This window comes from Streptomyces sp. NPDC111656, from assembly GCF_055656965.1.
Window position 1 is genome coordinate 228417 of record NZ_JBVKCA010000006.1, and the last position, 112794, is coordinate 341210.

The 112794-nt window shown below is 71.2% G+C and carries 107 protein-coding genes and 3 pseudogenes (2 of these 110 running past the window's edge); 73 read left to right on the plus strand and 37 right to left on the minus strand.

All coding sequences use genetic code 11. The features are described 5' to 3' along the window. The 10 genes from ACZ7M3_RS19970 to ACZ7M3_RS20015 all read left to right on the plus strand — a co-directional run. Positions 1 to 385, plus strand: partial view of an FKBP-type peptidyl-prolyl cis-trans isomerase gene (locus tag ACZ7M3_RS19970; RefSeq protein WP_472064837.1) — the 3' portion only. 623 nt of this gene lie to the left of the window's left edge; 385 of the gene's 1008 nt are visible here — the last part of the coding sequence; the start codon falls outside the window, past its left edge; its stop codon occupies positions 383 to 385. 69 nt (positions 386 to 454) lie between these two features. Beyond that, on the plus strand, positions 455 to 826 hold the full coding sequence (locus ACZ7M3_RS19975; RefSeq protein WP_351303870.1) for an FKBP-type peptidyl-prolyl cis-trans isomerase: 372 nt from the start codon (positions 455 to 457) through the stop codon (positions 824 to 826). 197 nt (positions 827 to 1023) lie between these two features. After that, positions 1024 to 1977 carry a helix-turn-helix transcriptional regulator gene (locus ACZ7M3_RS19980; protein WP_472064839.1) on the plus strand — a complete coding sequence of 318 codons (954 nt, stop codon included), beginning with the start codon at positions 1024 to 1026 and terminating at the stop codon, positions 1975 to 1977. A 17-nt stretch (positions 1978 to 1994) separates the two neighbouring features. Then, positions 1995 to 3011: a helix-turn-helix transcriptional regulator gene (locus ACZ7M3_RS19985; RefSeq protein WP_351303875.1), complete on the plus strand. Its 1017-nt coding sequence runs from the start codon at positions 1995 to 1997 to the stop codon at positions 3009 to 3011. After that, positions 3008 to 3385, plus strand: coding sequence for a hypothetical protein (locus ACZ7M3_RS19990; RefSeq protein ID WP_472064841.1), 378 nt, complete (start codon positions 3008 to 3010; stop codon positions 3383 to 3385). The genes ACZ7M3_RS19985 and ACZ7M3_RS19990 overlap by 4 nt, the downstream gene beginning before the upstream one ends. A gap of 10 nt (positions 3386 to 3395) precedes the next feature. Further along, complete coding sequence (locus ACZ7M3_RS19995; RefSeq protein WP_101406110.1) at positions 3396 to 3590, plus strand: hypothetical protein; 195 nt, start codon at positions 3396 to 3398, stop codon at positions 3588 to 3590. A gap of 259 nt (positions 3591 to 3849) precedes the next feature. Beyond that, positions 3850 to 4134 (plus strand): Sec-independent protein translocase subunit TatA, encoded by a 285-nt coding sequence (gene tatA / locus ACZ7M3_RS20000; RefSeq protein ID WP_054231175.1) that lies wholly within the window; start codon positions 3850 to 3852, stop codon positions 4132 to 4134. Positions 4135 to 4181: 47 nt separating this feature from the next. Further along, positions 4182 to 5129, plus strand: a complete 948-nt coding sequence (tatC, locus tag ACZ7M3_RS20005; RefSeq protein WP_472064843.1) for a twin-arginine translocase subunit TatC — start codon at positions 4182 to 4184, stop codon at positions 5127 to 5129. A 31-nt stretch (positions 5130 to 5160) separates the two neighbouring features. Then, positions 5161 to 6051, plus strand: a complete 891-nt coding sequence (locus ACZ7M3_RS20010) for a diacylglycerol kinase (RefSeq protein ID WP_355308398.1) — start codon at positions 5161 to 5163, stop codon at positions 6049 to 6051. A 40-nt stretch (positions 6052 to 6091) separates the two neighbouring features. Then, positions 6092 to 8953 carry a DEAD/DEAH box helicase gene (locus ACZ7M3_RS20015; protein WP_472064845.1) on the plus strand — a complete coding sequence of 954 codons (2862 nt, stop codon included), beginning with the start codon at positions 6092 to 6094 and terminating at the stop codon, positions 8951 to 8953. Between the two features lie 66 nt (positions 8954 to 9019). Here the strand turns inward: ACZ7M3_RS20015 and ACZ7M3_RS20020 are convergent, their stop codons facing one another. The 5 genes from ACZ7M3_RS20020 to ACZ7M3_RS20040 all read right to left on the minus strand — a co-directional run bounded on the left by ACZ7M3_RS20020 (position 9020) and on the right by ACZ7M3_RS20040 (position 16819). Next, positions 9020 to 9946, minus strand: a complete 927-nt coding sequence (locus ACZ7M3_RS20020) for a hypothetical protein (protein WP_472064847.1) — start codon at positions 9944 to 9946, stop codon at positions 9020 to 9022. 169 nt (positions 9947 to 10115) lie between these two features. Then, on the minus strand, positions 10116 to 11777 hold the full coding sequence (gene atzF / locus ACZ7M3_RS20025; protein ID WP_472064849.1) for an allophanate hydrolase: 1662 nt from the start codon (positions 11775 to 11777) through the stop codon (positions 10116 to 10118). A gap of 103 nt (positions 11778 to 11880) precedes the next feature. Further along, positions 11881 to 15396 (minus strand): 5-oxoprolinase/urea amidolyase family protein, encoded by a 3516-nt coding sequence (locus tag ACZ7M3_RS20030; RefSeq protein ID WP_472064851.1) that lies wholly within the window; start codon positions 15394 to 15396, stop codon positions 11881 to 11883. Further along, positions 15393 to 15998 (minus strand): urea amidolyase associated protein UAAP2, encoded by a 606-nt coding sequence (locus ACZ7M3_RS20035; protein WP_472064853.1) that lies wholly within the window; start codon positions 15996 to 15998, stop codon positions 15393 to 15395. Before ACZ7M3_RS20035 ends, ACZ7M3_RS20030 begins: the two co-directional genes overlap by 4 nt. Continuing rightward, positions 15995 to 16819 carry an urea amidolyase associated protein UAAP1 gene (locus ACZ7M3_RS20040; RefSeq protein ID WP_472064855.1) on the minus strand — a complete coding sequence of 275 codons (825 nt, stop codon included), beginning with the start codon at positions 16817 to 16819 and terminating at the stop codon, positions 15995 to 15997. The genes ACZ7M3_RS20035 and ACZ7M3_RS20040 overlap by 4 nt, the downstream gene beginning before the upstream one ends. Positions 16820 to 17106: 287 nt before the next feature. Between ACZ7M3_RS20040 and ACZ7M3_RS20045 the strand changes: the two genes are divergently transcribed. The 6 genes from ACZ7M3_RS20045 (at position 17107) to ACZ7M3_RS20070 (ending at position 22660) form a co-directional block, all read left to right on the plus strand. Then, the gene (locus ACZ7M3_RS20045) at positions 17107 to 17733 is read left to right on the plus strand and encodes a TetR/AcrR family transcriptional regulator (RefSeq protein WP_060899895.1); all 627 of its coding nucleotides are present in this window, start codon (positions 17107 to 17109) and stop codon (positions 17731 to 17733) included. Between the two features lie 290 nt (positions 17734 to 18023). Beyond that, positions 18024 to 19649 (plus strand): ATP-binding protein, encoded by a 1626-nt coding sequence (locus ACZ7M3_RS20050; RefSeq protein ID WP_472064857.1) that lies wholly within the window; start codon positions 18024 to 18026, stop codon positions 19647 to 19649. Beyond that, positions 19646 to 20053: a roadblock/LC7 domain-containing protein gene (locus ACZ7M3_RS20055; RefSeq protein WP_054231184.1), complete on the plus strand. Its 408-nt coding sequence runs from the start codon at positions 19646 to 19648 to the stop codon at positions 20051 to 20053. The genes ACZ7M3_RS20050 and ACZ7M3_RS20055 overlap by 4 nt, the downstream gene beginning before the upstream one ends. Further along, positions 20050 to 20487, plus strand: coding sequence for a DUF742 domain-containing protein (locus ACZ7M3_RS20060; RefSeq protein ID WP_472064859.1), 438 nt, complete (start codon positions 20050 to 20052; stop codon positions 20485 to 20487). The genes ACZ7M3_RS20055 and ACZ7M3_RS20060 overlap by 4 nt, the downstream gene beginning before the upstream one ends. Then, positions 20468 to 21088: a GTP-binding protein gene (locus tag ACZ7M3_RS20065; RefSeq protein WP_472064861.1), complete on the plus strand. Its 621-nt coding sequence runs from the start codon at positions 20468 to 20470 to the stop codon at positions 21086 to 21088. The genes ACZ7M3_RS20060 and ACZ7M3_RS20065 overlap by 20 nt, the downstream gene beginning before the upstream one ends. A gap of 102 nt (positions 21089 to 21190) precedes the next feature. Beyond that, entirely contained in the window at positions 21191 to 22660 is a 1470-nt protein-coding gene (locus ACZ7M3_RS20070; protein ID WP_472064863.1) for a cytochrome P450, read from the plus strand. Positions 22661 to 22676: 16 nt separating this feature from the next. Here ACZ7M3_RS20070 and ACZ7M3_RS20075 read toward each other — a convergent pair whose 3' ends face one another. Beyond that, a complete protein-coding gene (locus ACZ7M3_RS20075; RefSeq protein WP_472064865.1) occupies positions 22677 to 23624 on the minus strand; it encodes an RluA family pseudouridine synthase in 948 nt (315 codons plus the stop codon). A 36-nt stretch (positions 23625 to 23660) separates the two neighbouring features. Then, positions 23661 to 25211, minus strand: a complete 1551-nt coding sequence (locus tag ACZ7M3_RS20080) for an amino acid permease (protein WP_472064867.1) — start codon at positions 25209 to 25211, stop codon at positions 23661 to 23663. A 251-nt stretch (positions 25212 to 25462) separates the two neighbouring features. Between ACZ7M3_RS20080 and ACZ7M3_RS20085 the strand changes: the two genes are divergently transcribed. The 3 genes from ACZ7M3_RS20085 to ACZ7M3_RS20095 all read left to right on the plus strand — a co-directional run bounded on the left by ACZ7M3_RS20085 (position 25463) and on the right by ACZ7M3_RS20095 (position 28094). Then, complete coding sequence (locus ACZ7M3_RS20085) at positions 25463 to 26113, plus strand: PadR family transcriptional regulator (RefSeq protein WP_472064869.1); 651 nt, start codon at positions 25463 to 25465, stop codon at positions 26111 to 26113. 191 nt (positions 26114 to 26304) lie between these two features. Continuing rightward, on the plus strand, positions 26305 to 27321 hold the full coding sequence (locus ACZ7M3_RS20090) for an ATP-binding cassette domain-containing protein (protein WP_472064871.1): 1017 nt from the start codon (positions 26305 to 26307) through the stop codon (positions 27319 to 27321). Continuing rightward, positions 27318 to 28094 (plus strand): ABC transporter permease, encoded by a 777-nt coding sequence (locus tag ACZ7M3_RS20095; RefSeq protein WP_472064873.1) that lies wholly within the window; start codon positions 27318 to 27320, stop codon positions 28092 to 28094. Before ACZ7M3_RS20090 ends, ACZ7M3_RS20095 begins: the two co-directional genes overlap by 4 nt. A gap of 76 nt (positions 28095 to 28170) precedes the next feature. On the opposite strand, the gene ACZ7M3_RS20100 is transcribed toward ACZ7M3_RS20095, so the two are convergent. Together ACZ7M3_RS20100 and ACZ7M3_RS20105 are read right to left on the minus strand one after the other, a co-directional pair. Then, complete coding sequence (locus tag ACZ7M3_RS20100) at positions 28171 to 29019, minus strand: siderophore-interacting protein (protein WP_472064874.1); 849 nt, start codon at positions 29017 to 29019, stop codon at positions 28171 to 28173. A 207-nt stretch (positions 29020 to 29226) separates the two neighbouring features. Beyond that, entirely contained in the window at positions 29227 to 30159 is a 933-nt protein-coding gene (locus tag ACZ7M3_RS20105) for a 5'-3' exonuclease (protein ID WP_217566510.1), read from the minus strand. Between the two features lie 119 nt (positions 30160 to 30278). Here ACZ7M3_RS20105 and ACZ7M3_RS20110 point away from each other — a divergent pair, with 119 nt between their 5' ends. The 5 genes from ACZ7M3_RS20110 to ACZ7M3_RS20130 all read left to right on the plus strand — a co-directional run bounded on the left by ACZ7M3_RS20110 (position 30279) and on the right by ACZ7M3_RS20130 (position 36315). Continuing rightward, a complete protein-coding gene (locus ACZ7M3_RS20110) occupies positions 30279 to 31358 on the plus strand; it encodes a quaternary amine ABC transporter ATP-binding protein (RefSeq protein WP_472064876.1) in 1080 nt (359 codons plus the stop codon). Next, complete coding sequence (locus tag ACZ7M3_RS20115) at positions 31351 to 33960, plus strand: ABC transporter permease/substrate binding protein (protein ID WP_472064878.1); 2610 nt, start codon at positions 31351 to 31353, stop codon at positions 33958 to 33960. The genes ACZ7M3_RS20110 and ACZ7M3_RS20115 overlap by 8 nt, the downstream gene beginning before the upstream one ends. Before the next feature lie 284 nt (positions 33961 to 34244). Further along, positions 34245 to 34385, plus strand: a complete 141-nt coding sequence (locus ACZ7M3_RS20120; protein ID WP_472064880.1) for a hypothetical protein — start codon at positions 34245 to 34247, stop codon at positions 34383 to 34385. A 483-nt stretch (positions 34386 to 34868) separates the two neighbouring features. Next, entirely contained in the window at positions 34869 to 35450 is a 582-nt protein-coding gene (locus tag ACZ7M3_RS20125) for a helix-turn-helix domain-containing protein (RefSeq protein WP_472064882.1), read from the plus strand. A gap of 106 nt (positions 35451 to 35556) precedes the next feature. After that, positions 35557 to 36315 carry a helical backbone metal receptor gene (locus ACZ7M3_RS20130; RefSeq protein ID WP_472064884.1) on the plus strand — a complete coding sequence of 253 codons (759 nt, stop codon included), beginning with the start codon at positions 35557 to 35559 and terminating at the stop codon, positions 36313 to 36315. A 109-nt stretch (positions 36316 to 36424) separates the two neighbouring features. On the opposite strand, the gene ACZ7M3_RS20135 is transcribed toward ACZ7M3_RS20130, so the two are convergent. From ACZ7M3_RS20135 to ACZ7M3_RS20145, 3 genes and pseudogenes are all read right to left on the minus strand, one after another. Then, on the minus strand, positions 36425 to 37534 hold the full coding sequence (locus ACZ7M3_RS20135) for a PP2C family protein-serine/threonine phosphatase (RefSeq protein WP_472064886.1): 1110 nt from the start codon (positions 37532 to 37534) through the stop codon (positions 36425 to 36427). A gap of 194 nt (positions 37535 to 37728) precedes the next feature. Next, positions 37729 to 38201, minus strand: a pseudogene (locus tag ACZ7M3_RS20140) (NAD(P)H-dependent oxidoreductase); the annotation flags it as partial. Between the two features lie 29 nt (positions 38202 to 38230). Beyond that, positions 38231 to 39355, minus strand: a complete 1125-nt coding sequence (locus ACZ7M3_RS20145; protein ID WP_472064888.1) for a TDT family transporter — start codon at positions 39353 to 39355, stop codon at positions 38231 to 38233. Positions 39356 to 39425: 70 nt separating this feature from the next. On the opposite strand from ACZ7M3_RS20145, the gene ACZ7M3_RS20150 reads away from it, so the two are divergent. Both ACZ7M3_RS20150 and ACZ7M3_RS20155 read left to right on the plus strand, forming a co-directional pair. Beyond that, the gene (locus ACZ7M3_RS20150; protein WP_472064890.1) at positions 39426 to 40388 is read left to right on the plus strand and encodes a LysR family transcriptional regulator; all 963 of its coding nucleotides are present in this window, start codon (positions 39426 to 39428) and stop codon (positions 40386 to 40388) included. Between the two features lie 261 nt (positions 40389 to 40649). Then, positions 40650 to 41615, plus strand: coding sequence for a phosphotransferase (locus ACZ7M3_RS20155; protein WP_472064892.1), 966 nt, complete (start codon positions 40650 to 40652; stop codon positions 41613 to 41615). On the opposite strand, the gene ACZ7M3_RS20160 is transcribed toward ACZ7M3_RS20155, so the two are convergent. Continuing rightward, a complete protein-coding gene (locus ACZ7M3_RS20160; protein ID WP_472064894.1) occupies positions 41584 to 42309 on the minus strand; it encodes a gamma-glutamyl-gamma-aminobutyrate hydrolase family protein in 726 nt (241 codons plus the stop codon). The genes ACZ7M3_RS20155 and ACZ7M3_RS20160 overlap by 32 nt on opposite strands. A gap of 71 nt (positions 42310 to 42380) precedes the next feature. Further along, on the minus strand, positions 42381 to 43118 hold the full coding sequence (locus ACZ7M3_RS20165) for a FadR/GntR family transcriptional regulator (protein ID WP_060902306.1): 738 nt from the start codon (positions 43116 to 43118) through the stop codon (positions 42381 to 42383). A gap of 77 nt (positions 43119 to 43195) precedes the next feature. On the opposite strand from ACZ7M3_RS20165, the gene ACZ7M3_RS20170 reads away from it, so the two are divergent. The 5 genes from ACZ7M3_RS20170 to ACZ7M3_RS20190 are packed head-to-tail and all read left to right on the plus strand — an operon-like array spanning position 43196 to position 48924. Continuing rightward, a complete protein-coding gene (locus ACZ7M3_RS20170; RefSeq protein WP_472064896.1) occupies positions 43196 to 44566 on the plus strand; it encodes a glutamine synthetase family protein in 1371 nt (456 codons plus the stop codon). An 11-nt stretch (positions 44567 to 44577) separates the two neighbouring features. Next, positions 44578 to 45957: an aldehyde dehydrogenase family protein gene (locus tag ACZ7M3_RS20175; RefSeq protein WP_472064898.1), complete on the plus strand. Its 1380-nt coding sequence runs from the start codon at positions 44578 to 44580 to the stop codon at positions 45955 to 45957. Continuing rightward, positions 45954 to 46781, plus strand: coding sequence for a 3-oxoacyl-ACP reductase (locus ACZ7M3_RS20180; protein WP_450429802.1), 828 nt, complete (start codon positions 45954 to 45956; stop codon positions 46779 to 46781). Before ACZ7M3_RS20175 ends, ACZ7M3_RS20180 begins: the two co-directional genes overlap by 4 nt. 24 nt (positions 46782 to 46805) lie before the next feature. Continuing rightward, a complete protein-coding gene (locus tag ACZ7M3_RS20185) occupies positions 46806 to 48086 on the plus strand; it encodes a haloacid dehalogenase-like hydrolase (RefSeq protein ID WP_472064900.1) in 1281 nt (426 codons plus the stop codon). A gap of 28 nt (positions 48087 to 48114) precedes the next feature. Further along, entirely contained in the window at positions 48115 to 48924 is an 810-nt protein-coding gene (locus ACZ7M3_RS20190) for a DUF2510 domain-containing protein (protein WP_472064902.1), read from the plus strand. Between the two features lie 6 nt (positions 48925 to 48930). On the opposite strand, the gene ACZ7M3_RS20195 is transcribed toward ACZ7M3_RS20190, so the two are convergent. Continuing rightward, positions 48931 to 50133, minus strand: a complete 1203-nt coding sequence (locus ACZ7M3_RS20195) for an amino acid deaminase/aldolase (protein WP_472064904.1) — start codon at positions 50131 to 50133, stop codon at positions 48931 to 48933. A gap of 734 nt (positions 50134 to 50867) precedes the next feature. Here ACZ7M3_RS20195 and ACZ7M3_RS20200 point away from each other — a divergent pair. Together ACZ7M3_RS20200 and mycP are read left to right on the plus strand one after the other, a co-directional pair. Continuing rightward, on the plus strand, positions 50868 to 52598 hold the full coding sequence (locus tag ACZ7M3_RS20200) for a hypothetical protein (RefSeq protein WP_472064905.1): 1731 nt from the start codon (positions 50868 to 50870) through the stop codon (positions 52596 to 52598). Further along, positions 52595 to 53857, plus strand: a complete 1263-nt coding sequence (gene mycP / locus ACZ7M3_RS20205) for a type VII secretion-associated serine protease mycosin (protein ID WP_472064907.1) — start codon at positions 52595 to 52597, stop codon at positions 53855 to 53857. The genes ACZ7M3_RS20200 and mycP overlap by 4 nt, the downstream gene beginning before the upstream one ends. A gap of 111 nt (positions 53858 to 53968) precedes the next feature. Here mycP and ACZ7M3_RS20210 read toward each other — a convergent pair whose 3' ends face one another. Then, positions 53969 to 54940 (minus strand): serine hydrolase, encoded by a 972-nt coding sequence (locus ACZ7M3_RS20210; protein WP_472064909.1) that lies wholly within the window; start codon positions 54938 to 54940, stop codon positions 53969 to 53971. A 149-nt stretch (positions 54941 to 55089) separates the two neighbouring features. On the opposite strand from ACZ7M3_RS20210, the gene ACZ7M3_RS20215 reads away from it, so the two are divergent. After that, positions 55090 to 55821: an SseB family protein gene (locus ACZ7M3_RS20215; protein ID WP_472064911.1), complete on the plus strand. Its 732-nt coding sequence runs from the start codon at positions 55090 to 55092 to the stop codon at positions 55819 to 55821. Between the two features lie 46 nt (positions 55822 to 55867). On the opposite strand, the gene ACZ7M3_RS20220 is transcribed toward ACZ7M3_RS20215, so the two are convergent. Continuing rightward, the gene (locus ACZ7M3_RS20220; protein ID WP_054236133.1) at positions 55868 to 56224 is read right to left on the minus strand and encodes a DUF1844 domain-containing protein; all 357 of its coding nucleotides are present in this window, start codon (positions 56222 to 56224) and stop codon (positions 55868 to 55870) included. 382 nt (positions 56225 to 56606) lie between these two features. On the opposite strand from ACZ7M3_RS20220, the gene infC reads away from it, so the two are divergent. From infC to ACZ7M3_RS20270, 10 genes are all read left to right on the plus strand, one after another. Beyond that, positions 56607 to 57323 carry a translation initiation factor IF-3 gene (infC, locus tag ACZ7M3_RS20225; protein WP_472065234.1) on the plus strand — a complete coding sequence of 239 codons (717 nt, stop codon included), beginning with the start codon at positions 56607 to 56609 and terminating at the stop codon, positions 57321 to 57323. Positions 57324 to 57478: 155 nt separating this feature from the next. Continuing rightward, positions 57479 to 57673, plus strand: a complete 195-nt coding sequence (gene rpmI, locus ACZ7M3_RS20230; protein WP_003947156.1) for a 50S ribosomal protein L35 — start codon at positions 57479 to 57481, stop codon at positions 57671 to 57673. A 96-nt stretch (positions 57674 to 57769) separates the two neighbouring features. Next, positions 57770 to 58153 carry a 50S ribosomal protein L20 gene (gene rplT, locus ACZ7M3_RS20235; RefSeq protein WP_054236131.1) on the plus strand — a complete coding sequence of 128 codons (384 nt, stop codon included), beginning with the start codon at positions 57770 to 57772 and terminating at the stop codon, positions 58151 to 58153. Positions 58154 to 59501: 1348 nt separating this feature from the next. Beyond that, on the plus strand, positions 59502 to 60359 hold the full coding sequence (locus ACZ7M3_RS20240) for a TrmH family RNA methyltransferase (protein ID WP_472064913.1): 858 nt from the start codon (positions 59502 to 59504) through the stop codon (positions 60357 to 60359). A 53-nt stretch (positions 60360 to 60412) separates the two neighbouring features. Continuing rightward, a complete protein-coding gene (locus ACZ7M3_RS20245) occupies positions 60413 to 61633 on the plus strand; it encodes a sensor histidine kinase (protein ID WP_472064915.1) in 1221 nt (406 codons plus the stop codon). A gap of 180 nt (positions 61634 to 61813) precedes the next feature. Further along, positions 61814 to 62938, plus strand: a complete 1125-nt coding sequence (gene pheS / locus ACZ7M3_RS20250; RefSeq protein ID WP_095855645.1) for a phenylalanine--tRNA ligase subunit alpha — start codon at positions 61814 to 61816, stop codon at positions 62936 to 62938. Next, positions 62938 to 65442 carry a phenylalanine--tRNA ligase subunit beta gene (gene pheT, locus ACZ7M3_RS20255; RefSeq protein ID WP_472064917.1) on the plus strand — a complete coding sequence of 835 codons (2505 nt, stop codon included), beginning with the start codon at positions 62938 to 62940 and terminating at the stop codon, positions 65440 to 65442. Before pheS ends, pheT begins: the two co-directional genes overlap by 1 nt. 257 nt (positions 65443 to 65699) lie before the next feature. Next, positions 65700 to 66944 carry a PP2C family protein-serine/threonine phosphatase gene (locus ACZ7M3_RS20260; protein ID WP_472064919.1) on the plus strand — a complete coding sequence of 415 codons (1245 nt, stop codon included), beginning with the start codon at positions 65700 to 65702 and terminating at the stop codon, positions 66942 to 66944. Between the two features lie 247 nt (positions 66945 to 67191). Continuing rightward, the gene (locus ACZ7M3_RS20265; RefSeq protein ID WP_095855648.1) at positions 67192 to 68532 is read left to right on the plus strand and encodes a transcriptional regulator; all 1341 of its coding nucleotides are present in this window, start codon (positions 67192 to 67194) and stop codon (positions 68530 to 68532) included. Between the two features lie 107 nt (positions 68533 to 68639). Beyond that, on the plus strand, positions 68640 to 69215 hold the full coding sequence (locus tag ACZ7M3_RS20270; RefSeq protein WP_054236125.1) for an NUDIX hydrolase: 576 nt from the start codon (positions 68640 to 68642) through the stop codon (positions 69213 to 69215). Here the strand turns inward: ACZ7M3_RS20270 and ACZ7M3_RS20275 are convergent. Together ACZ7M3_RS20275 and ACZ7M3_RS20280 are read right to left on the minus strand one after the other, a co-directional pair. After that, positions 69212 to 69469 carry a hypothetical protein gene (locus ACZ7M3_RS20275; protein WP_054236124.1) on the minus strand — a complete coding sequence of 86 codons (258 nt, stop codon included), beginning with the start codon at positions 69467 to 69469 and terminating at the stop codon, positions 69212 to 69214. The two genes, ACZ7M3_RS20270 and ACZ7M3_RS20275, sit on opposite strands and share 4 nt — an antisense overlap. A 225-nt stretch (positions 69470 to 69694) precedes the next feature. Beyond that, complete coding sequence (locus ACZ7M3_RS20280; RefSeq protein ID WP_352047975.1) at positions 69695 to 70555, minus strand: 3-hydroxybutyryl-CoA dehydrogenase; 861 nt, start codon at positions 70553 to 70555, stop codon at positions 69695 to 69697. A gap of 259 nt (positions 70556 to 70814) precedes the next feature. Between ACZ7M3_RS20280 and ACZ7M3_RS20285 the strand changes: the two genes are divergently transcribed. Next, entirely contained in the window at positions 70815 to 72047 is a 1233-nt protein-coding gene (locus tag ACZ7M3_RS20285) for a glycoside hydrolase family 10-like protein (protein WP_472065236.1), read from the plus strand. A gap of 70 nt (positions 72048 to 72117) precedes the next feature. On the opposite strand, the gene ACZ7M3_RS20290 is transcribed toward ACZ7M3_RS20285, so the two are convergent. Together ACZ7M3_RS20290 and ACZ7M3_RS20295 are read right to left on the minus strand one after the other, a co-directional pair. Next, a complete protein-coding gene (locus ACZ7M3_RS20290; protein ID WP_067365648.1) occupies positions 72118 to 72309 on the minus strand; it encodes a DUF1918 domain-containing protein in 192 nt (63 codons plus the stop codon). A gap of 44 nt (positions 72310 to 72353) precedes the next feature. After that, positions 72354 to 73292, minus strand: a complete 939-nt coding sequence (locus ACZ7M3_RS20295) for a DMT family transporter (RefSeq protein ID WP_472064922.1) — start codon at positions 73290 to 73292, stop codon at positions 72354 to 72356. Here ACZ7M3_RS20295 and ACZ7M3_RS20300 point away from each other — a divergent pair. From ACZ7M3_RS20300 to ACZ7M3_RS20320, 5 genes and pseudogenes are all read left to right on the plus strand, one after another. Continuing rightward, positions 73291 to 74727 carry an aminotransferase-like domain-containing protein gene (locus ACZ7M3_RS20300; protein ID WP_472064924.1) on the plus strand — a complete coding sequence of 479 codons (1437 nt, stop codon included), beginning with the start codon at positions 73291 to 73293 and terminating at the stop codon, positions 74725 to 74727. The two genes, ACZ7M3_RS20295 and ACZ7M3_RS20300, sit on opposite strands and share 2 nt — an antisense overlap. Before the next feature lie 25 nt (positions 74728 to 74752). Continuing rightward, positions 74753 to 74971: pseudogene (locus ACZ7M3_RS20305) on the plus strand (carotenoid oxygenase family protein); the annotation flags it as partial. Continuing rightward, positions 74968 to 75108: pseudogene (locus tag ACZ7M3_RS20310) on the plus strand (carotenoid oxygenase family protein); the annotation flags it as partial. The pseudogenes ACZ7M3_RS20305 and ACZ7M3_RS20310, both read left to right, overlap by 4 nt. A gap of 64 nt (positions 75109 to 75172) precedes the next feature. Continuing rightward, positions 75173 to 75655: a carotenoid oxygenase family protein gene (locus ACZ7M3_RS20315; protein ID WP_472064926.1), complete on the plus strand. Its 483-nt coding sequence runs from the start codon at positions 75173 to 75175 to the stop codon at positions 75653 to 75655. A 146-nt stretch (positions 75656 to 75801) separates the two neighbouring features. Then, positions 75802 to 76386 carry a histidine phosphatase family protein gene (locus ACZ7M3_RS20320; protein ID WP_382175938.1) on the plus strand — a complete coding sequence of 195 codons (585 nt, stop codon included), beginning with the start codon at positions 75802 to 75804 and terminating at the stop codon, positions 76384 to 76386. On the opposite strand, the gene ACZ7M3_RS20325 is transcribed toward ACZ7M3_RS20320, so the two are convergent. Next, the gene (locus ACZ7M3_RS20325; RefSeq protein WP_472064928.1) at positions 76383 to 76838 is read right to left on the minus strand and encodes a DUF6314 family protein; all 456 of its coding nucleotides are present in this window, start codon (positions 76836 to 76838) and stop codon (positions 76383 to 76385) included. The two genes, ACZ7M3_RS20320 and ACZ7M3_RS20325, sit on opposite strands and share 4 nt — an antisense overlap. A 154-nt stretch (positions 76839 to 76992) precedes the next feature. Between ACZ7M3_RS20325 and ACZ7M3_RS20330 the strand changes: the two genes are divergently transcribed. Beyond that, on the plus strand, positions 76993 to 79467 hold the full coding sequence (locus ACZ7M3_RS20330) for an alpha-L-arabinofuranosidase C-terminal domain-containing protein (RefSeq protein ID WP_472064930.1): 2475 nt from the start codon (positions 76993 to 76995) through the stop codon (positions 79465 to 79467). Here ACZ7M3_RS20330 and ACZ7M3_RS20335 read toward each other — a convergent pair. From ACZ7M3_RS20335 to ACZ7M3_RS20345, 3 genes are all read right to left on the minus strand, one after another. After that, a complete protein-coding gene (locus ACZ7M3_RS20335) occupies positions 79457 to 79897 on the minus strand; it encodes a carboxymuconolactone decarboxylase family protein (protein ID WP_472064932.1) in 441 nt (146 codons plus the stop codon). The genes ACZ7M3_RS20330 and ACZ7M3_RS20335 overlap by 11 nt on opposite strands. Continuing rightward, positions 79894 to 80307 carry a MerR family transcriptional regulator gene (locus ACZ7M3_RS20340; RefSeq protein WP_472064934.1) on the minus strand — a complete coding sequence of 138 codons (414 nt, stop codon included), beginning with the start codon at positions 80305 to 80307 and terminating at the stop codon, positions 79894 to 79896. Before ACZ7M3_RS20340 ends, ACZ7M3_RS20335 begins: the two co-directional genes overlap by 4 nt. A 137-nt stretch (positions 80308 to 80444) precedes the next feature. After that, complete coding sequence (locus tag ACZ7M3_RS20345; protein ID WP_472064936.1) at positions 80445 to 81242, minus strand: LysR family transcriptional regulator substrate-binding protein; 798 nt, start codon at positions 81240 to 81242, stop codon at positions 80445 to 80447. A gap of 57 nt (positions 81243 to 81299) precedes the next feature. On the opposite strand from ACZ7M3_RS20345, the gene ACZ7M3_RS20350 reads away from it, so the two are divergent. Further along, positions 81300 to 81728 carry a DUF5997 family protein gene (locus ACZ7M3_RS20350; RefSeq protein ID WP_472064938.1) on the plus strand — a complete coding sequence of 143 codons (429 nt, stop codon included), beginning with the start codon at positions 81300 to 81302 and terminating at the stop codon, positions 81726 to 81728. Positions 81729 to 81842: 114 nt separating this feature from the next. On the opposite strand, the gene ACZ7M3_RS20355 is transcribed toward ACZ7M3_RS20350, so the two are convergent. Beyond that, positions 81843 to 82586 (minus strand): VOC family protein, encoded by a 744-nt coding sequence (locus ACZ7M3_RS20355; RefSeq protein ID WP_472064940.1) that lies wholly within the window; start codon positions 82584 to 82586, stop codon positions 81843 to 81845. Between the two features lie 77 nt (positions 82587 to 82663). On the opposite strand from ACZ7M3_RS20355, the gene argC reads away from it, so the two are divergent. From argC to ACZ7M3_RS20380, 5 genes are read left to right on the plus strand one after another with little or no spacing between them, the layout of a single operon-like run. Further along, a complete protein-coding gene (gene argC / locus ACZ7M3_RS20360) occupies positions 82664 to 83692 on the plus strand; it encodes an N-acetyl-gamma-glutamyl-phosphate reductase (protein ID WP_472064941.1) in 1029 nt (342 codons plus the stop codon). Next, positions 83689 to 84840, plus strand: coding sequence for a bifunctional glutamate N-acetyltransferase/amino-acid acetyltransferase ArgJ (argJ, locus tag ACZ7M3_RS20365; RefSeq protein WP_472064942.1), 1152 nt, complete (start codon positions 83689 to 83691; stop codon positions 84838 to 84840). The genes argC and argJ overlap by 4 nt, the downstream gene beginning before the upstream one ends. After that, entirely contained in the window at positions 84837 to 85757 is a 921-nt protein-coding gene (argB, locus tag ACZ7M3_RS20370; protein ID WP_472064943.1) for an acetylglutamate kinase, read from the plus strand. Before argJ ends, argB begins: the two co-directional genes overlap by 4 nt. Continuing rightward, positions 85754 to 86959, plus strand: coding sequence for an acetylornithine transaminase (locus ACZ7M3_RS20375; RefSeq protein WP_472064945.1), 1206 nt, complete (start codon positions 85754 to 85756; stop codon positions 86957 to 86959). Before argB ends, ACZ7M3_RS20375 begins: the two co-directional genes overlap by 4 nt. Positions 86960 to 86969: 10 nt before the next feature. After that, positions 86970 to 87506, plus strand: a complete 537-nt coding sequence (locus ACZ7M3_RS20380) for an arginine repressor (protein WP_266581191.1) — start codon at positions 86970 to 86972, stop codon at positions 87504 to 87506. A gap of 123 nt (positions 87507 to 87629) precedes the next feature. Here the strand turns inward: ACZ7M3_RS20380 and ACZ7M3_RS20385 are convergent, their stop codons facing one another. The 5 genes from ACZ7M3_RS20385 to ACZ7M3_RS20405 all read right to left on the minus strand — a co-directional run bounded on the left by ACZ7M3_RS20385 (position 87630) and on the right by ACZ7M3_RS20405 (position 92579). After that, positions 87630 to 88367, minus strand: coding sequence for an FAD:protein FMN transferase (locus ACZ7M3_RS20385; protein ID WP_472065238.1), 738 nt, complete (start codon positions 88365 to 88367; stop codon positions 87630 to 87632). Positions 88368 to 88410: 43 nt separating this feature from the next. Then, a complete protein-coding gene (locus ACZ7M3_RS20390) occupies positions 88411 to 89229 on the minus strand; it encodes an FMN-binding protein (RefSeq protein WP_472064946.1) in 819 nt (272 codons plus the stop codon). A gap of 19 nt (positions 89230 to 89248) precedes the next feature. Beyond that, entirely contained in the window at positions 89249 to 90628 is a 1380-nt protein-coding gene (locus ACZ7M3_RS20395; protein ID WP_472064948.1) for a ferredoxin reductase family protein, read from the minus strand. Between the two features lie 81 nt (positions 90629 to 90709). Further along, entirely contained in the window at positions 90710 to 91201 is a 492-nt protein-coding gene (locus tag ACZ7M3_RS20400; protein ID WP_472064950.1) for an FMN-binding protein, read from the minus strand. A 7-nt stretch (positions 91202 to 91208) separates the two neighbouring features. Further along, a complete protein-coding gene (locus tag ACZ7M3_RS20405; protein ID WP_472064952.1) occupies positions 91209 to 92579 on the minus strand; it encodes a ferredoxin reductase family protein in 1371 nt (456 codons plus the stop codon). Between the two features lie 184 nt (positions 92580 to 92763). On the opposite strand from ACZ7M3_RS20405, the gene ACZ7M3_RS20410 reads away from it, so the two are divergent. After that, positions 92764 to 93516: a response regulator transcription factor gene (locus ACZ7M3_RS20410; RefSeq protein WP_190169750.1), complete on the plus strand. Its 753-nt coding sequence runs from the start codon at positions 92764 to 92766 to the stop codon at positions 93514 to 93516. Beyond that, a complete protein-coding gene (locus tag ACZ7M3_RS20415) occupies positions 93513 to 95021 on the plus strand; it encodes a sensor histidine kinase (protein WP_472064954.1) in 1509 nt (502 codons plus the stop codon). Before ACZ7M3_RS20410 ends, ACZ7M3_RS20415 begins: the two co-directional genes overlap by 4 nt. 10 nt (positions 95022 to 95031) lie before the next feature. Here ACZ7M3_RS20415 and ACZ7M3_RS20420 read toward each other — a convergent pair whose 3' ends face one another. From ACZ7M3_RS20420 to ACZ7M3_RS20430, 3 genes are all read right to left on the minus strand, one after another. Then, the gene (locus ACZ7M3_RS20420; RefSeq protein WP_472064956.1) at positions 95032 to 95721 is read right to left on the minus strand and encodes a L,D-transpeptidase family protein; all 690 of its coding nucleotides are present in this window, start codon (positions 95719 to 95721) and stop codon (positions 95032 to 95034) included. A gap of 3 nt (positions 95722 to 95724) precedes the next feature. Beyond that, on the minus strand, positions 95725 to 96312 hold the full coding sequence (locus tag ACZ7M3_RS20425) for a pyridoxamine 5'-phosphate oxidase family protein (protein WP_472064958.1): 588 nt from the start codon (positions 96310 to 96312) through the stop codon (positions 95725 to 95727). A gap of 134 nt (positions 96313 to 96446) precedes the next feature. Next, positions 96447 to 97313, minus strand: coding sequence for a hypothetical protein (locus tag ACZ7M3_RS20430; RefSeq protein WP_472064960.1), 867 nt, complete (start codon positions 97311 to 97313; stop codon positions 96447 to 96449). A gap of 307 nt (positions 97314 to 97620) precedes the next feature. Between ACZ7M3_RS20430 and ACZ7M3_RS20435 the strand changes: the two genes are divergently transcribed. The 5 genes from ACZ7M3_RS20435 (at position 97621) to ACZ7M3_RS20455 (ending at position 103681) form a co-directional block, all read left to right on the plus strand. Next, positions 97621 to 98814 (plus strand): argininosuccinate synthase, encoded by a 1194-nt coding sequence (locus ACZ7M3_RS20435; protein ID WP_472064961.1) that lies wholly within the window; start codon positions 97621 to 97623, stop codon positions 98812 to 98814. Between the two features lie 121 nt (positions 98815 to 98935). Further along, positions 98936 to 100369 (plus strand): argininosuccinate lyase, encoded by a 1434-nt coding sequence (argH, locus tag ACZ7M3_RS20440; protein ID WP_067365756.1) that lies wholly within the window; start codon positions 98936 to 98938, stop codon positions 100367 to 100369. Between the two features lie 161 nt (positions 100370 to 100530). Then, complete coding sequence (locus ACZ7M3_RS20445; RefSeq protein WP_472064963.1) at positions 100531 to 101502, plus strand: aldo/keto reductase; 972 nt, start codon at positions 100531 to 100533, stop codon at positions 101500 to 101502. 107 nt (positions 101503 to 101609) lie between these two features. After that, complete coding sequence (locus ACZ7M3_RS20450; protein ID WP_351309838.1) at positions 101610 to 102155, plus strand: TetR/AcrR family transcriptional regulator; 546 nt, start codon at positions 101610 to 101612, stop codon at positions 102153 to 102155. Between the two features lie 2 nt (positions 102156 to 102157). Beyond that, positions 102158 to 103681, plus strand: coding sequence for an MFS transporter (locus tag ACZ7M3_RS20455; protein ID WP_472064965.1), 1524 nt, complete (start codon positions 102158 to 102160; stop codon positions 103679 to 103681). A gap of 110 nt (positions 103682 to 103791) precedes the next feature. Here ACZ7M3_RS20455 and ACZ7M3_RS20460 read toward each other — a convergent pair whose 3' ends face one another. Continuing rightward, on the minus strand, positions 103792 to 104463 hold the full coding sequence (locus tag ACZ7M3_RS20460) for a lysophospholipid acyltransferase family protein (protein ID WP_054230621.1): 672 nt from the start codon (positions 104461 to 104463) through the stop codon (positions 103792 to 103794). Between the two features lie 248 nt (positions 104464 to 104711). Between ACZ7M3_RS20460 and ACZ7M3_RS20465 the strand changes: the two genes are divergently transcribed. The 4 genes from ACZ7M3_RS20465 to ACZ7M3_RS20480 all read left to right on the plus strand — a co-directional run bounded on the left by ACZ7M3_RS20465 (position 104712) and on the right by ACZ7M3_RS20480 (position 107424). Then, positions 104712 to 104894 (plus strand): hypothetical protein, encoded by a 183-nt coding sequence (locus ACZ7M3_RS20465; RefSeq protein ID WP_472064966.1) that lies wholly within the window; start codon positions 104712 to 104714, stop codon positions 104892 to 104894. A gap of 197 nt (positions 104895 to 105091) precedes the next feature. Beyond that, positions 105092 to 106294 carry a glycerophosphodiester phosphodiesterase gene (locus ACZ7M3_RS20470; RefSeq protein ID WP_472064968.1) on the plus strand — a complete coding sequence of 401 codons (1203 nt, stop codon included), beginning with the start codon at positions 105092 to 105094 and terminating at the stop codon, positions 106292 to 106294. Between the two features lie 73 nt (positions 106295 to 106367). Beyond that, positions 106368 to 106874: a sigma-70 family RNA polymerase sigma factor gene (locus tag ACZ7M3_RS20475; RefSeq protein WP_351309829.1), complete on the plus strand. Its 507-nt coding sequence runs from the start codon at positions 106368 to 106370 to the stop codon at positions 106872 to 106874. A gap of 46 nt (positions 106875 to 106920) precedes the next feature. Then, complete coding sequence (locus tag ACZ7M3_RS20480) at positions 106921 to 107424, plus strand: GNAT family N-acetyltransferase (RefSeq protein ID WP_095855737.1); 504 nt, start codon at positions 106921 to 106923, stop codon at positions 107422 to 107424. Positions 107425 to 107487: 63 nt separating this feature from the next. Here the strand turns inward: ACZ7M3_RS20480 and ACZ7M3_RS20485 are convergent, their stop codons facing one another. Continuing rightward, positions 107488 to 107862 carry a hypothetical protein gene (locus ACZ7M3_RS20485; protein WP_097288849.1) on the minus strand — a complete coding sequence of 125 codons (375 nt, stop codon included), beginning with the start codon at positions 107860 to 107862 and terminating at the stop codon, positions 107488 to 107490. A 109-nt stretch (positions 107863 to 107971) separates the two neighbouring features. Beyond that, entirely contained in the window at positions 107972 to 108331 is a 360-nt protein-coding gene (locus ACZ7M3_RS20490; protein ID WP_095855739.1) for a hypothetical protein, read from the minus strand. Between the two features lie 69 nt (positions 108332 to 108400). Here ACZ7M3_RS20490 and ACZ7M3_RS20495 point away from each other — a divergent pair, with 69 nt between their 5' ends. From ACZ7M3_RS20495 to ACZ7M3_RS20515, 5 genes are all read left to right on the plus strand, one after another. Beyond that, positions 108401 to 109048 carry an HAD family hydrolase gene (locus ACZ7M3_RS20495; protein ID WP_472064970.1) on the plus strand — a complete coding sequence of 216 codons (648 nt, stop codon included), beginning with the start codon at positions 108401 to 108403 and terminating at the stop codon, positions 109046 to 109048. Between the two features lie 373 nt (positions 109049 to 109421). After that, complete coding sequence (locus tag ACZ7M3_RS20500) at positions 109422 to 110465, plus strand: methionine ABC transporter ATP-binding protein (protein WP_472064972.1); 1044 nt, start codon at positions 109422 to 109424, stop codon at positions 110463 to 110465. Continuing rightward, positions 110462 to 111199 carry a methionine ABC transporter permease gene (locus ACZ7M3_RS20505; protein ID WP_470051267.1) on the plus strand — a complete coding sequence of 246 codons (738 nt, stop codon included), beginning with the start codon at positions 110462 to 110464 and terminating at the stop codon, positions 111197 to 111199. Before ACZ7M3_RS20500 ends, ACZ7M3_RS20505 begins: the two co-directional genes overlap by 4 nt. A 98-nt stretch (positions 111200 to 111297) precedes the next feature. Beyond that, positions 111298 to 112128 carry a MetQ/NlpA family ABC transporter substrate-binding protein gene (locus ACZ7M3_RS20510; RefSeq protein WP_352047941.1) on the plus strand — a complete coding sequence of 277 codons (831 nt, stop codon included), beginning with the start codon at positions 111298 to 111300 and terminating at the stop codon, positions 112126 to 112128. 164 nt (positions 112129 to 112292) lie between these two features. Beyond that, positions 112293 to 112794, plus strand: the 5' portion of a protein-coding gene (locus ACZ7M3_RS20515) for a GNAT family N-acetyltransferase (protein ID WP_075027597.1). The gene runs 137 nt beyond the window's last position; 502 of the gene's 639 nt are visible here — the first part of the coding sequence; its start codon is at positions 112293 to 112295; its stop codon lies off the right edge, out of view.

Here is a 112794-nt window from a genome sequence, read left to right on the forward strand (position 1 = left end):
GGTCGGCACCAACACCGACGGCAAGGCCCCTTCCATCGACGTGCCGAAGGCGACGGCCCCGACGAAGCTCGTGGCGAACTACGTCCTCGAGGGCGACGGCGACGAGGTCAAGGCGGACAGCAGTGTCCTGGTGCAGTACAAGGGCGTGCTCTGGGACACCGGCAAGGAGTTCGACTCGACGTACAGCAGCGGCCGGCTGGCGTCGTTCTCGCTGCAGCAGGTCGTCAAGGGCTGGGCGCAGGGCCTGACCGGCAAGAAGGTGGGCAGCCGCGTCCTCATCGTCATTCCGCCGGCGCTGGGCTACGGCAACAACCCGCCGAGCGGCAGTGGCATCAAGAAGGACTCCACTCTGGTGTTCTCGGTCGACATCCTGGCCAAGATGTAACGCGTTGCGGGATGTGAGACTGTCGGTGTTGCTTTAAGGCCTTTACGCGAACAAGCAGGAGCTAGAGACGTGAGCATCGAGAAGCCCGAGATCGACTTCCCGGGCGGCGAGCCCCCGGCGGACCTCGAGATCAAGGACATCTGGGAGGGAGACGGCCCGGTCGCCAAGGCCGGCGACTTCGTCAAGGTCCACTACGTGGGCGTGGCCTTCTCCACCGGCGAGGAGTTCGACGCCTCCTGGAACCGCGGCGCCCCGCTGGAGTTCAAGCTCGGCGTCGGTCAGGTCATCAGCGGCTGGGACCAGGGCGTGCAGGGCATGAAGGTCGGCGGCCGTCGCCAGCTGGTCATCCCGGCGCACCTCGCGTACGGCGACCGTGGCGCCGGCGGCCGAATCGGCCCCGGCGAGACGCTGATCTTCGTCTGCGACCTGGTCGCGGTCTGATCCACAGCGGGATCGGGTCGTGATCCGATCACCATGAAGGCCGGGTTCCCGCCCGATCTTCCTACGCTCTGTGATCGGGATTCGTCCGAAGCCGATCACCAGGGGCCCATGCCTGTCCGGGCATGGGCCCTCGGCTTTTGCCGGGGCACTCCGGAGCGGTACGGTCGTCGGTCGGAAGCACCATAGGAAGGGCGTCGATGGCCATTGCCAAGGCCGAGCGGCTGATGAACCTCGCGCTGTGTCTGCTCGGGACGCGGCGGCCGCTCAGCAAGCGCGAACTCCGCGAGTCCATCGAGGCCTATCTGGAAGCCGGGTCGGACGACTCCTTCAACCGGATGTTCGAGCGCGACAAGGACGATCTGCGCGAGCTGGGCCTGGTCATCGAGACGGTGGAGAACCTCGACGGCGAGGTCGGCTATCTCGCCCGCCGCGACAGCAACCGCCTGCCGCCCATCACCCTCGACGCCGAGGAGGCCGCCGCACTCGGCCTCGCCGCCAAGGTCTGGCAGCAGGCCCGGCTGGCCGGCGCGGCGAGCGGTGCGTTGCAGAAGCTGCGCGCCGCCGGGCTGCCCGAGGACTTCGACCCCTACGAGGCGCATGGCGCCCTCGAACCGCACATCCCCGTGCACGAGGCGGCCTTCGAGCCGCTGATGCTGGCCTGCCGCGACCGCCGTCCGGTCGTCTTCGACTACCGCAAGGCCACCGCCGCCCACCCCGAGACCCGGCAGGTCGAGCCGTGGGCGCTGGAGTGCTGGCGCGGCCACTGGTACCTGGCGGGCTGGGACCGCGACCGCGGCGCCGAGCGTGTCTTCAGGCTCTCCCGGATCACCGGCAGGGTCCGCTCCCGCGCCGGGCGCTACACCGCCGAGGTGCCCGACGTCGTCACCGTGCGGGAGACCGTGGCGAGCTGGGCGGGCGAGATCGCCGACCGCTCCGCGCTGATCCGGCTGCGCACCGGCTCCGGCTACCCGCTGCGGGCCAAAGCCGTCTCCGTACGGGAACTCGGCGGCGGCTGGGACGAGTTGGAGATTCCGTACGGGCACGGCCTGGACGCCTGGCTCGTCGAGTTCGGGCCCGACGTGGTGGTTCTGGAGCCCGCCGAGCTGCGGGCCGATGTAGTGGACCGGCTGCGCGCCGTGGCCAAGGGCTGAGGGGGAACGTAGAGAACGTGGCAGGAAAACCGGCCAGGCCCACGAACGCGATCGACCAGACCCGGCGGATGCTGTCCCTGGTGACCTATCTGCGCGAGCGCCCCGGCGCGCACGTCGGTGATGTCGCCCGGGCCTTCGGGATCACCGAGGACGAGCTGATCTCGGACCTCGACGTGCTGCCGCTGTGCGGGACCAGCTTCCGCGGCGGTGACCTCCTCGACATCGACACCGACGGCGACCGCATCTGGTGGCACAACCCCGACGACGTCGCCGAACCCCTCCGTATCGCCGCGGACGAGGCGACCGCGCTGCTGGTGGCCGCCCGCGCGGTCTCCACGCTGCCCGGCCTGCGCGAGGGTGACCGGCAGGCGCTGCTGCGCGCCACCGCCAAGGTGGAGGCCGCCTCGGGCGAGGCGGCGGGCGCCAGCTCCCGCCTCTCGGTGACCTTCGAGTCCGAGGGTGGGGTCTTCGCGGACGTCGACCGGGCGATCTCCGAGCGGCGCCGGCTGTGGATCCGCTACTACTCGCCCTCGCGTGACGAGCTCACCGAGCGCGAGATCGACCCGATCCGCCTGGTCAGCGTCGGGCACACGTACGTGGAGGCCTGGTGCCGCCGCTCCGAGGCGCGCCGCACCTTCCGGCTCGACCGGGTCGCCGAGATCCGCATCCTCGACGAGCCGTCCGCGCCGCCCGAGATCGAGCTGCGGGACCTGTCCGAGGGGCTGGTGCAGCCCGCGGCCGAGGATCCCGAGGTGGTCGTCGAGGTCGGGCCGGGCGGGCGCTGGGTCGCGGAGTACTACCCGCACGACAGTGCGGATGAGCTGCCGGAGGGCGGGCTGCGTATCACCTTGCGGACCCCCGACCCCGCGTCGCTGCGTCGGCTGGCGCTGCGCCTGGGCCGGGACGGCCGGATCGTGTCGCCGCCGGAGCTGGCGGACAGCGCCCGTGAGGCGGCTCGGGAGGCACTCGCGGCCTACGACGGGCTCGAGGGAGATCAGGACGGACCGTACGACAGGCAGGAGCAGGGGCTTTGACCACGTCGGCGATGTCGGGCGCGTCGGGGAATGCCGGTACCTCGCAGAGGGCCGGCGGGTCGGTGAAGGCGGGCGGCGCGGAGCGCGCCGGTGTGTCCTCGGGCGCGGCGGAGATGACGGTCGTCACCGCGTTCGCCGGTATGCGCAGAGTCGCCGACGTGCTGTTCAAGGCCGGCTGCCCCGACTGCCGGGCCGCTTTGGAGCTCAGGGCGAACGCCCTGCTGCTGGCCATCGGCGCCAGCAGCCGCACCACGTTCTACTCCTTCACCTGCACCGAGTGCGGCTCGGCCGTCCGCAAGCCCGCGGGCGAGCGCATCGTCGAACTCCTCACCGGTGGCGGGGTACGCACACTCCGCCTGCACTCCACGACTTAGGCTCGACCTCATGTTCTGGCCGATGTTCGCGATTGTTGTGGGTTTTCTTGGAATCGCCGTTCTCGGCGTCCTCGCTGTCCGTGTCTTCGTGGAAGCGGAACGTCTGGGGAGGCAGGTGACGGACTCCGCGCGCCGGATCAATCAGGCGGCCGACGACCTGGAGCGGGCGGCCGTCGGGGTCGCGCGCTCTGTGGATGCCGTATGACCTTCCGGGGATCCTGGTATGAGTCCGTCGAGGTATACGCAATGAGGCGTTTGAGCCTGTCGACTTGCCGGTGAGGGCGGGTACGCTTCTGATCGCGGTCCGGAGAACGAGGCGCGGGCCGCGAACTGGGAGTACGCACAGGGATTGCCCCGCGTTCACCCCTGAGCGTTACGATCGCTGTCATCACGACGTTCGGACACATGTCCGACCGATCGGACAGCACCCCGACCCAGCCGCCTCGGTGAGAAGGTAAAGACTTATGTTCGGAAGGCTCGGCGCTCCCGAGATCATTCTCATCCTCGTCGTCATCATCCTGCTGTTCGGCGCGAAGAAGCTTCCGGACATGGCGCGCTCCCTCGGCAAGTCCGCGCGCATCCTGAAGAGCGAGGCCAAGGCGATGAAGGACGAGGGCAGCACCCCCGCCCCGGCCGGTCCGCCCAGCACCGACGAGCAGACCCCGGCTCAGCGCACGATCCAGGCCGCGCCCGGCGACGTGACCAGCTCCCGCCCGGTCACCGAGCCGACGGACACGACCAAGCGCTGACGCAGGGCCGGACGCCTCCGGTCCGCCGCACGAGATGAGGACGTGGGTTGCTCAAGTCTGCCCGCAACAAGGAGAAGGCGGATCCCGAGGGACGGATGCCCCTCGCGGAGCACCTTCGTGAGCTCCGAAACCGGCTCGCGAAGGCCGTCCTGGCCATCGTCATCGTGACGATCGTCGCCGCCTTCTACTACAAGAACATCATCGAGTTCTTCACGAACCCGATTCTGGATGCGGTCGGATGCAAGTCCAGCTTCTCCGACTTGGCCCAGCAGCGGAGTGGTACCTGCGCGCGCATCGTGCTCAACGGTCTGCTGACGCCGTTCACGCTCGCGCTCAAGGTCTCGCTGATGGCCGGTGTGATCTTCTCGTCGCCGATCTGGCTGTATCAGCTGTGGGCCTTCATCGTTCCGGGTCTGCACCGGCACGAGAAGAAGTACGCGATGGCGTTCGTGGGTACGGGCTTCCCGCTGTTCCTGGGCGGCGCCTTCTTCGCGTACAAGACGCTGCCGACGATGGCGAGCGTGCTGCTCGGCTTCTCGCCCGCGGACCTCGACAACCAGCTGCCGCTCGACGACCTGCTCGACCTGATCGTCCGCATGGTGCTCGTGTTCGGTCTCTCCTTCGAGCTGCCCCTGCTCCTGGTCATGCTGAATCTGACCGGGGTGCTCACCGGTAAACGCATGCTCAGCTGGTGGCGCGGGATGATCATGGGCATCACGGTCTTCGCGGCCGTGGCCACCCCCAGCACCGACCCGCTGACCATGCTGGCGCTGGCCGGACCGATCTGGGTGCTGTACTTCGTGGCGACCGTCTTCTCGTTGTTCAACGACAGGCGCAAGCAGCGCCGCGAGGCTGAGGGTCCGGCGGACGACGAGGCCTCCGACCTGGACCTCACTCCCGACGACATCGGCGAGGTCGAGAGCGTGTCGACCAGTCGCGCGCTGCCCGGGCAGTCGAGCACGGACCGGGTCAACGGTTATGACGACGTGACCTGACGAAGCCCCGAGATCTCGTAGGGTCAGGGCCGTGACCAGCGAGATCACCCTTTTCGTCAACCCCACCGCGGGACGCGGCCGGGGCGCCCACGCGGCGCAGCCGGCCGCTTTCGCCTTGCGGGCGGCGGGATTCTCCGTCCGTACGGTCCTCGGGGAGAACGCCGAGGACGCCCTCACGCGCGCGCGTGCGGCCGTCGAGGGCGGCACCGGCGCCCTGATAGCCGTCGGGGGCGACGGCATGGCGAACCTCGCCCTCCAGGCCGTCGCCGGCACCCGCACCCCGCTCGGCCTGGTCGCCGCAGGCACCGGGAACGACTTCGCCCGTGCCCTCGGACTTCCGGTGCGCGACCCGGCGGCCGCGGCACGGCTGATCGCCGAGTCCCTCAAGGGGGCGCGGCTGCGCGACATCGACCTGGGCCGGGTGAACGGCACCTGGTTCGCCACCGTCCTCGCCTCCGGCTTCGACTCCCGGGTCAACGATCGCGGCAATCGCATGCGGTGGCCGGTCGGTCGCTTCAAGTACGACCTCGCCATGCTCGCCGAACTGGCCGCCCTCAGGCCCCTCCCGTACCGGATCACCCTGGACGACGGCGAGGTCCGGGAGATCGGGGCGACCCTCGTGGCGGTCGGCAACGGATCGTCGTACGGCGGTGGGATGAGGATCTGCGCGGACGCCGACCTGGAGGACGGGCTGTTCGACGTCACGGTCGTCGGGGAGTGCAGCCGTACGACCCTGCTCAAGGTGTTCCCCAGGGTCTACCGGGGCACCCACCTCGACCACCCCGTCGTCACCGTGTACCGGGCCGCCAAGGTCGAGCTCGTCGCAGAGGGTGTCACCGCGTACGCGGACGGAGAGCCGCTGGGGCCGCTGCCGCTCACGGCGGAGTGCGTGCCCGCTGCGGTGCGCGTGGCAATTCCCTGAGCTGCGGGAATCCGGGGTTTGAGATAAGCAGATCCGGATATTGATCGTCATGTTGTCAGTGGCTGCCGGTAGTCTCGAAAGCACGATGACAGAGGACCTCTCACCGGCCGAGCGGTATGCGGCAGCACGGAAGCGCGCTGTCGAGCAGGCCACCGCGCTCGCCTCCTTCCGCGAGATGTACGACTTCGGCCTCGACCCCTACCAGATCGAGGCCTGCCAGGCGCTCGAAGCGGGCAAGGGTGTGCTCGTGGCCGCGCCCACCGGCTCGGGCAAGACGGTTGTCGGCGAGTTCGCCGTCCACCTCGCCCTCCAGCAGGGCAAGAAGTGCTTCTACACCACGCCGATCAAGGCGCTCTCGAACCAGAAGTACGCCGATCTGTGCCGCCGTTACGGCGCGGACAAGGTCGGCCTGCTCACCGGCGACAACAGCGTCAACTCCGATGCCCCGGTGGTCGTCATGACCACCGAGGTGCTGCGCAACATGCTGTACGCGGGCTCCCAGACCCTCCTCGGCCTCGGCTATGTGGTCATGGACGAGGTGCACTACCTGTCCGACCGCTTCCGCGGCGCCGTCTGGGAGGAAGTGATCATCCACCTCCCCGAGTCGGTGACCCTGGTGTCACTCTCGGCGACCGTGTCGAACGCGGAGGAGTTCGGCGACTGGCTGGACACCGTGCGCGGCCACACCGAGGTGATCGTCTCCGAGCACCGGCCCGTCCCGCTGTTCCAGCACGTGCTGGCCGGGCGCCGGATGTACGACCTCTTCGAGGAGGGCGAGGGCAACAAGAAGGCGGTCAACCCCGACCTCACCCGCCTGGCCCGGATGGAGGCCAGCCGTCCGTCGTTCCAGGACCGCAGACGCGGCCGCGCCATGCGCGAGGCCGACCGCGAGCGCGAGCGCCGGCAGCGCTCGCGGATCTGGACACCGGGCCGCCCCGAGGTCATCGAACGGCTCGACGCCGAGAGCCTGCTGCCCGCGATCACGTTCATCTTCAGCCGCGCCGCCTGCGAGGCCGCCGTCCAGCAGTGCCTGTACGCGGGCCTCAGGCTGAACGACGAGGAGGCGCGCGCGAAGGTCCGCGAGATCGTCGAGGAGCGCACCGCGTCCATCCCCTCCGAGGACCTGCACGTCCTGGGCTACTACGAGTGGCTGGAGGGCCTGGAGCGCGGCATCGCGGCGCACCACGCGGGCATGCTGCCCACGTTCAAGGAGGTCGTCGAGGAACTCTTCGTACGCGGCCTGGTGAAGGCCGTGTTCGCGACCGAGACCCTGGCACTGGGCATCAACATGCCCGCCCGCTCGGTGGTGTTGGAGAAGCTCGTCAAGTGGAACGGCGAGCAGCACGCCGACATCACACCCGGCGAGTACACCCAGCTCACCGGTCGTGCCGGGCGTCGCGGCATCGATGTCGAGGGCCACGCCGTCGTGCTGTGGCAGCGCGGCTTCAGCCCCGACCACCTGGCGGGACTCGCGGGCACCCGCACCTACCCGCTGCGCTCCAGCTTCAAGCCGTCGTACAACATGGCCGTGAACCTGGTCGAGCAGTTCGGCCGGCACCGCTCGCGCGAGCTGCTGGAGACGTCCTTCGCGCAGTTCCAGGCCGACAAGTCGGTCGTCGGGATCTCCCGGCAGGTGCAGCGCAACGAGGAGGGTCTTGAGGGCTACAAGGAGTCCATGACCTGCCACCTCGGGGACTTCGACGAGTACGCGCGACTGCGCCGCGAACTCAAGGACCGCGAGACGGAGCTCGCCAAGCAGGGCGCGGCGCAGCGGCGCGCCGAGGCGGCCGTGGCGCTGGAGAAGCTCAAGCCCGGCGACATCATCCATGTCCCGACCGGCAAGTTCGCGGGCCTGGCGCTGGTCCTCGACCCGGGGCTGCCCGCGGGCCGGTCCAACGGCCACCGCGGCTTCGAGCACCACGACGGACCGCGCCCGCTGGTCCTCACCGCCGAGCGCCAGGTGAAGCGACTGGCCTCGATGGACTTCCCGGTGCCGGTCGAGGCGCTGGAGCGGATGCGCATCCCGAAGTCCTTCAACCCGCGCTCCCCGCAGTCCCGGCGCGACCTCGCCTCCGCGCTGCGCACCAAGGCCGGGCACATCGTCCCCGACCGGCTGCGCAAGCGTCGTTCCGAGGCCGCCGACGACCGTGAGATCGCCCGGCTGCGCACCGCGATCCGCGCCCACCCCTGCCACGGGTGCAACGACCGTGAGGACCACGCCCGTTGGGCCGAGCGCTACCACCGGCTGCTGCGCGACACCAAGCAGTTGGAGAACCGCATCGAGGGCCGGACGAACACCATCGCCCGCACCTTCGACCGGATCGTCGCCCTCCTCACCGAGCTGGACTACCTGCGCGGCGACGAGGCCACGGAGCACGGCAGACGACTCGCCCGGCTGTACGGCGAACTCGACCTGCTGGCCAGCGAATGCCTGCGCGCCGGGGTCTGGGAAGATCTCGACCCGGCCGAACTCGCGGCCTGTGTCTCGGCGTTGGTGTACGAGTCGCGGGTCGGTGACGACGCGATGGCGCCGAAGCTGCCGTCCGGCAGGGCCAAGGCGGCGCTCGGCGAGATGGTCCGTATCTGGGGCCGTCTCGACGCGCTGGAGGAGGACTTCCGGATCACCCAGTCCGAGGGCGTGGGCCAGCGCGAGCCGGACCTCGGCTTCGCCTGGGCGGCCTACGAGTGGGCTTCCGGCAAGGGCCTCGACGAGGTGCTGCGCGAGGCGGAGATGCCGGCCGGTGACTTCGTCCGCTGGTGCAAGCAGGTCATCGACGTGCTGGGCCAGATCTCGGCCGCCGCGCCGGTCTCCGGCGGCGAGAGGTCGACGGTCGCGAAGAACGCGCGCAAGGCGGTCGACGGTCTGCTGCGCGGAGTGGTCGCCTACTCGTCGGTGGGCTGAGCCGAGCCGGTGGCCCGGGTGCTCGTGGTGCGCCGCCTCCCTGCCGGGGGGCGGCGCACCTTCTTGTCAGCTCCAGCTCGGTGAGGACTCGTGCGGCCCCTCATGAGGCACGGGGCGGCCGGTGTGGGCGTCCAGGAGGATACGGTCGCCGAGCGGGCGTGTCAGCGTCACCGTCACCCTCGCGCGGATCATCTCAGCGGTGCAGGCACCTTTCCGCACTCCGAGGACGGACGCGGACAGCACCACGTCGGTCCCGGTCTCCAGCACGTGCACGGCGGGCCCGGAGTCGCAGGCTCCGTGGTCGGCCAGGACCGTGACGATCCGGCCGTCGCCGGCCACCTCGACGAGTCGGTCGAGCGGGACCAGGGTGCCGGCGGGGACATCCCGGCTCGGTCCGATCGGTGATTCGGGGAGCTTCGAGGGGCCGACGGCAGCGCGCTTGAGCGGAGTGTCGTAGCCCTCCAGGGTGAACAGCCAGGCAGGGACGGTCGCCGGGCCCCGGCTGGTGGACAGGGTCATCTCGCCCGGCTTCGCCCCGGTCACGGTCAGGTGCGGGCCGTCGTTCCCGCCGCGTGCCACCCTCTCGTAGGCCTCGCGCGCCTCCATCAGCGGCACGGTGAGGGAGCCTCCGCTCTTCCACCTCACCTCCCCGTCCCTCCGCGGGAGTGCCGGAAGGGTGCCGCGCAGCGCGAAGTTCTGGGTGGTGAAGGCCCGCTGGTCGGCTTTGCTGCGCAGGCCGCCCTCGGGCAGCTGGACCGCGTCCGCCATCGGGTAGTAGCCCTTGTGCCACTGCCGAGCGGCCTCGGACCCGTCCCAGGCGTCGGCGACCTGTCGGGCGCGGGTCTTCGCCTGCGGTTCCTGACGGGTGCCGGGGGCCTTCACCCCGTTGCCGGCGGCCTTTTCGCTGCCGCACCCCGTGACGGCACCTGCTCCGGCGCTCAGGAGGGCGAGGGTGACGAGCAGATGGGCGATGCGGGTGGTCTTGGACTGCATGGGTCCCCCGGGGGCCGGCGCTGACGAACGGAAGGCGAGGTGCGGCGCGAAGCTCGTGCCACGCCTGTGACGCCCCGGCCCCGGGGCACGTTCGGCCCGCGTCCGTCTTCGCGATGCTTGTTGCCGCATCGTGACTCGTCGGCCTTCCGGCCCGACCACGGCCGTGAGGTCAGGCGCGGGTCCGGAGGTAGCCGCGCCAGCCGCCGTACTCCGTGATGTCCTCGGCGCCTTCGAGCGCCGCGGGCTCGCACAGGAAGCCGGGCACGTGGGTGCCGTCGGCCAGTTCGACCCGGCCCAGTGCCATCGGCCGGGGCAGGTCGGCGAGCAGTCGGCCGAGGCCCGCCGCGGGCAGTCGCCACACCTCGGCCTCGATGCCGGCTCCGGCGCCCTCGCCGACGTGGACCAGGCCCGGCTTGGGCGGGGTGGTGGACAGTGCGCGCAGACGGTAGGCGGGTGCCGTCGTGGTCGTACGTTCCCACTCCGCGCCCAGGGAGAGGAGCTGGGGGTTCAGCGGCTGGCCGGAGAGGTGGGCGCCGACCACCGCGATCCGCAAGCCAGGCTGGAGCAGCGCGGCGATCCGGGCGAGGCGTTCGTCGGTGAACGCCGGGCCGATCAGCATCACGCCGAAGGGCAGAGCGGCGGGCGTGAGACCGGCCGGGACGGCGACCGCCGCCAGGTCGAAGAGGTTCGTGGAGTTGGTGAAGCGGCCCAGCCGGGCGTTGGTGCCGAGCGGGTCGGCGGCGACCTCCGCGAGTGTGGGGTGGCCCGGTGCGGTCGGCAGCAACAGGGCGTCCGCGTCGCCGAGTTCGGCGAGGGCCCGGGTGCGCAGGGCCGCCAGCCGGGCCTGGTCGGCGAAGAGCAGGTGGGCCGGGATGTCCCGGGCGCGGGTGATGATCCCGGCGACGGTCGGGTCGAGACCCGCACCTCCCTCGCTGATCAATTTGTCGACAAAGCTTCCCACCGCCGTGTAGCGCTCGGCGACGAAGGCGCCCTCGTAGAGCATCGCCGCCGCTTCGGTGAACGGGGTGAGGTCGAGCGTGCGCACCTCGGCCCCGGCCGCGACGAGCTGCTCCACGGCGGCCTCGTACGCCTCGGCCCAGCCCTCGTCGAGTTCCCCGAGCTGTGCCGTCGGAGGGACGGCGACGCGCCAGGGGCCGGGGGCCCGCTGGGGGAGTGCGGGGAGTTCGCGTCCGGCGGGGGACGCCAGGTGCGCGAGGGCCTGCTCGGCCTCCGGGAGCGTACGGGCGAAGACGGTCACGCAGTCGAGCGAGGCGCAGGCCGGGACGACGCCGGTGGTCGGGACCAGGCCGCGGGTGGGCTTGAGGCCGACGATGCCGTTGAAGGCGGCGGGGACGCGTCCGGAGCCGGCCGTGTCGGTGCCGAGGGCGAGGTCGACGATGCCGAGGGCCACGGCCACGGCCGATCCCGAGCTGGAGCCGCCGCTGATCCTGGCCGGGTCCAGGGCGCCTCGTACGGCGCCGTGCGGGGAGCGGGTGCCGACGAGGCCGGTGGCGAACTGGTCGAGGTTCGTGGTGCCGAGGACGAGTGCGCCGGCTGCGCGGAGGCGGGCGACCGCGGGGGCGTCGCCCTCCGGGGTGTACGCGTAGGCCGGGCAGCCTGCGGTGGTCTGCAGGCCGGCCACGTCGATGTTGCCCTTCGCGGCGAGGAGCTTGCCGGCGAGGGGGAGGTGTTCGCCTGCGGCGAGGCGGGCGTCGATGGCCTGCGCCTCCTTCTCGACCTCCGGCTGGGGGCGGAGGTCGATCCAGATCTCGGGGCGGTCGACGGTTTCGATGCGGGCGTAGGCCGACTGGACTCGGGTCAGGACGGACATGGGTGCTCCTTGTTCTATGGCTGCCCACAGGCCACGGCGGGGTGTCGAGGCGCCGTTGGAATCACTTGCGTGTAACGCCTGCCCACAGGCCACGGGCCTGTTTTCAGCTCACCGGTGCCAGGACCACCAGTGCTGTGCCCGCTTCCACCTGGGCGCCGGGCCTGGTGAGGACTTGTTGGACCACTCCGTCCATCGGGGCGGGCACCCTGGACTCCATCTTCATCGCCTCCAGCGCCAGCAGGGGCTGGCCGGTCGTCACCCGGTCGCCCGGCTTGACGTTCAGCTGCCACACGGAGGCCGCGAACTCGGCCTCGATCAGACGGCCACCCGAGGGGACGGTCACCTCGGCCGCGGGCGCCGCGGGCGCGGACGCGGCGTCCGCTCGGTCGAACTCGCCCGCCGCCTCCCAGGCGTCCCGCTCGGCGGAGAACGCGGCGCCCTGCCCGGCCCGGAACTCCGCGATGGAAGCGGCGTGGGTGGCGAGGAAGGCCTCGTACTCGGCGAGTGAGAAGACACCCTCCTCGATCCGGGGCACGAAACGGCCCGAGACGATGTCGGCGCGCAGGTCGAGGAGTTCGTCGGGCTCGACGGCGTACCACTTGATGCGGTCGAAGAAGCGCAGCAGCCAGGGCGAGCCCGGCTCGAACGCGCCGCGCTGCTGCCACCCCGACCACACCTGGGTCGTACGGCCCACGAACTGGTAACCGCCGGGGCCCTCCATGCCGTAGACGCACAGGTAGGCGCCGCCGATGCCGACCGAGTTCTCGGCGGTCCAGGTGCGCGCCGGGTTGTATTTGGTGGTCACCAGGCGGTGGCGCGGGTCCAGCGGGGTGGCCACCGGTGCGCCGAGGTAGACGTCGCCCAGGCCCAGGACGAGGTACTCCGCGTCGAACACCGTGCGGTACACGTCGTCCACCGAGTCCAGGCCGTTCACGCGGCGGATGAACTCGATGTTCCACGGGCACCAGGGCGCGTCGTCGCGGACGCCCGCCATGTAGCGGGCGATCGCCTCGCGGGTCGCGGGGTCGTCCCAGGAGAGGGGGAGGTGCACCGTGCGGGAGGGGACGACGAGCTGGTCGCTCGGAGGGAGCGTGCGGACCGTCTCCCGCACCAGGGCGAGGAGTTCGCGTTGCGGAAGCCTGCCGGGGTCCGTCTGGATCTGCAGGGAGCGGATGCCGGGGGTCAGGTCCGTGACGCCGTCGAGCGCGGCCTCGGCCACGGCTTCCATCAGGGCGTGGACCCTCATGCGCAGCGCCAGGTCCAGTTGCATGGGCCCGAATTCGACCAGCAGGTTGTCGTCGCCGCTGCGGCGGTACGTCACGTCGCCGTCCCGCGCGAGCACCCCGCCGTCGACGATCGCGGGCCGCCGCGAGCCGTCGTCGGCCAGCGGTGCGAAGCGCACGATGTCACCGGGGCGGAACTGGCCGAGCTTCCAGCGCTCCGTGCTGACGACCGTCGCCGGGCAGACGAAGCCGCCGAGCGAGGGGCCGTCCGGGCCGAGCAGAACCGGCATGTCGCCGGTGTAGTCGACGGCGCCCACCGAGTACGGCGTGTCGTGGATGTTGGACGGGTGCAGGCCCGCCTCGCCGCCGTCCGTGCGCGCCCAGCGGGGCTTCGGGCCGACCAGCCGTACGCCCGTGCGCGCCGAGTTGAAGTGGACCTTCCAGTCGGCGGCGTAGAAGTCGTGGATGTCGTCCTCGGTGAAGAACTCCGGTGCGGCGTGCGGGCCTTCGAGCGCGCCGACCCGCCAGGTGGAGGAGAACGCGGGACGGTCGCCGACCGGTACCGGCGCCCCGTGATCCGTCGCCGAGCCGCCGTGCAGTACGTCGCCCGTGCGCAGGGCGCGGCCTCCGTGCCCGCCGAACCGGCCCAGCGTGAACGTGGACGCGCTGCCGAGGAACGCTGGTACGTCCAGGCCCCCGCCGGCGAAGAGCACGTAGGTGCGCAGGCCGTGTTCGGTGGGGGAGCCGACCTCCAGCAGGGCCCCCGCCGGTACCGTCACCGGCTCCCACTGCGCGACCGTCGCACCGTCCACGGTGACCCGCGCCGGTGCGCCCGTGACGCAGACCGTCGTGGCATGGGTGAAGCGCAGGGTCGGCCCCTGGAGGGTGCACTCCAGACCGGGTGCCCCCTCGTGGTTGCCGAGGGCGCGGTTGCCGAGCCGGAAGGAGAGGTCGTCCATCGGACCGCACGGGGGCACGCCCACCTGCCAGTAGCCGGTGCGGCCCGGCCAGTCCTGGACCGTGGTGAGGGTCCCGCCGGAGACGACCGCGATGCGCTGCGTGGGATCGCTGACTTCGGCCAGCGTCGCCGTCGAGTGCGTCGCCCGCCGGAAGGACGGTTCGGCGAGCGCGGCCCGCACCAGCCCCAGGTTCGTCTCGATACCGTCCACCCGGGTCCTGGCCAGCGCCTCGTCGAGGCGTTCCAGCGCGTGCGCCCGGTCCGAGCCGTACGCGATGACCTTCGCGAGCATCGGGTCGTACGACGTGGTCACCTCGGTGCCCGTCTCCACCCAGCCGTCCACGCGGACGCCGCCGGGGAACTCGACCCGCGTGAGCAGACCCGCGCTCGGCCGGTGGTCGCGCGAGGGGTCCTCGGCGTACACCCGGGCCTCGACGGCGTGACCGCGCGGCGCCCCCGGATCGCGTACGACCTCCGACTCCCCGCGCGCGAGCCGCAGCATCCAGGCGACGAGGTCGACGCCGTAGATCTCCTCGGTGACCGGATGCTCCACCTGGAGGCGGGTGTTGACCTCCAGGAAGTAGGCCTCCTCGCGGGCGGCGTCGTAGACGAACTCGACGGTTCCGGCCGATCGATATCCGACAGCGGCGCACAAGTCCCGTGCGCAGGAGGCGAGTCGAGCGCGGACGGCGGACGGCAGGCCCGGTGCCGGGGCCTCCTCCAGCACCTTCTGGTTGCGACGCTGGAGCGAGCAGTCGCGGTCGCCGAAGGTGACGACCCGGCCCCGACCGTCGCCGAAAACCTGTACCTCGACATGGCGGGCGTGCTCCACCAGCCGCTCCAGGAAGACCCCGGCGGAGGAGAAGGAGGCCGCGGCGACGCGTTGCACCCGCTCCCACGCCTCGGTCAGTTCATCGGCGGAGCGACATGCCGACATACCGATGCCGCCACCACCGCCGGTGGCCTTCAGCATGACGGGATAGCCGATGCGGGCGGCCGCCTCCAAAGCCTCCGTGAGGCCGGGGAGAAGTCCCGTGCCGGGCGCCAACGGCACCCCGGCCGCCTCCGCCGCCGCCCGCGCCGTGTGCTTCGCCCCGAACAGCTCCAGCTGCTCCGGCGTCGGACCCACGAACACGATCCCGGCGTCCTCGCAGCGCCGCGCGAAGGCCGCGTCCTCGGACAGGAAGCCGTACCCGGGGTGGATCGCCCCGGCCCCGGTGTCCTTGGCCGCCTTCAGGACGAGGTCGGCGTCGAGATACGACTCCTTCGCGGGCGCGGGCCCCAGCCGTACCGCCTCGTCGGCGAGCCGGACGTGGGGTGCGCTGCGGTCGGCGTCGGAGTACACGGCGACCGTGCGCAGGCCGAGTTCGCGGGCCGTGCGGATGATCCGTACCGCGATCTCGCCGCGGTTGGCGACCAGCAGGGTGTCGAAGGTCATCCCGTCGCCCCGCTCGCCTCGATGGTCATCTCCACCGCGGTCGGCTCGAAGCCGTTGCAGGGGTTGTTGATCTGGGGGCAGTTGGAGACCAGCACGAGGACGTCGCACTCGGCGCGCAGGGTCAGCGTGAGCCCCGGGGCCGAGATGCCGTCGACGATGCCGAGGGTGCCGTCCTTCTCGACCGGCACGTTCATGTACCAGTTGATGTTCGAGACGAGGTCGCGCTTGCCGAGGCCGTACTTGGCGCCCTCCGAGAGGAAGTTGTCCACGCAGGCGTGCTGGGACCAGGTGTGGTGGCCGTACCGCAGGGTGTTCGACTCCTTGGAGCAGGCGCCGCCGACCGTGTCGTGCCGGCCGACCTCGTCCGCGACCACGGTCATCAGCGGGGTGTGCTCGTTGGACATCAGCACGCTGCCGGTGGTGAGGAAGAGGTTGCCCTGCGCGTGGATCGTGTCGGGCGCGCTGTAGCGGACGGCCGTGTCGTGGGCGTCGTACACCAGGAAGTCGACGGCCTGGTTACCGTGCAGGTCGGTGACGGTGAGAGTCTCTCCGGTGCGGACGACGGCGGACCAGGCGGCCCGGGCCATAACCACGGTCTTCATGCGATCCCCCTCGCGGCAAGGAACTCGGCGGTGTTCAGGAAGGCGCGGCGGCCCTCGGGTGTGGCCTCCCACAGCGGGTCGCCGGGCGCGGTCGCGGCCGCGCGCCAGGCGAGGACCTCCAGGGGAGTGCTGACGTACTCCGTACGGGGGTCGGCGGGGTGCGGCACGTTCGCGATCAGCACGGTCACGTCCTGTTCGGCGCGGAGCGTCACGCTGCCGCCGGGGCCCGCCGAACCGGTGAAGTCCAGCGAGCCGTCGTCACGGACCTCCACGCCCTGGAAGAAGGAGAGCGAGGGCGGCAGGTCGCGGGGTTCGAGGCCGTTCTTGGCGGCGGCCAGCTTGAACAGTTCGCGGCCGGCGGGGGAGGCGGACTGCGGGGTTCCGTCGCCGTAGCGCTGAGTGTTGCGTACGAGGGTGGAGGTGCCGCAGAGCGTGTCGTGGCGGCCGGAGGTGTCGGCGACCAGGGAGGCGAGGACGCGGCCCTGGTCGGAGAGGAGCAGCTGCCCCTCGTCGAGGTAGGCGTTCCACTGGACCTTGACCGTGTCCGCCACGTTCAGACGTTCCCAGGGGCGGTCGGCGGCGTACAGGAGCAGGTGTGCGCAGGCGTCGCCCCTGAGGTCGGTGAGCCTGAGTTCCGTGCCGCGGGCCAGCACCTTGTGCGTGTAGTTGCCGGCCGCCACCGTCTCCGCCCACACCAGGTGGCCCGCCTCGCAGGGGGGCGCGGGCCAGGCGCTCGCCGGGACGACGGGCATGGCCTCCGTGCGGGAGCCCTCTTGTGCCCGGGCGTGGGCACGGGCTCCGTAAGTGGTCGCTGTCGCCATCGCGAGTCCTCCGGCTCCTGGGTGGTTTCTGTCGCTCGACAGAAATTAGGGGCGGGGAGGGTCGGAGCCGTGTCCCGAGTGTTGCCGGACGGTTACCGACCCCTCACCGGACGCTCCGCGGGTTTGGCGGTACGGGGCGCTCCGCGGGTTCGAGGGTGCGGGGCGCTCCGCGGGTTCGAGGGTGCGGGTTGTGTGTGGCTGGGCGCGCAGTTCCTCGCGCCCCTGGTGGGTGGGCGCGCCGTTCCTTGCCCCGCTCGGGGCCGGTGTCGTGTGCGAGGATCGAACGCATGGGAAGTGGTGGTGGGCGACGGGTCGGGCGGCCCCGGGCTGCGCAGCGGCCGGACAGCGGGCTGTCGCCGCGGGACGAACTGCTCGACGCCGCCGCTGAGTTGTTCACGACGCGCGGGTACGCCGCGACGACCACCCGCGCCGTCGCCGAGCGGGCCGGGATGCGTCAGGCGTCGATGTACCACTACGTCTCCGGCAAGGAGGAGCTGCTCGCCGAGCTCCTGGAGTCGACCGTCACACCCTCGCTCGCCTTCGCCCGGGAGCTCCTCGCCGACGACGCGACCCCGCCCGAGAACCGGCTGTGGGAGTTGTGCCGCACCGACGTGGAGCTGCTCTGCGGAGGCCCGCACAACCTGGGCGGGCTGTATCTGCTGCCCGAGGTGCGCGCCGAGCGCTTCGCCGGCTTCCACGCCGTACGGGCCGAGTTGAAGGACACCTACCGACAGTTGCTGGCCGCGACCACGGCGGGTGGCGCGCTCGTCAAGAGTGAACTCGACCTGCGGACGGATCTGCTGTTCGGTCTCATCGAAGGGGTGATCCTCGTGCACCGGTCCGACCCCGAGCGGCCCGTGTCCGCCTTCGCCGAAGCAACCGCCGACGCGGCGCTGCGGATCGCCGGAATCTGACGTACCGCACTGTGGAGGTGCGGTTCTCGCATGCCCGTACGCCGCTACTCACCGTGTACGAACGAAGCCTGAGCGTGTAAATGGGCGAGAGTACTCCTGTCGTGCGGGCGATTTCAGGCGGTTGCTGAATATGACACGGCGATGATCCGGTCGGACTAAGCTCGCCCGCAGCGCACCGAGTTGAGATGTAATCGTGCGCTTGTTCCCAAAAGTTCCGAAGATTCGGTTTGACCACGCAGTTTCCCCACGAACTCCCCCCTACCCCAGCCGATCTGTCTCAGAGGGCATACATGGTGAGTGTTCAATCGCCTCCCGGTGGCCGTGAACTTCCCTACGCGCGCGTGCTGTTGCTGCCGGCCATACTGATGGCCGCGGTGACCGGGGCCGCCGTCGCCTTGGTGACGGGCCCGGCCCGGGCCGCCGTCGGCTGGTGCGGCGGCATCGCGACGCTGCTGGTGATCGCGGTCGCCGCCGAAGCCGTACGCCGTGGCCGCGTCATCCGTGCCGTGCGCGCCGAACTGGCCGGCCGTACCGCGTACCTGGAACAACGCATCGCCGCCCACGATCAGGACATCGTGCGTTTCCACCACGAAGTCCTGCCCGCCGCGATCAGGCGCATGAACCGCGGCATGAACCCCGACACCGTGGCGCTCCGCTTCGGCGTCGACGACCCCAGCCTGCCGCCGATCTCCGAGGTGGAACGGGACCTGCTGAGCACCTTCCTCCAGTTGCTGGACACCGAGAAGCTGCTGCTCGACTCCTCGCACCGCTCCTTCGTCAACATCGCCCGCCGCGTGCAGGCGATCGTCCACCAGCAGAACAAGGAACTCCGCGAGATGGAGGAGGACCACGGGCGCAACCCCGAGGTCTTCGACGACCTGCTGCGCATCGACCACGGCACCGCGCTGATCGGCCGCCTCGCCGACTCCATCGCGGTGCTCGGCGGCGGCCGCCCGGGCCGCAACTGGCCCAAGCCCGTGCCGTTGTTCAGCGTGATGCGGGGCGCGATGTCCCGGATCCTCGAGTACCGGCGCATCGAGCTGCACTCGATCGCCGACGTCAACGTCAACGGCATCCACGTCGAACCGGTCATCCACGCGGTCGCCGAACTCCTCGACAACGCGACGCGCTATTCGCCGCCGAACAGCAAGGTGCACCTGACCGCCCTCAAGGTGCAGACCGGTGTCGCCATCGAGATCGAGGACTCCGGCGTCAGCTTCAGCGACGAGGCCCGCGGCAAGATGGAGGAACTGCTCCGGCAGGCCGCGGCCGGCACCGACCTCCAGGTTCTCGGCGAGGCCCCCCGACTCGGCATCTCCGTCGTCGGCCGGCTCTCGAACATGTACGACATGGCGATCGCGCTCCGGCAGTCCGCGTACGGCGGTGTCCGCGCGGTCGTCGTGGTGCCGAGCAACATGCTCACCAAGGACCCCGCAGCCTCCCTCGCCCACGGCATCGGCGCGAACTCCACCGCGACCATGGACACCGACGGGGTCGAGGGGCCCAACCGCAAGCCGAAGAAGCGCCGCCCGACCACCGGACCCCGCCTCCCCGAGCAGGACGACGGGTACAGGGACGACGACGCCCCGCTGGTCACCGAGTGGACGCCCAACGGCCTGCCGCAGCGGCGCAGCCGGGTCAAGATCCCGCTCAGGGAGCGGTACGCCGAGGCCGCCCGGATCGCCGCCGAGGAGGAGGCGGCGGCCGCGGCCGCCGCCGCGGCGCCTTCCTGGGGCACCGCGCCCGCCGCCCCGAAGCAGGAGCAGGAGCAGGAGCAGGAGAAGGAGAAGGAGAAGCCACCGGGGCATTGGGTCGAGGCGTTCTGGGAGGGCCTCAAGCGTGACCCGGCCCCCAACGCGTCCACCAGGAAGAACCAGGCGGCCGCGGAGGCCGACGACGAGGGGGACCTCAAGTGATCCATCAGCGGGACAACTTCGACTGGATGCTCAGGGATCTCGCTGACGGTGTACCCGGCATCCAGCAGATCGTGGTGCTCTCCGCCGACGGACTGCGCATCGCACGCTACGGCGGCAACCCGGACGCCGCCGACCGCGTCGCCGCGGCCTGCGCGGGCCTGCAGAGCCTGGCCGCGGCGGTCGCGAGCGAGGTTCCCAGCAGCGACGGCACGATGAAGATGGTCCTCATCGAGATCGACGGAGGCTACTTCTATCTGATGTCCGCCGGGGCCAACGCCTATCTCGCGGTCCTCGCCAACCAGATCGCGGAGCCCGGCCTCATGAGCAACCGCATGAGCGACCTCGTCGCCCGGATCGGCGCCCATCTGACCAGTCCGCCGAGGCGCAACGGGCAGACCGTATGACTCCTCCGCAACGCCGACGGCGATTCCCCAAGGAAGAGTTCACCGAGCCTCCCCGGGAGCGGCCTCCCCAAGAGGGTGAGGAAGACGGTGAGGAAGAGGACCCCAAGAATCCCGGGCGCCTGTATCTGCTCACCGGTGGGGGCGAGGCGGGCGAGCGGGCCGACCTGGACCTGGTCACCTTGATCGTGGCGCGCGCCGACGCGCCGACACCCACCACCCAGCCGGAGCAGTCGGTGCTGCTCCGGCTCTGCCAGGCCCCTCTGTCCGTGGCCGAGCTATCGGCCTATCTCAATCTGCCGTTCAGCGTGGTGACCGTCCTGCTCACCGAGCTGCTGGCGGCCGAACTGGTACAGGCACGCGCCCCGATCGTTCGTTCGGCGCTCCCCGACCGTTCCCTCCTCGAAGCGGTGATGCATGGACTTCAAAAGCTCTGAGACGATCACCGGCCCGCGCGCCGAGGACCATCTGCCGCACACGGCGCAAGCCGCCGTGAAGATCGTGATCGTGGGCGGGTTCGGAGTCGGCAAGACGACCATGGTGGGTGCCGTCAGCGAGATCAAACCGCTGACCACCGAGGAGACCATGACGCAGGCCGGCATCGGCATCGACGACAATTACGGCTCGGAGACCAAGACCGCGACCACCGTCGCCATGGACTTCGGTCGCATCAGCATCACGGAACGGTTGGTGCTCTACCTCTTCGGCACCCCCGGCCAGGAGCGCTTCTGGTTCCTGTGGAACGGCCTCTTCGAAGGCGCGCTCGGCGCGGTCGTGCTGATCGACACCCGCCGCCTGGAAGTCAGCTTCGACGTGATCGGCCGTCTGGAGGAGCGCGGTGTGCCCTTCGTCGTCGCCATGAACACCTTCCCGGACGCGCCCAGCTATCCGATCGAGGACCTGCGCGCCGCGCTCGACCTGTCGGAGGACATCCCGATCGTGCAGTGCGACGCGCGCCGCCGGGCCTCCAGCCGGGACGTCCTGATGACGCTGATGCATTTCCTGTACTCGCTCACGATGGCCCAGGCACGCACCTGATGCCCGCGGCGGCCGCCCTTCCCGTCCCAAGACACCGGACCACCCCCAAGAACCCGGACACCCCCAAGACACCGGATCCACTTCAGTTTCGGAGCGATCACCGTGACGTCTGAATCCCACTTCCCGGCCGGTACGGACGACCGTACGCTCGCCCCGCCGCCCGGCTGTCCCGCCCACGGCCTCGGTCCCGGCGGACTGCACCGGCTGTACGGCCCCGAGGCGGACGACCTGGGAGACCTGTACGAGAAACTCCGTCAGGAGCACGGCGCGGTCGCCCCCGTCCTGCTCCACAACGACGTGCCGATCTGGGTGGTGCTCGGCCACGCCGAGAACCTGCACCTGGTGAGCACCCCCACACACTTCTCCCGGGACAGCCGGCTGTGGAGGGCCGTCCAGGACGGCACGGCCGGCCCCGACCACCCCCTCGCGCCGCACATCGCCTGGCAGCCCATCTGTTCCCACGCCGAGGGCGACGAACACCTGCGGCTGCGCGGCGCGGTCATGGGTGCCATGTCGACCATCAACCACCGCACCATCCGGCGGCACATCAACCGCGCGACCCAACTGCTCGTCAACCGGTTCTGCGAGAAGGGCCGGGCCGACCTGGTCAGCCAGTTCGCCGAGCACCTGCCGATGGCCGTGCTGTGCGAGATCCTCGGCATGCCCGACGAGTACGACGACCGGCTGGTGCAGGCCACCCGCGACCTGCTCAGGGGCACCGAGACCGCGATCGCCAGCAACGAGTACGTCATGAACATCCTGATCCGGCACACCGCCCGGCGTCGGGCCGAGACCACCGGGGACTTCACCAGCGTCCTGATCAACCACCCGGCCCAGCTCACCGACGACGAGGTCTCCCAGCATCTGCGCCTGGTGCTGCTCGCCGCGTACGAGGCCACGGCCAACCTGCTCGCCAACGTGCTGCGCGTGGTGCTCACCGACCCGCGCTTCCGCGCCCAGCTGAACGGCGGGCAGATGACGGTGCCCCAGGCGGTCGAGCAGTCGCTGTGGGACGAGCCGCCGTTCAGCGCGGTCCTCGGCTACTTCGCCAAGCAGGACACGGAGGTGGGCGGTCGGGAGATCCGTCGGGGCGACGGTCTGATCCTGGGGATCGCGCCGGGCAACATCGACCCCAAGGTGCGTCCCGATCTCAAGGCCAACATGATGGGCAACCGCGCCCACCTCGCCTTCGGCGGCGGCCCCCACGAGTGCCCTGGCCAGGACATCGGCCGTGCCATCGCGGACGTCGGGGTCGAGGCACTGCTGATCCGGCTGCCCGACGTCGAACTCGAGGGCGACGAGGACGAGTTGCGCTGGCGCTCGTCGATGTCCTCGCGCCACCTGGTGGAGCTTCCGGTGTACTTCGCGCCGCAGGCGCCCCAGGACGTCGAGGAAGTGCCGTCCATCAACCCCCTCCCGCGGCAGCGGCCGAGCCTGGAGGTCACGACGGACGAGCCGGCCGCGGCGCCGGCCCCGGCACCCGTGGCATCGCCCGACCTGTCGGCGACACCGGAACCCGTGCGCCGACTCGGCGCCTGGCAGCGCTTCCTGCGCTGGTGGCGGGGCTACTGAGCCCGGACGTCGACGATCACGCCTCCCGGGCCCAGTCGTCGTACGAGGACCAGGCCCGCAGCGCCCGCCCGCTGACGAACCGGTGCGCGCTCCCCGTGACCGGATCGGTGAACTCCAGGACCCGCGCGAGCAGTTGGAGCGGTCGCCGGAAGTCGCCGGCCGGCACGGGGCCGGTCACCACCGGGTAGAGCGGATCGCCGAGGATCGGTACGCCCAACGCGTTCATGTGCACCCGCAGTTGATGGGTCTGCCCGGTGCGCGGCAGCAGGCGGTAGCGCCCCAGTCCGTCGCGGTGGTCGGTGAGTTCGACCTCCGTGAGGGCGTTCGGCTCGCCCGCCACCTCGCGCGCGGCCAGCACCCCGCGCTCCTTCACGATCCGGCTGGTGACCGTCCGCGGCAGTGCGAGCCCCGCGTCGTACGGGGCCACCGCCTCGTACTCCTTGCGGACCAGCCGGTCGCGGAACAGCGTCTGGTAGGCGCCGCGCTCCTCGGGCCGCACGGTGAACAGCACGAGCCCGGCGGTGAGGCGGTCCAGCCGGTGTGCGGCGCCGATCGCCGGCAGGCCGAGCTCCCGCCGCAGCCGGGCCAGCGCGGTCTCGGCGACATGGCCCCCGCGCGGGGTGGTGGCGAGGAAGTGCGGCTTGTCGGCGACGACGATGTGCTCGTCGCGGTACACCACGTCGAGGGCGAACGGCACCGGTTCCTCGTCGGGCAGCTCCCGGTGGAACCACACGAACATCCCCGGCTCGTACGCCGCGTCGGGCGCCACCGGACGCCCGTCGGCGCCGACGATCAGCCCGTCCCCGAGCATCCCGTCGATCACCCCGGCCCTCGCCGCGAGCCGCTCCACCAGATGCTCCCGCACGGTGGCCCATCCCCCGTCCCGCGGGAGCCTGATCCGCACGGGGTCGACTCCCTCGCGCTGCGGGAGGGGGGAGGGCGGGATCCGGGGTCTGCGTCTCACCTGGTCAAGCGTACGAGGCTCGGGCGGGGGAGGGATTCAGGCGTACGAGGCAGGGACCACCTCGGGAGTCCCGGCCACCGCTGTCCGCGCCCGGTAGGCCCGGTAGGCGGCGCCCGCGACCAGCGTCAGGCCCAGGAACAGCACCGTGAACCACTGGAAGTACCAGTGCCCGCCGGCCGGGTCGTACACCGCCGCGCGCGGCCAGGCGAGGTTGACGGTCATGAAGAGGCCGTAGACGAGGGCGATCGCGTTGACGGGGACGCCCCAGCGGCCCAGCGAGAAGAGCGGGGCGCCGCTCTCGTCGGTGCCGTCGGCGGTGAACTGTCCGCGCAGCCGGCGCACCAGCAGCGGACCGGTCACCATCGCGTACGCCAGGTACAGCATCACGATGCAGGTGGTGCCGATCGCCAGGAAGGCGTCCGGGGAGGCGAAGTCGAGCAGCAGCAGAGCGGCGGCGAGGACGCCGACGACCAGGGCGGGAGCGCTCGGCATGCCGGTGCGCGGGTTGACCGCCCGGAGGCGGCGGGAGAAGGGGAGCTGGTGGTCGCGGGCCATCGAGAAGAGCATGCGGCAGGCGGCGGTCTGGATCGCCAGGGTCGCCACCGCGATGGCCACCACGACGTCGGCGAGCAGCGCGCGGCCGACCCCGTCGCCGAGGCTGCTGGTCAGGACGTAGCTCAGACCGTCGACGCCGAGACGGCCGTCGGTGAGGCTGGGCGCGGCGAGCAGTCCGCCGAGCACGATGAGTCCGCCGAGCAGACCCGCGGCGGCGAGCGCGGTGAGGATCGTGCGGGGCGCGGTGCGGCGCGGGTGGTGGGTCTCCTCGCTCATCTCGCCGGCGCTGTCGAAGCCGATCATGACGTACGCCGCCATGAACGAGCCCACCATCAGCGCCCCGAACAGGCCCGTGCTGCCCTGGCCGGTGTGGAAGGTGATGCCGGGGGAGCGCTCGGAGTGGGTGAGCAGGAGCACGATGATCAGGACGGCGCCGATGATCTCGGCGGTGACACCGATCCGGTTGATCACCGACATCACACGGTTGTCGATGACGTTCACCAGTGTGGTCAGCACGAGGAGGATCACGCCGAGGACCGCCGCGTTGGCCGCGCCGTCGGGGCTGGTGGGAGCCGGATCGCTGCCGACCAGCTGGAAGCCGGACCAGATCGCGGGCAGCACCATCTGCAGCGCGAGCGCCGCCGCCGCGACCACCACGATCTGCCCGATCACCATGATCCAGCCGGCGAACCAGCCGAAGGAGAGGTTCGACAGGCGCGAGGCCCACTGGTAGATCGCGCCCGAGATCGGATAGCGCGCGGCCAGCTCCGCGAAGCAGGCGGCGACCGCCAACTGGCCCACCAGCACGGCCGGCCAGGTCCAGAAGAAGACGGGGCCGCCGAACGCGTACCCGAAGGCGAAGAACTGGAAGACGGTCGTCAGGACGGAGATGAAGGAGAAGCCGGCGGCGAACGAGGCGTACCGGCCGAGGCTGCGGTGCAGCTCCTGGCGGTAGCCGAACTCGGCCAGGGAGCGGTCGCCGGAGGACTCCGGAGGGTCGGGGCGTACGTCGGAGGGGGCGGTGGTGGTCACGGCGGCACCTGCCTTCGGCGCGGAAGGGTGGGCGGGGTGGGTGTGCTGGACGGCGTGAGCCGGATTCCTGTCGGGTGACAGAAATTAGGGAGTGCCTGTTTCCCTCGCGTGACACGGCCGTGTCGGGGTCGGGCCTAAGTCCTCACGCCCTTGCGTCCCGTGGAGGATCGCGATACATCGCGTGTATTGACGCCCGTCCCGCACACGCGATATGTTCGGCCACGGATATTCGGGGACGAGGTGAGGTCATCATGGCGACGAAACGCCGGAAGCTGAGCAATCCGCTGGCGCTCGCGGTCATGGTGCTGCTCACCGAGAAGCCGATGCATCCGTACGAGATCGCCCAGACCCTGCGCCGACGGGGCAAGGACACCAGCCTGAAGATCAACTATGGCTCGCTCTACACCGTCGTGCAGAACCTGGAGAAGCACGGCTTCGTCGAGGTCGCGGAGGTGCAGCGACAGGGCAACCGCCCCGAGCGCACGCTGTACGGCATCACGGACGCCGGACGTGTGGAGGCCACGGAGTGGCTGTCGGACCTGCTCGCCGTCCCGGCGGAGGAGTATCCGATCTTCGAGGCCGCGCTCTCACTGATGGGCGTGCTCCACCCCGACGAGGTGGCACGCCTGTTGGGGGAGCGGCTCAACATGCTGGAGGTGCGGGCCGCGAGTCTGCGCGGCGGCCTGGAGAAGCTCTACGAGACGCTGCCCCGGCTCTTCCTGATCGAGTCCGAGTTCAAGCTGCACATGATCGAGGCGGAGGCCGAATGGGTCCGCGGCTTCCTCATGGAGGTCACGGCGGGCACGTTTCCCGGCGTCAAGGAGTGGCGGTCCTTCAGCGAGACGGGGGAGATCCCCGAGGAGTACCTGCAGCTGGAAGCCGGTGAGGCCGAAAGGCCGTAGCCGAACGGAGAAAAGACCCCGGCAGCGCTGTTGCAGCAGCCCCGCCGGGGTCTCGAACCCCGAACCGAACCCGCCGTGAGGCAGCTCCGGGCCGTCGAGGTGCGGCACACCCAGGATAGCCCGGCGCTCTTCACGCGGATCGGCTCGGCACACCCACCCGAGATCACCGCTCACACAGGAGAGCAGTCGTCATGAGCAGTACCCGTGCGCCCGCGGTCGAGGCGCGTCAGCTGATCAAGACCTACCCGGGTGACGTCACCGCGCTCAGCGGCATGGACGTCACCGTCGAGACCGGCACCGTCTTCGGCCTGCTCGGCCCGAACGGCGCCGGCAAGTCCACCACCGTCAAGATCCTCACCACCCTGGCCCGTCCCGACTCGGGCACCGCCACGGTGGCCGGGCACGACGTGCTGCGCCATCCGGTCCGGGTGCGCCGCGCGATCGGCGTGGTCGCCCAGAACTCCGGCGCCGACCCGGTGGCCACCGGCCGGGAGAACCTCCAACTCCAGGGCAGGCTCTACGGCTTGAAGGGCGCCGGCTTGAACCGCCGGGTGGACGAACTGCTCGACCGCTTCCGGCTCGCCGACGCGGCGCGGCGCCCGGTCAAGGGCTACTCGGGCGGCATGCGGCGCCGGCTCGACGTGGCGCTCGGTCTCGTCCACCGCCCCGAGGTGCTCTTCCTCGACGAGCCCACCACCGGACTCGACCCCGAGGCGCGCACCGCGATGTGGGACGAGATCGCCCGCCTCGCCGGCGACGAGGGGCTGACCATCCTGCTCACCACGCACTACCTGGAGGAGGCCGACCGGCTCGCCGAGCGCATCGCGATCGTCGACCGCGGGCGTGTGGTGGTCGAGGGCACTCCGGACGCCCTGAAGGGCGAACTCCGCGGTGACGCCGTCCACGTGGAACTGCGCGAAGCCCTGGGAGACGCCGGTCGTACGCTGCTGAACGGCGCCCTCACCGGGCTGGCGGGCGTGCACGAGGCGCTGTTCGACGGCCGCCGTGTCAGTGTCCGCGCCGATGACGGGGCCGCCGCCATGCCCGCCCTGCTCGGGGTGCTGGAGCGGGCCGGGGTCGGGGTCGCCGCCGCGACCGTCGCCCGCCCCTCGCTCGACGACGTCTACCTCCGCTACGCGGGCCGCCGTTACGCGGAGGCGGAAGCGGAAGGCGTCGATAACCTCGTCCTCGCCGGAGGTGTCCGATGAGCACCGCCGTCTCCCAGACCTGGTACATGACCCAGCGTCAGCTGATGGTGTTCGCACGTCAGCCCGCCTACGCGATCATCACCCTGATCCAGCCGGTGATCTGGCTGTTCCTGTTCGGCAACCTCTTCAAGAAGGTCGTCGAACTCGGAGGCTTCGGCACCACCTCGTATCTGGACTACCTCGTCCCGGGCGTGGTCGTGATGAGCGCGCTCAGCTCCAACATGTGGGCGGGCATGGGCACGCTCGACGAGATCCAGCGCGGCACGCTCAACCGCTTCCTGACCACGCCCGTCAGCCGGGCCGCCCTGATGAACGGCAACGTCGTCAACAACGGCCTGATCACCGCCCTGCAGTCGGTCGTCATCGTGCTGCTCGGCCTGCTGGGCGGCGCGGACTACCCGGGCGGCATCGGCGGTATCGCGATCCTGATCGTCGCCTCGGTACTGCTCGGCACGATCTTCGGAGCGCTGTCCAACGCGCTGGGCATGCTGGTCCGGGAGCGGGAGTCGATCATCGGCATCAACACGTTCCTGCTGCTGCCGCTGACCTTCCTCTCCTCGGCCTTCATGGCCCCGTCCCAGACGCCCGGCTGGATGCGGCACATCGCCGACTTCAATCCGCTCAACTGGGCGATGGTGGCGGGGCGTTCGGCGATGTCCGAGCATCCCGACTGGGGTGTCGTGCTCGGCCGCTCGGGCGCGCTGCTCGCACTGGCCGTGGCGGCGGTGTGGCTGTCGATCCGTACGTTCAGGTCCTACCAGCGTTCCGTGTGACCCGAGAGGCCGGGGCGGCGTCCCGAGCCCCGAGGTGCCGCAGGCCGGCGTCCTGAGTGACGCGAGGGGGCGGGAGTCAGGAGGCGGCCGACGCGGTCGCCTCCTGCTCCGCCTCCACCTGCGCGTTCCAGTCCCGCTTGCTCGCCTGCCAGCCGTCCTCGTTGTGCCCAAGACGCCAGTAGCCGGAGATCGACAGGTCCTCGCGCGGGATCTCACGCTCGACCCGCAGCAGCCGGCGCAGCTCCTTCACGAAGCCCGCCTCGCCGTGCACGAACGCGTGCACCCGGCCCGCCGGGAAGTCGAGGGCGCGGACGGCCTCCACCAGGGCCTCGCCGAGCGGCCGGTCGCCGCGGTGCAGCCAGACGACCTCCACGTCGGAGTCGATCTTCTGCTCCTCCTCACGCCCGGAGATCTCCACGAAGGCGCGGGCCACGGCGCCCTCCGGCAGTGCCTCCACGGCGGCACTGATCGCGGGCAGCGCGCTCTCGTCACCGGCGAGCAGGTGCCAGTCGGCGCTCGCGTCGGGCGCGTAGGCGCCACCCGGACCCATGAAGCGCACGACCTCGCCCGGCTGGACGTGCGCCGCCCACGGCCCGGCCAGGCCCTCGTCGCCGTGCACCACGAAGTCGAGTGTCAGCTCGCGCAGTTCGGGGTCCCAGGCACGCACGGTGTACGTCCGGGTCACCGGCCACTGCTCGCGCGGGAGTTCCTCGCGGATCCGCTCCACGTCGAACGGCTCGGGGTAGGTGACACCCTCCGGGGCGAACAGCAACTTCACATAGTGGTCGGTGCTGGTGCCCGCGGTGAACTCGGCGAGACCCTCGCCGCCCAGCACGACACGCTGCATGTGAGGGGTCAGCCGCTCGGTCCGCACGACGTGCGCGGAATGGGGCTTCCTGGACCTGCGTGCCGGACGCTCTGCCATGACGGCCTCCTCGTTCACTCGCTTAGGCTTACCTAAGTTAGCATCTCTCCCCCAGTTAACACCCTCCGTGTGAGAAGCCCATGAGCCCCCTACGCCGGTGCTTGAGTCGCACGGTAGCCGGGATTGAGTCCCACTCCGTGAGTAAGGCTACCCTAAATTGAGAATGCCACTCTTCTGAGTGGGAACGTCAATTTCGCCTGCTCCCGTTCACTCGCCGAGCGTGGTGAGCAACCGCTGCAGCGACCCGCCCAGACCCCAGCGCGCGGCCAGTCCCTCCAGCGCGGCCGGGTCGCGCGGCGCGTGTGGCAACGCCGTGTCGACGTCCGGCAGGGGAACGTCACCGGCGACCCGTACGACCTTGGGCGCGACCGCGACGTACGGCCGTGACTCGTCGAGCCGCTTGCGCTGAGAAGGTGTCAGCTTCGCCTTCGGGTCGTCGACCGCCGCCATGATTCCGGCCAGGTCGCCGAACTGGTCGAGCAGCTTGGCCGCCGTCTTCTCACCGATCCCCGGCACCCCCGGCAGACCGTCGCTCGGGTCGCCGCGGAGCAGCGCCAGATCCGCGTAACCGCTGCCGTCGACCCCGTACTTCTCGCGCAGCCAGGTCTCGTCGGTGAGCTGGAGCGTGCCCACACCCTTGAGGGGGTACAGGACGCGCACCCCCCGCTTGTCGTCGACGAGTTGGTAGAGGTCGCGGTCGCCGGTGACGATGTCGACCGGGCCGTCGGCGCGACCGGTGAAGGTGCCGATCACATCGTCCGCCTCGTACCCCTCGACCCCCACGCGGGCGATGCCCAGCGCGTCGAGGACCTCCTCGATGACCGGCACCTGCGGGGAGAGCGTGTCCGGCACCTCCTCCTCGTCCGGCCTGCCGGCCTCGGTCTCCACGGCGACGCGATGCGCCTTGTACGAGGGGATCAGGTCGACCCGCCACTGCGGGCGCCAGTCCGCGTCCATGCAGGCCACCAGATCGTCGGGGCGGTGGTCCCTGACCAGCCGGTCGATGAAGTCGAGCAGCCCGCGCACGGCGTTCACGGGCGTGCCGTCCGGGGCCTTTACGGAGTCGGGGACCCCGAAGTAGGCCCGGAAGTACAGGGAAGCGGTGTCGAGCAGCATCAGGCGTCTGGTCACGCCTCGCATCATGCCGTACGCCACTGACAGTGACCTGGACCACTCCTGTGTTTGCTCCGTGTAAGCGTGGGCAGGCGCGGCACCGGGACAACCCCGCTGGTTTTTCAATGTCCGATCGAGAGGCACCCGTGTCATCCAGGCTTGAGGCCGAGCATTTGTACAAGGTGTTCGGGAGACGACCCGACGCCGCGGTGGAGCGGCTCCGTCAGGGAGCCGACCGTGAGGAACTGCGCGCCGACGGCACGACCGCCGCGGTGATCGACGTGTCCTTCACGGTGGAACCCGGCCAGATCTTCGTCGTCATGGGCCTGTCCGGATCCGGCAAGTCCACCCTCCTGCGCATGCTCAACGGACTCCTGGAGCCCACCGCGGGCCAGGTGCGCTTCGACGGCCAGGACCTGACCGCGCTCAGCGCCCGCGCGCTGCGCGAGGTCCGCTCGAAGAAGATCAGCATGGTCTTCCAGCACTTCGCGCTCTTCCCGCACCGCAGCGTCCTGGAGAACGCGGCCTACGGCCTGGAGGTCCAGGGCGTGCCGAGCGCCGAGCGCAAGGAACGCGCCACCAGGGCCCTGGAGCTGGCCGGGCTCGCCGGCTGGGAGAAGTCCTGGCCCGACGAGCTGTCCGGCGGTATGCAGCAGCGCGTCGGCCTCGCCCGCGCGCTCGCCACCGACGCCGATCTGCTGCTGATGGACGAGTCGTTCAGCGCGCTGGACCCACTGATCCGCCGTGACATGCAGGACCAGCTGATCGAGCTCCAGAAGAAGCTCAAGAAGACCATCGTCTTCATCACCCACGACCTCAACGAGGCGATGCGCCTCGGCGACCGGATCGCCGTCATGCGCGACGGCCGCATCGTCCAGACCGGCACCGCCGAGGACATCCTCGTGCGTCCCGCGAACGACTACGTCGCCTCCTTCACCCAGGACGTCGACCGCTCCCGGGTCCTGACCGCCGGCGCCGTCATGGACACCGACGTACGCGGCGACGAGGCGGACTGCGACTGCGAGACCGCCACGCCCGACACCCCCTTCGTGGACCTCTGCGCGATCAGCGCCCGCCTCACGCACCCGGTGGCGGTGCTCGACGAGCGGCGCGCACTCGTGGGCGTCGTCCACCGGCAGCACCTCGTCGCCTTCCTCGGCGACGAGCAGGGGACCCCCGCACGCTGTGCCAGTCCTCGGGACGAGGCGGTGACGGCCGGTGCCTAGGATTCCCTTCGGCGACTGGGTCAACAGCGTCGTCGACTGGCTGCTGAACCACATGGCGTGGCTCTTCGACTTCTTCAAGACCGTCTTCCAGGGCACGTACGACGGTATCGACGCCGTCCTCCAGGCCCCCGAACCGCTCCTCCTCGCGGGCATCTTCGCGGTGATCGCGTTCTGGCTGCGCGGCACCTCCGCCGGTGTCCTCACCTTCGTGGGATTCGCGTTCATCGACTCCCTCGAACTGTGGGAGGACGCGATGGTGACCCTTTCTCTGGTCCTCGTCGCCACGCTCATCGCGCTCGTCGTCTCGGTACCCGTGGGCATCTGGGCGGCGCGCTCCGACCGGGTCAGCGGCATCGTCCGCCCGGTGCTGGACTTCATGCAGACGCTGCCCGCGATGATCTACCTCATCCCGGCGATCCTGTTCTTCGGCACCGGCGCCCCGGCCGGCATCGTGGCCACCCTGATCTTCGCGCTGGCCCCCGGCGTCCGCATGACCGAGCTGGGCATCCGGCAGGTCGACAAGGACCTCGTCGAGGCCGCCGACGCGTTCGGCACCACGCCCCGTGACACCCTGCTGCGCATCCAGCTGCCGCTCGCTCTGCCCACGGTGATGGCGGGCGTCAACCAGGTCATCATGCTGGGCCTGTCCATGGCCGCCATCGCGGGCATGGTCGGCACCGGCGGCCTTGGCGGCGACGTCAACGAGGCCATCGGGCAGCTGAACGTCGGCCTCGGCTCAGAGGCGGGCGTCGCCATCGTCATCCTGGCGATCTACCTGGACCGCATGACCAGCGCCCTGGGTACCCAGGTCTCCCCGCTCGGCCGCCGCGCCGCCGCCAAACTGCGCGCCGCGCAGGGCCTGAAGATCTGGTCCTACCGCCCCCGCGCGGCCGTCGCCGTCATCGGTGTCGTCGTGCTCGCGCTGGTCGCGGGCGGCATGGGCATGTTCGGCGGGACCGACTCGACGTCCACCGCGGCCGACGGCCAGAACGTCGGCCAGGGCAAGAAGATCACCATCGGCTACATCCCGTGGGACGAGGGCGTCGCCTCCACCTTCCTGTGGAAGGAGATCCTCGAGGAGCGCGGCTTCCAGGTCGACGCCAAGCAGTTCGACGCGGGCCCGCTGTACACCTCCCTCTCCCAGGGCGACATCGACTTCGAGACGGACTCCTGGCTGCCGACCACCCACGAGCAGTACTGGAAGAAGTACGGCAGCAAGCTCGACGACCTGGGCTCCTGGTTCGGCCCCACCTCGCTGGAGCTGAGCGTCCCCTCGTACATGAAGGGCGTCGACTCCCTGGCGGACCTCAAGGGCAAGGCCGGCACCTTCGGTGGCAAGATCACCGGCATCGAGTCCAGCGCCGGAATGATGGGCCTGCTCAAGAGCAAGGTCCTGAAGGACTACGGCCTCGACAAGGAGTACAAGGTCGTCGACAGCTCCACGCCCGCGATGCTGGCCGAGCTGAAGCGCGCGTACGCCAAGAAGGAGCCGATCGTCGTCACCCTCTGGTCGCCGCACTGGGCCTACAGCGACTACGACTTGAAGAAGCTCAAGGACCCGAAGGGCGCCTGGGGCAAGGGCGACGGCGTGCACACCCTCTCCCGCAAGGGGTTCGCGCAGGACAGCCCGGTCGTCGGGCAGTGGCTGAAGAACTTCAGGATGACGGAGAAGCAGCTCACCGGTCTCGAGGCCGAGATCAACAAGGTGGGCAAGGGCAAGCAGCAGGACGCGGTGCGCGCCTGGCTGAAGCGGAACCCCGGAGTCGTCGACAAGCTGGCCCCGGTCAAGAACTCCGCGGCCGCCGCCGAGACGAAGCGTCCGCTGGACGTGGCCTGGTTCCCCTGGGACGAGGACGTCGCCGTCAGCTACCTCTGGAAGAACGTCCTGGCGCGGCGCGGCTACACGCTGAACCTCAAGCAGATGGACGTCGGCCCCGTCTACACCGGCCTCGCCTCCGGCGACCTGGACCTCAACTTCGACGCCTGGCTGCCGTACGCCCAGTCCAACTACTGGGACCAGCACAAGACCGACCTGAGAGACCTGGGCACCTGGTACCGGCCGACCTCGCTGGAGATCGCCGTGCCCTCGTACGTGAAGGACGTCAAGTCCCTCGCGGACCTCAAGGGCAAGGCGGGCACCTTCGGCGGCCGCATCATCGGCATCGAGCCGGGCACGGGCGAGATGAACCTCCTGAAGACGAAGGTGCTTCCGGGCTACGGGCTGGACAAGGAGTACAAGGTCGTCGACGGCTCCACGCCCGCGATGCTGGCCGAGCTGAAGCGCGCCTACGCCAAGAAGCAGCCGGTCGCCGTCGTCCTGTGGTCCCCGCACTGGGCGTACAGCGAGTACAAGCTCACCAAGCTCGCCGACGACAAGAAGCTCTTCGGGGAGGGGAACACGATCCGGACCATCTCCAGCAAGAAGTTCCCCGAGCAGTACCCGCAGCTCACCAAGTGGATCAAGAACTTCAGGATGAGCGAGTCCGAGCTCGGCACCCTGGAGAGCGAGATCAAGCAGCGCGGCCAGGGTCATGAGGAGGCGGCCGTCGCCACATGGCTGAAGGAACACCCGGACGTGGTGGAGCGGATGACGCCGCAGTAGCCGCGAGGACGTTCGGCGAGGGGTGGCCGTCGGTCACGCGGGTGTCGGGACCCGTGTGACCGACGGCCACCCCTTTCGGCGTTCCCAGAGCCCCCTGTTCCGGCCCGCACTCGCGACCGACGACACCAGTGGCTACGTACTGGCGTACGAGAAGGATCCGGACAACCACATCGCCGTACGCGGCCGAGCCGATCCGGCCGCCCTCCTGCCCGGGAACGCCGCCGAGGCGTTCGACGCGCCGCGCACCCTGTCGCGCCGCGCGGAGGCACTCCGGCATCACCTCCGTGCCCGACGGCACGGCCGAGCTCACCGGTCACCACCGGGCACGCTGCGCCACCGACCGTGAACTCCGGGCCACCCTCAAGGACTTCACGACCTGGCACGCGAGCCTCGACCGGCGGCTGGACCGCGCCCTGGACTCCTGAGGCGTGCGCGGCGACATCGGCGACCGCTCGCTCTTCCAACTCAGCCCACACAGACAGACTTTGACGGAAAGTCAGCAATGGCGTCGGTCTTCGGGAGGTGACGGACGTACGCCGATGATCCGACGACCGGGCGGGCTGATCGGCTGACCATCCGCACCCACGGCGGCGGTCGCGCCCGCGCCCATCCCTCCGTCACTCCGCTCATCGATCCGGAGGGGCATCCGGCCCTGCTGGTCAGCCTTTTCGTCCCGCGGGAGGGCGTGGCGTCGGGGGAGCCGGGGCGACTCGTCTGTTGGCGCGAATTGTGGCCCTCACCCTCCTCCGATGTGTCAGCGATGTGACGGGTGCATGAAACGGTTTGCCGAACATGCGTAGGGTGCAAACAACTCATCAGAAGTTGTGCGCCGAAGCAGCAGCCCGAGCGGCAGCCGAAGCGACAGACCGAAGCAGTGGACCGACGACGCGTGGGAGGGAGCCGGAGCAATGGGTGACCGCAAAGAACAACCCCTTCGGGTGGGTGCGGCCGTCCGGCGGCGGCGCCGGGCACTGGAGCTCACGCTCGCCGTCGTGGCCGAGCGCAGCGGCCTGTCGGTGCCCTTCCTCAGCCAGGTCGAGAACGAACGGGCCCGGCCCAGCCAGAGCTCCCTGGAGAGGGTCGCCGACGCCCTGGGGACCACCGCCGTCGAACTGCTCGCGGCGGCCGACCCGGCGTGCAGTGTCGATGTCGTGCGCGCCGACTCGGGCGCCGACTTCACTCCCGAAGCCCATATGCGCCCCCTGGTGCGCGGTCACCACCAGTTGCACGCCACGGAGTTCACCGGTGATCACGAGGAGGGCCGCGAACTCCAGCACCGCAACGACAAGTTGATGTACGTCGCCGACGGGGCCGTCGAGGTCGAGGCGGAGGGCCGCGCCCACCGCCTGGGGCGCGGCGACACGCTGTACCTCACCGGTGGGGTGCGCCACCGGTGGCGGGCGACCGTGCAGGACACCCGGGTGGTCGTGGTCGAGGTCGCCGACCACATCGAGGCGGTGGAGGACCGCCAGACCTTCGGCAGGCGCTGAGCCGTTCCCGCGCGGGCCGCGACGATTGCGGGCCGCGACGATCGCGAGCGGCCACGATCCCGGGCCGCTGCGATACTGGGTGCCATGCCGTCAGAGACCTCCCGTCATGTCTAGCGGGGCCGCCGGAGTGCGTGTCGTGTCCCTCGTGCCCTCGCTCACCGAGGCCGTGGCCGTCACCGTCCCCGGTGCCCTGGTCGGCGCGACCGACTGGTGCAGCCGTCCGCCGGACCTCGACGTCGTGCGCGTCGGCGGCACCAAGAACCCCGCGGTCGACCGGATCGTAGGCCTCGCCCCGGACCTGGTGATCGCCAACGAGGAGGAGAACCGCGAGCCCGATCTGACGGCCCTGCGGGAGGCGGGGATCGAGGTGCTGGTCACGGAGGTCCGCGAGGTGCCGGGAGCCTTCCGCGAGCTGACGCGGGTGCTGGGCGCGTGCGGCGCGCGGACCCGCCCCCGCTGGCTGGACGAGGCGGAGGCCGCATGGGCGCGGCCTCCCGTTCCCGACCGCCGTACGACCGCGATCGTGCCGATCTGGCGGCGCCCCTGGATGGTCCTCGGACGGGACACCTTCGCCGGGGACGTCCTGGCGCGTCTGGGCGTCGACAACGCGTACGCCCACCACGCCGACCGCTACCCCCGCGTCCCGCTCCCCGAACTCCGGGCGGCGGCCCCCGATCTCGTGGTCCTGCCCGACGAGCCCTACCGCTTCACCGCCGACGACGGTCCCGAGGCGTTCGAGGGCGTGCCCTGCGTGCTCGTCGACGGCCGCCTGCTGACCTGGTACGGGCCGTCGCTGGCGCAGGCGCCGACCCTGCTCGGCGCGGCGTTGCGAGCAGGGCCTGCGGACGCTCGATGTCGACCATGAGCGGAGGCCGGATGCCAGAACCTCAGCTTGGGGTCTCGGGGTCGCGCGTCCACAGCGAATACCCGGTCTGGAGGGCGGCCACCGGGTGCACGGCGTGCGCGCGCCGGGGTCACAGGCGCACGATGACCAGGGCGGTGTCGTCGGTGGCGTCACCGGGTGGGACGAGGTCGGTGAGTACGGCGTCGGCGAGGGTTTCGGGGTCGTCCGCCCGGTGGCGGGCCAGGGAATCGGCGAGCCGGGCGAGACCCGTGTCGATGTCTTCGCCGCGGCGTTCGATCAGACCGTCGGTGTAGAGCACGAGGACGGCGCCCTCGCGGAAGGCCGCGACAGCCTGGATCCGGGGGCCGTGTTGTGGGCGGGCGGCCAGGGGCGGGTCGGTGGCCTGGTCCAGGAACTCGACGGTCCCGTCCCTGTGCAGGAGCACTGGTGGGGGGTGGCCGGCGCTGCTGTAGGTGATGGTGTGCTTCTCCCAGTCGATGAATGCCGTGGCCACGGTGGTGTTCTCGGCGCCGTCGACGGTGCGGGCGTACAGCCCGAGGACTTCCAGGGCGCGGGCGGGGCCTTCGGGGACGAGCGAGGCGGCGGTGAGGGCGCTGCGCAGTTGTCCCATGACGCCGGCCGCGTACAGGCCGTGGCCGACGACGTCGCCGACGGCGACGGCGATGCGATCGCCGGGCAGGTCGACCAGGTCGTACCAGTCGCCGGCCACATTCAGCGCTTCGGCGGCGGGCCGGTAGCGAACGGCCGCCGGGTGCCGGCCGACCGGGCGAGGAGCGGGCAGCATGGCTTCCTGCAAGGTCAGCGCGACTTCACGGGTGCGGATGAGTTCGGTGACGTCCTCCACCCGGTGCAGCAGCAGCGTCACCCGCCCATCAGGTCCGAATACGGGAATGTTGGTCATGTTGAAATAACGCTCGTGCGATACCCCGGGCTGGTCGGGGTCCTCCATGTCGTAGCGCTGCAGCGCTACGATGCTGCGCTCACCGGTGTCCGCCGCCCGGCGCAGTGACGCCAGAACTCTGAGCAGGAGAGGCTCGGCGGGGTCCTTTTCGGGGCGGTCCTCGGGCAGGAAGCGACCGACCAACTGCTCGCGGGGGAGGCCCCGCAGACGCAGGAACTCCGCGTTGGCGTCCGCGAAGATCAGCTGCGGAGTCACCAGCGCCACCGCCCCGGGAAGGGCCTGGAACACCGCCGCGTAGTCGACCGCCGGTTCAGCCATGATTTTCCTGCTTACCGCGCCTCTGTCTGCCCTTTCACGATACGAGCAGGGAGTCACGGCTCGCACCAGGAGGGCGCAGCGTTCCCACGCCGTCGGTGCGCCTCGTGTACGGATTCCGCCGGGTGGAAGGCCGTCCCTTGCCCGCCACCCGGCACCGGAACGCCTCCGCTCGGAGCGTGCCGGGGATACGGGGCTCAGGACGCGGGGGCCTCGACGGTGGCGGCGAGGGCGCTGAGCACCTGCCTGAGCTGCGCGACGGCTTCGGTGTCATCGGTCGGGTGGGTCTCGGCGAACCGGGTCACCGATCCGGGTATCGCGAGTGTGGCGTCCTCCAGGATCGTGGCGCCGGCGATACCGGCGGACTTGCGGGCGTCGTCCTGGGCCCACGCGCCGCCGTACTGACCGAAGGCGGTGCCGACGACGGCGGTCGGCGTACCCGCCAGGGCGCCGGCGCCGAACGGGCGGGACAGCCAGTCGATGGCGTTCTTCAGCACGGCGGGCATGGTGCCGTTGTACTCGGGGGTGACGAGCAGGAACGCGTCGGCGCGCGCGGCGGTCTCACGCAGGCGGGTGGCGGCGGCGGGACGCCGCTCGTCGGTGTCGATGTCCTCGTTGTAGAAGGGCACCTCGGCCAGACCTCGTAGAGGGTGACCTCGACGCCGTCAGGGCAGGACGCGTACGACAGCGGAGTCACTTCTACCTAGGTGTTGCGAGCAGCTCGCCGCTGACCAGGCCGCGCGCGGTATGGACGGCGGCCACGCACCAGGCGGCCACGAGAAGCGCGAACAGGGCGACCGCGAGCCAGTCGAACGCGACCAGCCCGGTGTGCCGGGCCAGGCTCTCGGCGCCGGTGACGCAGGTCCCCACCGGGAAGGTGAACGCCCACCAGGTCATCGCGAACCCCATGCCCTGTCGGCGGGCCCGCGCCACCAGCGCGCCGGCGAGGCCCAGCCACAGCAGTGCGAAGCCCAGCACGGGGACGCCGTAGAGGACGGCGAGCATCCCGAAACCCTGGTCGTAGGGGGCGGGTACGACGCCCGGTGCGAAGTCCGCGAACTTGCCGACCGCGGTCGTGGACTGGCCGAGCGGACCGAGCACGAGGAACAGCGTCGGAGTGAGCGCGAGCGGCAGCGGGCCCGTTGTGATGAGCCGGGTGAAGATCACCGGCAGCATCACGAAGGTGGCCAGCAGGCTCAGCCCGAACAGTGCGAAGCACCCGAGAAGCAGGGTCTCCCGGGGCTGGCCCGGGGGCAGGTGGGGCACGAGGAGCGGTCCGAGGGCGGCCGACACCATGGGCGCGACGAGGGGGAGCAGCCAGACGGGCGTGGCCTGGTCGGCGCGGATGCGGTGGCGTACGACCATCAGGTACGGGATGGCCAGGGCGGCGGCGAGTCCGACGGCCGTGCCGGCGGTGAACAGCACGGCGTCCACGGCGACCGCCGCCCGCGTCCCGATCCAGTACCGGCCGACGACGAGCGCGCCGCCGCCCACGGCCAGCAGGGCCATCGCCAGGCAGCCGTAGAAGGGGGCCATGGCCGGGTCGAGGAGGTGGGCGCGGGCCTGGTCGCGGTGGTGCGTCCAGTGCAGGGCGCGGGCGCCGAGCAGGGTCACGAGCATGAGGGCCGAGAGGGCCCAGACAGCCGTGCAGAGGGTCCGCAGACCCGGGACGTCGCCGGGGAGTCCGGCGCCCGCCGTCGCCACGATCGCGGTGCCCATGACGGAGGCGTACCAGTTCGGGCCGAGGTACCGGACGGCGGTGACGCGCCGGCGTCCGACTTCGGCGGCGGGCGTCGACAGGAGGGGCTGGGCTGCGGTGACCATGCGTCCACGGTCGCGCGCCCGTCGGGTCCCCACCAGGGAGTACGGGTCTATGGGGGCATAAGCTGGCTTTATGGGTGTGAGTGCTGAGGGATCGACGGAGGGCGGCCGGTCGGGGCAACCGGAACCGGTCGCGGTCGCGGTCGGGATCGCGCATCGGGTGCCCGACCTCGGAGCGCTGGAACTGCTGCTCGCGGTGGCGCGGCTCGGGAGTCTCGGGCGGGCGGCGCGGGAGCTGGGGATCACCCAGCCCGCGGCCAGCAGCCGGATCCGTTCCATGGAGCGGCAGCTGGGTGTCGCGCTCGTCGACCGCTCGCCCCGGGGCTCGCGGCTCACCGACGCCGGGGTGCTGGTCACGGACTGGGCGCGGCGGGTCGTGGAGGCGGCGGAGGCGTTCGACGCGGGGGCGCAGGCGTTGCGGGACCGGCGGGACTCGCGGCTTCGGGTGGCGGCGAGCATGACCATCGCCGAGTATCTGCTGCCGGGGTGGCTGCTCGCGCTGCGCGCGCAGCGGCCGGACACGGCGGTGTCGCTTCTCGCCGGGAACTCGACGGCCGTGGCGGAACGTCTCCTCGCGGGCGAGGCGGACCTCGGCTTCGTGGAGGGACTGTCCGTGCCGCCCGCCCTCGACTCGACGGTCATCGCGCACGACCGGCTGATCGTGGTGACGGCGCCGGGGCATCCGTGGGCCCGGCGTCGCGCGCCGCTCGCGGGGGCGGAGCTGGCCGCGACGCCGTTGATCCTCCGGGAGGAGGGGTCGGGTACGCGGCAGGTGCTCGACGCGGCGTTGGGTGGGTTGGCGCGGCCGTTGATCGAGCTTTCCTCGACCACGGCGGTGAAGGCGGCGGCGGTGAGTGGGGCGGGGCCCGCCGTCCTGAGCGAGCTGGCCCTCGGCGAGGAGTTGTCGACGCATCGCCTGGTGAGCATCCCGCTGTCCGACGTCCAGCTCCGCCGGGCCCTCCGGGCGGTCTGGCCCACGGGCCACCGCCCCACGGGCCCGGCACGGGAACTGCTCTCGCTGACACGGGGCTTGTAGGCCACCGCCACGGGTGAGTGTGTCGGGTGCGGGTGGGTGGGGGCTGGTCGCGCAGTTCCCCGCGCCCCTCAAAGCCTTCAGCCCGTCCGGCGTTTGAGGGCGAGGCCGTTGAGGCCGATGCGGGGGTCTGGGGGCGCAGCCCCCAGGGATGATGGGGGTCCCCCCTGCTCGAGCGAAGCCGAGAGCTTGGGGGAGGGTAGGGGCGGCGGGGGCGGAGAAATCGGTGGCGGTCGGGGGCAGGGGCCCCGCAGGATGCGGGGCATGACTTCGACCGCCCCGCCCGCCGCGGGCGTGCGCATGCCCTGGAAAGAACTCCCGCGCACGCTCCGGGACGCCGTCGCGGACATGCTCGGCGCGCCGGTGCGGACGGCCGTCACGCAGGAGGGCGGCTTCTCGCCCGGTGCTGCCGCCCGCGTGACCACCACGGACCACCGCCGTGCGTTCGTGAAGGCGGTCAGCGGAGAGACGAACCCCGACAGCCCCACCCTGCACCGAACGGAGGCGAGGAACGCCTCCGCACTCCCGCCGAACACCCCGGCCCCCAGGCTCCTCGGTACCTACGACGACGGCACCTGGGTCGCCCTCGTCTTCGAGGACGTGGCGGGTCGTCAGCCCCATGTGCCTTGGCGGGAAGGTGAGTTCAGACGCGTGCTCGACGCCGTCGAGGAGTTGGGTCGGGCCCTGACGCCGGCACCTTTCGACGCCCCGACCGCCGCACAGTCCCTGGCCCACGCCTTCCAGGGGTGGCGGCAGCTCATCGACTCCGGGGACACCGGGGGCGAGGGCCTCGACCCGTGGACCGCGGCGCACCTGCACGAACTGGCCGAACTCTCCTCCCCGTGGGCCGAGTTCGCCACCGGCGACACCCTCGCGCACGCCGACCTGCGCGCGGACAACGTCCTGCTCACGAAGGACGGCGGGGTCGTCTTCGTCGACTGGCCGCACGCCGTGCGCGCCGCCCCGTGGTTCGACCTGCTGCTGATGCTCCCGTGCGTCCGAGCCCAGGGCGGTCCCGACCCGGAAGAGGTGTTCACCGCGCACCCGCTGGGCCGCGACGCCGATCCGGAAGGCGTCACCGCCACCCTGGCGGCCCTCGCCGGCTTCTTCGTCCAGCAGTCCCGGCAGCCACCGCCCCCGGGTCTGCCGACCCTGCGCGCCTTCCAGCACGCCCAGGGCGCCGCCGCCCTCGACTGGCTCAGGAAGCGGCTCGCACCAACGCCCGCATGACCCTCAGGTCCTCGCCCATCTCGGGATGCCACTGCACACCCAACACCCAGCGGGAAGTGGAGAGTTCGATCGCCTCCACCGTTCCGTCGAGCGCGTGCGCCGAGGCCGTCAGTCCCTCTCCGAGGCGTTCGACCGCCTGGTGGTGATACGTCGGCACGGCGCATGTCTCCGGCACGGCATCCCCGTACAGACTCCCCGCCACCGGCGTCACCTCGTGGCGCCCGAAGACCCCGACGTCCTTCACATGCCCGTCGATGTGCTGGACGAGCGTGCCGCCGAGGGCGACGTTGAGGAGCTGCATGCCCCGGCAGATGCCGAGGAGCGGGGTGCCGGCCGCCAACGCGGCGTCGATCAGGGCGAGTTCCCAGGCGTCGCGGGCCGCGGCCGGCGGTCCGGTCCGCGGGGAGCGCTCGGCGCCGTAGTGGACCGGGTCGACATCGGGGCCGCCCGCGATCACGAGGCCGTCGAGACGGGCGACGGTCGACGCGGCGTGGGAGGGGTCGTCCGGCGGCAGCATCGCGGCGAGACCCCCCGCCGCCTGGACGAGCCGCGGATAGCCGGCCGGCAGCAGAGCGGCCTCCAGCTCCCACACCCCCCAGCGCGCCCCGGCCTCCAGATACGTACTCACGCCGATCAGCGGTCTGCCCACGCCGCTCACACCGCCCACGCCGCCCGCACCGTCCGTACCTCCCACGCCGCGCTCCCTACGGATTCAATGGAATGCAGTCATACCTTTGAAGCCTTTGTACGGTACCGGCAGAGGGCTCACGCCAGGAAGCCCCGCAGGAGCGCCGCCGTGCCCGCGCAGTGCTCCCGCATCATCTCCCGCGCCCCGTCCGCGTCCCCGTCGAGCACCGCCTCGACCAGCGCGGTGTGCTGGCGCTGGGAGTGCTCGAGGTTGCGGACCAGGAGGGGGATGCAGTCGAGCAGGTCGTTGACGGAGGCGCGGACGGCCGCGTACTGGGCGGTCAGGGACGGCGAACCGCTCAGCTCGGCGAGGGTGAGATGGAGCAGGGTGTCCAGGCGCCGGTAGTCCGCCAGTGGCGCCTCGTGCGTGCGGGCCAGCGCCTCGCGCAGCCGCTCCGCCTGCTCGGGGGAGAGCCCGTGCGTCGCGCACAGCCCCGCCGCCCCCACCTCCAGCACCTCACGGAAGCGCAGGACGTCCTCGATGTCGACCTCGGCGAACCGGCGCCGCAGCTCGTCCTCGCCGGGGGTCTCGGCCCTCGGCACCACGAACGTGCCGCCGTACCGTCCGCGCCGCGACTCGACAAGACCCTGGTCCTGGAGCACCTTCAGCACCTCGCGCAGCGTCACCCGGCTGATCCCCAGCCGTTCCGCCAGCTCCCGCTCCGCGGGCAGCCGTCCGCCGCCCGGCACCAGCCCCAGCCTGACCACCTGGAGGATCTGCTCCAGTGCCTCCTCGAAACCGTTGCCCGCCCGCACCGGCCGCAGCACCGGCGTCAGTCGGTCGTCCACACCACCGTCGGCCTCCGCCCGCGTCATCTGGTCGTGCCCCCTTCCCAAGCAATGGTTCTCCGCAATACCTTATGGCTCTCGGCTGACCCAAGGAGGCTTTTCCGGTGGCAGACCGCACACCCCCGCTCGCCGTCGAGGAGCTGCACGCCCTCGTCGCGGGCGGCGAGATCGACACCGTCGTCCTGGCCTTCCCCGACATGCAGGGGCGGCTCCAGGGCAAGCGGTTCGCCGCGCGCTTCTTCCTCGACGAGGTCCTCGAGCACGGCACGGAGGGCTGCAACTACCTCCTTGCCGTCGACACCGAGATGAACACGGTCGACGGGTACGCCATGTCCTCCTGGGACCGGGGCTACGGCGACTTCGCCATGCGCCCCGATCTCAGCACCCTACGGCGGGTGCCGTGGAACGAGGGCACCGCCCTGCTCGTCGCCGACCTCGTCTGGAACGACGGCTCCCCGGTGGTGGCCGCGCCCCGACAGATCCTGCGCCGCCAGCTCGACCGCCTCGCCGGACTCGGCTACACCGCCCAGGTCGGCACCGAGCTCGAGTTCATCGTCTTCAAGGACACCTATGAGCAGGCGTGGGACGCGGGCTACAAGGGGCTCACCCCGGCCAATCAGTACAACATCGACTACTCGGTCCTCGGCACCGGGCGCATCGAGCCGCTGCTGCGCCGCATCCGCAACGAGATGCAGGCCGCGGGGCTGACCGTCGAGTCCGCCAAGGGCGAGTGCAACCCCGGCCAGCACGAGATCGCCTTCAAGTACGACGAGGCCCTCGTCACCTGCGACCAGCACGCCATCTACAAGACCGGCGCCAAGGAGATCGCCTCCCAGGAGGGCGTCTCGCTCACCTTCATGGCGAAGTACAACGAGCGCGAGGGCAACTCCTGTCACATCCACCTCTCGCTCACGGACGCGGACGGCACGAACGTGATGGCCGGCTCGGCGCAGGACCCGGGCGGCATGTCCGAGGTCATGCGGCACTTCCTCGCCGGGCAGCTGGCCGCCCTGCGCGACTTCTCGCTCCTCTACGCGCCCCACATCAACTCCTACAAGCGCTTCCAGCCCGGCTCCTTCGCGCCGACCGCCGTCGCCTGGGGACACGACAACCGCACCTGTTCGCTCCGCGTCGTCGGCCACGGCCGCTCGACGCGCTTCGAGAACCGGCTGCCCGGCGGTGACGTCAATCCGCACCTGGCCGTCGCCGGGCTCGTCGCGGCCGGCCTGTACGGCATCGAACAGAAGCTGGAGCTGCCGGAGCCGTGCGCGGGCAACGCGTACACCGCCGAGTACGCGCACGTGCCCACCACCCTGCGCGAGGCCGCCGAGCTCTGGGAGAACAGCCCCATCGCCAAGGCCGCCTTCGGCGACGAGGTGGTCGCGCACTACCGCAACATGGCCCGCGTCGAGCTGGAGGCCTTCGACGCCGCGGTGACCGACTGGGAGCTGCGCCGCTCCTTCGAACGCATGTGAGAGGTCCTTCCTTGTCGAACGAGCTCGATCTCCAGGTACTCAACCCGGCCACCGAAGAGGTCCTCGCCACCGTCCCGGCCGCCACCGCGGCCGACGTGGACGCCGCCGTCGTACGCGCCGCGCGGGCCCAGACGACGTGGGCGGCCCTCCCGCCCGCCGACCGTGCCCGCCTGCTGCGCCGCTTCGCGGCCGCCGTCGACGGACACCTGGAGGAACTCGCCCGGCTGGAGGTGCGCGAGGCCGGGCACACGGTCGGCAACGCGCGCTGGGAGGCGGGCAACGTCCGAGACCTGCTCGACTACGCGGCCGGGGGAGTGGAGCGGCTCACCGGCCGCCAGATCCCGGTTGCGGGCGGCCTCGACGTGACCATCCTCGAACCGCTCGGCGTCGTGGGCGTCATCGCGCCCTGGAACTTCCCGATGCCGATCGCCGCCTGGGGGACCGCCCCGGCGCTCGCGGCAGGCAACGCGGTCATCCTCAAGCCCGCCGAGACGACCCCCCTGACGGCGCTCCGGCTGGCCGAGCTGGCTCTGGAGGCCGGTCTGCCCGAGGGGCTCTTCCAGGTGCTCCCCGGCCACGGCCCGGTCGCGGGCAACGCGCTCGTCGAGCACCCCGGCGTCGCGAAGATCGTGTTCACCGGGTCAACGGCCGTGGGCAAACAGGTGTTGGCGAAGGGCTCGGCCCTGCTCAAGCGCGTCACCCTCGAACTCGGCGGCAAGAGCCCCAACATCGTCTTCGCCGACGCGGACATCGAGGCCGCCGCCGCAGCGGCTCCGATGGCCTTCCTCGACAACTCCGGCCAGGACTGCTGCGCCCGCACCCGCATCCTCGTCCAGCGCTCCGTCTACGACCGCTTCGTCGACCTTCTCGCCCCGGCGATCGAGTCCGTCGTCGTCGGCGACCCCGCCGACGAGCAGACCCAGATGGGCCCGCTGATCTCCCGGGTGCAGCTGGAGCGCGTGCGCTCGTACGTCCCCGCCGACACCCCCGGTATCCGCGGCAAGGCCCCCGAAGGCCCGGGCTTCTGGTTCCCGCCCACCGTCCTCACCGGTGTCGAGCCCCACGCGCGCGTGGCCGTCGAGGAGGTCTTCGGCCCCGTCGCCGTCGTCCTGCCCTTCGAGGACGAGGCGGACGCGATCCGGCTCGCCAACGCCACCGAGTACGGCCTCTCCGGCTCCATCTGGACCCGTGACGTCGGCCGCGCCCTGCGCGTCTCGGGGGCCGTCCGCGCCGGGAACCTGTCCGTCAACTCCCACTCCAGCGTCCGCTACTGGACCCCCTTCGGCGGCTTCAAGCAGTCGGGGATCGGCCGCGAACTCGGCCCGGACGCGCTCACCGCCTTCACCGAAACCAAGAACGTCTTCATCAGCACGGAGGGCCCCGCACAGTGACCGAAGCCACCGCAGGCACCGCAGGCACCGAAGCCACCGCGGGCGCCGAAGGAATCATCTGCCGCCGCCTCGTCGGCCGTACCGCCGTCATCACCGGCGCCGGCAGCGGCATCGGTCTCGCCACCGCCCGTCGGCTCGCCTCCGAGGGCGCCCACGTCGTCTGCGGCGACGTCGACGACGCCCGCGGCAAGGCCGCCGCCGACGAGGTCGGCGGGATCTTCGTCAAGGTCGACGTCACCGACCCCGAGCAGGTCGAGGCGCTCTTCAAGACGGCGTTCGACACCTACGGCTCCGTCGACATCGCCTTCAACAACGCGGGCATCTCGCCGCCCGACGACGACTCCATCCTGGAAACCGGCCTGGAGGCCTGGAAGCGCGTCCAGGAGGTCAACCTCACCTCCGTCTACCTGTGCTGCAAGGCCGCGATCCCCTACATGCGGCGCCAGGGCAAGGGCTCCATCATCAACACGGCGTCCTTCGTGGCCCGGATGGGCGCGGCCACCTCGCAGATCTCGTACACGGCCTCCAAGGGCGGTGTGCTGGCCATGTCCCGTGAACTGGGCGTCCAGTTCGCCCGCGAGGGCATCCGCGTCAACGCCCTGTGCCCGGGACCGGTCAACACCCCGCTGCTCCAGGAACTCTTCGCCAAGGACCCCGAGCGGGCCGCACGCCGGCTCGTCCACATCCCCGTCGGCCGGTTCGCCGAGGCCGAGGAGATCGCCGCGGCGGTCGCCTTCCTCGCCAGCGACGACTCCTCCTTCGTGAACGCCTCCGACTTCCTGGTGGACGGGGGGATCTCGGGCGCGTACGTCACGCCCCTGTAGATCGCCCCGGTGTATGCACGTTCCATGCGATATCGATCCGCTCGTGTCACTTTCGCGTGGACCCTGGTCGCGGCCGCCACCCTGGCGGCCGCGCCAACCGCCTCCTCCCGTACCCGTCCCGACTGCCCGCGGCTTTCCGCGCGTTGGTACGGCGACAACCGCGCCCACCTGCAACAGGTGATCGACGAGCGAGGCACCTGCGCCGGGCCGATCCCCCCGGCGGGCCGCCCGGTCGCCGCCTTCGACTGGGACAACACCGTCACCAAGAACGACGTCACCGACGCCACCCTCGCCTGGGCCCTGGGACACGACAAGATCCTGCGCCCCGCGCGCTGGCGGGACACCAGCCAGTGGCTCACGGACGCGGCGGACCGGGCACTGACCGCCGCCTGCGGTACCACCGCACCCGCGGGCGCACCCCTCCCCACCTCGACCGAGCCCCGCTGCGCCGACGAGATCCTCGAGATCCGCGAGAACGGCCGGACCATGAGCGGCGCCGCCGCCTTCGCCGGTACCTGGAACCACCGGCGCACCGTCCCCCAGTACGCCTGGGTGCCCCAGCTCTTCGCCGGACGCACCGTCGCCGAGCTGACCTCGTACGCCCGCAGCGCCCGTGCGCAGGCACTCGCCGCGCCCCTCGGCTCGACGCGGACCCTGGGCACGCACACCGTCCCGGCGTACGTCCGCTACTACGATCAGCAGCGCGAGCTGATCCGTACGCTCCAGAGGGCCGGATTCGACGTCTACGTCGTCTCCGCGGGCGCCGAACCGGTCACCGAGGTCTGGTCGCGGGGAGTCGGCATCGACGCCCGGCACACGATCGCCATCCGGTCGGTCCTCGACCGGCACGGCCGGATCACCACCCGGAACGAGGGCTGCGGCGGCGTACCGGCGACCCGCGGCGAGGCCATCCCGTACATCGACGGCAAGCGCTGCTGGATCAACCAGGAGATCTACGGCGTCCACGGCGCCGCGGCCTGGCAGCGGCAGGACCCACGCCACCGCACCGCGCTCGCGGCCGGCGACGCCGACACCGATGTGACCTTCGTCGGGGACGCCACCGGAGCCCACCTCGTCCTCAACCGCAACAAGAGCGAACTCATGTGCCGCGCGTACGACGACGCCGACGGCCGCTGGGTGATCAACCCGATGTTCATCGGGCCGCTGCCGCGCAGGCCCGAGCCGTACCCGTGCGCGGCCAGCGCCTACCACGCGACCGGCGGCGGCGGGGAACCCGTCCTCAGGGACGACGGTTCGGTCGTCCCCGACCAGAAGGACACCGTCTACGGAACACCCGTGTACTGACGTTCGGGGCGCGCCCTAGAGTGCCGGAATGAGCATGACGCCTCCGCCCGGCTGGTACCGCGACCCCGCGTACCCGCTCGTCGAGCGCTGGTGGGACGGCACCGCCTGGACGGACCACCGGCGAGGACCCGAGGCACCCCAGGTGCCCCTGGCACCGCCGCGCCCCGTCAGCGGCGGCTCGGGACGGGCCAAGGCCGTGGCGCTCGTCACCGCCGGAGTCGTCCTGGTCACCTCGATCGTCACGGGCGCCTTCGTGCTCGGCCGGGAGGGCGGCGGCGGGGGCACCGCGGCCACACGGACCACCGGCGACCCGTCCGTCGTCGTGGACGAGCTCAACGGCATCACGCTGCCGCTGTTCGACGGCTGGGTCCGTGCCCAGGACGTCGCCGAGGACGACGTCATGATGACCACCCCCGGCACCTACGACTGCCCGGGCGACCCCGGTCTGTGCCGGCACGGGCGGGTCGTCTCGCGCACCGTCACCGCGAACGACGAGAGGTCCCCGAAGGCCCTCGCCGAGCACGACATCGCGGACGCCGCGAGCACCGCGTACGACCGCGACCTCCTCGACAACCGGCCCTTCCACGGCGTCACGTCCCACCGGCAGCTGCGGGCGAGCCCGGTCGCCGTCGCGGGCAGCGTCGGATACCTCGTGCGCTGGCAGGTGAAGACGGGGGTGGGACCCGGGGGTTACGTCGAATCGCTGGCGTTCCCCTCCGGCGTGGGCTCACGGGCCCTCGTCATCGTCCGCTTCGTGTTCGACGCGGGTGCGGACGGGCCGCCGCTCACCGACATGGACCGGATCACCGAGGGAATCCGGCCGGTGGGTACGCGGTGAGCCCCGCTACAGGAAGGTGTGGCCCTCTCCCCGGTACGTCGGGACGGTCGCCGTCACCGTGTCGCCCTCGACCAGATGCAGCGCGTCGAACCGCTCGCACAGCTCCCCGGCCTTCGCGTGCCGGAACCACACCTTGTCGCCGATGAGCAGGTCGTCCGCCGGAGCGCCGAGCAGCGGCGTCTGCACCTCGCCGGGGCCCTCCTGGGGGTCGTAGCGCAGACCCTCCGGCAGGTAGGGGACCGGCAGCCGGTCGGGGCCCGGGGCGCCCGAGGCCGGGTAGCCGCCGCCGAGCACCGTGACGACCCCGACACCCGGCCTGCGCACCACCGGCTGCGCGAAGAGCGCGGCCGGACGCCCGCTGAACGACGTGTAGTTGTCGAACAGCCGAGGAACGTACAGCCCGGAGCCCGCCGCGATCTCGGTGACCGCATCCTCGGCGGCCGTGTGCTGCACACTGCCCGTCCCGCCGCCGTTGACGAACTCGAGGTCCGGCTCCACGGCCCGTACGGCACGGACCACCTCGGCGCGCCGCCGCGCGAGCTCCTTGCGGGCGGTGGCCTGCATGAGCCTGACCGCACCCGACCGGAAGGGCCGCCCCGCGACGGCGTCACCGACACCCGCGACGTGCCCCTCGTACGCCATGATCCCCACCAGCTTGAACCCGGGCCGGCGGACCACGGCGCGGGCCAGGTCGGCGACCTGGGCGGGCGAGCGCAGCGGCGATCGCAGTGCCCCGACCCGCACTCGGCCGCCGAGCAGCTTGAGGGAGGTGTCCAACTCCAGGCACACGCGCACCACTTCGGTGCCGTCCCGGCGGGCCTCGTCGATCAGGTAGAGCTGGGCGGGGTCGTCGACCATGACGGTGACGGCGGCGGCGAGCTTGGGGTCGGAGGTCAGCTCGGCGAAGCCCCGGGTGTCCGCCGAGGGGTAGGCGAGCAGGATGTCGTCGAAGCCGGAACGGGCCAGCCAGATCGACTCGGCCAGGGTGAAGGACATGATCCCCGCGAAACCGTCCCGCTCCAGGACGCGCTCGAGCAGGGCGCGGCAGCGCACCGACTTGCTGGCGACCCGGATCGGCTTGCCGCCGGCCCTGCGGACGAGGTCGTCCGCGTTCGCGTCGAAGGCCTCCAGATCCACGATCGCGAGAGGGGCGTCGAGGTGAGCGGTGGCCCGGTCGTACCGGGCCCGGTCTGCGGCGCGGGCAGTCATGGCCGAAGCCTGCCAGACTCCATTACCGCAGGGTAGGGGGATGTTCCGGGCAGATGCCTCGGAGGCGCGGACTGGTTCCCTCTCTGCCCACGTCAACCCGTAGAGTGACGCGCACGCAGGGAGGAACGACCTTGTCCGGGCGGGTCGTGCCCGGGATGACGGTCCGTCGGCACGGGTATGGGTGCTCGTGACGGGTGAGTCGCCGAGGTGGTTTCTTCCGTACACGTGAGCGGCCCGGCGGATTCCGGGCCGGGTCGGTAGCCCGGGTACGAGGAAACGGGGGGTGCATGAGCACGGAAGCGCGCCGCGCCTCCATCCCGCCACGCCCGGCCACCCCACCCCGCCCGGCACAGCCGCCGGGAGAGTCCCCCGAGGGGACGGTCTCCCCCGAGGCGGCAGCGTCTCCCGCGCAGGACACCCCACCGCCTCCCACGCAGGGCCGTACCGGCTCCAGGCCCTCCCGCCCGGCGACCCCGCCGCGGCCCGCACAGGCCCCGACGAGCGGGGAGGACGTGCCCTCCTGGTCGGCGACCCCGCCCCGGCCTGAACGGTCTCCGAGGAGCGAGGGCGGTGTGCCGTCCCGTGCGGCGACCGCACCGAGGCCCGAGACGTCTCCCGGGCGTGGGAATCCGGTGCCCCCGCAGAGGCTCGAAGCGCCGTCCGCGGGGGGCGTCACGCCGCAGCGTCCGGCGACCCCGCCACGACCCGAGCGGTCCCCCGCGGGTGGGGACGCGGTGCCGCCCCGCCCGAAGTACCTGCCCTCGGGCGCCACTTGGCGGCCGCGTCCGGCCGAGCCGCCCGTGGGCGGCGAGTCCTGGTCGCTGCCGAGCCCGCAGGAACCGCCCGCGGACACCGCCCCGGTGCCCCGCCGGACGGACCCGTCCGTGGTGGGCGAGCCCTGGACTCTCCCCGACTCCGGGGACCTGCCCCCGACCGGCGCCCCGCGCCGCCCGGCGGAGCGGCCCACCACGGCTGACACCCCCGCCGCGCGCGCACCACGGCAGAGCCGCCCGTCCCCGGCGGACGACACCATGACGCCGCCCCGCGCGGGCGCCGCCTCCCCGTCACCCGGTTCGTCCACCGCCGGGACACCGCGGTCGGGCGGTGAGTCCCGTACCCGGTTGTCGCCCGAGGCTGCCGGGGCGCCCCGCGCGGGCGGTGGTTCCCGGCGGCCGGAGTCGGCCGGTTCCCCCGCGGACGCGGTCGCGCGCTCAGGTGAGACGTCCGACGCCGCCGGCGATGTCATGGCGCGCCCGGACGGCGGCGGCACCCGGGCGGGGCGCCCCTTCCGGCTCTCGCGCGACCCGAAACCGTCGGCGGGGTCGTCCTCCGCCGGTACGGCGTCCCCACCGGCGCCGGGTGCCACCGGCACCCCCGAGCCCCCGCGCCACGAGCCGACGCACCCCGGCTTCCCCGGCCGACGCACCACCCCCGCGTCCCCGCCCCCGCCGCCGGCCTCCGCCCGCTTTCCCGACGCCCCGCCGGCCGGTCGGCACCCCGGCGTGCCGCACCCCGGCCCGACCCGGCGGACCCCCGTACCCGAGGAGGGGATCACGGAGACGACCACGCGGCTGCGCCCCATCCCCGCGGAGCGGCCCGTCGCACCGTCCGCCCCCGCGAGCCCGGCCCCCGGCACGGCACGCCCGTACGTGTCGTTCGCGGAGCCCGAGACCTACGACGACACCACGCGCCCGCGCCACGTCGGCGCGCGCACCCGGCCCCGGGCGGCAGCGGCCGCGGCCTGCGTCGTGCTGGGCCTCGGCCTCATCGGCGGCGCGGCGGCCGGAAGCTGGCTGACCGGCGACGGCACGGGCGCGGACGGTGCGCACAGCTCCTTCGTGGCGGCCGGAAGCCTGTGGCACAGCGTGCCCGTGGACCAGCTCTTCCCGCCCACCGTGCAGGGCCAGGGCGCGGGCCCCGGCGGCGCCGACCGCACCTGGACCCGACTCGCCGTCGCCCCGGACAGCGGCTGCGTGAACGCCTTCGATCCGCTGCTGAGCAAGGCGCTCGCCCCGGCAGGCTGTCTGCGGCTGCTGCGGGCCACGTACACGGACGCGACCCGCAGCCAGGTCACCACCGTGGGCCTGCTGTTCACCAAGGCGGACCCGGCGGCCATGACCGCGCTGAAGAACCGTTTCCAGCAGGAAGGCCTCGACCGGCGCACGGATCTGATGCCCCGTCCGTACGCCGCCAAGGGAACCGTCGCCGCCGGGTTCGGCGACGCCCAGCGCGCGTCCTGGACGGTGTCGGTGCTCACCGACGCGCCCGTCGTCGTCTACGCCGTCTCCGGCTTCGCCGACGGCCGTATCGTCACCGCCCCCCAGCCCGCCGCGGACGCCATCAAGCCCGGTGCGACCACGGCCCCGGCCCAGGCGGGCCTGGGCCACGACGCACAGGGCCTCGCCGACCGCATCGAGCGCAGCCTGCGCAAGACCGTCGGCTCGGCCACGGAGAAGCCGTCATGATCCGCGGGGCCACCACCAGCGGGGCCACCACCAGCGAGGCCACCCACGAGGCCGCCCGTAAGGCATCCCGCAGGGCCATCCGGAGAGCCGGAGCCCTGAGCGTCCTGCTGGCCGCCTCCCTCGCCCTGCTCCCGTCCACCGCCGCGCACGCCGACGGCATACGCGCCCAGCAGTGGGCCCTCGACGCCATGCACACCCAGCAGGCCTGGCGCACCACGAAGGGCCAGGGCATCACGGTCGCGGTCCTCGACACGGGCGTCGACGACCAGCATCCGGACCTGGTCGGCAACGTCCTGACCGGAAAGGACATGGTCGGCTTCGGGGCGCAGCGCGGTGACCGCGCATGGGCCCGGCACGGCACCGCGATGGCCGGCATCATCGCCGGTCACGGGCACGGCGTCGGCAACAGCGACGGAGTCCTGGGCATCGCCCCCGAGGCGAAGATCCTCCCCGTCCGCGTCATCCTCGAAGACGGCGACTCGGCCCGTACGAGGGCCCGCAACACCCGTGGCAACGCCCTCGCCGAAGGCATCCGCTGGGCCACCGACCAGGGCGCCGACGTCATCAACCTCTCCCTCGGCGACGACTCCAAGTCCGCCCATCCCGAGCCCGCCGAGGACGCCGCCGTCCAGTACGCCCTGAAGAAAGGCGCGGTCGTCGTCGCCTCGGCAGGCAACGGCGGTGAGAAGGGCGACCACATCTCGTACCCGGCGGCCTACCCGGGCGTGATCGCGGCCACGGCCGTCGACCAGAACGGCACCCGCGCCTCGTTCTCCACCCGCCGCTGGTACGCCACCGTCAGCGCCCCCGGCGTCGACGTCGTCATCGCCGACCCGGACGACAAGTACTACGAGGGCTGGGGCACCAGCGCCGCCTCCGCGTTCGTCTCCGGCGCGGTCGCGCTCATCGAAGCGGCCCACCCGGGCCTGTCCCCGGCGCAGATCAAGAAGCTCCTGGAGGACACCGCCCGCAACGCCCCCAGCGGCGGCCGCGACGACTCCCGCGGCTTCGGCTTCATCGACCCCGCGGCGGCCATCGAGGCCGCAGGCCGCCTCAAGCCGGACAGCACCCACGCGGCGGCGTACGGCAAGAAGTACTTCGGTACGGGCCCCGACGCCGCCCCGGACGACAACCAGCCGTCCGGCTGGGTGGGCCCGGCGGCGGGCGGCGCGGGCGTGGTCCTGCTGGCCGCGTCGGTGATCCTGTGGCGAGGCCGCAGGTTCTCAGCGCAGGACGCATCGGGCGACGTGCCCCTTTAGGGGGGCGCGGGGCTGTGACATGTGCGGCTCCGCCGCGTGGGCGCGCCCAGCCACAACACACCCGCACCCGCCCCCGGACGGACACCCCGCACCTTTACAGACCCCCCGAACTCACGCGGAGCCGAACGCGGCCACGGCGGCCTTCGCGGCCGCCTCCACCACCGAGATCCCCTTGGCCTTGGTCGTGTTGCCGTTGGACAGCGCCGCCACCAGGTACTCGTCCCCGTCGACAGTGACCCGGCCGATGCTGTTGATGTCCCACAGCCCGGTCGAACTCCGCGCCAGCCACCCGTTCTTGAGGGCCCACCGGGTGCCGTCGGCCGCCGCCGACACCCCCCAGTGCTGATCGGCGGCGATCTCGCCCATCAGCCCCTGGAGATATGTGCGCGAGGCCTCGCTGAGTTCGGAGTCGTCCCCGAACACCTGCTGGAGCAGGGTGAGCTGGTCGGCCGCCGTGGTCTGGGTCAGCCCCCACAGCGCACCGTCCCCGCCGGAGGTACCGGTCAGCCCGAACCGCTCGTTCGCGGCGTCGAGACCGTCCGCCTGCCCGATGATGTCCCACAGTGCGGACGCGGACGCGTTGTCACTGTTCGTGATCATCGCGGTGGCGTACGTCTTCTCGGCCGCCGTCAGACGCCGGTCCGCGTCCTGCGCCTGGAGCAGCAGCGTCGCGAGGATGTCGACCTTGACGATGCTGGCCGTGTCGAAGGCCCCCTCGCCGTAAGCGGCGCCGTCGCCCGAGTCGAGGTCGAACACCGCGACCGAGACCGCTGCGCTGTTGTCCAGCGCCACGGCCTTCATCGTCTTGGCGAGCAGGGCGTCCCGGTCCACCGCGGGCTCCGTCACAGGTTCCACCGATGCCTCCTGGCTGGGGGACGACGACGCGGCCGGCGCCGAGGACGACGTACCCGGCGATGCCGAGGGGGAGGATACGAGGCTCCCGCGGTCGTGCGCCTGTGCCTTCACGTACACGGCACCCGCCGCCGTACCGCCCACGAGGACGGCGGAAGCCACCACGGTGTAGACGAGGGTCCTGCGTCCGGAGCGGCGGATGCGACGCCGACGAGCTCTGTGAGGGGCCATCCCGCGATGCTCGGGGCGGTGCCTGTGCCCGGCGTTAGACGCATGTTAGAGGTGTGTCAGCGAAAGCTGAGAATCCCGTGAAAGCCGTCACCGTCAGGTTTCAGGGCCCGCACAAGCCCAGCAGCATCCCCCCGATAGGGTCGGGGACCGTGGCGAACAAGAACATTCCCGACTCCGGCTTTCCCGACGACGACGGCTCGGCCGATCCCCGGCTGAGTGCGGCACTCGCGGCCTGGGCCGAGGACCGCACCGCCGTGGGGCCGGTCCTGGAGGCGCTCAAGGGCGCCCGGCTCCTCGTGCCCGTCGTGGCCGTCCTCGGCGAGGTCGAGGAGGACGAGAACGGGCTGCGTCACGAGAAGACCAGCGACATGGCGGTGCCCACCCTGAAGGCGGGCCACCGCACGGCCCTGCCCGCCTTCACCTCCACCGAGGCGCTGGCCCGCTGGGACCCGGCGGCCCGCCCCGTCGCCGTACCCCTGCACCAGGCCCTGCAGGCCGCCGCGCACGAGAAGGCCGACACGGTCGTCCTCGATCTGGCCGGTCCGGTGCCGTACGAACTGACCGGCTCGGCGCTGCTCGCCCTCGCCGAAGGGCGTACGACGGCGGACCCGCTCGCCGATCCCGCCGTGGTCGAGGCGGTACGCGCCGCCGTGGCCGCCGAGCCCGCCGTACTCCGCGCCCACCTGGGCCCCGGCCAGGCCGACGGCACGCTCGCGCTGGTACTGGACCCGACCGCGGCCCCGGCCGAAGCCGCCCGCGCGCTCGCCGGGCGGCTCGCCGCCGACGAAACACTGAGGGCCCGCCTGGTGCGCGGTCTCGACCTGGCACTGCTGCCGGCCGGGACGACGCCACCGGGCGAGCCCTTGTACGTACGTCAATAGAAGCGGGAGCGGGAGAGGAGCCAAAGCCTCTCCGGCGGATCAGGCCCTAGCCGTAGATCGGGCCCGTGTACTTCTCGCCCGGGCCCTGGCCCGGCTCGTCCGGGACGATCGACGCCTCGCGGAACGCCAGCTGCAGCGACTTCAGGCCGTCGCGCAGCGGGGACGCGTGGAAGGAGCTGATCTCGGTCGCGCTCGCGTCGAGCAGTCCGGCCAGCGCGTGGATCAGCTTGCGCGCCTCGTCGAGGTCCTTGTACTTGTCGCCCTCCTCGGTCAGACCGAGCTTCACGGCGGCGGCGCTCATCAGGTTGACGGCGACCGTCACGAGGACCTCGACCGCGGGGACCTCGGCGATGTCGCGGGTCATGCTGTCGAAGTCGGGGTTCTGGGGAGGGGTGTCACTCATGTCCCACACGATAGGCCCCGGCACGCAGGCACCCGTCCGCGGGAGCGCGGAGGCGCTCGGTTAGCGCGGGCCCGGGGGAGCTGCTAACCTTGTGTAACGACCGGCCGGATGCGCACAGACGTATGTCAGCGTGCTCGGCCCACAAGTGGAGGCTCCGATCTCCCACCCGACCGTCCTCAGGGATGGCGGGTCACCCGGTCAGGCGGCCACCACCGTTCCGTACGGACGGTGGAGTCGCCCGAATGTGCGCCCCGCGGTTCACCGCGGCGGTGCTCCGGTATTCCTTGGAGCCCCGCCTGTGTACCGTCCGGGGCATTTTTCATGCCCCGCGGTGGTTGGTCCAATGTCATCAGAGACATACACGGCTGTCCGCCAGACCGCCGTGTGGTGCTACCGAGGAGGATCCATCAGCACCGAGCCCCGCATCAACGACCGGATTCGCGTTCCCGAGGTGCGACTTGTCGGTCCCAGCGGCGAGCAGGTCGGGATTGTTCCGCTTGCCAAGGCGCTGGAGCTTGCGCAGGAGTACGACCTCGACCTGGTCGAGGTGGCGGCGAGCGCGCGTCCGCCGGTCTGCAAGCTCATGGACTACGGGAAGTTCAAGTACGAGTCGGCCATGAAGGCCCGTGAGGCGCGCAAGAACCAGGCGCACACGGTCATCAAGGAAATGAAGCTCCGGCCGAAGATCGACCCGCACGACTATGACACCAAAAAGGGTCACGTCGTCCGGTTCCTCAAGCAGGGCGACAAGGTCAAGATCACGATCATGTTCCGCGGTCGCGAGCAGTCCCGGCCGGAGCTCGGCTACCGACTGCTGCAGCGTCTGGCTTCGGACGTCGAGGACCTCGGGTTCGTCGAGTCGAACCCGAAGCAGGACGGCCGAAACATGATCATGGTTCTCGGTCCGCACAAGAAGAAGACCGAGGCGATGGCCGAGGCCCGTGAGGCCCAGGCGGCTCGTAAGGCAGAAGCGAAGGCCAACCCCGGTCGCTCGCAGAACGCCGCTGACGGTGAGATCGCCGAGGGTGAGATCGCCGAGGGCGAGATCTCCGAGGCCGAGACCGCCGAGGCCCCGGCCGAGGCTTCCGCCGAGGCCTGATCCCAGGGTGAAGGCTCCGGGGAGTCCGGGACGACAGTCCATGGAGTCCACGGGACGTGAGTCCGGGGATGTCAATCGATACATACATGACGTTCCACCGTGCCCGGTTTAACGACCGGGCATCGGAACGCCACTGACGAGGAGAGAACGGCGCTATGCCGAAGAACAAGTCGCACAGCGGTGCCAGCAAGCGCTTCAAGATCACCGGCTCCGGCAAGGTGCTCCGTGAGCGCGCCGGCAAGCGCCACCTGCTCGAGCACAAGTCGTCGCGCCTGACGCGCCGCCTCACCGGCAACGCCGAGATGGCCCCGGGCGACGCCAAGAAGATCAAGAAGCTTCTCGGCAAGTGACGTCGGGCGCGCACCGCGCGCCTGATCTCCGACCGGGACCCAATCGATTTCGGGCCGTGTGACGACAGCCACGGCCCCGCTACAAGGAGTTAAAAAGTGGCACGCGTCAAGCGGGCAGTCAACGCCCACAAGAAGCGCCGGGCGATCCTCGAGGCGGCCTCCGGCTACCGCGGTCAGCGTTCGCGCCTGTACCGCAAGGCCAAGGAGCAGGTCACCCACTCGCTGGTCTACAACTACAACGACCGCAAGAAGCGCAAGGGCGACTTCCGTCAGCTGTGGATCCAGCGCATCAACGCCGCTGCCCGCGCCAACGGCATCACGTACAACCGCTTCATCCAGGGTCTGAAGGCCGCGAACATCGAGGTCGACCGCAAGATCCTGGCCGAGCTGGCCGTGAACGACGCCGGTGCGTTCGCCGCGCTCGTCGAGGTCGCGCAGAAGGCGCTGCCGTCGGACGTCAACGCGCCGAAGGCCGCGTGACGCTCGCGCTCGCCTGAGCCGTACGTCGCTGTGGACCCGCTTGCCTCACGGCTTGCGGGTCCCGGTGCGTTTGGGCTCCGCCGGCCTGCAGAGACACGCTGCGCGTGGGCGATGTCGGTTCGGCACCGCCGGATTCCGCCGTCGCGGCTGAGCGCCGCGGCGGCGGGAGAAGCGCCTGCGGCGCCGTATGGCACGTCGGCTGCGGTCGAATCCCCGCCCGGATCGACACCGAACGCCACGCATGACTGCCGTGCCCGGTTCCCCCACCGGGGAGGCAAGGCCCGCAGGCAACACCGAAGCCTTCCGGCCGGGGTGGCCCAGCCGGGTTGGTTCCGGGCCCGGCGGCGGGATTGTGTCCTGGCGGACGCGGCCTCCGGCCGGGGCACCCAGCCGGTCGGCCCGGGTCTGGTGGCAGGGGTCCGTCCCGCTCGGCGCCTGGCCTCCGGCGGGGGCGCCCAGCCGGTCGGCTCGGGTCTGGTGACGGGCTTCCGTCTCGGACGCCGTCTCCGGCGGGGATGTCCAGCCGGTTGGTCCCGGATCTGGTGGCGGGACTCCGTCTCGGCGAGCGCCTAGCCTTCGGCGGGGATGTCCAGCCGGTTGGTCCCGGATCTGGTGGCGGGACTCCGTCTCGGCGAGCGCCTGGCCTTCGGCGGGGATGTCCAGCCGGTCGGTCCCGGGTCTGGCGGCGGGGTTCCGTCTAGGCGGCACCCGCCTCTGGCGGGACACCTGACCCGTCGGCAACGGGGCTTGACGGCGGGGTTCCGTCCCGGCGGACGCGGTCTCGGCCTTCGGCGGGGATGTCCAGCCGGTTGGTCGCGGGTCTGGTGGCGGGACTTCGTCGCGGTCGGTGCCCGGCCTCCGGCGGGGACGCCGAGCCGGTTGGTTGCGGGTCTGGTGGCGGGACTTCGTCGCGGTCGGCGCCTGGCCTCCGGCGGGGACGTCCAGCCGGTCGGCCCGGGTCTCGTGGCGGGGTTCCGTCTCGGGCCGGGGCCTGGCGTTCGGCGGGACACCCGACCCGTCGGCCCCGGGCCCGGCGGCGGGGTTCCGTCCCGGCGGACGCGGTGTGCCCGGTCGGCGTCCTCCGTCGGGGCTCTGCCGGACCGAGAGCCCGGCACCGGCTCGTCGGGGCTCTGCCGGACCGAGAGTCCGGCACCACCGGCTCGTCGCAGCTCTGCCGGACCGACCGTCCGGCCTCGCCAGGACCGCGGTCACCGGATGCCGAACCGGTCCCGGCCGCAGTAGGCATGGACACACAGACCCCGTTCTCGTCGTCTACTTCGAGGGGCCCCGGCCCCGCACCGCCACACCCCAAGCCGACCGACCCTCCGCAACCCCCTGAGGTGACCGCATGCCCGCCGACCCCGAGCTGATCTCCCCGCGCTCGCCGCGCGTAGCCGCCGCGCGGCGGCTCGCCCGGCGGAACTTCCGCGGCAAGGAGCGGTTGTTCCTCGCCGAGGGACCGCAGGCCGTGCGCGAGGCGGCGGCGCACCGCGTCGACGGGGCGGCCACGCTCGTCGAACTGTTCGCGACCGTCGAGGCCACGGAGCGCTACGCCGACATCGTCGGGGACGCCCGGGCCGCCGGAGCCCGGGTGCACCTCGCCGAAGAGGAGGTGATCGCCGACATCTCGACCACCGTCACTCCGCAGGGGCTCGTCGGGATCTGCCGGTTCCTCGACACCCCGTTCGAGGAGATCCTCGCGGCCCGCCCCAGGCTCGTCGCCGTACTCGCGCACGTCCGCGACCCCGGGAACGCCGGCACGGTGCTGCGGTGCGCCGACGCCGCCGGCGCCGAGGCCGTCGTACTCACCGACGCGTCCGTCGACCTGTACAACCCCAAGGCCGTACGGGCCTCGGTCGGTTCCCTCTTTCACCTGCCGGTGGCCGTCGGTGTGCCCGTGGAGGCAGCCGTGCAGGGCCTCAAGGACGCCGGCGTACGGATCCTCGCCGCCGACGGAGCGGGCGAGGACGACCTCGACGACGAGCTTGACAAGGGGACCATGGGCGGCCCCACCGCCTGGGTGTTCGGCAACGAGGCCTGGGGGCTCCCGGAGGAGACGCGCGCGCTGGCGGATGCCGTCGTGCGCGTACCGATCCACGGAAAGGCCGAGAGTCTGAACCTCGCGACGGCCGCCGCCGTATGTCTCTACGCGTCCGCCCGTGCACAGCGCGCCTCCGGAGGGTGCCGCTCCGTCACCGACAGCTAGTAGGGTGACGGGCTCGGGGGCCCACTGCGCCAGACGAGAGGTGGGGTACGGGGATGGGTGTCGGCACGAGCGGTGCGAAGAGCGCACCGCGCGCACGGGACGTGCGTGACACACCCGCGCCCCCGCGCGCCGGTCAGCACGACGATCGACTCGATGCCGATCATGACGTGGATCACGGTGCCGGTCTCGGGTCGGAACCGGGGGACGAACTCGGTATCGACCCCGACGACCTGCCCGACGGACTCGTCATCGCCGACGAGAACGGCCGGGTCATCCGGTTCAACGCCGCCGCCGCCCGCATCACCGCCGTCCCCGCCGCCGCCGCCCTCGGACGCCACCTGGAGTCGGCCCTCCCCCTGGAGGACCTCGAAGGCCGTCGCTGGTGGCAGCTGACCGACCCGTACGGCGGCCTCGCGATCCGCGTCGGACAGCCCGAGCGGAATCTGCTGCTCCCTGGGGGACGCGAGGTGCTCGTCACCGCGCGCTACGTACGCACCGCGCCCACCGGGCCCGTCCGCCGCGTCGTCGTCTCGCTGCGCGACACCGAGGCCCGCCGCCGCACCGAGCGCAGTCACGCCGAGCTGATCGCCACGGTCGCCCACGAGCTGCGCTCCCCGCTCACCTCGGTCAAGGGCTTCACCGCGACCCTGCTCGCCAAGTGGGAACGCTTCACCGACGACCAGAAGAAACTCATGCTGGAGACCGTCGACGCCGACGCCAACCGGGTCACCCGGCTCATCGCCGAGCTGCTCGACATCTCCCGCATCGACTCCGGCCGACTGGAGGTGCGCCGCCAGCCCGTCGACATCGGCGCCGCCGTCGGCCGCCACATCCAGGCGTACGTCACCTCGGGCCAGCCCGCCGACCGCTTCCTGCTGCGCATCGAACAGCCCCTGCCGCCCCTGTGGGCCGACCCGGACAAGATCGACCAGGTGCTGAGCAACCTGCTCGAAAACGCGGTGCGGCACGGCGAGGGAACCGTCACTATTGACGTCACGCCCTCGGCGTCCCCGCGCGAGCGTGAGGACGGCGAGAACGCGGCCACGTCGGTCACCGTGAGCGACGAGGGCACCGGCATCCCGGAGGAGTCCATGAACCGCGTCTTCACCCGCTTCTGGCGGGGCAGCAAGCGCGGCGGCACGGGCCTCGGGCTGTACATCGTCAAGGGCATCGTCGAGGCCCACGGCGGCACCATCACGGTCGGCCGCGCCCCCGGCGGCGGCGCCGAGTTCCGATTTACGTTGCCCGTGGGCACCCCGGCGTACCTGTTGTAACGCCGAAGAGGCCCCACGGGCGCGGTCGTACCGGAGCCACCCCTCGGACTGCGCGTCCGAGGTCGGCTCCCACCCCGTTAGACTCGGCCTTTGGCACCTTTGCGTCCCCGTTTCAGGGACCATGCGTCCCCCGAGTCGGGACGGGGACCATCCGCCAGCCAACCGGAAGCACGGGAAGAGATGTCGGCACCGAATAAGTCGTACGACCCTGTAGAGGTCGAGGCCTTGAAACCGGAAGAGATCGAGCGCATGCGGGACGAGGCGCTCGCCGCCTTCGCCGCCGCCGGTGACCTCGACGCGCTCCAGGAGGCCAAGGTCGCCCACACCGGCGGCACCTCGCCGCTGGCCCTCGCCAACCGCGAGATCGGCGCCCTGCCCCCGCATGCCAAGGCCGCCGCGGGCAAGCTGGTCGGCCAGGCGCGAGGCGCGGTGAACAAGGCCCTCGGCGCCCGCCAGGCCGAGCTGGAGGCCGAGCGTGACGCCCGGGTGCTGGTCGAGGAGGCGGTGGACGTCACGCTGCCGTACGACCGCGTACCGGCGGGCGCCCGCCACCCGCTGACCACCATGATGGAGCGCGTCGCCGACGTCTTCGTGTCCATGGGATACGAGATCGCCGAGGGCCCCGAGGTCGAGGCGGAGTGGTTCAACTTCGACGCCCTGAACTTCACGCCCGACCACCCGGCCCGGCAGATGCAGGACACCTTCTTCGTCGAGGGCCCGACGGGCGACCACGGCGAGTCCGGTGTCGTGCTGCGCACCCACACCTCGCCCGTGCAGGCCCGCGCCATGCTGGACCGCGAGCCGCCGGTCTACGTCGTCTGCCCCGGCCGGGTGTTCCGCACGGACGAGCTGGACGCCACGCACACCCCGGTCTTCCACCAGATCGAGCTCCTCGCCGTCGACGAGGGCCTGACCATGGCCGACCTCAAGGGCACCCTCGACCACATGGTCCAGTCGCTCTTCGGCGCCGACATGAAGACCCGGCTGCGCCCGAACTACTTCCCCTTCACCGAGCCGTCCGCCGAGATGGACATGCTCTGCTACGTCTGCAAGGGCGAGTCCGTCGGCAACCCCGACCGCCCCTGCCGGACCTGCTCCTCCGAGGGCTGGATCGAGCTGGGCGGCTGCGGCATGGTCAACCCGCGGGTGCTGGTCGCCTGTGGCGTCGACCCGGAGAAGTACAGCGGATTCGCCTTCGGGTTCGGCATCGAGCGGATGCTGATGTTCCGCCACAACGTCGAAGACATGCGAGACATGGTCGAGGGTGACGTCCGGTTCACCCGGCCGTTCGGGATGGAGATCTGATGCGGGTCCCGCTTTCTTGGCTGCGGGAGTACGTCGACCTGCCGGCGACGGAGACCGGCCGCGACGTCCAGGCCAAGCTCATTTCGGCAGGCCTCGAGGTCGAGACCGTCGAGCAGCTCGGCGCCGACCTCAAGGGCCCCCTGGTCGTCGGCCAGGTGCAGTCCATCGAGGAGCTGGAGGGCTTCAAGAAGCCCATCCGCTTCTGCCTCGTCGACGTCGGAACCGCCAACGGCACGGGTGAGCTCCAGGAGATCGTCTGCGGCGCCCGCAACTTCGCCGTCGGTGACAAGGTCGTCGTGGTCCTGCCCGGCGCCGTGCTGCCCGGCAACTTCGCGATCGCCGCGCGCCAGACGTACGGCAAGACCTCGCACGGCATGATCTGCTCCGGTGACGAGCTGGGCATGGGCGACGACGGCAGCGGCGGCATCATCGTCCTGCCGCCGGAGATCGAGGTGGGCACCGACGCGATCGAGCTGCTCCAGCTCGTCGACGAGGTCCTCGACATCGCCGTCACGCCCGACCGCGGCTACGCCCTGTCGATGCGTGGCGTGGCCCGTGAGGCCGCCATCGCCTACGGCCTGCCGCTGATGGACCCCGCGCTGCTCGACGTACCGGCCCCGAACGCGTTCGGCTACCCGGTGCGGGTCTCCGACCCGATGGGCTGCGACCGCTTCACCGCGCGGACGGTGACGGGCCTCGACCCCGAGACCCTCTCGCCGATCTGGCTGCGCCGCCGCCTCCAGAAGGCGGGCATGCGCCCGATCTCGCTCGCCGTCGACATCACCAACTACGTGATGCTCGAGCTCGGCCAGCCCCTGCACGCGTACGACCGCACCCGCGTCCAGGGCGCGATCGGTGTGCGCCGGGCCGAGCAGGGCGAGAAGCTCACCACCCTCGACGGCGTCACGCGCACGCTGGACGCCGAGGACCTGGTCATCACCGACGACCGCGGCCCCATCGGCCTCGCGGGCGTCATGGGCGGCGCTAACACGGAGATCGACGACACCGAGGGCACCACCACCGAGGTCGTCATCGAGGCCGCGCACTTCGACGCGCTCTCGATCGCCCGCACCGCCCGCCGTCACAAGCTGGCCTCCGAGGCGTCCAAGCGCTTCGAGCGCGGCGTCGACCCGCAGGCCGCCTCCGCCGCCGCGCAGCGCACGGTCGACCTCCTCGTCCTCCTCGCCGGCGGCACCGCCGACGGCGGGGTCACCGAGGCCATCGCGCCCTCCGCGCCGCACAGCATCACCATCCCGGCGAACCACCCGGACAAGGTGGCCGGTGTCGACTACGGCCGCGAGACCGTCGTCCGCCGCCTCCAGCAGGTCGGCTGCGACGTCTACGGGCAGGACGAGCTGATCGTCACCGTGCCGTCCTGGCGGCCCGACCTGACGGACCCGAACGACCTGGCCGAAGAGGTCATCCGGCTCGAGGGCTACGAGAACCTGCCCTCGACCCTGCCGAAGCCCCCCGCGGGCCTGGGCCTGACCGGTCGGCAGCGGCTGCACCGCCGGATCGGCCGCGCGCTGGCCGGCGCCGGATACGTCGAGGCGCTGAACTACCCGTTCATCGGCGAGCACGTCTTCGACCAGCTCGGCCTGGCCGCCGACGACCCGAAGCGCAAGGTCGTCAAGCTGGTCAACCCGCTCTCCGACGAGGAGCCCGCGCTCCGTACGACGCTGCTGCCGGGCCTGCTCCACGCCCTGCGCCGCAACGACGGCCGCGGCAGCCACGACCTGGCGCTCTTCGAGACCGGGCTCGTCTTCCAGCCGCAGGACGAACTGCGCTTCGCGGGCCGCCTGCCCGTCGACCGCCGTCCCACCGACGAGGAGATCGCGTCCCTCACGGCCGCGCTCCCCGTCCAGCCCCGGCACGCCGCCGTCGTCCTCGCGGGCGCCCGCGAGCAGGCCGGCTGGTGGGGCAAGGGCCGCCCGGCCGACTGGGCCGACGCGATCGAGGCCGCGCGCTCGCTGGCCCGCGAGGCGGGGACCGAACTCCTCGTCCGCTCCGGCCAGTACGGGCCGTGGCACCCGGGCCGCTGCGCCGAACTGGCCGTCGCCGTCGACGGTCAGGAGAAGGTCATCGGGTACGCCGGTGAGCTGCACCCCGGCGTCCTGAAGACCCTGGGTCTGGCCGCGCGCACCTGTGCGATGGAGCTCGACCTGGACGCGCTGGAGCAGGCGAGCGCGGGCCTCCCCAAGGGCCCGAAGATCTCGACCTTCCCGGTCGCCACCCAGGACGTTGCTCTGGTCGTCGACAAGACCGTCCCGCACGTGGACGTCGAGGCGGCGCTGCGCGAGGGCGCGGGTGAACTCCTGGAGTCCATCCGGCTGTTCGACGTCTACGAGAACAGTGAGCAGCTCGGCGAGGGCAAGAAGTCCCTGGCCTACGCGCTGCGGTTCCGCGCCGACGACCGCACGCTGACCGTCGACGAGGCCTCCGCGGCGCGTGACGTGGCCGTGGCGCTCGCCGCTGAGCGCACGGGGGCGGTGCTGCGGAGCTAGCTCCGCTGGTTGTACCGGGGAACTGCGGGTTGTTTGTCGGCTGCGAGTGTGTCGTGGCTGGGCGCGCAGTTCCCCGCGCCCCTTTGGGGCGCGCTTTGCCCGGCCCACCTGCATAAATGCGGTCGCCCGAAGCCTGCTCACTCATTCGGGTGACAAAGCCGGGCGATCTGGCCCGATCGGGGCATGTGGTCGACAGAATCGGACCGGCCTCTTGGAGGTCGTCTGCGCTGTCAGGGCCTATTGGGGGGCCAATCGGCATGATCCGTATCAAGGCTGGGGCTCCCCGCAGGGCGACGTCCCGGACGAATTCGCGGGGGTCGGCCCGAGTGGGCCTCCGGGCGCGACCCCGGGGGAGCGGTCTGCGGGCCGGGCTCGTCCGGGCGGTGAGCCGGGGCAGACCGCGCGTGCGACCGGCCCGGACGGCCCACATGGGCGGTCCGCCGGACGGCCTCGACCGGACGGTGCGCCGGGCCGAGCGGCGGACCCTGCGGCGGGTACTGAGCCTGGGGCTGCCCGCCGCCTGGGGCGCGATGGCCATCACGTACAAAATGACCTGCCCGCTCGCCCAGCGGGACGGCCTCGAGGCTCGGGTCGTCACCAGCGCCGTCTTCTTCGCCGTCGGCACCGGGCTGATCCTCCACGTCAGACGGGCGCTGCTGCGGGAGCTGAGGCAGATCCGCAAGGTCGCGGGCGCCGCCCAGAGCGTGCTGCTGCGACCGCTGCCTCCGCGCATCGACGGCCTCAGCATCGCCGCCGCCCAGCTCTCCGCCGACCACGGCGCGAACATCGGCGGCGACCTGTACGAGGTGATCGCCACCGAGCACGGTGTACGGGTCGTCATGGGCGACGTGCGCGGACACGGCCTCGGCGCCATCGGAACCGTCGCCGCCGTCCTCGGCAGCTTCCGCGAGGCCGTGCACGACGAACCCGAACTCGCCTGTGTGCTCCGGCGGCTGGAACGCGCCCTGGCCCGGCATCTGCGCGAGCGGGCGCGCGCCGAACACCCCTCGGCGGGCCCGGAATCCGACAGCCCGGTCGCCGAGGAGTTCGTCACCGTACTGCTCCTGGAGATCCGCCGTGACGGCGAGGTGTACGCCCTGAACTGCGGTCACCCGTCGCCGTACCGACTCGGCACCGGTCGCGTGGAACCACTCACGGGAGCCGAACCGCTGCCCCCGCTAGGCCCGTTCCCGCTCCCCGCCGAACTGGCGGTCGGCCGGTGCGGCCGACTCCTCCCCGGCGAGGCCCTGTTCCTGCACACCGACGGAGTGGAGGACGCCCGCGACCCCCACGGCCGCTTCTTCCCACTGCCCGCCACGCTCGCCGAGGCCGTCCGTACCCAGACCGTCTCCCCGCAGACCGTGCTGAGGGCGGTCTTCACCCGCCTGCTGCGCCACACCGGTGGCAGACCGGCGGACGACGTGGCCGTACTGATCCTCCGCAACGACCGCAGCCGAGTCCCGACACACCAGGGCTGCACCGTTGCCCGCCAGATCGGGTGAACGCCGGCTCTCGCCGTGACCTGACGCAGCCGGGGAGCCGAGCCGCCGCATTGTACGAGGGGGAGCCGGCGGCTCGGCCGGCCTCTTGCGAGGCATTTCAGTCAACCGGTAAGGAACTCTGCGCGACAGCGTGCACACGGTACGGATACGGGCATTCGGTTCACACCCCGTGTGAACGGGGACCCACAAGCACAGGGGACGGATTACTCTGACCGCACTGTCGCCACCGAGCCACCCGGGGGCCCGAATGCAGCCCAACACTCTGCTCGACGCGATACTCGACGAGGCCGGCATCTCGCACGCCGGACTCGCCGCGCATGTCAACCAGGCGGGGAGGGCACGCGGCCTCGCGCTCAGATACGAACACACGGCCGTGGCACGGTGGTTGAAGGGGCAACGCCCGCGCGGCCAGGTGCCCGACCTGATCTGCGAGGTGCTCGCGGGGCGCCTGCACCGGCCCGTCACCCTGGACGACATCGGCCTCGGCGTGCCCGGCGAGCCGTCCGCCCCGCACGGCACCTCGCTCTCCGGTTTCGTGGAGCGGGCCACCGCCCTGTGGCGCTCCGACGAACAGCAGCGCCCGCACCTCCTCGGCGCCCCGGCGGTCACCGGAACGCCCGCCGTGATGCCCGTGTGGGAGTGGGAGAACCCGCCTGAGGACGTGGACGTCTCACGCGGCGGCCGCCACCACGTGAGCATGGCCGACATCGAGATGCTGCGCGCGGCCCGCGCCCACTACGAGCAGATGTACCGCAAGGCGGGCGGGGTGGCGACCCGCAGCCGGATCGTCGGTTTCCTCAACGCGGAGACCGCGCCCCTGCTGCGCGGCAGCTACCCCGACGCCACCGGCCGCCAACTCCACCGTGCGACGGGCGGCCTCGTCGCCATCGCGGGGATCTGCGCCTACGACTCCGACGCGCACGGGCTCGCCCAGCGCTACTTCCACCAGGCCCTGCGGCTCGCGAAGGCCAGCGGGGACCGGGGTCTTGGGGCGTACGTCATAGCTCTGCTGGTCAACCAGGCGCTGTTCATGCGCGAGCACCGGCAGGCCGTCGCCTTCGCGGAGGCCGCGCTGCGCGCCGCCGGGCGGCACATCACCCCGGCGCTCGCCTCGGACCTCTACGCCATGCAGGCGAAGGCGTACGCACACCTCGGCGACGGCAGCAGCGCGCTGTCCTGCATCCGGCGTGCCGAACAGGCCGCCGAGCGCATCCGGCGCGGTTACGAACCGGACGAGACCGGCTATGTCCAGCCCGGTCTGGTCAACGTACAGGTGGCGGAGGCACTGCTGAGCCTCGGTGACCTGGTGGCCGCCGCGGCGCACGCCGAGGCGGCCGTGGACACTCCGGCGCACGACCGGGGGCGCGTGCACCGTCTCGCGATGCTCAGTCAGATCGAGCTGCGGCAGGGGAACGCCGACAAGGCGGTGGCCACCGCCGTCCAAATGGCCGAGCAGGCCCGGGGAATGGAGTCCCAGCGGCTGCGCGACAGACTGCGCGCGGTACGCGACCACCTGGTGCGCAGCGGCTGTGCGGGCACGGCCGAGGCCGCCGAACTCATCGACGGAGCACTGCGCGTACCGCTGTAGACCACCAAGTCCCGCCGCCGCACCGAGCACTGTGCGCTGCTGTGCGCCTGCTGTCAGGACGCTCCTGCTGCGATATTGCCATCTACTCGGCGGAAGGTGGCAGAACCGTGCAGTGGACGAAACAGAACGAACAAACTGTGTACGCAAACCGCTGGTTCAGCGTCAATCTCGCAGATGTCGAGCTGCCGGACGGTCGGCACCTCGATCACTTCTTGATACGGCTGCGGCCCGTTGCCGTGGCCACGGTGGTGAACGAGGCCAATGAGGTGCTGCTCCTGTGGCGGCACCGCTTCATCACCGACAGCTGGGGCTGGGAACTCGCGGCGGGCGTCGTCGAGGACGGCGAGGACATCGCCGTCGCGGCGGCCCGCGAACTCGAGGAGGAGACCGGCTGGCGACCGGGACCCCTGCGCCATCTGATGAGCGTCGAGCCCTCCAACGGGCTCACCGACGCCCGGCACCACATCTTCTGGGCCGACGAAGGCGCGTACATCGGACACCCCGTGGACGACTTCGAGTCCGACCGTCGGGAATGGGTTCCCCTCAAGCTCGTCCCCGACATGGTCGCCCGCGGCGAGGTCCCGGCCGCCAATATGGCTGCCGCGCTACTCCTCCTGCATCACCTCAGGCTCGGGCAGGACGCGTTGCCCCGATCCATCCCCCCACGGCGCCCTGAGTGTTAACGCCCGAGAGCCTGCCAGACCGCCACGGCGAGTGCGCCCACGGCCGTGAGGGCCGCGATCGCGGGCAGTGGCCAGCGGGTGTGTTCCAGGGCGACGACCCGTGCGCTCAGGTCGTCGAGCTCCTTGGCGGTCTGTTCGGCGCGGTGACTGAGCAGGGCATGCCCTCCCTCGACGCGTGCGTATGCCACGTCGAGGCGACGGCGTAACTCTGCGAGTTCTCCATGGACCACGGGATGCTCCGGGTCGGCGGTCACGGGTCCGCTCCTTTCCGTAGTCGTCACATCCCTTGGATGCGCACGGAAAGTCAACTCGCCTGGTGGACACGTGGGGAGCGTGTGCGAGGGGCATATGCGAGCCCGGCGCGCACACGGCGTGTGAATGGCGCGGGCCCGGCACCGAAAGGGGTGCCGGGCCTGCGTCTGCCTGAGTTTCACCGTACGTAATCAGGTGAGGGTGCGAAAGGGGGCGACCGTACGCGATCAGGCGTAGGTGTAGAAGCCCGAGCCGGACTTCCGGCCGAGCCGGCCCGCGTCCACCATGCGCTGGAGCAGCGGGGGAGCGGCGTACAGCGGCTCCTTGTACTCCTCGTACATCGAATAGGCGACCGAGGCCACCGTGTCCAGGCCGATCAGGTCGGAGAGCTTGAGCGGGCCCATCGGGTGGGCGCAGCCCAGCTCCATGCCGTTGTCGATGTCCTCGCGGCTGGCGATGCCCGACTCGAACATCCGGATCGCGGAGAGCAGATACGGGATCAGCAGCGCGTTGACGACGAACCCGGAGCGGTCCTGGGCACGGATCGCGTGCTTGCCGAGAGCCTTCTCGGCGAACAGCTGCGCCCGGCTGAGGGTGCCCTCGGAGGTGGTCAGCGCCGGGATCAGCTCGACGAGCTGCTGCACCGGCGCCGGGTTGAAGAAGTGGATGCCGACGACCTGGTCGGGGCGCGAGGTGGCGACGGCGAGCCGGACCAGCGGGATCGAGGAGGTGTTGGAGGCGAGGATCGCGTCCTGCCGGGTCACCACCTGGTCGAGCACCTGGAAGATCTCGGTCTTCACCTGCTCGTTCTCGACGACCGCCTCGATCACCAGGTCGCGGTCGGCGAACTCGCCGAGGTCGGTGGTGAAGCTGAGCCGCTCCTGGGTGGCGGTGAGCTCGTCCGCGGAGATCTTTCCGCGCTCGGCGGCCTTGGCGAGGGAGTTGAACAGCCGGGTACGGCCGATCTCCAGCGCCTCACCGGTGGTCTCGGCGACCTTGACGTCGAGCCCGGCGCGGGCGCAGACCTCGGCGATGCCCGCTCCCATCTGGCCGCAGCCCACCACTCCGACGCGTTCGATGTCGGTCACATCGTCCCCTTCGCTGATCTACGGCTGTCGCAGGGCCCCCGTTGTTCGGTGCCTGCTCCGATCGTGCACGTCCCGTGCACGTTACTCCGAAGTATCGATGATCGATCGCCCGGGTGGGGCATGCTGGCCGAGGAGACGATCCGTGACCGGACGGATCCGGAGCGTGGAGGAGCGGGGCGCGGTGGCGCGGCTGACAGCGGGGGCGGCAGGGACGGGGCGGGGGTCACGGCGGACGTTCACCCTGACGGCGGTGGCGACGCTGGCGGGTCTTGTCACGACGGGGGAGCCGGGTCTCGGCTCGGCGGGGGACTCGGCTGCCGTACCCCGTTCCGGCGGAACCCGGGGGCCCGATCGGCCACGGACGGCCTCCGAGCTGCGGGGCATGTGGCTGTCGACCGTCATCAACCGCGACTGGCCCTCGCGGGCCGGCCTGTCCGTCGCCCGGCAGCGCGCCGAACTCCTCGCCCACCTCGACCGGGCGGTCGACCGTCGCCTGAACGCCGTGTTCTTCCAGGTCCGCCCCACGGCCGACGCGTTCTGGCCCTCGTCGTACGAGCCGTGGTCGCAGTACCTCACCGGCGTCCAGGGCAAGGACCCCGGCTGGGACCCGCTCGGCACGGCGGTGCGGGAGGCCCATGCGCGCGGCCTCGAACTGCACGCCTGGTTCAACCCGTACCGCGTCGCGAACCACACCGACCCCGGCAGACTCGTGGCGACCCACCCGGCCCGCAAGCACCCCGACTGGGTCGTCCGCCATGGCGGCAGGCTCTACTACAACCCCGGGCTGCCCGAGGTCCGCGCCTTCGTCCAGGACGCGATGCTCGACGCGGTGCGGTCGTACGCGATCGACGCCGTGCACTGGGACGACTACTTCTACCCGTACCCGGTCGAGGGACAGGTCTTCGACGACGACGCCGCGTACCGGACGCACGGCGCGGGCTTCGCGGACCGGGCCGCCTGGCGGCGCGACAACATCGACAGACTGGTGCGCGAGACGGCCACCCGCATCCCGTTGATCCGGCCCGGTACCCGCTTCGGGATCAGCCCGTTCGGAGTGTGGCGCAACAGCGCGACCGACCCGCGGGGCTCGGACACCAGGGCCGCCGTGCAGACGTACGACGATCTGTACGCCGACACCAGGAAATGGGTTCGCGAGCGGTGGATCGACTACATCGTCCCGCAGGTCTACTGGAACCTCGGCTTCGCCGCCGCCGACTACGCGCGGCTCGTGCCCTGGTGGGCTGCGGTCACGCAGGGCACGGGCGTGAAGCTGTACATCGGGGAAGCGCTCTACAAGGCCGGTGACCCCGCGCAGCCCGCGGCCTGGCAGGACCCGGCCGAACTCTCCCGGCACCTCACCTTCGCGCGCGAACACACTCAAGTGCGCGGACACGTCTTCTTCTCCGCCAAGGAAGTCGACGGCGACCGCGTCGGAGCGATGGCGCGGGTCGTGGCCGACCACTACCAGCGGCCGACGCGACCCGCGCCCTGAATCCCTGCCCGAATGTCTACAGCGGGTCCTCGTGCCCGAATGTCTACAGCGGGTCCTTGTGCCCGAATGTCTACAGCGGGTCCTTGTGACGGATTTCCGAGTCGGGGCCCGGCGAGCAGACCGCCTCGTGCCCGTCCGTGAAGCGCACGCGGTACGGGGGCGTGCCCTCCGTTCCTATTACTTCGGTGATCTCCGCGACCTTGTCGTGCTGTCCGACAACCCTGCCGTGCTGCACGAGCTTGTCGCCCACGTCTGCATGCATCTGAAGGGTCTCCTCGTCATCAGCGGGAGTAACGGTCCTGGGGCTCAGCCCCGCGCTCGCTGGGTGAGCGCGATGCAGATCAGCACGGCCGCGGCCGTCAGCGGCGCGGCCGGCGTGAGCTGCTCGCCGAGGAGCAGTACCGACCACACCAGTGTGAGCAGCGGCTGCGCCAGCTGCAACTGGCTGGCCTTGGGAATCCCGATCGCGGCCATCCCGCGGTACCAGACGACCAGCCCCAGGAACTGCGATCCGGCGGCCACCCACAGCAGTCCCGCCACGCTGTGCGCCGACAGGTGGACCGGCTCGTACGACAGCGCCACCAGCGCGCCGGGCACCGACAGCGGCAGACACAGGACCAGCGCCCAGCCGATGACCTGCCACCCCGGCATCGTCCGGGCGAGCCGGCCGCCCTCGGTGTAGCCGGCGGCGCAGATCAGCAGCGCCCCGAAGAGATAGGCGTCCGCGCTGCTCAGCGCCCCACCGCTCTGCAGCACGGTGAACGCGATCACCGCGGCCGCGCCCGCGAGGGCGGCGCCCCAGAAGGTCCGCGAGGGCCGCGCGCCGGTCCGCAGCGCCGACAGCAGCGCGGTCGTCAGCGGCAGCAGCCCGACGACCACGGCCGCGTGGGCGGTGGTGGACGTCTGCAGCGCGAGCGTCGTCAGCAAGGGGAAGCCGAGCACGACACCGGCGGCCACCACGGCGAGTCCCGCCCAGTGCCGGCGGGCCGGTACGGGTACGCGCAGCGCCAGCAGACAGCTCCCGGCGATGACGGCGGCGAGGACGCTGCGCACGGCCACCAGCGACCAGGGGCCGAAGCCCTCCAGGCCCCAGGCGGTGGCGGGGAAGGTGAGGGAGAAGGCGGTGACGCCGAGCGCGGCCTGGAGGGTGCCGGAACGGCGGTCCGCCGGGGGCGCCTGCTCGGGCGTCCTGGGCGTGTTGACCGCTATCCCGATCCGGTCAATAGCGCTACTCTGTGCTCTCATGCAAGAGCGTAGCAGTGTCGGAGATCTGGCGAATCAGCTGCGACAGGAACTGAACCGCTACTCACCCGGTGGAAAGCTGCCGTCGAGCCGGGCACTCGTCGAGCGGTTCCGGGCGAGCCCGGTGACGGTGTCGCGGGCACTGGCTCAGCTCGCCGCCGAGGGGCTGGTGGTGACCCGGCCGGGCGCCGGCGCGTTCCGCGCGCACCCGCGTACGTCCGCCGCGCCCGCCGGGGACACCTCCTGGCAGGAGGTCACGCTGAGCGCGGACGCCGCGACGGAACTCGTCCCGCGCACGGTGGACGCCTCCGGGGTCCTCGCCTCGCTCGCCGCTCCGCCGCCCGGGGTCGTCGAGTTCAACGGCGGCTATCTGCACCCCTCGCTCCAGCCCGAGCGGGCCATGGGGGCGGCCCTGTCGCGGGCGGGCCGGCGTCCCGGCGCCTGGTCGCGGCCGCCGATGGAGGGGCTGACGGAGCTGCGCGAGTGGTTCGCGCGGGGGATCGGCGGTGCGATCACCGCCGCGGAGGTGCTCGTCACAGCGGGCGGCCAGTCCGCGCTGACCACCGCGCTCAAGGCCCTCGCCCCGCCGGGGGCACCGGTCCTGGTCGAGTCGCCCACGTACCCGGGCATGCTGGCGATCGCCCGCGCGGCGGGCCTGCGGCCAGTACCCGTACCGGTCGACGCGGACGGGGTGAAACCGGACCTGCTCGCCGACGCCTTCAGGGCGACCGGCGCCCGGGTGTTCGTCTGCCAGCCGCTGTTCCAGAACCCGACCGGCGCCGTGCTCGCCCCCGAGCGGCGCGCCGAGGTGGTGCGGATCGCGCGCGAGGCGGGCGCGTTCGTCATCGAGGACGACTTCGTACGACGTCTGGTGCACGAGGACGCGGGGCCCCTGCCGCGTCCGCTGGCCGCGGAGGATCCTGACGGGGTCGTCGTGCACGTCTCCTCCCTGACCAAGGCGACCTCGCCGAGCTTCCGGGTCAGTGCGCTGGCCGCGCGCGGTCCGGTCCTCGAGCGACTGCGTGCCATCCAGGTCGTGGACACCTTCTTCGTGCCGCGTCCCCTTCAGGAGGCCGCGCTCGAACTGGTCGGCTCGCCCGCCTGGCCCCGTCATCTGCGGGCCGTGTCCGCCGAGTTGAGAAACCGCCGCGACACGATGACGACCGCGCTCCGGCTGACTCTCCCCGAACTCGCCCTGCCCCACATCCCCTCCGGCGGCTACCACCTGTGGCTCCGCCTGCCCGACGGCACCGACGAGTCCGCCCTGGTCTTCGCGGCCCTCCGCGAGGGCGTGGCCGTCGCCCCCGGCCGCCCCTACTTCAGCGCGGAGCCCCCTGCGGGGCACCTCCGGTTGAGTTTCGCGGCGGTCGGGGGGACGGGGGAGATCACGGAGGGGGTACGACGGCTGAGGGCGGCGTGCGACGGCGTGCTGCGGTGACGGGCGCCGACACCCGGCCGTCGACGAGATCACCGCCACCGAGCTGACCGTCGAGGACTCCCTGCCGCCGGAGCTGACCGGCCGGCTGATCCGCAACAGCCACAACCCCAAGCCCGGCGTCACCCCCACCCACTGGTTCAAGGGCAGCCGCATGGTCCACGGCATCCGGCTGCGCGAGGGCGGCGCGAGTGGTACCGCAACCGCTGGGTGCGCACCCCCGCCCTGGACGGCGCCCCCTACATGACCGAGCACGGCCCGGACCTGACGGCCGGCGCCGCAGGCACCCACGTCATCGAGCACGCCGGACGCCTGCTGGCGCTGTGCGAGGCGAACGTCCCCTTCGAACTCACCCGGGACCTCGACACGGTCGGCGCCCATGACTTCGACGGCAAGCTGCGCGGTGCGATGACCGCGCACCCGAAGACCGACCCGGTCACCGGTGGGCATGACGCCGATGCGCGCCGGCGAAGATCCGCTGGTTCTCCATCGAGCCGGGCAACATGCTGCACGCCGCCAACGCCTACGAGGACGCCCGTGGGTCGGCGCTCCCGGCCGCGGCACCGAGCCCAACACCCGCTCCTGCAACCGCCGATACCAGTACGCGGTCTCCTTCCCCGACCAGCACGGCTACGGCGGCTACGGCATCGTCAAGTACGACCGCACCACCGGCGCCCGCCGCGTCCACCGGGCCGGCGACGCCCGCCTGCCCAGCGAGGCGGTGTTCGTCCCCGTCGCGGGCGCCACTCGCGAGGACGACGGCTACCTGCTCACCGTCGTCTCCGACCTCAAGCAGGACGCCTCCCAGCTTCTGGTCCTGGACGCCTCGGGCCTGGACCGGATCGCGACGGTCCACCTCCCACGCCGGGTGACCGGCGGCATCCACGGCTCCTGGATCCCCGACACCGACCTCGACACCTCCGCCGGCTGACCGCCAGTGGCCCCCGGGGGATCGCCCCGGGGGCCCGGCCCCGCACCCTCCGATGGGTCCGCTTCGGCAAGCACACTCCGCCAAGTCTGCGTATACCTTGCGTAACGCCTCTTGACCTGCGGAGTCCCGCACTCCACGATCGCCGCATGCATCTTCGGGTCACTTTCGTCGCCGCCGCTCGCAGCTCCTCGCTGCTGGCCGAACGCTTCGAGGACGACCGGCCGCTGGACCAGGCCGGCTGGGACGAAGTGCAGCGCGCCGCGCCGGAACTGGTGCCACTGGCGGCGGCCGAGCTGCGCTACTGCTCGCCGACCCCGCGCAGCCGCGCCACCGGCGACGCCCTCGGGTACGCGCCGCTGGCGCAACCCGCGCTGCGCGACTGCGACATGGGCCGCTGGCGCGGCTTCACGCTGGGTGAGGCGATGGCCCGCGAGCCGTCGGCGGTCGACGCCTGGCTCGCCGATCCGCGCTCCGCCCCGCACGGCGGCGAGTCCCTGACCTCCTTCATCTCCCGCGTCGGCGGCTGGCTCGACACCCGCCCGGCGGACGACGGCAGCCGGATCGTCGCGGTGGCCGAACCCTCGGTGGTGCGGGCCGCGCTCGTCTACGCGCTCAAGGCCCAGCCCTCGACGTACTGGAACATCGACGTCCGCCCCCTGTCGACGATCACCCTCACCGGCGTCAACGGCCGCTGGAATCTGCGCCTGGAAGGCGTGCCGCAGCACGTCTAGGGCAGCCGTGTGTAGTCGGTCGTGAGGACCAGGTCCTTGGCGGGGCCGCCCACCCGCCACACCGTGCGCCAGCGGTTCTCGTCCCGCACCGTGAACTCGCCCCGATAGAGGTCCGCCGCGCACGGGTGGTCGGCGACGTACCGGCCGGTGCTCAGGTCCAGGTCGTGGAAGGGGCGGCCGTCGGAGAACCGGACGAGGGCCGTCGCCGGGCTCGGCCCCGGCAGAAACCGCAGCGTCCGTTCGGCGGTCCGGGGCGTGCCCTGCCACACGAACGTGCCGGATTCCTGGTGCAGAAGTCCCTGTGGGTCTCCAGGCTCCTCCAGCGGGCCGAAAATCGTCGTCCCCGTGAACCGCCCCTCCGCACCGTTCGCGAGATCCCGCACCGAGCGCTCCACCCGCCAGCTCCCGCCCAGGTGGGCGAGCACGTCCGTCACTGGCCAGAACTCGCCCATACCGTTCCGCTCTCCGTCCCCTGTGATGCTGCGCGACCCATTGACGCGCTCTGACCCCCTCCCTATCTTGCCGTTCGAAGTATTGACCATTGTCCGAAATTTCGAACAACTCAAGACCTCGAACAACTCAACACCACAGAGCCGCGGAGTATCGATGCCACGCACCCGCACCCGTTGGAGACTCGGACTCACGGCCGCCGCACTCCTGGTGGCCTCAGCCGTCGTTCCCGGGCCCACCCATGCCGCCGCCGACGTCACCGACTACGCGATCACCGTCGACCCGAAGGGCTCGGGCGCGAAGATCGACGACACCATGTACGGCGTCTTCTTCGAGGACATCAACCGCGCCGCGGACGGCGGACTGTACGCGGAGCTCGTACAGAACCGGTCGTTCGAGTACAGCACCGCCGACAACAGGTCCTATACGCCGCTCACCTCCTGGGCCACCACGGGCACCGCGACGACCGTGGACGACGGCGGCCGCCTCGACGCCCGCAACCGCACCTACCTCGCCCTGGGCGCAGGCTCGTCCGTCACCAACTCCGGTTACAACACCGGGATCAGGGTCGAGAGCGGCAAGACGTACGACTTCTCGGTCTGGGCCCGCGCGGACGCGAGGACGCCGCTCACCGTGACCCTGCGCGACGCCGACGGCGCGCTCGCCGAGGCCCGGCAGGTCACCGCGCGCGGCGGCTGGGCCAAGTACCGGACCAGGTTCACCGCCACCCGCGACAGCACCACCGGGCGCCTCACCGTCGCCGCCGACGCTCCCGTCGCGCTCGACATGATCTCGCTGATCCCCCGGGACACCTACAAAGGCCACGGCCTGCGCAAGGACCTCGCCGAGAAGATCGCCGCCCTGCACCCCGGCTTCGTGCGCTTCCCCGGCGGCTGCCTGGTCAACACCGGCAGCATGCAGGGCTACGACGAGGCCTCGGGCTATCAGCGCCGGCGCTCGTACCAGTGGAAGGACACCATCGGCCCGGTCGAGCAGCGCGCCACCAACTCCAACTTCTGGGGCTACAACCAGAGTTACGGGCTCGGCTACTACGAGTACTTCCAGTTCGCCGAGGACATCGGCGCGATGCCGCTGCCCGTGGTGCCCGCGCTCGTCACCGGCTGCGGCCAGAACAAGGCCACCGACGACGACGCGCTCCTCAAGCGCCACATCCAGGACACCCTCGATCTCATCGAGTTCGCCAACGGGCCGGTGACCAGCGAATGGGGCAGGAAGAGGGCGGCGATGGGCCACCCGAAGCCCTTCCACCTCACCCACCTCGAAGTCGGCAACGAGGAGAACCTCCCCGACGAGTTCTTCGCCCGCTTCAAGCAGTTCCGCGCCGCCGTTCAGGCCAAGTACCCGAACATCGAGGTGATCTCGAACGCCGGACCCGACGACTCCGGCACCACCTTCGACACCGCCTGGAAGCTCAACAAGGAAGCCGACGTCGACATGGTCGACGAGCACTACTACAACAGCACCCAGTGGTTCCTGCAGAACAACGACCGCTACGACTCCTACGACAGGAACGGCCCCAAGGTCTTCCTCGGCGAGTACGCCTCCGGCGGCAACACCTTCAAGAACGCCCTCGCCGAGGCCGCGTACATGACCGGTCTTGAGCGCAACGCGGACGTCGTCAAGCTCGCCTCGTACGCCCCGCTGCTCGCAGGCGAGGACTACGTGCAGTGGCGGCCCGACATGATCTGGTTCAACAACCACGCCTCGTGGGGCTCGGCCGACTACGAGGTGCAGAAGCTGTTCATGAACAACGTCGGCGACCGGGTGGTGCCGTCGACGGCCACCACCACGCCCTCGCTGAGCGCGCCCATCTCCGGCGCCGTCGGCCTGTCGACCTGGGCGACCACGGCGGCGTACGACGATGTGTCGGTGACCGGCGCCGACGGCACCACGCTGCTCAGCGACGACTTCGGCGGTGACGCCTCCCGGTGGACCCACACGGGCGGCGGGAGCTGGAGCCTTCAGGACGGGCAGTACGTGCAGACCGACGTGGGTGCCGAGAACACCATGGTGTCGGCGGGCGACCCGGCCTGGCACGACTACGACCTGCAGGTGAAGGCCACCAAGAAGTCCGGCAAGGAGGGCTTCCTCGTCGCCTTCGGCGTCAAGGACACCGGCAACTACTACTGGTGGAACCTCGGCGGCTGGAACAACACCACCACCGCCGTCGAACAGGCCGTGGACGGCGGCAAGTCGACCCTGATCTCCAAGCCCGGCACGATCGAGACGGGCAAGACGTACGACGTCGACATCAAGGTCCGTGGCCGGCAGGTGACCCTCTACCTGGACGGCCAGGAGTGGGGGAGTTTCAAGGACGACAAGCCCGCGGAGCCGTTCCGTCAGGTCGTCACGCGGGACGCGAGGACCGGCGACCTGATCGTCAAGGTCGTCAACGCGCAGGCGGCGGACGCCCGTACCGCGATCGATCTGGGCGGGGCGAAGGCGGGCCGCGAGGCCGCCGTCACCACCCTCCGGGCCGCGCCGGAGGCGGTGAACTCGGAGACGGTGACCGCGGTCGCCCCCGTGCGGTCCACCTTCGACGGCGTCGCCGACAAGTTCACCTACACCTTCCCGGCGAACTCCGTGACCTTCCTGCGGATCAGGCGGTAGCCGGAGGCGTGGGCTGTTGTCCGGCGGGCAGCAGCCCACGCTCGGCGAAGACCTTCTTCGCGACCAGGCTCGCGTTCATCGCCTTCGGTATGCCGCAGTAGACGGCCGAGTGCAGCAGCGACTCCACGATCTCGTCCGGAGAAAGACCCACGTTCAGGGCCGCGTTGACGTGCACCTCCAACTGGACCTCACAGCCGCCGAGCGCGGTGAGCATGCCGAGCGTCACCAACTGGCGGTCGCGCGGGGCGAGTCCGGGCCGGTCGTAGATGTCGCCGAAGGCCCAGGCGACGATCTGGTGGCCCAGCTCGGGGTTGATGTCGCCGAGCGCCTCGACGACGCGCTCTCCGGCCTCGCCGTCGACGCGCTTGAGGACCTCCAGGCCGTGCTCGAAGCGCTCCTCGCGCGTGGTGGCGGTGTTCGTGAGCGTCATGAGAGGTCGTCCGATCCCGGCTGGTCGAGCAGCCGTACGTAGTGATCGATCTTGTCGTCGAGGGAGGCCGCGTTGCGGCGCAGCGCCCGGATACGGTCCGCGAGGTCGGCGCGGTGCTCCCGGAGCATCGCGAGCCGGTCGGGGACCGTGGCGTCGCCGCGCGCCCGCAGCTCGGCGAACCGCTGCATGTCCGCGATCGACATGCCCGTCTCGCGCAGCCGGATGAGGAACTCCAGCCAGGCCAGGTCGGCCGCCGCGTAGCGCCGCTGGTTCCCGGTGGTCCGGCCGACCCGTTGGATCAGGCCGGCCTTCTCGTAGTACCGCAGCGTGTCGTGCGAGAGTCCGGTGCGCTCGACGACCTGGGCGATCGTGAGCGTCGGCTGCTGCGGGAGGGGCTGTTCGCCGGTCATGGAGAAACCGTAGAACCTGGAGTGCGCTCCAGGTCAAGCTTCATCCGTCGGACCATTCTGGGCTGCATCCGCCGGGCAGCCCCGGGCTTCATCTGCCGGGCCATCCTGGAGAGGGGCCGACGGCGCTTCGGCCCGGGTCAGGAACGGCGGCGGGGCTTGCCCCGCTTGGCGCCGCCCTTGGCGCCTCCGGAACCGCCGCCGCGGGGGTTCCTGCCGGTCGTCGACTTGCCGGACGACTTGCCCGCGGCGGGCTTGCGCCGTGCGCCGCCGCCCGTCTCGGGACGCTTGGCCTTCGTCGGAGCCGCGGGCGCCGCCGGGGCGTGGGCGCGTCCCCGTGTGCTGTTGACGGTCCGGCCGCGGACGATCCCGATGAAGTCCTCGACCAGGTCGGTGGTCGCGTCCTGCGGCCAGGACAGCGCGACGCGTGACTCCGGGGCGTCCGTGACCGGCCGGTAGGTGAGGTCCTTGCGATGGTGCAGGCGGGCGAGGGACTGGGGGACGACGAGGAGCCCGACGCCCGCCGCCACGAGTTCGACGGCGTCCTCGGTCGTGGCGGGGCGTTCGAACGCGGGCTGTCCCGGCGGACGCTCCCAGTCGAGGGTGTCGTCGAGGGGGTGCAGCACGATCTCGTCGGCGAGGTCCTCGGAGGTCACCTCGTCGACCGCCGCCACGATGTGGTCCTTGGGGACCACGACCACCGTCGTCTCGGTGTAGAGGGGGATCGCGCTGAGGTCCTCCGGGTCGACCGGCAGCCGGACGAATCCGGCGTCGGCGCCGCGCCCCCGCAGCACGTCGAACGCCTCGGCGGTGGAGACCGCGACGAGGGTGAGGGGGATGTCGGGCAGCCGCTCGTTCCAGATCCGCACCCACTTCGTGGGCGTCACTCCCGGGACATAGGCGAGCCGGAACGAAGGGGGTACTTCCGAGCCAGTCACCTCGCCAGGCTATCGGTCGTGGTCGGAGGTCGCGCACACGCTCGATACCCTTGACGCATGACGTCGCACCAGACCACCCAGACCATGAAGCCCGCCACCGCGGCGAAGAAGCTGGGTGTGTACCTCGAGGCCACCCCCGCCGAGTTCCAGGAGGGCGTCGTCTCGCGCGCCGAGCTGAACGCCCTGCAGGCCGATCCGCCCGCGTGGCTCCAGGAGCTGCGGCGCACCGGCCCGCACCCCCGGCCCGTGGTCGCCGCGCGGCTGGGCATCTCCATCGCCGGGCTCGCCCGCGGCGGGGTCACCGATGCCCTCACCACGGAGCAGATCGACGCCCTGAAGCAGGAGGACCCGGGCTGGCTGCGCCGGGAGCGCGCCACCCAGGCCGAGGTCCGCAAGGAAGAGGTCCGCATCAAGGAGAAGCGCGCGGAGCAGCACGCTGAGCGGAACACGGAGCGCGCCGCCCAGCCCCGCACCTCCCGCCCCTGACCCCGCCCCACGCGCCTCCGTCGCCCGGCGCCGCCCACCGCTGACTGTCCCGCCACCGACCCGAACGCGTCGTCCGCCCGCACCCCGCTCTCACTGAGTCGTCGAGGCTCCGGGTCAGGACCGGGCGAGGACGCAGAACTCGTGGCCCTCCGGGTCGGCCAGGCAGGTCCACGGGACGTCGCCCTGGCCGAGGTCGAGGTCGGTGGCGCCGAGGGCCCGCAGCCGGGCCACCTCCGCCGCTTGATCGTCACCGGGGTACGGCAGCAGGTCGACATGGACGCGGTCCGGCACGGTCTTCACGCCGGGCGTGCGGAGGAACTCGAGATACGGGCCGACACCCTTGGCGGAGCGCAACACCGCGTGATCGGCGGTCACCTCGTGCAGGGTCCAGTCCATCGCCCCACCCCAGAACCGGGCCATGGCCCGCGGGTCCTCGCAGTCGACCACCACCGCGGCGATCGGCCCGGTGTCCCGGTAGCTCTCCCGAGGCTCCAGCACGCAGAACTCGTTGCCCTCCGGGTCGGCGAGGACCGTCCACGGCACATCGCCCTGGCCCACGTGGGCGGGCGTCGCACCGAGAGCCTTCAGACGCGCGACCAACTCCGCCTGATGGGCCGCGGAGGTGGTGGCGAGGTCGAGGTGCACACGGTTCTTCGTCGTCGTCTTGGGTCCCGGGACGGTGACGACGTCGATGCAGACGGCGACCGGGTCCGGCCAGACGAAGCCGCCGAGGGGCTCGACGTTGGTCACGCCGGGTCCCTCGCTGGAAACACCCCAGCCGAGTGCCTCCGCCCAGAACCGACCGACCGCCGAGTCGTCAAGAGCCTTTATGTTCACCTGAACAGGTCGCAGCGCCATGTCGGCGATCCTAATACGGCTGGATTGCATAAACGTGCAGCGATACGTATAGTCATGCCATCTAGGAGGAGGGTTCCATGGTGGTACGCGCAGCAGTGGCGGGAGCGAGTGGGTACGCGGGCGGCGAAGCCCTGCGTCTGCTCCTGGCGCACCCCGAGGTCGAGATCGGCGCCCTGACCGGCAACTCCAACGCCGGACAGCGCCTCGGCGCACTGCAGCCGCACCTGCTGCCGCTGGCCGACCGAGTCCTCCAGGAGACCACTCCGGACGTCCTCGCCGGCCACGACGTCGTCTTCCTCGCGCTGCCCCACGGGCAGTCCGCCGCCGTCGCCGAGCAGCTCGGCCCCGACATTCTCGTCGTCGACATGGGCGCCGACTTCCGGCTCAAGGACGCGGCGGACTGGGAGAAGTTCTACGGCTCCGCGCACGCCGGCACCTGGCCGTACGGCCTTCCCGAACTGCCGGGCGCCCGCGCCGCGCTGGAGGGGTCCAAGCGCATCGCGGTGCCCGGTTGCTACCCGACGGCCGTCTCGCTCGCCCTCTTCCCGGCGTACGCGGCCGCACTCGCCGAACCCGAGGCCGTGATCGTCGCCGCGTCCGGGACCTCCGGCGCGGGCAAGGCGGCCAAGCCCCATCTGCTCGGCAGCGAGGTCATGGGCTCCATGTCCCCGTACGGAGTCGGCGGCGTCCACCGGCACACCCCCGAGATGATCCAGAACCTCGGTGCGGCGGCGGGGGAGCCGGTCACCGTCTCCTTCACACCCACGCTCGCGCCGATGCCCCGGGGCATCCTCGCCACGTGCAGCGCGAAGGCGCGTGAAGGGGTCACCGGTGAGTCCCTGCGCGCCGCGTACGAGAAGGCGTTCGCCGACGAACCCTTCGTCCACCTGCTGCCCGAGGGGCAGTGGCCCGCCACCGCGTCCGTCTACGGTTCCAACGCCGTTCAGGTCCAGGTCGCGTACGACGCAGCGACGCACCGCATCATCGCGATCAGCGCCATCGACAACCTGACCAAGGGCACGGCCGGCGGGGCCGTGCAGAGCATGAACATCGCCCTCGGGCTTCCCGAGGAAACGGGTCTTTCCACGATCGGAGTCGCACCGTGAGCGTCACCGCTGCCAAGGGCTTCGCCGCCTCCGGCATCGCAGCAGGCATCAAAGGGAACGGCAACCCGGACCTGGCCCTCGTGGTCAACAACGGGCCCCGCCTCGCCGCCGCGGGCGTCTTCACCTCCAACCGCGTGAAGGCCGCGCCGGTCCTGTGGTCCGAGCAGGTCCTCAAGGGCGGTCAGGTCTCCGCCGTGATCCTCAACTCCGGCGGCGCCAACGCCTGCACGGGCCCCAAGGGCTTCCAGGACACGCACGCGACCGCCGAGAAGGTCGCCGAGGTCCTCGACGTCAACGCCGGCGAGGTCGCCGTCGCGTCGACCGGGCTCATCGGCGTACTCCTGCCGATGGACAAGCTGCTGCCCGGGGTCGAGTCGGCCGCCGCCCAGCTCTCCGCGCACGGCGGCGAGAAGGCCGCCATCGCCATCAAGACCACCGACACCGTGCACAAGACCTCGGTGCACACGGGCGACGGCTGGACCGTCGGCGGCATGGCCAAGGGCGCGGGCATGCTCGCCCCCGGCCTGGCCACCATGCTCGTCGTGCTGACGACGGACGCGGACCTCGACTCCGAGACCCTCGACAGGGCACTGCGCGCCGCCACCCGCACCACCTTCGACCGCGTCGACTCCGACGGCTGCATGTCGACCAACGACACCGTGCTGCTGCTCGCCTCCGGCGCCTGCGCGGTCACCCCCGAGTACGCGGAGTTCGCCGAGGCGGTACGCGCGGTCTGCGACGATCTCGGCCAGCAGCTCATCCGGGACGCCGAGGGCGCCAGCAAGGACATCAAGATCGAGGTCGTGCACGCCGCGAGCGAGGACGACGCCGTCGAGGTGGGCCGCTCCATCGCCCGCAACAACCTCCTCAAGTGCGCGATCCACGGCGAGGACCCCAACTGGGGACGCGTGCTGTCCGCGATCGGCACGACCGCCGCCGCCTTCGAGCCCGACCAGCTCAACGTCGCCATCAACGGCGTCTGGGTCTGCAAGAACGGCGGCGTCGGCGAGGACCGCGACCTCGTCGACATGCGCTACCGCGAGGTCCACATCGTCGCCGACCTCGCCGCGGGCTCCCAGACCGCCACGATCTGGACCAACGACCTCACCGCGGACTACGTCCACGAGAACAGCGCCTACTCCTCATGAGCAATGTGACGCGGAAACACACCGCACTGCCCAAGGCCCGGATCCTCATCGAGGCACTCCCGTGGCTGACCCGCCACAACGGCAAGACGGTCGTCATCAAGTTCGGCGGAAACGCCATGGTGAACGAGGAGCTGAAGGCCGCCTTCGCCCAGGACGTGGTGTTCCTGCGGCAGGCCGGCCTCAAGCCCGTCGTCGTGCACGGTGGCGGCCCGCAGATCAGCGCCGCCCTCGACCGCCACGGCATCGTCAGCGAGTTCAAGGCGGGCCTGCGCGTCACCACCGAGGACGCCATGGACGTCGTACGCATGGTCCTGGCCGGTCAGGTGCAGCGCGAGCTGGTCGGACTGCTCAACCAGCACGGGCCGCTCGCCGTCGGCATGACCGGCGAGGACGCGCACACCATCACCGCCACCAAGCACCAGCCCGAGATCGGCGGGGAGCTGGTCGACATCGGGCGGGTGGGCGAGATCACCGCGATCGACACGGGCGCGATCGAGGCACTGCTCGCCGACGGCCGGATCCCGGTCGTCTCCTCGATCGCCCGGAGCCAGGACGACGGACATGTCTACAACGTCAATGCTGATACGGCGGCTGCGGCTCTCGCTGCGGCACTGGGCGCCGAAACCCTCATGGTCCTCACGGACGTCGAGGGCCTCTACGAGGACTGGCCCGACAGCGACGAGGTGATCAGCCGCCTGACCGCCACCGAACTGGAGAAGCTGCTGCCCGAGCTGGCCAGCGGCATGGTGCCGAAGATGGAGGGCTGTCTGCACGCCGTGCGCAACGGCGTCACCACGGCCCGCGTCATCGACGGCCGGGTCCAGCACTCGATCCTGCTGGAGATCTTCACCGACGAGGGGATCGGCACGATGGTCGTGCCGGACGCACGGCCCGATGAACAGGGGGACGCCGAATGACCGGGACCAACGCGGAGCTCACCCAGCGGTGGCAGGGCGCGCTCATGGACAACTACGGCACCCCGCGGCTGCCGCTCGTCCGCGGCGAGGGCACCCGGCTGTGGGACGCGGAGGGCAAGGAGTACCTCGACTTCGTCGGCGGTATCGCGGTCAACGCGCTCGGCCACGCCCACCCGGCGATCGTCGAGGCCGTGAGCCGGCAGATCGCCTGCCTCGGCCATGTCTCCAACCTCTTCGTCGCCGAGCCGCCCGTCGCGCTCGCCGAACGGCTGCTCCAGCTCTTCGGCCGCGAGGGCCGGGTCTACTTCTGCAACTCGGGCGCCGAGGCCAACGAGGGCGCCTTCAAGATCGGCCGGCTCACCGGCCGGGGCCACATGGTGGCGACCCACGGCGGCTTCCACGGCCGCACCATGGGCGCCCTCGCGCTCACCGGCCAGCCCGGCAAGCAGGAGCCGTTCCTGCCGCTGCCCGGTGACGTCACGCACGTGCCCTACGGTGACGCGCAGGCGCTGGCCGCGGCGGTCACCGAGGACACCGCCCTGGTGATCATCGAGCCGATCCAGGGCGAGAACGGCGTGGTCGTACCCCCGCCCGGCTACCTCAAGGCCGCCCGCGCGATCACGGCCGCCACCGGCAGCCTCCTCGTCCTCGACGAGGTGCAGACCGGCATCGGCCGCACCGGACCCTGGTTCGCCTACCAGGACCACGAAGGTGTCCTGCCGGACGTCGTCACCCTCGCCAAGGGCCTCGGCGGCGGACTGCCGCTCGGCGCGACCGTCGCCTTCGGCCGGGCCGCCGAGCTGCTGAAGCCCGGCCACCACGGTTCGACCTTCGGCGGCAACCCGGTCGTCTGCGCCGCAGCACTCGCCGTCCTCGACACGATCGCCTCCGAGGGGCTCCTCGAGAACGTGAAGGCCGCGAGCGAGAAACTGCGGGGCGGAATCGAGTCACTCGGCAACCCGTTGATCGACCATGTCCGGGGTGCGGGCCTGCTCCTGGGTATCGTGCTCACCGAGCCGCTCGCGCCCCAGGTGCAGCAGGCGGCTCAGGACGCCGGTCTTCTGGTCAACGCGCCCGCCCCCGATGTCGTACGGCTGATGCCCCCGCTGAACCTGAGCGACGACGAGGTGGACGCGTTCCTCCAGGCCCTTCCCGGTGTCCTCGACGCTGTAGCCAACGGGGACGGACGAGCCAAAGAATGAGACGACGACGATGAGTCAGGCGCAGGATCACGAGCACGTCGGGCCTGCCGTGCCGCAGACCCGCACCGCACGCCACCGCCGGATCGTGGACATCCTCAACCGGCAACCGGTGCGCTCCCAGAGCCAGTTGGCGAAGCTCCTCGCCGACGACGGACTGAGCGTCACACAGGCGACGCTCTCCCGGGACCTCGACGAGCTGAACGCGGTGAAGATCCGCAACAACGACGGCGACCTCATCTACGCGGTGCCGAGCGAGGGCGGTTTCCGCACCCCGCGCGCGCCGCTGGGGGAGTCGGCGAAGGAGGAGCGGATGCGGCGGCTCTCGGCGGAGCTGCTGATCTCCGCGGAGGCGTCCGCGAACCTCGTGGTTCTCCGCACCCCGCCGGGGGCTGCGCAGTTTCTCGCCTCCGCCATCGACCAGGCCGAGCTGCAGGACATTCTCGGGACGATCGCCGGGGATGACACGTTGTTGCTGATCAGTCGTCATCCCACCGGGGGGCAGGCGCTGGCCGATCACCTGTTGCGGTTGGCTCAGAACAATCATTGAGCTGTACGACGGTCGGTGGGGGCGCACCCCGGGTTGGGGTGCGCCCCCACCGACCGTCGTACATTCGGGTGCGGGTGCTTCGTGGTTGCTCGCGCAGTTCCCCGCGCCCCTAAAGACGGACACTCACCCCAGCCGTTGAGCCAAGCCGCCGGTGCATCTGACCTCGTCTCCCGCCGTGATCAGTAAGGCCTCGATGTCGGGGAGGGACTCCAGCCACGTCAGGGCCTCTCGGGAGCCCATCGCGAAGGCCGCCGTCGCCCAGGCGTCCACCCAGGTCAGGCGGGGGCCCACCACCGTCACGGCGACCAGGTCGGTGACCGCGGAGCGGCCGGTGCGGGGGTCGACGATGTGCGCGCCGCGCTCGGCGGTGCCGGAGGTGGCCACCGACAGTTCGTCGACCCCGGCCGCGGAGACCACGGCCGCGAGTGAACCGGGACGCAGCGGGTCCGAGACGCCGACCCGCCACGGGCGGTGCGTGCCGGGCGCACCGAGCAGCTGGACGTCGCCGCCGCCGTTCACGCTGACTCCGGTCGCGCCGGCCGCCGCGAGGTGACGGGCCACGCGCTCGGTCGACCAGCCCTTCACGATCCCCGTCGGGTCGAGTGGGCCCTCGTACGTCGAGCTGAACCAGCCGTCGCTGACCCGTTCCGCCTCGGCGCACAGGTCGAGCACCTCGGCGACCTCCGGATCGCACTCCTCGGCCGTCAGCTCCCCGCGCGCGAGGCGCGAGATCTGGCTGTCCTCCCGATAGGTGCTGAACACCTCGTCCACCCGGTGGAGTTGGGCGACCGCCTCCTCCAACGCGGCCCGCACGGCCTCGGGTTCGCCGCCGCGCACGTCGAAGGAGAAGACGGTGCCCATGACCTCTTCCGCGTGCCGCAGGGCGGGCGGCTCCTGGTCCGGGTCAGCCACCGGCCTTGTCCAGGGCCGACTGCAGGGACTGCTTGTAACCGGTGCTGGTGTAGGTGGCACCGGAGACGGCGTCGATGTTCGCGTTCCCGGCCGCGACCGCCTCCTGGTTGAGTTTGGGCACGGCCAGCGCGGTCTTCTGGTCGCTCAGCCCGCCCTTGGGCGCCTGCACGGCCTCGGACTTGGTGATCTTTCCGCCGCTGACGGTGATACGGACCTGAACGGGCCCGTACTGGGTCTGGGCGACGCTTCCGGTGACGGTCTTGGCCTGTGCGGCGGGCGCCTTGGACGCCGAGGAGCCGGCGCCCGCGGACCCGGTCGATCCCGCCGCTCCCGAGGAACCGCTGCCGCTCGCCTTGGCCTTGTCGAGGGCCGACTGCAGCGACTTCTTGTATCCGGCGCTCGTGTAGCTGGCACCCGACACCGCGTCGATGTTCGCGCTGCCCGCGGCGACGGCCTCCTGGTTCAGCTTGGGCACGGAGGCGTTGCTGACCTCGGTGCTGCGTCCGCCGCTGGGAATCTGGACGACCTCGGACTTGGTGATCTTTCCGCCGCTGACGGTGATACGGACCTGAACGGGCCCGTACTGGGTCTGCGCGACATCGCCGGTGACCGTCTGGGCCCCCGTGGACGACTGCTGCGCGCTGCCGCCCTGGGGCGACTCCTGTCCCGCCACCGACTGCTGGGGCGCGGCGCCCTGTGCCGACGCGGACGCCGGATCGGAGGCGGGCTTCAGCGACAGCAGCAGGACGATTCCGGACACGGTGGCGGCGCCGGCCAGTACGACACGCCGCAAAGGGTGACTCTTCTTCATCGCTCCTGACTCCCGTCGCTCACATCTCGAACGACTCGTGATGGATGCGGCGGGCGGGAACCCCCGCGCCGCGCAGTGCTTCGTAGACCTGCTGCGCGAAGCCGGGCGGCCCGCACATGAAGACGTCGTGGCGGTCGATGTCCGGCAGCTTGCGGCTCAGCGTCTCCGCCGAGATGTCCGGACGCTCGCCCTCGGGGCTGTTCACCGCGTACATCAGCCGGGCCCCGCGCTCCTCGGCGATCGCCGCCAGCTCGTCCCACAGGGCCAGGTCCTGGGTGGTGTTGGCCCGGTAGAGCAGCGTCAGGTCGCCCGCCGCGCCGGGCAGCGTCTCGAACAGCGCCCGCATCGGCGTGATGCCGACCCCGCCCGCCACCAGCAGCACCTTGCCGCGGCTGCGCTTGCCCGCGGTGAGCGCCCCGTACGGGCCCTCCGCCCAGACCCGGGTGCCGGGCTGCAGGTCGCGCAGCGCCGAGCTGTGGTCGCCGATCGCCTTCACCGTGATGCGCAGCATGTTGGGGCGGGGCGCCGCCGACAGCGAGTACGGGTGCGAGCTGAGCCGCATGCCCGGCGCCAGGAAGCGCCAGCGGAAGAACTGCCCGGCCTCGGCACCCATGCGGTGCAGCTTGCGCCCGCTGATCAGCACCGAGACGATCCCGGGGGTCTCCTCGATCACGGCCTCGACCCGCATCCGGTGCTTCAGGTTCAGCCGGATCGGCGAGAGGATGCGGTACCAGATCACCAGGGCCGTCACCGACCCGTACAGCCCGTACCAGACCGTCTTGGCGGTCGGCTCGACGGCGAACTCGTTGCCCGTGGACAGCTGGTGCCAGAACGTCAGGAAGACGGCGGCGTAGGTGAGCAGGTGGATGTGGTACCAGGTGTCGTAGCCCATCCTGCGGCGCACCGGGCCCATGGAGAGCAGGCCGATCAGGAACAGCAGGCCGGTGCCGATCGCCGCCTTGCCCATGTCGGGCAGCTGGTTGATCGAGTCGATGGTCTGTTGGACGATGTCGCCGAAGCTCTTGCCCGCCTGCAGCGCGTAGCCCCACATGATCAGCACCAGGTGCGCCAGCACCAGACAGATCGTGTACCGGCCGCTCATGGCGTGCCAGCGCGCCACCCGGTCCGAGCCCACCCGACGCTCCAGGGCGGGCACCCGGGCCATCTGCAGCACGACCAGCGCCATCAGATACCCCGCGAGCAGCCCGGTGATCCGGCCCGCGTTGAGGATCTTGCTGTTGTCGTCGGCGATGGACGGGGTGTTGCTCCACCACAGCCAGATGACCCCGGCCGCGCCCGCCCCGACGGCGAGCAGCAGTAGGACGGCGGGGGAGCGTCGTGGGCGAATACGGCGCAAGGTCTGGCGCCGCGCGGCGCGGCCACCGGCGATCGTGGACACGGTTCCTCCGTGGTCGTCCGTGGGGACGGGGCTAGGGGAGAGGCCCCTGGCCCAGAGATACGGCGCGCGACGGCCGTGCGTTCAGAGGCCTGCCGAGTCCAGTGCCGATTGGAGGGACTGCCGGTATCCGTCGCTGGTGTACGTGGCCCCCGAGACGGAGTCGATCCGGGCGCTCTGCGCGGCCAGCGCCTCCCTCCTGAGCTGGGGAAGGGCGTAGCTGTTGATCTCCTGGTCCCGTGGGTTGTCCGAGGGATAGGAGACCGCGGTCACATCGGTGATCTTGCCGTTCTTCAGCGTGACGCGCACCTGGACGGGGCCCCAGCGGGTCTGGACCGTGTCACCGGTGACGGTCTTGGTGCCGGTGCTCTTCGTGCTCCCGGACGAGCCTTCCGAGGAGCTTCCGGGCGTAGGTGACCGGGACGGCGACTGTGACTGTCCTGCGGACGACGTCGCCTGCGCCACGGTCGGCGCCGTGTGCGGCTTCAGCGACAGCAGCAGGACGAAACCGGTGACAGTGGTGGCGGCCGCCAGCGTCACCCGGCGCAGCGGACGGTGCTTCTTCAGGGCGTGCACGGTGACCTCACAGCTCGAACGACTCGTGGTGGATACGGCGGTCGGGGACCCCGGCCGCGCGCAGCGCCCCGTACAGGTCCCGCGCCATGGCGGGCGGACCGCACAGATAGACGTCGTGCCCGGCGAGATCGGGCACGGAGGCCCGCAGGGACTCGGCCGTGAACCGCGGACGTGTCCCGTCGGCGCCGTTGACCGCGTACAGGACGCGCGCCCCGCGCCACCGCGCTATCGCCTCCAGTTCGGCGCCGAGCGCGAGGTCCTCGGCCGTGCTCGCCCGGTAGAGCAGCGTCACGTCGCCGGGCTCGCCGGGCAGCGTCTCGAACAGGGCGCGCAGCGGTGTGATGCCGACGCCGCCGGCGATCAGCAGCGCCTTGCGTCCGGAGTGCCGCTCGGCGGTCAGCGCCCCGTAGGGGCCCTCCGCCCACACCCGGGTGCCGGGCCGCAGCAGCCCCACGGCGGCACTGTGGTCGCCGAGCGCCTTCACGGTGATCCGCATCCGGTCGGGGCGCGGCGGCGCCGACAGCGAGTACGGCGTCGAGGTCCACCGCATCCCGTCCGCGAGGAACCGCCAGCGGAAGAACTGCCCCGCTTCGGCGCCGAGCTCGTCCAGCCGCTCCCCGCACACGACGACGGAGAAGACCCCGGGCGCCTCGCGGTACACGGACTCCACGCGCAGCTGGTGCCGCAGGTTGAGCCGCACCGGGACGAGCAGCCGGAACCACACCACCAGCGCCGCCGTGCCCAGGTAGAGCACGTACCAGGCGGCCTGGGCCCCGGTGTCGCCGACGAAGTCCGAGCCCAGCGCGAGCTGGTGGAAGAAGGTGAGGAACACGGCCACGTACGTGAGCAGGTGCAGGTAGTACCAGAACTCGTGGCTGATCCGGCGGCGGGCCGCGCGCGCCGAGGTGATCCCGACCGCGAAGAGGATGAGCGTGCCGGTCGTGGCCTTGAGCATGTCCGGGTAGTCGAACACCACGCTCAGCGTCTCGTGCACGATGCCCGCCCCGTCCTGGGCGGCGTACCCGAACAGGATCAGCGTGACGTGCGCCACCAGCAGGCTGACCGTGTACCGGCCGGCCATGGCGTGCCAGCGGGCCACCCGGTCGGAGCCGATCCGTCGCTCCAGCAGGGGCACCCGGGCCATCAGCGCCACGAGCACCGCGCAGCTGTAGCCGCACAGCAGCCCGGCGATCCGCCCGGCGTCCGTCAGCCACCCGGCGAGGCCCACCACCGACCGCGTGTCGTACCACCACAGGGCGACGACCGCGCCGGCCCCGGCCCACAGCAGGGCCAGCAGGGGCCCGGCGGGCGAGGGGCGCGGTCGTCCGCGTCCGCGTGACGGGCGAGGGACCGCTGTCCGCTCGTACACCGTGGTCATATGTCCGTCCTTCCGGCTGTCCGGGAGGAAACTGTGCTTCGGCAACTTCTGAGCAGCCTCTGAAGGGGCGCTCTCGTCGCGGATTCACAGGAAACGCAGAGCGGTGCGCGCGGACCGCTCAGAGGAAACTCAGAGGCGGGAGGGGCGCCGCCGGCTCCGGCGAGGGGTGATCCTGGAAGACGACATGAACACTCCCCGCTCCCGAGGCACCGGCCTGCCCGCGCTCACCCGCCCCGACGGCACCCCCGTACGCGTCCTCGTCGTCGATGACGATCCCGACCTGGCCGAGGTGCTCTCCGGCGCCCTGCGCTACGAGGGCTGGGAGGTCCGGACGGCGGGCGACGGGGCCTCGGCCGTCACCGAGGCACGCGAGCTGATGCCGGACGCCGTCGTCCTCGACGTGATGCTCCCGGACACCGACGGCTTCGCCGTGCTGCGCACCCTGCACACCGTGCACCCCGAGGTCTGTGTGCTCTTCCTCACCGCGCGGGACGCCGTCGAGGACCGCATCGCGGGCATCACCGCGGGCGGCGACGACTACGTGACCAAGCCGTTCAGCCTGGAGGAGGTCGTCGCCCGGCTGCGCGGCCTGCTGCGCCGCGCGGGCATGGCCCGGCAGCTGGACGAGGGCCCGCGCCTGACCGTCGGCGACCTCGTGATGGACGAGGAGGCCCGCGAGGTGACCCGGGGCGGCGAGCTGGTCGAGCTGTCGCCGACCGAGTTCGAACTGCTGCGCTTCCTGATGCGCAACCCGCGCCGGGTGCTCAGCAAGGCGCAGATCCTCGACCGCGTCTGGTCCTACGACTTCGGCGGTCAGGCCCATGTCGTGGAGCTGTACATCTCGTACCTGCGCAAAAAGGTGGACGCGGGCCGCGAGCCCATGATCCACACGGTGCGGGGCGCCGGGTACGTGATCAAGCCGGTGGCCGGACGATGAGCCGGCGCCGGTGGTCACGGGCGCGGGCGGTCGTACGCCGACTGCCGCTCGCGCGCACGATGCGGGCCCGCCTCACCGCCGGGCTCCTGGTGCTGCTCGCCGTCAGCTGCGCCGCCGTCGGCGTGGCCGCGGTGTACGAACTGAACGGCTTCCTCACCGGCCGCCTCGACCAGCAACTGCACGACGTGGGGGTACGGTTCCCCGCGAGCCTGGAGCACGGCACCGTCAAGCCGTCGGACCATGACGGCGACGAGCACGGCGACACCCGGCGGCAGAGCACCGGCACCTTCGGCGCGCGGCTGGTCGGCCGGGACGTCACCAACGCGGCGGTCGTGCCCTCCGGCCAGAACGTCACCGACCTGAACGTGTCCCTGACCACCTCCGACCGGCAGACCCTGGCCGGCATCCCCACCGACGGCCGCGCCCACACCGTCTGTCTGTCGGCACTCGGCCACTACCGCGTGCTGGCGGCGCGCGGACTGGACGGCGACGTCCTGGTCACCGGGCTGCCGATGGAACCGGTCAGGACCGCCGTGCACCGCCTGGAACTGGTCGCCGGCGGTGTCTTCGGCCTGGCCCTCGTGGTCGCCGGAGTCGCCGGAGCCCTGTGGGTGCGCTGGTCGCTGCGCCCACTGAGCCGGGTCGCCGCGACCGCGACCCGGGTCAGCGAACTGCCGCTCGCCAGCGGTGAGGTGGCGCTGCCGCCGCGCGCGCCAGGGCAGGACCCACGCAGCGAGGTGGGCCGCCTCGCCAGTGCCTTCAACCGGATGCTCGGCCATGTCGAGGACGCCCTGACCAAGCGGCACGCGAGCGAGGAACGGCTGCGCAGCTTCGCGGCCGACGCCAGCCATGAGCTGCGCACGCCGGTCGCCTCGGTCCGCGGCCACGCCGAGCTGGCACTGCTGCACCCGGACCCGGTGCCGCCCAAGGTCACCCGGGCCCTCGAGCGCATCGCCGCCGAGTCGGCGCGCATGGGCGAGATGGTCGACGACCTGCTCCTGCTCGCCCGCCTCGACGCGGGCCGCCCGTTGGAGCGCCTTCCCGTCGACCTCACCCACCTCGTCCTCGACTCGGTCACCGACGCCCGCGCCGCGGGCCCCGACCACCGCTGGACGCTGGAACTCCCGGAGGAACCGGTCACGGTGACGGGCGACGCCCACCGCCTCCAACAGGTGTTGGCCAACCTGTTGGCCAACGCCCGTTGGCACACGCCTGTTGGCACCAAGGTCACGGTGTCCCTGGAGACCGACGCGGAGACGGCCGTCCTGACGGTCCACGACGACGGCCCGGGAGTCCCGGAGGACGTCCAGCCCGGCGTCTTCGAACGCTTCACCAGAGCCGACCGCCGCCGCACCGGTGGAGCGGGCGGTGGCGCGGGGCTCGGGCTGTCCATCGTGGCGGCCGTGGTGGAGGCCCACGGCGGCACGGTCGGGCTGGAGAGCCGTCCGGGGGCGACAACGTTCACGGTTCGTCTCCCAGGCACCCTTCTTTCTGGGCAACGGTGACGGAGCGCACCTAGTAACGAGTGATCGCCATATCCCCACTCACCGTCCCGATCGCGATACGCGGCCCCCGCACGGGATCGACCCACGCCAGAACCCGCCGCATCGCATCCTCCGACACCGACACACAACCAGCCGTCGCCCCGGCCCCGTCGACGTGCAGGAAGATTCCCGCCCCGCGCCCCCGCACGGGCCGCTCGTAGTTGAACCCCACGACCAGCGCGTACGCGTACTGCGTCGTGTACGCGCTCAGATGCTCGGACTCGGACGCACGGCAGTCGGCCGGCCGCGGCTCGGTCCACCGGTTGTAGGAGCGGGATTCGTTGTCCTGGCACCACCAGGACTCCTCCCGCACCCGCCGGTAGGGAACCGCGGTGCCGCCCGGCGCGGCCTTGATCCCGAAGGCGAACGGAAGGTCGTACAGCCCCGTGGGTGTCGTGTTCGATCCCTGCTTGCGTGTGCCTCCCTCCGCCAGCCCCTTCGCCCCGAAGCGCGCCGCCGCCGAACCGGCCTTCACCCAGCGCCCGTCCCGCCGGTCCCACCAGGTGAGCGTGCCCGAGGTCGAGTCCCCGCGGGGCGCCTGAGCCGTGATCAGCTGGCTGCCGCCGCCGGTGTCCGCCAGCTGCTCGGGGAGGGAGGGCGGATCGCTCGGGGCCAGGGCGAGCAGGGACGCGGACGCGAGGGCGGCGGCTGCGAGGCGCATGGCTCAGACCGTACGGGGAGGCAGCGGGAGCGGCAGCCCGGGCAGGCCGTCCAGGCTCGTCGCCACGTGGTCCTTCTTGGTGAAGTACTCGCTCAGCGAGGAGTCGTCCTCGCGCGCGAAGCGCTTGCCGTGCAGGTCGCGGTCCGCTTCGTACGACATGAAGGGCACCGCGTAGCCGCAGGTGTCCCGGACGAGTTCGGCGGTCACGACGATGATCGCGCGCAGGCCGTGCGGGGTCGGGTCGATGCCCGGGAAGTGCGTGAGCAGTTCCCCGAAGCGGGGATCGTCGCGGAAGACGGGCTCGCCGTGGCCGTGCACCCGGACGATGTTCGGCGGGCCCTGGAAGGCGCACCACATGAGGGTGATCCGGCCGTTCTCCCGGAGATGGGCGATCGTCTCCGCGTTGCTGCCGGCGAAGTCCAGGTAGGCGACGGTGAGTTCGTCGAGGACGACGAACGAGCCCGTGAGGCCCTTGGGGGAGAGGTTGACCGTGCCGTCCCCGGACAGGGGGGCGGTCGCGGTGAAGAAGAGGGGCTGCGCCTCGATGAACGAACGAAGCCTGCCGTCTATGCGCTCATAAGTCTTTCCCATGTCTAATGATTATTGGGCAAGACCATTCGCGTGTCTAAGGAATTCACCCGTCCGGGGCATGGGTTCACGTGGCGGCCGGATCCGTGGCCGCCACGTCCCGGTCGGCAGACGGGGCGTGGCGGCCACGGAAGACCTCACTTGTTCAGTGTGCAGGTCGCAAGGGAGTCCAGACCCGTGGGCTTGGCCGCGGTGCGGCCGATGGAGATGGCGATGCGGTCGATGGTCGACTTCCGCTTGTCCGCGAGGGGGCCGAGGATCGCGTTCTGCACGAAGTTCGGTCCGCCCTGGCCGACGGTGTTCGCCAGTCGGGTGTTCGCCTCGGTGATCTGGGTGTTCAGGAGCGTCAGGTTGCGGGTGACCTCGGCTTGTGCGGAGGCGGGGATCGCGGGCAGCTTCGACGCGACGTCCGGGCAGGTGATGGTGCCGGCGGCGGTGGTGCTGCCGGTGTTGCCCGTGGCGCCCGTGTTTCCGGTGTTCCCCGTGTTGCCGGCCTGCTGGGTGGCCGTCGCGCTCGGGGCCGCGGTGGCTGCGCCGCCACCCGCGTTCACACCGTTCGCGTTCAGGGTGCAGGGCGCGAGCGAGTCGAGACCCGTGGGCTTGGCCGCGGTGCGGCCGATCGCGGTGGCGATGCGGTTGATCGTCGCCACCCGCTTGTCCTTGAGGGGGCCGAGGATCGCGTTCTGGACGAAGTTGGGGCCGCCCTGGCCGACGGTGTCGACGAGCCGCTTGTTGGCCTCGGCGATCTGGGTGTCCAGGAGGGTGAGGTTGCGGGTGACCTCGGCCTGCGCCGAGGCGGGGATCGCGGGCAGGCTCGGCGCGACGGCCGGGCAGTTCACGGTGCCAGGGGAGGTCGCGGCCTTGGTGGTGGCGTTCGTGCTGCTCTTGGACGTCTCCCCGGCCAAGGCGTTGCCGGCGATCACGGCTCCGGAGAGCACCACCGCGGCGGTGCCGCCGATCATCAGGACGCGGCGCTTGTTGTACTTCGGAAGGGCCCTGGACATGCGGAAGCCTCACTCGGTTCGGGGGTGGGGGACCGTCCGGTGGTCGTCCGGGCGGTCCGTTGCTCGTCGCACCTCGGTCTGCGAAGACCTCGGCGGCAAAACCTCTGTGTACGAAAACCTCGGTGTACAAAAACGCGGCGCCTGCGTTCGGGGAGAGGTACGAGAAAGCGCGTTCCGTCGTTCAAACACCCTCAGACATTTTCGATCAGGGTTCCCCGTGGCCCCTCGAAGGAGACCCGCGATTGACGAATCATGCGGAGCGCTGCATACTCATGCATATCAGCGAATGCAGTGTGAGGAGAAACCCGTGACCGAGCGCGTCGTACTCGCCTACTCGGGCGGTCTGGACACCTCCGTCGCCATCGGCTGGATCGCCGAGGAGACGGGCGCCGAGGTCATCGCCGTCGCGGTCGACGTCGGTCAGGGCGGCGAGGACCTGGACGTCATCCGCAAGCGCGCCCTCGCCTGCGGTGCCGTCGAGGCCGAGGTCGCGGACGCCAAGGACGAGTTCGCCGAGGAGTACTGCCTCCCGGCGATCAAGGCCAACGCCCTCTACATGGACCGCTATCCGCTGGTGTCGGCCCTCTCCCGGCCGACCATCGTCAAGCACCTCGTCGCCGCCGCCCAGAAGCACGGCGCCACCACGGTCGCCCACGGCTGCACCGGCAAGGGCAACGACCAGGTGCGGTTCGAGGCCGGCATCGTCGCCCTCGCCCCCGACCTCAAGTGCATCGCCCCGGTCCGCGACTACGCGATGACCCGTGACAAGGCGATCGCCTTCTGCGAGCAGAAGAACCTCCCGATCGCCACCACCAAGAAGTCCCCGTACTCCATCGATCAGAACGTCTTCGGGCGCGCGGTCGAGACGGGCTTCCTGGAGGACATCTGGAACGCGCCGATCGAGGACATCTACGAGTACACCTCGAACCCGGCCGAGGCCCGCGACGCCGACGAGGTCGTCATCTCCTTCAAGGAGGGCGTCCCGGTCGCCATCGACGGCAGGCCCGTCACCGTCCTGCAGGCCATCCAGCAGCTCAACGTGCGCGCCGGCGCCCAGGGCATCGGCCGGATCGACATGGTCGAGGACCGGCTCGTGGGCATCAAGTCCCGCGAGGTGTACGAGGCCCCGGGCGCGATCGCGCTCATCACGGCCCACCAGGAGCTGGAGAACGTCACCGTCGAGCGTGAACTCGCCCGCTACAAGCGGCAGGTCGAGCAGCGCTGGGGCGAACTGGTCTACGACGGCCAGTGGTTCTCCCCGCTCAAGCGCGCCCTGGACGGCTTCATCGACGAGGCCAACCAGCACGTCAACGGCGACATCCGGATGACCCTGCACGGCGGCCGCGCGGTCGTCACCGGACGGCGCTCGGAGACCTCGCTCTACGACTTCGACCTGGCGACGTACGACACGGGCGACACGTTCGACCAGGCCGCCGCCAAGGGCTTCATCGACATCTACAGCCTGTCGTCGAAGATCGCCGCGAAGCGGGACCTGGCGTAACGGCTCGCACGGCGGCTCGCGTACGACGAGGTCCACCCCACACGCACTAGCCTGACAGCCGCCTCCTCACTCACGGGTGGGGAGGCGGCGGCACATCCAGACCTTCCGAGGAGCAACGCAAGTGAGCAGCAACAGCGGTGACGTCCGGCTCTGGGGCGGCCGTTTCGCCGACGGTCCCGCCGAGGCGCTGGCCAAGCTGTCCGCGTCCGTCCACTTCGACTGGCGGCTCGCGCCGTACGACATCGCCGGATCGCGTGCTCACGCGCGCGTACTGCACAAGGCGAACCTCCTTGACGACGACGAGCTGACGCGGATGCTCGCGGGCCTCGACCAGCTCGAAGCCGACGTGGCGGACGGCTCCTTCGTGGGCACCATCGCCGACGAGGACGTCCACACGGCCCTGGAACGCGGGCTGCTGGAGCGGCTCGGCCCCGACCTCGGCGGCAAGCTGCGCGCGGGTCGCTCCCGCAACGACCAGGTCGCGACGCTCTTCCGCATGTGCCTGCGCGACCACGCCCGTACGATCGGCGGTCTGATCGCCGACCTCCAGGACGCGCTGATCGGCCTCGCGGAGGCGCACCCGGACGTGGCGATGCCCGGCCGTACGCACCTCCAGCACGCCCAGCCGGTGCTCTTCGCCCACCATGTGCTGGCGCACGTCCAGCCCCTGTCCCGGGACGCGGAGCGGCTGCGCCAGTGGGACGAGCGGACGGCGGTCTCGCCGTACGGCTCCGGCGCGCTCGCGGGCAGCAGCCTCGGCCTGGACCCGGAGTCGGTGGCGAGGGACCTCGGCTTCGAACACGGCTCCGTCGCGAACTCCATCGACGGCACGGCCTCCCGCGACTTCGTGGCGGAGTTCGCCTTCATCACCGCGATGATCGGCGTGAACCTCTCCCGGATCGCCGAGGAGGTCATCATCTGGAACACGAAGGAGTTCTCCTTCGTCACCCTGCACGACGCCTTCTCCACCGGCTCGTCGATCATGCCGCAGAAGAAGAACCCGGACATCGCGGAGCTGGCGCGCGGCAAGTCGGGCCGTCTGATCGGCAACCTGACCGGCCTGATGGCGACACTCAAGGCGCTTCCGCTCGCGTACAACCGCGACCTCCAGGAGGACAAGGAGCCGGTCTTCGACTCCATCGACCAACTCGAGGTCCTGCTCCCGGCCTTCACCGGCATGATGGCCACGCTGACCGTGCACCGCGAGCGCATGGAGGAGCTGGCCCCGGCCGGCTTCTCGCTCGCCACGGACATCGCCGAGTGGCTGGTCAAGCAGGGCGTGCCGTTCCGCGTCGCCCACGAGGTCGCCGGCGAGTGCGTCAAGGTCGCGGAGGCCGACGGCAAGGAGCTGAACGACCTCACCGACGAGCAGTTCGCGAAGATCTCCGCCCATCTCACCCCCGAGGTGCGCTCCGTCCTGAACGTCCCGGGTGCCCTCGCCTCCCGCGACGGCCGCGGCGGTACGGCGCCCAGCGCGGTCGCCGTCCAGCTCGCCGAGGTGAAGTCGGACGTCGCGGCCCAGCACGCGTGGGCCACGGCCAAGAAGAAGCGGTAGGGAAAGCGCCCCGAAAGGGGCGCGGGGAACCGCGCGACAAGCCACGACGAACTTGCACTCGCCAAAGCACCGCACGCACCGAGCTCTGAGGCGAGAGCCGAAGGTCATCGCGGGTTACGTTGGTCGGGAGCCGCACCGGAGCCGACCGAACGGAGCCCGCGATGCCCTTCGCCCGTCTCGCCACCGCCACGACGCCCACCTGCCACATCGGCCTGGGCCTCGCCGCCGTCGGCCGCCCGGGTTACATCAACCTCGGCCGGGACCATGACCTCGGAGAGGATCGCAGCGTCGAAACGCTGCGCGCCCGCACCCACGAACTCCTCGACGCCGCCTACGCGCAGGGCGTGCGCTACTTCGACGCGGCCCGCTCCTACGGCCGTTCGGAGGAGTTCCTCGCCGGCTGGCTGAAGAGCCGGCCGGACGTCGACGACGTGGTCATCGGCAGCAAGTGGGGCTACACCTACACCGCGGACTGGACCACGGACGCCGAGAAGCACGAGGTCAAGGACCACACCCTCGCCACGTACGAGCGACAGCGCGCCGAGACCGCCGCGCTGCTCGGTGACCGGCTCGACCTCTACCAGATCCACTCGGTGACCCCGGACAGCCCGGCCCTCACCGACAAGGAACTCCACGCGAAACTCGCCGAGGCGGCCGCCCAGGGCCTTTCGATCGGCTTCTCCACGAGTGGACCCGCCCAGGCCGAGGCCATCCGCGCCGCGCTCGCCGTGACGGTCGACGGCGAGCCCCTCTTCCGTACCGTCCAGTCGACGTACAACGTCCTGGAGACCTCGGCGGCTCCCGCCCTCGCCGAGGCGCACGACGCCGGGCTCACGGTGATCGTCAAGGAGGGCATGGCCAACGGCCGCCTGGCCGCCGAGCACGCGCCGGACGCGGTGCGGGCGATCGCCGAGGAGACCGGCCTCGGCGCCGACGCCGTCTCCCTCGCGCTGATCCTGCGGCAGCCCTGGGCCGGAGTCGTCCTCTCGGGCGCCGCCACGTCCGCCCAGCTCGCCTCGAACCTCCACGCGGCGGTCGTCGACCTGGGCGAGGAGCAGCTGACCCGCCTCGCGGCGCTCGCGGAGGACCCGGACGAGTACTGGGAGCGGCGCGGGCAGCTGCCCTGGCACTGATCGCAGCGCAAGTCCCAGGCACCGCAAAAGCTGACAAAGCAAGGCACAGGTGAGACTCGCGCGCTCCTGATGAGACAAAGATGTCTCACATGGAGTACTGTTGTCTCATGGCCGTCGACCGTGACCACGTGCTGCGCAGCGCAGCCGCCCTGCTCACCCGTAAATCCACCGCCACCATGGACGAGGTCGCCAGGGCGGCCGGGATCAGCCGGGCCACGCTGCATCGCCAGTTCGCCGGACGGGACGCGCTCGTCCGGGCGCTGGAGGCCCTCGGTATCGAGGAGTGCGAGGCGGCACTCGATGCCACCCGCCTCGACGAGGGCACCGCTCAGGAGGCCCTGCGCCGCCTGGTGAAGGAGCTCGAGCGCGTGGCCGGGCTGCTCGCCTTCCTCTACACCGAGAACCAACTGTTCGAGGGCGAGGGGCAGAACGAGGGCTGGGCCCGGCTCGATGCCCGGATGGCCGCCCTGTTCCGGCGCGGCCAGGAAGCCGGCGAGTTCCGCATCGACCTCAGCCCCGCCTGGCTCACCGAGGCGCTCTACGGGCTGATGGCCTCGGGCGCGTGGGCCGTGACCGAGGGCCGCGTCGCCGCCAAGGACTTCCACTACATGATCGTCGAGCTGCTGCTCGGCGGCGCACTACGGAGAGAGTGATCATGACCAGCACCTTGCAGCCGGCGTACAAGGCGGAGGTGGAGAAGCGTCCGGGTCGTTGGCTCGCGCTCTGCGTCCTCGTCCTCGCCGTGCTGTTGGTGGCCGTCGACGCGACCGTGCTCGGTCTCGCGACCCCTTACATCAGCGAGGACCTGAAGCCCTCCGGCACCCAGCTCCTGTGGATCGGTGACGTCTATTCGTTCGTCATCGCCGGTCTGCTCGTCTCCATGGGCAGCCTCGGCGACCGCATTGGCCGCAAGAAGCTGCTGCTGATGGGCGCCACGGCGTTCGGCGCGATATCGGTGCTCAACGCGTACGCGACGACCCCGGAGATGATGATCCTGGCGCGGGCGCTGCTCGGAGTCGCGGGCGCGACCCTGATGCCCGCCACGCTCGCCCTCATCCGCAACCTCTTCCACGACCCGCGCGAGCGCAGCCTCGCCATCGGCATCTGGGGCGCCACGGCCTCCGCCGGTACGGCGGTCGGGCCCGTCGTAGGTGGCTTCCTGCTCGAACACTTCTGGTGGGGTTCGGTCTTCCTCATCAACGTGCCCGTGATGCTGATCCTCGTCCCCGTCGGCATCAAGCTGCTGCCCGAGTCCCGCAACCCGAACCCCGGCCCCTGGGACCTGGCCAGCGTCGTGCTCTCCCTCGTCGGCATGATCGGCATCGTGTACGCGGTGAAGGAGGCCGCCACGCACGGGTTCACCTGGGAGCCGATGGCCGTCGGCGTGCTCGGCGCCGGGGCCCTGTGGGGCTTCGTACGCCGTCAACTCGCGATGCCCGTACCGCTGCTGGACATGCGGCTGTTCCGCAACCGGGGCTTCTCGGCGGCGGTGCTCGCCGATCTGCTGACGGTCTTCGGCCTGTCCGGACTGGTCTTCTTCCTGTCCCAGTACCTGCAACTCGTCCAGGGCAGGCCGCCGTTCCAGGCGGGGCTCGCCGAACTGCCCGCCGCCATCGGCGCGGTGGGAGCGGGTCTGATCGCGGGCTCGGTCGCGCGCCGCTACTCGGTGCGTGCCGTGGTCTCCGGTGGTCTCGCCGCCGTGGGCCTCGCGCTCGGTGTACTCACCCTGTTGGACCAGTCCACCGGGTACTCGGTGCTCGGCTCGGCGCTTCTGATCGTCGGCGTCGGCGCGGGCTTCTCGTTCACCGTCACCGCCGACGTGATCCTCTCCAGTGTGCCCAAGGAGCAGGCCGGCGCCGCGTCCGCGGTCTCCGAGACGGCGTACGAGCTCGGCGCCGCCCTCGGCATCGCCCTGCTCGGCTCCATCGTCACCGGCGTCTACGCGGGCTTCACCGGCCCCGCGGGCACCCCGGCAGGGGCCCACGACTCCCTGGGCGGCGCGGTGGAGGCGGCGGCAACCCTGCCCACCCACACCGCGGAGGCCCTGCTGACCGCGGCCCGCACATCCTTCGTGGACGGCCTGGCACTGGCGTCCGGCATCGGAGCGGCGGTACTGCTCGCCACAGCGGTAGCAGCATGGTTCCTACTGAAGGGCCAGAAACTGGAAAGCGGGGCTTAGGGGAGCGCCCCTCTAGGGGCGCGGGGCTGTGACATTGTGCGGCTCCGCCGCGTGGGCGCGACCAGCCACACCCCACCCGCACCCGAGATACGGCCGAACCGCCGGAGGCGCTACGCAGCCTTGGCCTTCGTGGCGTACATGTCCACGTACTCCTGCCCCGACAACCGCATGACCTCGGTCATCACGGAGTCGGTCACGGCCCGCAGCACATACCGGTCACGGTCCATGCCCTCGTACCGCGAGAACTCCATCGCCTCACCGAAGCGGACCGTGACGCGGCCCGGCCGCGGCATCCCCGCACCGCCGGGCTGCAGCTTGTCCGTGCCGATCATCGCGAACGGGACGACCGGGGCGCCGGTCATCAGGGTGAGGCGGGCGATACCGGTGCGGCCGCGGTAGAGCCGGCCGTCGGGGGAGCGGGTGCCCTCCGGGTAGATGCCGAAGACCTTGCCCTCCTCCAGAATGCGACGGCCGGTCATCAGCGCCGCGACACCACCGTTGGCGCCGTCCCGGTCCACCGGGATCATGCCGACGCCGGTGAAGAACCAGGCCATGAGGCGGCCCTTGAACCCCTTGCCGGTGACGTACTCGTCCTTGCCGATGAAGAGCACCTGCCGGTCGCAGACCAGGGGCAGGATCATCGAGTCGATGAACGTGAGGTGGTTGCCGGCCAGGATGACGGGGCCGTCGCCCGGGATGTGCTCCACGCCTTCCACCCGTGGGCGGAACATCAGGCGCATGATCGGTCCGAGCACTGCCTTGATGAGCGCGAAGCGGGACAACGGGCCCTCCGGTGTCAAGGGATCGGTATGAAGTATGTGCAGGTGAGGACGATACTCGCGGCCCCCCGGTGATTGCACATCGGGTTCACCGACTGGATACGGACTGTTGACCAATGTTTACCTGAGGTGGCGGGCTGTTGCGCGTTCGTCACACGGACGGAAGCATGTGACGTATCTCGCGACGGCTTCGGCCGCCACGCCGGACGAGTCGCACAGGTTCGCCGAACGAGTCGCACGGGAGTGCCGCAGTGGTCCTGATCCGCAGGGACCGTCGCCGCGTCTACGACGGACCCGACTCGGCGCGGATCGAGGCGCAGGCGACCAGGAGCCTGCGCGACGCCCGCCGCCGCGCTCACGCGGCCCAGCATGTCAGCGACTCCGGGGCCGTCAGCGCCGCCCGGGACCGGGACCCCGGAATCGGGAACCTCTGACCGCCTACCCGCACCGCGTACCCACCACCGTCACCCCGAAACCGACGGACCGTCAGTCCCCTTGTTCCGTGCAGCTGTTCCGTACGCCATCGAGTGGCACCCACGTGTTCCGCCGCAGGTCTCCCTCCCGTCATGGAAGGGAACCTACGATCGACCCGCTTTGACAGGTGCGGGGCGGTATGGCGGGAGGAGCGCTCATGGGGACGCAGGGGACGACGCAGGGGACACCGGAGTCGCGGGAGCCGAACGGGCAGGACCGGGGCACCGCGCGACGCGCGCTGCTCGGGGCCGCGGTGCTCGGCGCGGGCGGAGCGGTCCTCGGTCTGCCGAGTGCGGCGAGAGCCGACGAGCGGCACGGGAGCGGCGGGCGCGGCGGCTACAAGAGCCTGCCGAAGCCGACCGTCATCGGGCACCGGGGCGCCAGCGGCTACCGGCCCGAGCACACCTTCGGCTCGTACCAGCTGGCCCTCGACATGGGCGCCGACGTCGTCGAGGCCGGTGACCTGGTGCCCACCAAGGACGGCCACCTCGTCTGCCGGCACGAGCCGGAGATCGGCGGCACCACCGACGTGTCGGCGCACCCCGAGTTCGCCGACCGCAAGACCACCAAGACCCTCGACGGCATCCCCACCACGGGTTGGTTCACCGAGGACTTCACCCTCGCCGAGCTGAAGACCCTGCGGGCCGTCGAGCGCATCCCCGCCAACCGCCCGCACAACACGCTCTACAACGGCCGCTGGGAGATCCCCACCTTCGAAGAGGTGCTCCACTGGCAGGACGAGCAGACCCGCAAGCGCGGCAAGCAGGTCTGGATCTACCCCGAGACCAAGCACCCCACCTACTTCCGCGCGCTGGGCCTCGGCCTGGAGGAGCGCCTCGCCAAGGTGCTGCGCAAGCACGGCAAGGACAAGAAGAACTCGCCGGTCATCATCCAGTCCTTCGAGCCGACCAGCATCCAGCGCCTCGACAAGCTGGTCGACAACCCGCTCGTCGTGCTGCTCTCCGCCGTGAGTACCCGCCCCTGGGACTTCGTCACGACGGGCGACCCGCGCACCGTCGCCGACCTCGTCAAGCCCGAGGGCCTGAAGTGGATCGCCTCGTACGCCCAGGGCATCGGTCCCACGCTCGACCTGGTCATTCCCAAGGACGCGAACGGCGCCCTCACCACGCCGACCACGCTGGTCGCCGACGCGCACCGGGCGGGCCTGATCCTGCACCCGTACACGATGCGCAACGAGAACACCTTCCTGCCCGCGAACTTCCGGCAGGGCACCGACCCGAACGCCTACGGCGACGCCTTCGGCGCCTTCAAGACCTACTTCGCCACCGGCATCGACGGCGTCTTCTCGGACAACGCGGACACCGCGCTGCTCGCCCGCGAGGACTTCGTCAACGGATGATCCACTCACCCCGATGGGGTGACAGTCCCCCGCCCCGGCAACCCTGTGCCGGGGCGGCGGCGTCCCGCCGCATATGACCCACGAGATGGTTGCCACCCTGCGTCCGCTGCTCGCCGCCGAGGCCTCGGCGGAAGGCTTTGCGTCCGGGACCGAACCGAGCGACCTCGAACAGGCCGTCTGGCTGCGCCTCCTGGAGCGCCTCGACTCGGACGGGCCGCCCGTCGACCCGCAGAGCTGGTTGCGCCGCGCCGTGCGCTCCGAGGTCCGCCGCACCCGCCGTACGGCCCGGCACGAACGGCCGTACGTCCGCGAACCCGCCGACGAGAGCGGGCCGGACCCCGAACAGCAGGTGATGACCGCCGACAGCCGGCGCGCGCTGCACGACGCGGTCCGGCGGCTGCCGGGCCGCTGCCCCAGCCTGATGGCGGCACTGCTGTCCCCGAAGGACCTCACCTATCGGGAGATCGCAGGCGAGTTGGGTATCTCACAGGGCAGTCTGGGTCCGGAACGTTCCAGATGCCTGGGATGTCTGCGTCGATTGCTCTCTCCGGTGGTTGCGGCCCGCGCACCACGGGGATAGGAGTGGGGGACGACCGGTGGAACAGGTGAGCGGGAGGCATGCACACATGGGCATGAGCGTGACCATCTCGGCGGCGACCGAGCAGGACGCAGAGCAGATCCTCAAGCTGCAGTACCTCTGCTACCAGAGCGAGGCCGAGCTGTACGGGGACTACGGCATCGAGCCGCTCACGCAGCCGCTCGACTCCCTCAGGGCGGAGTTGGCGGACGGTACGGTCCTGGTGGCCAGGCTGGGCGAAGAGGTGGTGGCCTCGGTCCGCGGGGCCGTGGACCCGGACGGCACGGCCCGCATCAACAAGCTCATCGTCCATCCGCGCATGCAGCGCCACGGCCTGGGCGGGCGGCTGCTCGCCGCGATCGAGGCCAAGCTCGCGACGGACGGCGCGGCCAAGTCCTTCCAGCTCTTCACCGGCCACCGCAGCGACCGCAACCTGCGGATGTACCGCAAGCACGGCTACGCGCAGGTCTCGACGGAGCGCGTCGACGAGCGGCTCACCCTGGTGACCCTGCAGAAGGGCGCCGACACGGGCGCGTTCGTGACCAGCGCCTGACCAACGCCCGCGTTCCGGGCCCGAGCCACGGCCGCGGGCCCGAGCCACGGCCGCGGGCCCGAGCTACGCCGACCGGTCGGCCGTACGCGCCTTGCGCAACCAGTACATGGCCGACAGCGGCAGCAGCACCGGGATGAACAGATAGCCGATCCCGTAGTCCGACCACACGGTGGCGTCGGGGAAGGCGGACGGCTCGACCAGCGTCCAGGTCCCGACGGTCAGCACGCCCACGAGCTCGGCGGCGCAGCACACCAGCGCCGCCCTGCGGGCCGTTTCGCCGCCGCGCACGAGTGAGTACGTGATGAAGCCGTAGACGAGGCCCGCGACCGCCGACAGCGAGTAGGCGAGCGGGGCCTTGTCGAACTCCGTCGAGATCTGGACGGCGGAGCGTGACACGGCGCCGACGACCATCACGCCGTACAGCCAGAGCAGCAGCATGCCGGGGCCGCTGATCAGCCGGGTGCGCTTCTTCTCCGGACCGTCCTGGCTCTCCCGGCCCTCCTGATTCCCCTGAGGTGCGGTCCCGTTCTCCTCCGTGGCCGTCATCTCAGCCTCCCCAGATGTCATAGAGCCGCACCTCCAGTACGGCGAGGACGACACCGCCGGCCGCCACCGTGATCGATCCCCAGCGGGTGCGCTCCGCCAGCGACATGAAGCCCGCGGCCGGAATGCACGCGAAGGCACCGAGCAGATACGCCACGAAGATCGTCGTGCCCTGGTCGGGCTTCTCGCCGCGCGCCAGCTGGACGATTCCGACGACCAACTGGATCACGGCGAGCAGGGTCACCACGGCCATGCCGATGAAGTGCCAGTCCTTGGTGGGCTGATCACGGTAGGCGGCCCAGCCGCACCAGGCGGCGAGCCCGAGCGCGGCGACGGCCGTCGCGACCGTCAGGGCATCAAGCATGCCGTGACCCTATTACGGGCCAAAAGGCCCGACGCCCTCGCCCCCGGGCTGCCCCGTAGGGTCGAGGGCATGAAGATCCACGCTGATGCCCTGCTGTTCGACAACGACGGGACGCTCGTCTCCTCTCTCGAGTCGGTGAACCGGTGCTGGACACGATGGGCGCGCGAGTACGGGATCACCGCGGAGGACTTCGCCCGGATCGAACTGCACGGCCGCCCCGCCGTCGAGATAGCCGCCGACCTGCTGCCCGCCGACCTCGTCCCCGAGGCGCTCGCGCGCATCGAACTGCTGGAGGTCGAGGACGTCCCCGGCGGCGTCCTACTGCTCCCCGGCACCGCGGCGTTCCTCGACTCGCTGCCGGCCGACCGCTGGGCCGTCGTCACCTCCGCCACCCGGCGACTGGCCGAGGCCCGGCTCGCCGAGGCGGGTATCCGGCCCAAGACGCTGATCTCCGCCGACGACATCACCCGCGGCAAGCCCGACCCCGAGCCCTACCTCCTCGCCGCCCGTGAACTGGGCGTCGACCCCGCCGGCTGCGTCGTCTTCGAGGACGCCCCGGCGGGCCTGCAGGCAGGCCGCGCCGCCGGGATGACCACCGTGGCGTTGGCCACAACCCACGAGGCGTCCGAGCTGGACGCGGACCTCGTGGTGAAGGACCTCTCGGCCCTGTCCGCACTGGTCACCGACGGGGGAGTGGAGATCTCCACCCGTGGCTGAGATGTGTCCACCGCTGTCCGCGATGCGGACAGCGGTTCTGGGTCCCGCCTGTACGTCTGCTTTACTTGATCCCATGACCACGACGAGCAGCCGCATCCTTGCGACCGAGGCGACCATGACGCCCGGTGCTCGTTGTATGTGTCGAATGTGCGCCTTCTAGAGGGCCCCCGCACCACCGCCCCGTCTCGCGCCCCGAAGCGAGACCGCCGCGCCCTGTCCGTACCCCGTACGTGAGCGGCGCTGCCCCGCGCGCATGTTCTCCCCGGATTCATCCGGTTCCATCGCCACCGCGAGAACCGTGTCGCGTTCCCGACCGAATGCACCCGTGCCGGCGCACACCCGCGCCCCGCACTCGACAGTGACGGAAACCCCAGTGATCACGACAACGGGCCTCACGAAAATCTATCGGGCTCACCGCTCTCGCGGCCGTGAAGTGACCGCCCTCGACGGCGTCGATCTGCACGTCCGCGAAGGCGAGGTGTTCGGCGTCATCGGCCAGTCCGGCGCCGGCAAGTCCTCCCTCGTCCGCTGCGTCAACCTCCTGGAGCGTCCCACCGCCGGCACGGTCACCGTCGCCGGACAGGACCTCACCGCGCTCGTCGGCCGCGGCCCGCGCGCGGGCAAGGAACTCCGCCAGGCGCGCAGCCGTATCGGCATGGTCTTCCAGCACTTCAACCTGCTGTCCTCGCGCACCGTGCAGGACAACGTCGAGCTGCCGCTCGAAATCCTTGGCCTGTCGGGGAAGGAACGATCCTCCAAGGCACTCGGGCTGCTCGACCTGGTCGGTCTCTCCGACAAGGCCAAGGCCTACCCGGCCCAGCTCTCCGGCGGCCAGAAGCAGCGCGTCGGCATCGCACGCGCCCTGGCCGGCGACCCCAAGGTGCTGCTCTCCGACGAGGCCACCAGTGCCCTCGACCCCGAGACCACCCGCTCCATCCTCCAGCTGCTGCGCGACCTGAACCGGCAGCTGGGCCTGACCGTCCTGCTCATCACCCACGAGATGGACGTCGTCAAGACGATCTGCGACTCGGCCGCGCTCATGGAGAAGGGCCGCATCGTCGAGTCCGGCACCGTCAGCGAGCTGCTCGCGACCCCCGGTTCCGAACTCGCCGGGGCGCTCTTCCCGGTGAGCGGCGAACCGTCCGGCGACGACCGCACCGTCATCGACGTCACCTTCCACGGCGAGGCCGCCACCCAGCCCGTCATCTCGCAGCTCTCGCGCACGTACAACATCGACATCTCGATCCTCGGCGCCGCGATGGACACCGTCGCCGGCAAGCAGGTCGGCCGGATGCGCATCGAACTGCCCGGCCGCTACGAGGAGAACGTCGTGCCGATCGGATTCCTGCGCGAGCAGGGCCTGCAGATCGACATCCAGGGCCAGCAGCCCGTGCTCGTGAAGGACGGTGCCAGGTGACCTGGTCGGAGATGCAGCCCCTGCTGTCCCAGGCGTGTTGGGACACGCTCTACATGGTCGGCTGGTCCACGCTGATCGCGGTTGTCGGCGGTCTGCCGCTCGGCGTTCTGCTCGTCCTGACCGACCGCGGCGGACTCCTGCAGAACGTCGTCGTGAACAAGGTCATCGGGCAGGTCGTGAACATCGCCCGCTCGCTGCCGTTCATCATCCTGATGGTCGCGCTGATGAACTTCACGCGCACGATCACGGGTACGACCATCGGACGCGAGGCGGCGATCGTGCCGCTCGCCGTCGGCGCGATCCCCTTCTTCGCGCGCCTGGTCGAGACGGCGGTCCGCGAAGTGGACGGCGGTCTCGTCGAGGCCGTGCAGTCGATGGGCGGCAACACCTGGACCGTCGTGCGCAAGGTGCTCGTACCGGAGTCGCTGCCGTCGCTGATCTCCTCCGCGACCACCACGATCGTCGCCCTCATCGGCTACTCCGCGATGGCCGGCACCGTCGGCGCCGGCGGGCTCGGCGACATCGCCATCCGCTACGGCTACCAGCGCTTCGAGACCGGACTGATGTGGATCACCGTGGCGATCCTCGCGGTCGTCATCTCCCTCATCCAGTTCGCCGGCGACTACGCGGCCCGCACCCTGCACCGGCGCGGCGGCCACTCCGCCGCCGCCCCGAAGCTGCGGCTGCTGAAGGCCAAGGAGCCCGCCACCGCGGAGGTCGGCAAGGTCGCCTGACCGCCCGAACACCCCCTCCGGTTCTCGCCCCCCACCCGCAGATTTCCCCGTAACCACCCACCACGGGGTCGTTCCACCCTTCAGGAAAGGCACTTTTCGTGCGTAACACCGCCAAGATCACCACCGCAGTCCTCGCCGCCGGAGCCCTCACCCTCGGCCTCTCCGCCTGTGGCTCGGACAAGAGCAGCAGCGCCTCCGACACCAGCGGTCCGCTGGTCGTCGCCGCGAGCCCCACCCCGCACGCCGAGATCCTCGACTACATCAAGGACAACCTGGCCAAGAAGGCCGGCCTCGACCTGCAGGTCAAGGAGTTCACGGACTACGTCACGCCGAACACGGCGACCGAGGACGGGTCCGTCGGCGCCAACTACTTCCAGAACCAGCCGTACCTCGACGACTTCAACAAGAAGAACGGCACCCACATCGTGCCCGTCGTCACGGTCCACCTGGAACCGCTCGGTCTCTACTCCCACAAGATCAAGAAGACCGACGAGCTCAAGAGCGGTGCGACGGTCGCCGTCCCGAACGACACGGTCAACGAGGCACGGGCGCTCAAGCTGCTCGCCTCCAAGGGGCTCATCACGCTCAAGGACGGCGCGGGCAACAGCGCGACCACGCAGGACATCGCGAAGAACCCGAAGAACCTCAAGTTCAAGGAGCTGGAGGCGGCCCAGACCCCGCGCTCCCTGGACGACGTCGACGCCGCGGTGATCAACGGCAACTACGCCATCTCGTCCGGCCTCAAGCCGGCCAAGGAAGCGCTCTTCCTGGAGTCCGCGACGAACAACCCCTACGGCAACTTCCTCGCCGTCAAGAAGGGCAACGAGAGCGACCCGCGGGTGAAGAAGCTCGCCAAGCTCCTGACCTCGCCCGAGGTCAAGAAGTTCATCGAGGACAAGTACGCCGGTTCCGTCATCCCGTCGTTCTAGTTCCGGTCATCCCGTCGTTCTCCTCGGGTCACCGTACGGGGTCCACTCCATCACTCGGAGTGGACCCCGTGGTGCAGTTCGGTGGCCTCATGCTGCATGCTGGGCAGTTCAGCGGGCCCGAAGGATCCGAGGGCCCGACGTCCCCGACGGTTACGGAGCGGCGCATGACCAGCACCTTCCCCGACATCTCCATCAGCACGGAGCGGTTGGTCCTGCGTGCGCTCGACGAGGACGACGTCCCCTCCCTGGCCGCGATGATGAACGACGAGCAGGTCGGGGCCTGGACCGACGTGCCCCAGCCCTACACCGAGGACGCGGCCCGTACCTGGATCACCGAGTACGCGCCCACCGAACGCACCGCGGGCCGGGGACTCGACCTCGCCGTCACCGAGTTCCTCACCCAGCGCCTGGTCGGCATCGTGCAACTCGCCAAGACCAACTGGCATGTGCGCTCCACCGAACTGTCGTACGTCATCGCCCCCTGGGCCCGCGGCGAGGGCTACGCCTCCGAGGCGGCGCTCGCCACCGCCCAATGGCTCTTCCGCGACCAGAAGTTCGAGCGCATCGAACTGCGCACGGCGGCCGACAACACCGCCTCCCAGCAGGTCGCCCAGAAGATCGGCTGCATCAGCGAGGGCGTCCTGCGCAACGCCTGTATAGCGCACA

Bases quoted from the DNA above. Each gene is read 5' to 3' on its own strand.
- ACZ7M3_RS19980 (WP_472064839.1), top strand. From the start codon at position 1,024: ATGGCCATTGCCAAGGCCGAGCGGCTGATGAACCTCGCGCTGTGTCTG.
- ACZ7M3_RS19995 (WP_101406110.1), top strand. From the start codon at position 3,396: ATGTTCTGGCCGATGTTCGCGATTGTTGTGGGTTTTCTTGGAATCGCC.
- tatA (WP_054231175.1), top strand. From the start codon at position 3,850: ATGTTCGGAAGGCTCGGCGCTCCCGAGATCATTCTCATCCTCGTCGTC.
- ACZ7M3_RS20020 (WP_472064847.1), bottom strand. From the start codon at position 9,946: ATGCAGTCCAAGACCACCCGCATCGCCCATCTGCTCGTCACCCTCGCC.
- atzF (WP_472064849.1), bottom strand. From the start codon at position 11,777: ATGTCCGTCCTGACCCGAGTCCAGTCGGCCTACGCCCGCATCGAAACC.
- ACZ7M3_RS20030 (WP_472064851.1), bottom strand. From the start codon at position 15,396: ATGACCTTCGACACCCTGCTGGTCGCCAACCGCGGCGAGATCGCGGTA.
- ACZ7M3_RS20035 (WP_472064853.1), bottom strand. From the start codon at position 15,998: ATGAAGACCGTGGTTATGGCCCGGGCCGCCTGGTCCGCCGTCGTCCGC.
- ACZ7M3_RS20040 (WP_472064855.1), bottom strand. From the start codon at position 16,819: ATGGCGACAGCGACCACTTACGGAGCCCGTGCCCACGCCCGGGCACAA.
- ACZ7M3_RS20045 (WP_060899895.1), top strand. From the start codon at position 17,107: ATGGGAAGTGGTGGTGGGCGACGGGTCGGGCGGCCCCGGGCTGCGCAG.
- ACZ7M3_RS20050 (WP_472064857.1), top strand. From the start codon at position 18,024: ATGGTGAGTGTTCAATCGCCTCCCGGTGGCCGTGAACTTCCCTACGCG.
- ACZ7M3_RS20060 (WP_472064859.1), top strand. From the start codon at position 20,050: ATGACTCCTCCGCAACGCCGACGGCGATTCCCCAAGGAAGAGTTCACC.
- ACZ7M3_RS20065 (WP_472064861.1), top strand. From the start codon at position 20,468: ATGGACTTCAAAAGCTCTGAGACGATCACCGGCCCGCGCGCCGAGGAC.
- ACZ7M3_RS20085 (WP_472064869.1), top strand. From the start codon at position 25,463: ATGGCGACGAAACGCCGGAAGCTGAGCAATCCGCTGGCGCTCGCGGTC.
- ACZ7M3_RS20090 (WP_472064871.1), top strand. From the start codon at position 26,305: ATGAGCAGTACCCGTGCGCCCGCGGTCGAGGCGCGTCAGCTGATCAAG.
- ACZ7M3_RS20095 (WP_472064873.1), top strand. From the start codon at position 27,318: ATGAGCACCGCCGTCTCCCAGACCTGGTACATGACCCAGCGTCAGCTG.
- ACZ7M3_RS20100 (WP_472064874.1), bottom strand. From the start codon at position 29,019: ATGGCAGAGCGTCCGGCACGCAGGTCCAGGAAGCCCCATTCCGCGCAC.
- ACZ7M3_RS20105 (WP_217566510.1), bottom strand. From the start codon at position 30,159: ATGCGAGGCGTGACCAGACGCCTGATGCTGCTCGACACCGCTTCCCTG.
- ACZ7M3_RS20125 (WP_472064882.1), top strand. From the start codon at position 34,869: ATGGGTGACCGCAAAGAACAACCCCTTCGGGTGGGTGCGGCCGTCCGG.
- ACZ7M3_RS20130 (WP_472064884.1), top strand. From the start codon at position 35,557: ATGTCTAGCGGGGCCGCCGGAGTGCGTGTCGTGTCCCTCGTGCCCTCG.
- ACZ7M3_RS20135 (WP_472064886.1), bottom strand. From the start codon at position 37,534: ATGGCTGAACCGGCGGTCGACTACGCGGCGGTGTTCCAGGCCCTTCCC.
- ACZ7M3_RS20145 (WP_472064888.1), bottom strand. From the start codon at position 39,355: ATGGTCACCGCAGCCCAGCCCCTCCTGTCGACGCCCGCCGCCGAAGTC.
- ACZ7M3_RS20150 (WP_472064890.1), top strand. From the start codon at position 39,426: ATGGGTGTGAGTGCTGAGGGATCGACGGAGGGCGGCCGGTCGGGGCAA.
- ACZ7M3_RS20155 (WP_472064892.1), top strand. From the start codon at position 40,650: ATGACTTCGACCGCCCCGCCCGCCGCGGGCGTGCGCATGCCCTGGAAA.
- ACZ7M3_RS20165 (WP_060902306.1), bottom strand. From the start codon at position 43,118: ATGACGCGGGCGGAGGCCGACGGTGGTGTGGACGACCGACTGACGCCG.
- ACZ7M3_RS20185 (WP_472064900.1), top strand. From the start codon at position 46,806: ATGCGATATCGATCCGCTCGTGTCACTTTCGCGTGGACCCTGGTCGCG.
- ACZ7M3_RS20190 (WP_472064902.1), top strand. From the start codon at position 48,115: ATGAGCATGACGCCTCCGCCCGGCTGGTACCGCGACCCCGCGTACCCG.
- ACZ7M3_RS20195 (WP_472064904.1), bottom strand. From the start codon at position 50,133: ATGACTGCCCGCGCCGCAGACCGGGCCCGGTACGACCGGGCCACCGCT.
- mycP (WP_472064907.1), top strand. From the start codon at position 52,595: ATGATCCGCGGGGCCACCACCAGCGGGGCCACCACCAGCGAGGCCACC.
- ACZ7M3_RS20210 (WP_472064909.1), bottom strand. From the start codon at position 54,940: ATGGCCCCTCACAGAGCTCGTCGGCGTCGCATCCGCCGCTCCGGACGC.
- ACZ7M3_RS20220 (WP_054236133.1), bottom strand. From the start codon at position 56,224: ATGAGTGACACCCCTCCCCAGAACCCCGACTTCGACAGCATGACCCGC.
- rpmI (WP_003947156.1), top strand. From the start codon at position 57,479: ATGCCGAAGAACAAGTCGCACAGCGGTGCCAGCAAGCGCTTCAAGATC.
- ACZ7M3_RS20240 (WP_472064913.1), top strand. From the start codon at position 59,502: ATGCCCGCCGACCCCGAGCTGATCTCCCCGCGCTCGCCGCGCGTAGCC.
- ACZ7M3_RS20245 (WP_472064915.1), top strand. From the start codon at position 60,413: ATGGGTGTCGGCACGAGCGGTGCGAAGAGCGCACCGCGCGCACGGGAC.
- pheS (WP_095855645.1), top strand. From the start codon at position 61,814: ATGTCGGCACCGAATAAGTCGTACGACCCTGTAGAGGTCGAGGCCTTG.
- pheT (WP_472064917.1), top strand. From the start codon at position 62,938: ATGCGGGTCCCGCTTTCTTGGCTGCGGGAGTACGTCGACCTGCCGGCG.
- ACZ7M3_RS20260 (WP_472064919.1), top strand. From the start codon at position 65,700: ATGATCCGTATCAAGGCTGGGGCTCCCCGCAGGGCGACGTCCCGGACG.
- ACZ7M3_RS20265 (WP_095855648.1), top strand. From the start codon at position 67,192: ATGCAGCCCAACACTCTGCTCGACGCGATACTCGACGAGGCCGGCATC.
- ACZ7M3_RS20290 (WP_067365648.1), bottom strand. From the start codon at position 72,309: ATGCATGCAGACGTGGGCGACAAGCTCGTGCAGCACGGCAGGGTTGTC.
- ACZ7M3_RS20300 (WP_472064924.1), top strand. From the start codon at position 73,291: ATGCAAGAGCGTAGCAGTGTCGGAGATCTGGCGAATCAGCTGCGACAG.
- ACZ7M3_RS20295 (WP_472064922.1), bottom strand. From the start codon at position 73,292: ATGAGAGCACAGAGTAGCGCTATTGACCGGATCGGGATAGCGGTCAAC.
- ACZ7M3_RS20315 (WP_472064926.1), top strand. From the start codon at position 75,173: ATGACGCCGATGCGCGCCGGCGAAGATCCGCTGGTTCTCCATCGAGCC.
- ACZ7M3_RS20320 (WP_382175938.1), top strand. From the start codon at position 75,802: ATGCATCTTCGGGTCACTTTCGTCGCCGCCGCTCGCAGCTCCTCGCTG.
- ACZ7M3_RS20325 (WP_472064928.1), bottom strand. From the start codon at position 76,838: ATGGGCGAGTTCTGGCCAGTGACGGACGTGCTCGCCCACCTGGGCGGG.
- ACZ7M3_RS20330 (WP_472064930.1), top strand. From the start codon at position 76,993: ATGCCACGCACCCGCACCCGTTGGAGACTCGGACTCACGGCCGCCGCA.
- ACZ7M3_RS20335 (WP_472064932.1), bottom strand. From the start codon at position 79,897: ATGACGCTCACGAACACCGCCACCACGCGCGAGGAGCGCTTCGAGCAC.
- ACZ7M3_RS20340 (WP_472064934.1), bottom strand. From the start codon at position 80,307: ATGACCGGCGAACAGCCCCTCCCGCAGCAGCCGACGCTCACGATCGCC.
- ACZ7M3_RS20350 (WP_472064938.1), top strand. From the start codon at position 81,300: ATGACGTCGCACCAGACCACCCAGACCATGAAGCCCGCCACCGCGGCG.
- ACZ7M3_RS20355 (WP_472064940.1), bottom strand. From the start codon at position 82,586: ATGGCGCTGCGACCTGTTCAGGTGAACATAAAGGCTCTTGACGACTCG.
- argC (WP_472064941.1), top strand. From the start codon at position 82,664: ATGGTGGTACGCGCAGCAGTGGCGGGAGCGAGTGGGTACGCGGGCGGC.
- argB (WP_472064943.1), top strand. From the start codon at position 84,837: ATGAGCAATGTGACGCGGAAACACACCGCACTGCCCAAGGCCCGGATC.
- ACZ7M3_RS20375 (WP_472064945.1), top strand. From the start codon at position 85,754: ATGACCGGGACCAACGCGGAGCTCACCCAGCGGTGGCAGGGCGCGCTC.
- ACZ7M3_RS20380 (WP_266581191.1), top strand. From the start codon at position 86,970: ATGAGTCAGGCGCAGGATCACGAGCACGTCGGGCCTGCCGTGCCGCAG.
- ACZ7M3_RS20385 (WP_472065238.1), bottom strand. From the start codon at position 88,367: ATGGGCACCGTCTTCTCCTTCGACGTGCGCGGCGGCGAACCCGAGGCC.
- ACZ7M3_RS20390 (WP_472064946.1), bottom strand. From the start codon at position 89,229: ATGAAGAAGAGTCACCCTTTGCGGCGTGTCGTACTGGCCGGCGCCGCC.
- ACZ7M3_RS20405 (WP_472064952.1), bottom strand. From the start codon at position 92,579: ATGACCACGGTGTACGAGCGGACAGCGGTCCCTCGCCCGTCACGCGGA.
- ACZ7M3_RS20410 (WP_190169750.1), top strand. From the start codon at position 92,764: ATGAACACTCCCCGCTCCCGAGGCACCGGCCTGCCCGCGCTCACCCGC.
- ACZ7M3_RS20415 (WP_472064954.1), top strand. From the start codon at position 93,513: ATGAGCCGGCGCCGGTGGTCACGGGCGCGGGCGGTCGTACGCCGACTG.
- ACZ7M3_RS20420 (WP_472064956.1), bottom strand. From the start codon at position 95,721: ATGCGCCTCGCAGCCGCCGCCCTCGCGTCCGCGTCCCTGCTCGCCCTG.
- ACZ7M3_RS20425 (WP_472064958.1), bottom strand. From the start codon at position 96,312: ATGGGAAAGACTTATGAGCGCATAGACGGCAGGCTTCGTTCGTTCATC.
- ACZ7M3_RS20430 (WP_472064960.1), bottom strand. From the start codon at position 97,313: ATGTCCAGGGCCCTTCCGAAGTACAACAAGCGCCGCGTCCTGATGATC.
- ACZ7M3_RS20445 (WP_472064963.1), top strand. From the start codon at position 100,531: ATGCCCTTCGCCCGTCTCGCCACCGCCACGACGCCCACCTGCCACATC.
- ACZ7M3_RS20450 (WP_351309838.1), top strand. From the start codon at position 101,610: ATGGCCGTCGACCGTGACCACGTGCTGCGCAGCGCAGCCGCCCTGCTC.
- ACZ7M3_RS20455 (WP_472064965.1), top strand. From the start codon at position 102,158: ATGACCAGCACCTTGCAGCCGGCGTACAAGGCGGAGGTGGAGAAGCGT.
- ACZ7M3_RS20470 (WP_472064968.1), top strand. From the start codon at position 105,092: ATGGGGACGCAGGGGACGACGCAGGGGACACCGGAGTCGCGGGAGCCG.
- ACZ7M3_RS20475 (WP_351309829.1), top strand. From the start codon at position 106,368: ATGACCCACGAGATGGTTGCCACCCTGCGTCCGCTGCTCGCCGCCGAG.
- ACZ7M3_RS20480 (WP_095855737.1), top strand. From the start codon at position 106,921: ATGGGCATGAGCGTGACCATCTCGGCGGCGACCGAGCAGGACGCAGAG.
- ACZ7M3_RS20485 (WP_097288849.1), bottom strand. From the start codon at position 107,862: ATGCTGCTGCTCTGGCTGTACGGCGTGATGGTCGTCGGCGCCGTGTCA.
- ACZ7M3_RS20490 (WP_095855739.1), bottom strand. From the start codon at position 108,331: ATGCTTGATGCCCTGACGGTCGCGACGGCCGTCGCCGCGCTCGGGCTC.
- ACZ7M3_RS20495 (WP_472064970.1), top strand. From the start codon at position 108,401: ATGAAGATCCACGCTGATGCCCTGCTGTTCGACAACGACGGGACGCTC.